The sequence below is a fragment of the Chryseobacterium ureilyticum genome, from assembly GCF_900156735.1.
Lineage (GTDB): Bacteria > Bacteroidota > Bacteroidia > Flavobacteriales > Weeksellaceae > Chryseobacterium > Chryseobacterium ureilyticum.
Genome location: NZ_FTOL01000006.1, coordinates 1 through 115,343, shown reverse-complemented (window position 1 = coordinate 115,343; position 115,343 = coordinate 1). Strand labels below are relative to the sequence as shown.

Below are 115,343 nucleotides of genomic sequence, written 5' to 3'. Positions count from 1 at the left end.
TTGAAGATATTTCCCTGATGAGAAAGGATTTCGTCTTCTATTCCCCATGCATATTTAGCATAAGTACTTTCACTTGCAGCATTTTCAATATTTAAAATATCAAAAAGTTTAAGATCCGTATTGTATGCACCACAAGTCCCGATTCTGATGATTGTGTCTACTTCATACTCTGTAAATAGCTCAAAAGAATAAATTCCGATACTAGGGAAACCCATTCCGCTGGCACCTACAGTGATCTCCTTACCTTTGTAAAGACCTGTATAATAAAAGATCCCTCTGGTCTTACTTACCAGTTTCGCATTTTCTAAATAATTTTCAGCAATATACTGTGCACGAAGCGGATCCCCCGGCTGCAATACTACTTTAGCAATTTCTCCTTTTTTTGCACTGATGTGAATACTCATAATTTTATTTTGACTGGCACAAAGATAATAACTTTTATATTGATCTCTTCATAACGAACAGATTGAGAGTCTTTGTTTCTAATTGATAAAGAATTCTTTTTAAAAATAGTAAAGCTTTATTAACTCAATATTTTAATCGCTTTATTCTTATTTTACATTAAAAATTAAAGAGGTAAATACAGAACAATAATACAATAATAGAGAGCAGGTATCCCTATCACAAGCATGGTAATTTTGCCATATTAAAATTTAAAAAATGAAAATAGAGCATATCGCTATTTGGGTAAAAGACCTTGAAAGATCAAAAGAGTTTTATCAGAAATATTTTGGAGCTGTTTCTAATGAAAAATACCACAATCCAGTTAAAAATTTTGAATCTTATTTCCTTAGTTTTGATCAGGGGAGCCGTATTGAAATTATGACAAGACCGGATATTAAAGAAAGTGAAAACTCTTACCAATCCCAGCAGTTCGGGATTATTCATCTTGCCTTTTCTGTAGACACTAAAGAAAAAGTAAATGAGCTTACAGAAACTTTGAGAAGAGATGGTTATACAATCGCCGGAGAACCCAGAACAACAGGCGATGGATATTATGAAAGCGTCATCCTCGATCCTGAAAACAATATCATTGAAATTGTTGCTTAAACCGTCATTGTGAAAAATCAATCTGTATTTTTGCCACGAATACACGAATTTTTACGACTTAGTATATAAGACATTAGGTTCTATGTATCTATATGGTAAAAAATAAACCACATAGATTTATAAGTAAGAAATAATTCGTGCATTCGTGGCAATTAAAAAAGCATCATTTTGGCTTTTCCAACCTTCAATTTTCTTATCCCATCATCAAATAAACGCAATTTAATACCAATCCCTCTCTCAAAAATTTTATTCTCACCGAAATAATTTTATTTTTGTTAGATGATGGAAACCAAGTCACCGTTTTTAGACACCATCTTTCTGCTGAGAAAGAAAGAATGTATTACCCTTTTTTCGAATATCCAGGAAATTTCCCTCAAAGAAGAGCAGGAAGCAGAAAACTATTTTGAAGAAGAATTTGAAAAAGAAAGACTTGAGTTCTTATCTGATCGGCTAACCTGTAACAGGGAAACTGCTGTTTGGGCTGCAAAAGTACTATATCATAGCGCTCAACTTTACCTTATAAGAGAGAATACAGCCAACAATCTCGAAAAACTTATTCCAAAATTTAAAGGAATCAGAGACATTTCATCCATACTGTCAGCAGACTTATCATTACGATTTTTACCAGACATTATCACAGCATTACATTCAGTAGATCCTGAGGATACTTTGATTACCATGCTTGAAGATATTCTGACAGAATTTCATTATTCAGGGATTGGATATGATCTTGATCTGAAAAGAGTAAATTGGGAAGAAGAACTTAAAGAAAAAACTTACCGGAAATTATATCTGGAAAGGATTGTAGAAAAAAGAGATTACAAACTGGCGGAAATTCCGTTTATCAATAAACTGCTTATTGCAGAATTTGGAATGCATAAAGATGCATTTTGGAGAGAATTAAAAATAATAACTGAAGAAAATCAATGACTCAGAATATCAATAAACTCAATACCGTTCTAAACTACGTAAAAGATACTTTCGTAGGCAAAAATGATGTGGTGGACCTGTTGGGAATCTGTCTTTTGGCAAGAGAGAACGCCTTTTTGTACGGACCTCCGGGAACCGCAAAATCAGCCATTGTAAGAACTCTGGCGAAAACTGTAAAAGACGGAAAGAACTTTGAATACCTGTTGACCCGTTTTACAGAACCCAATGAAATCTTTGGTCCTTTTGATATTAGAAAATTAAAAGAAGGAGAACTGTTGACCAATACCGAAGGAATGATGCCTGAAGCCTCCATGGTTTTCCTGGATGAGATTTTCAATGCTAATTCCGCGATCCTGAACTCATTGCTGATGGCACTCAACGAAAAAATCTTTAAAAGAGGAAAAGAAACCAAACATTTACCAGCTTTGATGTTTGTCGGTGCAAGTAACGTCCTTCCTGAAGATGAAGCTTTGAATGCATTATTCGATCGTTTTTTGGTGAGAATCAATGTAGATTATGTAAATCCCGAACTATTACAACAGGTTCTTTTAGCCGGAAGAAAATTAGAAAACGAAGAAGAAACAGATATTCCTGAAATTCATGCAGATGAGATCAGAGAACTTCAGAATCTATGTAAAGTGGTGGATTTAAGACCTATCTACGAAGTCTATCTGAATACTATTATGAGTCTTAGAAATACAGGAATTGCCATTTCTGACCGTAGAGCTGTGAAACTCCAGAATTTAATTGCTGCTAGTGCGCTGATTTGTGGAAGAAAAGAAGCCGTACTTTCAGACCTTTGGGTGTTAAAACATATCTGGGACACTGAAGAACAGATAGAAATTCTGGAAGGAATTATCAACAGAACTATTGAAAAAGATGATCATCCAAATTCCCATCCACAGGCAATGCAAAACAAAACGCCTAATCCGGAAGACGTCATGAAGGATGTAAAAATCCTTGTGGATAAATGGAACCAGGGAATGCTGAGCTTTGAAGAACAAAATGTGATCAAAGATAAATTAAGATACCTGCAAACCCGTTGCGACTGGATACGAAACCCTGAACAGAAACAATACATTCAGCAGGAAATTGAAAGCTTATGGCAGAAAATTCTTCAAACGATATAAAAGAATTCTGGGCAGAACTTCCCCGAATTGATAAAGATTTTCTGGGATCTATCAGAGACTGGAAGAATATTCAGATTGCAGCGGATGATGAAACAATCTGGCTCAAAGGCTTTACCGAAGAACAATCACAAGCTTCGGAGATTCATCAGTTACCCAACTTTTTGCTGTATGAGCTACGTGATGGTCTTTTGTTTAAAAAAGAAGCCTTGGTGCCCAGCAAAAAAGTAAGAACAGGATTACTTTGGACCCCGATTGATAAAGCATTAAAGCTTACTTTTCCGGCTTTCAACAATAATTACTTTGGAATCAATGAAAAGGTAACGTTCAGGCTAAAAGAAAGTAATGAAGAGCATCCGGTAATAGCATTGTTATGTAATATGAATGAGATCAAAGACATTATTGCTGAACTACCGAAATTCAGGCTGGAAAAAATAGAATGGACCTTAATAGGTGATCATGCTTTTTTCATGGGGACACCATTATTAAGTCTGCCTGGCAAAACATATTGGGCTAAAGACGGACATCTTTTGCCTTCAGGGTTTGATTTTGAATTTAAAAATTTAAGCATTTTCTTACAACAGAAATATAATAAAGAGTCTGATGGATGGCTTTTATGGGATGAGAATGGAAATTATCTTTCAATCAGAAAAACAGATTTTCGACCATTGTCCGTAAGCTCGTTCCGTCTTACTGAAAAATCAAGAGAATGGAATTAAAGGCATATTTCCAATCCTACGAAAATTATTTCTGGGAATGGAAAACGGACGAAGATATTCCCGGTGATTCCGGATATAATGACAATAACCTCATCTCGGTACCGGGAGTGGGAGCGATTGCGTACAGACCTTATATCATGGAGGTTTTAAAAGAACTTCAGCCAATAGGATGGGCACCGTTTGGGGCTTTGCTGATGGTTTTGTATGCCATGCAGGATGGATATACAGATTTTGCAGGTCCTTTAAGAAAAACTGCAGAATTTTACAGTACCGGAAACTTTGAGTTTAATGCAGAAAGAGAAATCGAATTCCTTGAAAAAATAAAAACACTTCCACGAGTTTATAAACAAAAGCAGAATATAATTATTCTCTTACAGACCTTATTTAAAGACAGCCACAACAGAATATCAGCCTCGAATGCCGAAGCCACTTTAAGAATCTATTATAAAAGACCACAAGAACTGGCTGCGAGCACCGAAAAACAACACGCAGGACCATCAGTACTGAATAAAGATCTGTCTGCTCTGGACCTCAACGAAAGGTTTCCAACCACACAATCCATCATAGATGCAATGAAAGGATTAGTGGATGAACCGGAATTGAATGATGAAATTGCTCAGGAAGAAACAACAGCAAAGACAAATAAAGACTTTATTAAAGAACTGATCGAAGAACCCAAAACATTTCAGGTTGGAAGTCTTATCAAAAGAATCTGGAGCGGACTCAGAATTCCGATGCGGCATCTGTCACCGGGAGAACAACCGATTGGAGGAATTTCAGATATGACCAATAAAGGAGATTTTCACAGAATGCTTTTATCCGAATTTGCCAATGAAGATGAGGTATTTATGAATCGTGTTGCCAATAATGAAGCATTATACATTCAAAGAGAAATACCTCCTGAAGAGAATATTTTTGAAAGAATTATCCTGATTGATACTTCCCTGAGAAACTGGGGAACACCAAAGGTATTAGCATTTGCATCAGCTATTGCCGTTATCAAACACCCGAAAGCTCATTCCGAATGTAAGGTTTTTGCATTGGGACAAACCGGATTGCCAATTTCCCTGAATAAAGTTGGAGAAGTAATTGAGAGCCTAAATCATGTCAGCCCGGTTCTGGAAGTTTCAGAGGCTTTAGAAAAGTTTTTTAACGAAGAGAACACACAAAAAGATATTGAAGTTTTCTTTATTACCCATCAGGATAATGTTACCGATGAAAAAGTACAGAAAGTCATTCATCAGAACAGAGATCGATTGAAATTTCTTGTAACAACCACTTCAGACGGAGAAATCAATTTTTACAAACATCATCAGGGAGCAAGAAAACATATTCAGAAAATAAAACTTCCCCTTCAGGAATTATGGGCAAACCCGCCAAGGCAAAAAACGGCAACAATTAATTTAAATGGAAAGAAAACAGACCTTCCTCTGAACTATCCTATTTTATTTCCTACACCGACTAATAAAATTACACAGTTTTTATACGAGGGAGAATTTTTTATTCTGAGTTCGAAAAAGCAACTGTTGAAAACTTATCTTTCCGATAATTACTACGACAAACACTCGTACGATTACTACAAAACCTATCATGGATGTGAAGTTCTGATAGAAGACATTTCAGTAAAATCTTCCGGAAAATTCGCTCTTGCCAAAAATAAGCAGCAACATTTTATTCTATGTCAGTATCAGCCGAATAAAAAATTAGTTTCCAAACTGAATTTAAATACAAAAGAATACTCAGAACAGAACGTTACCGGGCTGAATATTCCGAAGACTTACGAACTGATCTACTTCGGGAAAAACTTTTATCTTCATGAGTTTGCCAACCCTTTATTGTACAAAATAAATATAGAAGGAAACATCTCTTTAGAAACCATTTCCGGTAAAGACAAAGAGATTGATAAAAATACCATAAAAGCAGGAACAGAAGCCGCAAAGCTGAAACAAAGCGGGCTGAAAATAATCAACAACTTTAATAGAGTTGGAATCAATGTATATGGAGATCTTGTCATTTCAGGTCACCAATTATACAGCGCTTCTGAAAATACATTAAACTTCTCCAAAAACAGATATGAGATAAAGGTTTTTGCAGAACAGAACAAGAATAAATTTACCTTTCCGGACGGAAGTGAGATTATTGCTGACTCCCGCGGAATGCTGACTTTCAGAAGCAGTAATAAAAGCATTGAAGAATTTTTTATTCCTTCCGCAGCCAATGGATTCCTATCTCTGGCAACATATACCGAGTTTGGAGGATCAGAGTATTATCTTCCGGAACATGCCCTGTTGAAAGTAAAGACAATGGATGAAATGTGTGATCGATTTTTAAAAGTATTTATAGAACAGATCTTGGATTATGGAGCTTAGAATAAAACCTTTTCCGAAAAATAATTATCCCCGAAAAGGACTTTTGATCAAAGGTTCCTCGCCTGTCATATGGCTTCAGGAAATGGAAACACTTGGGATAGATCTTCAAGGAATGAAATTCTATGCAGTTCCGGCAGACATTCCCAATGTATTGTACGGATGCTTTCTGATATTTAATGACCTTACTCCTCAGGAAATCGGGAAAAACGCTTACTTCCAATCTATAGACAATAAACTTTTCATCCCTGAAAATACGACGTTTTATCCCAAAATTAATCCGGAGGACTGGAAAACTGTGGATGCAGAATTTCTCATTATGCATCCTGAGTTTGGTATTGTGAAATTATCTGAGCAGATTGACTGGCTAGACTTGATTCAGGAACCAGAAAAGATAGATAAAACAGTCAGAAAACCTTTGAATGGCGTAAAAATTCCTCAGTTCATAGAAAGCTACACAGTAGAAATGGATGATGATAAAGTTCTGGAAGCGCTACAAAAGCCACAAACCGAAGAAGAATGGATGAATAACTTGCCGTTTGATCTGAAAAAGGTAATGGCTGGAAACAAAAAAGAAATTGAAAAGTATCTAAAATACATTGAAAAGTATCCTGAAAGAGCAATAGAGCTGGGAGTTCCTTTAGACATCATGGGAACATCCAGAGGTGATGGCTTCGGGAAGTTTACCTGGCTTGAAGGACTATTCGGAGGAGGTTCAAACGATACCCCTGAAAGTAAAGGAACCCGAAATTTCCGTAGAGCATTCTGGACGGTTATTGTGATTGCTATTGTCCTGAAAATCGCTTTACCATCAGATAAAAATAAAACTGAGCAGGAAGAAAACATTGTTTCATCAGGTAAAATTGTGACAGATGAGGTGAAAGCGCCTTCAGATATGATTGCTTTTCAGTCAGGAGTCTCTGAAATAGATATGAAGATTGATTCCATGTATCATGGCAAAAGAAAAGGATTGTCCAATGAACTTCTCAATGCCGGATTATTGGAAGGACAAACCCAAAAAGCAAAAGAAGAATATAAAAAGAAAGGAGGCAGAGACGTTGGAGAAATAAGTCATGATATCCAAAAGCTTAATAAAAATGAACAGCACAGCCGAGATTCCCTTAAAACCATTTATACCAAGAAAATAACAAAGCAAGTTAAAGAAAGAACTGAACCCCTAAAACGTAAAATTTCAGATTCCCTGAAACAATATACCAAAGGAAAACCGGTAAATGGTGATGTTGTAAAATATCTCCTAAAGAAAAGGCAGGTATTGATGGAAGACTCCTTGGGAAAACTGTATGGAACCATCGATATGCTTGATAGAGTTCCTCCGCCTTCCACCATAAAAGATTCAAAAGTGAAAGGTGTTGACTCCGGTGGAAATGAACTGAAAAAAGAAACACCCGTTTCAGATATCCTCTATATGGTGATTCTTATGATTGCGGGAGTAGGATTGTATTCTTTTCTGTTTAAAAATAAATCTTTAAATGTAGGTGGAGACAACGTACCGACCTGGGTGAAATTTATTCTGATCATTATCCTTGTAGCAATGTTGGTATACCTGTTTTATCCGTTGGTAAAAATGTTTGGTTACAATTGGTTCGTATGGATATTGGCAATAGGTGTTATATTGCTTCTTTACCGTTTGTTCAGAGATGATAAAACCATTTTAAACTCCGATGATGATGAATAAGCAGAAATTTATAGACAAATTTATGGCAGCCTTTGTGTTGCTGGCGATGTTTAAGATCATTGGAATCGTTGCGCAGCTTTTTCATGAAAGTTTCTGGAGTGTTGTCGGAACCCTGATTATTTTCCTGATCGTTGCCTTTATCATCCTGATGGTCATTGCTTCTTTAAAAGACAAAGAACAAAACGAAAGAAATACACGGCGAAAAGGAGCAGGCGGTGGAAATTTTTACTTAGAAAATTCACTATTTGACCGAATCAGAAGCAAATATGAAGAACTCGCTGAAAAATATATCGCCGAAAATGATTATAAAAAAGCCGCAAAAGTTTATATGAATCTGCTTCAGGACAATTACAGAGGAGCAAAGACATTAGAAGATGGAGGGTTCTACAATGAAGCCGCAGCAGTATATCTTAAGAAACTTAAAAATAAATCCGATGCCGCAAACTGTTACGAAAAAGCAAAGCAATATAAAAAAGCAATAGACCTTTACAAAGAAATGGAGCAGAAAGAAAAGGTGGGTGATCTTTACAGAGAAATCAATGATCTTAAAAATGCTCACACTTATTACCAGATGGTGACCGATGATTATATTTCGAACAATCAGATGGTGAAAGCTTCTTTGATTTATCGGAAGAAAATGGAAAACCCAGAAGCTGCACAAAAAATACTGTTAAAAGGATGGGAAGAAGATAAAGATACATTCAATTGTCTGAATAACTACTTTGCTAATATTTTTGACATTCAAAAACTGCAATCAGAAATACAGGAACTCTACGGAACAACTCCTGCTCACAAAAAGATCATCTATCTGGATGCAATGAAACACGAATTTAAAAAAGATCCGAAACTGGAATCAATAACAAGAAATATTGCCTACGAAATCATTGCGGAAAAAATAGGGACCCGCTCAGAAATTGTGAATGAACTTAAATATTTTAATCCCGATGATGATACAATTCTAAAGGATATTTCAAGGTTTAAAACAAGTAGAAACAGGATGTTTAATCACTAAACATTGATACATCATACCAGAATTTCATATCTTTGCACCAGAAAATTATGACAATACAAAGAGCACATATCAATGCAATACTATGCGAAAGCCCTTCTACAAAAGGATTGTTCGCGTATGATGGGATGATATGGAATGAGGCGAAATGTGCTGACTTTGGAAATTATTTACTGTAAACTCGTAAAAAATTACTCAAAATACAACAGAAACGTCTCGAAAAATCGAGGCGTTTTTTGTTTTTTAGGTCAGAAATTATTTAGAATGAAAAAAAAATAACCATAAACATGAAAAATTTTTAATTAACAATGCAACTTTAATACAATAAAATAGAGTGATAGACAACCCAATGAGAGACAGTCATTTAGGTAATTAAGATATCTGCAAAATATTGCGGACAGAAATCCCTTACTCTTTATTTTGTGTTTAACTATTTGATTTTCAATGATTTGATTTAAAAATTTATTTGCGGGTTTCAAAAATTCATATTTACTTTGCAACCGAAAATTGAAAGCAACAGGTTTTCAGGATTCAATAAAAAATAATTTAAAAACAAAACAAAAATAAAATGAAACAATTACATAACATACTCAATCAACCATCAGTAATATTCGGACAGGAGCCGACAGGTATGGTGTGTGTTTATGGTAGTGAAATTGTGGATAAAAGGTGCTTATATACGTGGGTCAGCTAATGATCTTTTACGTAAAAATATAAACGAGCGCCTCCCAAAAAGAGGCGCTTTTTTTTATGGTTTCTTTAGCTTATTTGGTAAAGTGCCGGTCTGTGGAACCGGAGAACAGGGTTCGATTCCCGAAGATACCCAAAATATAAAATCTCATAGCTCAATAGGGTAGAGCATCGGTCTTTTAAACCGGGGGTTGAAAGTTCAAATCTTTCTGGGGTTACAAAGCGGTTCACGAAAAATTTCCAATCCGGCTGTCTCCCGGAAAAGAAAAAGAAGTGAACCCAAAAGCTGGAAAGATAACGGTGGTTGTTTACCCGTCTTGGACGCGGGAGGTCGCAAGTTCGAATCTTGCTTTCCAGACGAAATGATAAGTAATGAGTAATCATTGGAAACATGGATCATCACTCATAAAAAATCCGCGGGAATGGTGGAATGGTAGACACACTTGATTTAGGATCAAGGCGTTGAGGGTTCGAATCCCTCTTCCCGTACAAAAGATTTTGTAGCTCAATGGTAGAGCGCTGGCCTGTTAAACCAGAAGTTGAAAGTTCGAATCTTTCCGGAATCGCAGTAACTCAATGTTAATTGTTTCAGTAGAAAAGTAAAAGTTTGTCAAGAGCAGAAGATCTTTACACCAAACACTAAAATACAGGCAAACTTTTCTTTTTAAATAACAAACAATGAGGAGTTAAGAAAAACATGATTAATACAATTTTAGGTAAAAATAAAGTCTGTCGGGCGCAGAAGTTCTTATATCAAACAAAAATATAGACAGACTTTATTTTTTAATGAAAACAAATAATCATAAAAATGATGGTTCGCCGAAGTGGAAGAGTCGGGGCGGTCTGCAAAACCGTTGCATAAGCTGAGTGGGTTTGAATCCCATAACCATCTCAAAAATTATAAGTGAATATAGGGAATGCTTTATCCTTTATCACCTATAACAAAGAATATCCTTTATTAATAAAAGAAAATGTCTGTCGAGCGCAGAAGATCTTTAAGCCAAAACACAAAATACAGACAGGCTTTTTCTTTTTATAAGTAATGAGCAAAAAGTAATGAATGATAAATTATTCATTACTCTTAAAAATCCGGAAGTACGCCGAAGTTGGAGAGTCGGGGCAGACTGTAAATCTGTTGCTTATAGCTGAGTAGGTTCGAATCCTACTACTTCCACTACAAACCACTGATAATGTAATGGCAGCATGCAGGAACTGTACTCTTGTTGTTTAGGTTCGATTCCTAGTCAGTTGGTCAAAAATAGAAAAATATAAAATGCTCAATATAATTTTCTAAAGAAAAGCTTGTCAAGCGCAGAAGTTCTTTATAGTTAAGCAAATTTAAAGACAGGCTTATTCTTTTTTATCATGAATAATGGGCAATCAGTAATGAAGGATAAATATAAAATTAGCTCTATTCGTCTAACGGTCAGGACGCCTGCCTTTCGAGCAGAAAACAAGGGTTCGATTCCCTTATAGAGTACTGGATGTGAATAACTGGTCAATAAAGAATTAATCTAAAACCATGAAAATTCAAATTGTAAATAATTTGACCAGTTACCATTCACACAAATGAAGAAAAGAAAAAAGGTTTGTCAAGAGCAGAAGATCTTTAATCAATAAAAATAGACAGCCTTTTACTTTTTTAAATGAACAATAAGTAATTAATAATAGGAAAGTAGTTATCATCAATTACTCATTACTTATAAAACAAGGAAGAGTGGTGTAGTAGGTCTGCACGTTAGTCTGAAAAACTAAAGGTACAGGTTCAATTCCTGTCTGTTCCACAAAACATGAACGATAAGTAATATAATGAGTCATCTTTGATACTTGACTGTTTTTAAACATAGCCCATTATCAATTACTTATTACTCATGAATTAATCTGATTCATAGTGTAATTGGTCAGCACACAAGATTTTGATTCTTGGAGTTTAGGTTCGAGTCCTAATGAATTAACAACTTTTACTCTGATATTGTAATGGCAGCATCTCAGTCTCCAAAACTGATGGTATTGGTTCGAGTCCAGTTCAGAGTGCAAAAACGAATAATTAATTATCAACAATCATTTATCAATTATAAATAAAGTATGTAGAAAAAATGGAAACGCAACAACAAACATGGCAGAATATGAATGGGAAAATTTTCCAGGACTCTATCACACAGCTGGTAGAAAAAGCCATCATTCGCGAACAGGCAGATGGACATCGTCTGAAAGTATGTGTGGGATCAGACTCTCATGTATACGGAGAAGCTATTAATTACGCTACGGCAGTAGTATTTATTCGTGAAGGAAAAGGAGCGTTTACCTTTATCAGAAAAGAAAGAGAAATACAGACAATCAGTATCAAAGAGAGAATGCTGAATGAAGTCAACAAATCCGTTGAAATTGCATATGCGATCTGTTCTGTATTGGATACTTATGGAGTAGAAATGGAGGTACACGCAGACATTAATACCGATCCTGATTTTAAATCCAATGTAGCATTAAAAGATGCAATGGGATATATTCTGGGAATGGGATATGTGTTTAAAGCAAAACCTTTTGCCTTCGCAAGCTCCAATTGTGCAGATATGATGGTATAATATAAGGCTGGAACTCGGAGGAAAAAAGCTGGAAGTTTTAACGATATGAGATTAACTTTTTACTTTCATTTTTCAAGTTCCATCCTAAAAATAAAAATTAAAAACTAATAATCATGTATTTTCTAATTCAGTCTAATATATATTCAGATCCGGATCATTACAAAGTTTTTGATGCGCTGGAAGAATTAAATATTGAGTACGGTGTAATTAATATTTCTCCAACGGCAGATCAATTCGACTTTAAAACAGACCGAAAAGATGTTTTCGTTTATGGTTCTGTGACGATAGCAAGACTGGCAAAGCAAAATTCAGATTGGTATCCAGGATCTTTTTATGGAGGAAATCATTTATACGAGGTGTATTCTCAGCATTATGGGACGAATCTTTTAAACCATAAAGTTTCCGTTCATAAAATTTCAGATGAAATAACCTGGAAAAAAGGTGAAGAAAAATTCATCAAACCTTACAACGAAGCGAAAATCTTTACAGGAAGAGTTTTTACAGAAACTGAATGGAAAGATTTCGTTTTTGAAAGATTGGAAAATCAAACCAACAGAATTACAGCAGATTCTTTAATTCAGGTGTCTGAAGCAAAGCGAACCATCAAAGAAGCAAGACTATGGATCGTGGGTGGACAAATTGTTGATAGCGGTTATTATCGACTTCATGAAAATGCTCCTTTCGAAGAGAATGTTTCTCGGGAGGGATTAGATTTCGCTAATGAAATGATTCAGTTTTTTAATCTTGAAATAGCCTTTGTAATGGATATTTGTTTAACAGATGAAGGTTGGAAGATCGTGGAAATAAACTGTATCAACAGTTCAGGATTTTATCCAAATACCAACGTGAAAAGTATTTTCAAAGCATTGAATATTTACTTTTCAAATTAAGAATAATACATATAAAAACTAAAAACATGACTCATAATAGAATAGCCGTTATCGGTTTACACGAACAGGAATACGAATATATACGACAACATTATGATGGTCTTATGATCTGGCATCAGTCCATTCCGATGATAAAGGTAGTGGATGGAACATTATATGTTGAAAAAGCTCAGGGAGTAGGAATGCTTCCGGTAGATAAAGTCGTTTATCATGGGATTTTTGAAGAAGATCTGGATTTTATCTCAGGATTGGCACTCTGGAATGGTCCATGTTTTCCAAACGCTTATGGTATGCTGGAATGCCGATTGAAAATTCCTTGTCTAGCCAAAGCAATGAAGTGTTCAAAGTTTAATTCTCAAAGAGGATTTATCTCTAAAGGAGCTTACATCAATACAGATACTGAGTTGGTTGCAAAATGGGGAAACTGGCATTGTGGAGAAAACAAACATAAGTTTACAGGAAGCTGGGAAAGTACTGAAAACAGTGTGCTTGAACCTTACTTTGAAGGTCATGCAGTAAGAATTTTAAATATTGGTGGAAAATCCTGGCAGATAAAGCTTGAAGGAGAAACATGGTTGAAATCAATACATCCCGATAATGCCCAATTCATGGAAATTGATGCGGAACTTTTACAGGATACCTTATTATTAAAAGATAAAATAGGAATGGATGTTATAGCAAATGATTATATCGTTCAGAAAAACGGTCATAAACACTTACTGGAAATTAATCATATACCCAATATTACAAGGTTTGAAGAAGTAAGATTACATTTTCTGAAAACAGTTGCAGATTGGATTAATGATGATTAAATAAAGTTAAAAAATAATGCAATGGAAACGACAAAAAGATTACTGTTTCTGGATGATGTAAGATATCCGATAGAGGCTTATCATTACACAAAACAGGACATTTTCCTCAGAAAAGACTGGCATATTGTAAGAAATTACAATCAGTTTATTAACAGGATTTTGGAAAAAGTACTTCCGGAAATGATTTCTTTTGATCACGACCTTGCAGATGTGCATTATCTCAAACCGGATACAGAAGACTTTGTAGAAAAAACAGGCTACGATTGTGCAAAATGGCTTATAGAATATTGTATGGACAACCATTTAAGCCTGCCAAAATTTTATTGCCACTCCATGAACCCTGTGGGAAAGAAGAATATTGAAGTTCTTTTAAAGAATTTTAAAACAATTAAAAATTAAAAAAATGATTTTCAAAACATATAACTCTATAGAAAATGCTTACCAGACCCGCGTGATCGATCAGATCAGACTACAGGGTTTTGGGGATGAGGTTTTCATTGTGCAGGAAAAGGTTCATGGTGCTAATTTCTCTTTCTTTACCGACGGAAAGGAGATTAAGATCGGAAAAAGAACCGCTTTCATTGAAAAAGATGAAAAGTTCTTCAATGCACATCAGATTTTGGAACAGTATAGAAAAAATGTAATTAATTTGTTCCAAAAAGTGAAAACAAAATACCCGAATGTTGAAACTGTAGTGATCTACGGCGAATTGTTCGGTGGTGGCTACAATCATAAGGATGTAGAACCGGTAAAAGATGCGGTGAAAGTGCAGAAAGGTATTGAATATGCTCCTTACAACGAATTTTATGCATTTGACATTAAGTTGAATGGAGTGACTTACCTGGATACCGATATTATCAATCAGATTTTTGAGGAAACCGGATTTTTCTATGCTAAAACCCTTTTTGAAGGAACCTTAGACGAAGCTTTAAGATTCCCGAATGTTTTCAATTCCAAAATTCCGACATGGTTAGGATTCCCGGAATTGAATAATATGTGTGAAGGAACCATTGTCAAAACTTTGAAAACCAGATATTTCGGAAACGGTGCGAGAGTTATTCTTAAAAACAAGAATGAAAAATGGATCGAAAAATCCAAAATGGTTAAAAAGAAGGAAAAGACAGTCCAAAAACAGGTGTTTTTCAGTGAAACGGCTCAAAATATTTGGGAAGAAGTTCAGAAATATGTCACTGTAAACAGATTGAATAATGTAATGAGCAAAATAGGTGAATTCCAACCTAAAATGATAGGAAAGGTAATCGGTCTTTTTGCACAGGATATTCTTGAAGATTTTGAGAAGGATTTTCCGGCAGTTTTCACGACGATAGAAAAAGAAGAACAGAAAAGGATCAACAAAAAGTTGAATTCTTTAGTAATTGATTTTATAAAAGAAGAGTTGATTTCAGCAAAAGTGTAGTTTGGGAGTGATGCTGATGAACTAAAAAACTTTTGCTGTTAAAACAGATTAAAAATGAAAAAGATAAGTACATTATTCAAAAAAGATATAAATAATTTAGGAAGAGTTATTAACGAAATTAATCCTGAAAACAATTGGGTTTTTGATGGAACAGCTATTGCTACGCAAAAGTTTGATGGTTCTGCATGTGCAGTGATCAATGGTAAATTATACAAAAGATACGATGCCAAAAAAGGTAAAACAGCTCCTGAAGGTGCAATTCCATGTCAGGAAGCAGATCTTATTACGGGTCATCATCCGCATTGGGTAGAGTGTAGCATAGAGAAAAAAGATGATCAATACTTCTGGGAAGGTTTCAATGCGTTGGCTGAATCAGGCAAGGTAGAAGACGGTACTTACGAACTTATTGGTGAGAAAGTACAAGGAAATCCTGAAAATATTAAAGGTCATTTATTAGTAAAACATGGAAATAATATTCTTAGTTTAGAAAGTTTGGATTTTGAATGTATCAAAAACTTTCTGAGTAATCCTGAGAATAATATGGAAGGTATTGTTTTTCATCATCTAGCAGATAATCGTATGTGTAAGATCAGGAAATCTGATTTTGGTGTACGTAGAAAAGCAATAAAAGAGCTTATTGTTTAAAATAAAGATTGAGTTTCGGTAATTTTTTACCGGAACTTTTTATGTATAAACACAACCACAAACCTTAGAGATTTATTGAATAGCTATAATGTTTACAAATATTTCAGATGAAGACGTGAAAATTCCCCTTCCTTGGAGGGGTGGCGAAAATTCAAAGAATTTTTGACGGGGTGGTTTAAAAAGAAAAAATAATGTTACAAGCAGAAATAAAAAGTCTTTTAAAAGAAGACATCAGTATATTAATCAAAGTTGCCAATTCAGGAAAGCATTATTTATGTGACTGTGGTGAGGCAAGTTTATTAACGGTAAAAGAAATACAAACGGTATCGGCTGTATTCATCAGTCATACTCATATTGACCATTTCGCCAATTTTGATGGGATCTTCAGACATCAGATCGGAAGTGGAGAGAAAGTCGTGATTTGTGGACCGAAAAATATTCATCATCAGGTTGAAGCAAGATTAAAATCCTATACCTGGAATTTAATAGATGAGAAAGCAATTGAATATGAAATTCGAGAGATTGTTTCAAAAGAAGAAATCAATGTATATACAATCCGTCCACCGCACTGGAACCTGGAATTGGTCAAAACTCAGAACTTTCTTTTTGAAGACGAATATGTGAATGTAGATTTTGCTATTCTGGATCACAAAACAGATTCCATTGCCTATTTATTTAAAGAAAAAGACACCGTTACATTCCATGAAAATGCTTCTGATTTTAAGAAAGGAAAATGGATCAGTGAACTGAAAACAGCCTTTGAAAGTAATGATGCAGACAAAGAAATTGAAATAGAAGGAATCTTGTACAAGGCATCTGAGTTATTCCATTTACTGTCCCGAAATGAAGGATATAAGTTAGGTGTTATTATGGATCATGCAGTAGATGAAATCAATTATCAAAAGATAAAATCTGTTTTTATCAATGCTGATTTGGTCTACATCGAAACATTCTATAAAGATACCGATCAGGAATTTGCAAAGATCAATTATCACAGTTTTGCGTCTGCGTCAGGAAAAATAATGAATGATTGTAAGGTAAAACAAGCTGTTCCGATTCATTTTTCAAGAAGATATACTGAAGATGATCAACAGGAAATTGAAACAGCTTTTTATAAAGCATTTCGAAATTAAAAATAAGATTCCACCCTTTACAAAGATTTAAGTTTAAGACATGATAATCCCCTCCAATGAAGGGGGCTCAAATCTCAGATTTGGCAAGGTGGTTCAATAAACAACAAAATTTAAAAAAATGAAACCCAATATATTTTTTACAGCAGACCATCATTTTGGTCATGAAAATATTATAAAATTCTCCGAAAGACCTTTTGAATCTATCGAACATATGAACGAAGAGCTGATCAAAAGGTGGAATGAAAAAGTAAATCCCGGAGATACAGTCTACCATTTAGGAGATTTCAGCCTTGGTAAACCAGATTTTACAAAAGAAATTCTGGATCAGTTAAACGGCAATATTCATTTGATAAAAGGAAATCATGAAGGTGCTGCTTTAACGTATCCCAAACGATTTGCTTCCATCAGAGATTATCACGAACTCAAAATAGAGGAAGAGGATAACAATAATGGAAAACAGAAAATTATTCTCTTTCATTATTCCATGAGAACGTGGAACGGCTCACACCGTGGAGTCTGGCAATTATACGGACACTCACACGGAACATTGCCGGACGATGAAATGGCTCTAAGCTTCGACGTGGGAGTAGATTGTCATAATTTTTACCCTATTTCCTACGAAGAAGTGAAAGAGATAATGAAAAAGAAAAAATGGACGCCGCCTTTTGCTCCTAGAAATTAAGGCTAGAAATTTTAAAATAACCATGGAAACTACAAACGAAATAATAATTGTCGATCTGGAAGCAACCTGTTGGGAAAACGACAGGATTCCGATCGGACAAAAAGTAGATATCATAGAAATCGGAATTTGTAAGCTGGATCTTACATCTCACTCGATTTCCCAGAAACAAAGCATTTATGTAATTCCTGAAAGATCAGAAATTAATAGTTTCTGTACAAAACTAACTGGGATTACGCCACAACTTATAGAAGAAAAAGGAATCTATTTCGAAGAAGCCTGCGAAAAAATAAAGGATGAATACAATCCGGAATTTCTTACCTGGGCTGGATATGGAAACTTTGACAGGGAACAGATTTTCGAACAGTGTGACTGGCTTGGAATAGAAATTCCTTTTTCAGGAGAATATCTTGATGTGATGTACGAATTCAAAAGACATTTCAGGCTTCATAAATCTATAGGGCTGAAGAGAGCTCTGGATCATCTTAAAATGAATTTTGATGGAAATCATCACAGTGGGGCAGACGATGCTTATAATACAGCCAAAATTTTACATAAGATTTTGGAAGCATAATGTGAAGGAAGTAAAATAAACTACTTCTATTTTAATTAAAAAAAATAAACAAGTGAAAACAACAGACAATATATTAATTATAGACCTCGAAGCAACATGTTGGGAAAACAGACCCCCGAGAGGACAAGAAAGTGAGATCATAGAAATCGGAGTTTGTATCATGGATGCAAAAACCGGGAAGATTTCCAAAAACGAAGGGATTTTAATAAAACCTCAATACTCAAAAGTAAGTCCTTTCTGTACAGAATTGACAACGCTTACCCAAAACTTGCTGGATAACGAAGGAATAATGCTTGAAGATGCTTTTGATATTCTCAGGGCAGAATATGATTCCGAGAATTTAACCTGGGCAAGCTATGGAAACTATGATCTTAATATGCTTCAAGACCAGGCAAGAAGATTTTATGTGGATTATCCGTTGGGTGATGATCATATCAACGTGAAAACCTTATTCGGGCAAATACATCCTACTGTAAGAAAAAGCGTAGGAATGCAAAGAGCTTTGAATGAACTTGGGTTCAAGCTTGATGGTACTCATCACAGAGGGGTAGATGATGCAAGGAATATTGCAAAAATCCTTCATTGGTGCTTAAAGAACAACTAGGTTGTAAGTAAAATAGCATAAAACAGAAAGGCTGTACACTATTGTACAGCTTTTTTATTGGAAAGATTCTAATACTATTTTTAGTAATCAGATCATATAACTCTACGGGAATTGCATATCCCATTCCTTTTATCAGAATAATTTCAGCATTTAGGATGGAATTAGTAATTTATTTACTGCAATCAGGATTAATAAGATTTTCAGTTCAGTGAATAACTAAAGTGTAGTATATTATTTTTTGTTAAATTTTTTAAGAGTATAAATTTAAATTATTAGTCAGAATAAGATATTAATACAAAGAATAACAATACTGTATTTGATCTCTTGTTTTGTTGTTTTTATGATATAAATCTTTAAACAGGGAATTTTATATGTTAAATTAAAACACGTAATATGAATAGTTTAATTAACTTAAAATTTTGTTAAAAAATTCACTTTTATGGGATAATTTACTGTCTATCAGTCAATTTTTGTTATTTTAGCTGACAAGAAAGAATTTATGTTTATTGCAGAGGAATTTAAGACTATATATTTAAACTATAAAATCAAGGAAATAGTTCCGTTTCTTAAAAAACTAATACCAAAAGATAAAAAAGAAGTTGTTTCCATCCTGAAGAAACATATCAATAAGGAATGGGGACACAATACAATCTCAGTGTTAGCAGCTTTGGCGTGTAGTAACACTAAAGCTGAATATGAGAAATTAAAACCAGGATACTATTCAATTCCAGTTAACCTTATAGATGAACTATTTGAATCCTACGTTCCGGAATGGATCGGGGAGAGTTATCTGTTTTTAGAAGGTTATGAATATTTGAAAATTTTGGAATGGAATAGTAAAGGATATTTTAATCTAAATGAAACAGTATCTGCAGAATTACTGGCATCTTCTTCAAAAACTGATGACATTCTATTTACTTATCCGGTAACACTGAAATCACATATCTGGCTTTTATTTGAACATGAATCTAGCATCATTGGATCTTACGCAGAAAGAAATTGGAAAGATATTTTAAAAAAACTTTCTGATGAAAATAAGATTGACCGTTCAAGATTATTAAAGGCTACACTTAATGCTATTAATTTCAGTTTTTCAAAAGAACATAACACATGGTTTCTGGAACTTTTTATCCATCTTGAACCCACAGATACAGAAATCATAAGACTGCAAGAAGAATTGTTTCTTATTTTTCATTCCATACAACATTCTCTGTTTCCGGGAGTATTAAAAGTACTTAATCCTGTACTTACAGATAATGATTTTAACACTCAAGATTTCTTACAGTCTGTAGGCTCGCTGATGACGGTTCCCACAAAGAATACAACTAATGCAATGCTTCAGGCTTTAGAAAAAATTGTAAAAAACAATAAAAAATACCGTGAAGATGTTTGTATGCTTTTGATGCCAGTTTTCCTGAATAAAGATAAAACACTTCAGACAAAAGGAGCAAAAATTATTGCCAAATACGGTGATCAGAATTCAGAAAGACTTCAGAATGAACTGAATTTTTATAAAGATTCTATATTGTCAGATGCTCAAACTTTGTTAAACGAATTTTTTAAGAAAAATATAGCTCCTGAAATCAAAGAACAACAAGAATATACAAAGGATTTGTGGTACATATCACAGCCTGTTTTTCCCATTGAGACGATAGAAGATTTTATATTTCTGGCATCGCAGATCTTCAATAATAATGAAACCTATCATTTCGATTTGTTTCTGGATGGTATAGTAAGGTTTAATGATGAATTTACAGAAGAACATTTTTTTCAGCTGGAACCAGCCTTTAAAGCTGCTGTCAAAAGAAAAGAAACATTAGGACTTCACCATTTGTTGGCTACATTTCTAGTAAATTATGCTTTACTAAAACAGAAAAATACATCAAAGATCTTACAGGATGCAAGGTTAGCATTTCCAGTACTTGAAAATTGGTGTGAAAAGAAAACTCCTTTCATTTTCAAGGCTTATCATCAATTACTATTAGGAATCTTTGAATTATTAAAACAGAATAAAAAACTTCCGGTTCTTTCTGTGCCGGATCATACTCCCTGTTGGATTTCAGCCAGTAAACTTGTTGATAAGTTAAAAATCTATCAGCAATATAATGAACAACCTATCCCTTTTGATTTGCAGATAGCCCTACTTCGTGTAGAAAAGAAAAACCTTCGAGAAGCAGAACAATACGCAAAGGAAGATTTGAATGAAGATTATTTCAATCTTTTGAAACCTGTTTTTGATGAAAACTATTTTAAAGAACAGTATGAGAAAGAATATCTGGATGGAAGTTTCCATTGGGATTTTGGTTACAGGAAGATATATAAATGGAATGCTACGGAAGAAATTCCACAACTTTTAGTATCCATTGAGAACAAAAAAGAACTTGCTGAAGATGCTTCTTTTTTGGATTATTTATTCAATTCATATCATGGTGTTTATGATCGGGACCTGATTCATATTTTATATACAGCTCCGTATTTTTCAGGATCAGTAGTTGCGAAAAAATATAATGAAAATTTATCAAATGCTGATTATCAGTATGATATTAAAGGGAATATAGCGTTTCTTGATGCATGGATGAAGCTGAATATTCCTTTCCAGTCGATACACTATTTATTCCTCTCTTCGGGACTGTTTAATAAAGATAAGACCTTCTCTGGTATGGCTTTTGAAGTCTTAATAAACAAGGCGGTTTCCGAAGATTTCAATATACAGAAACTTGGAATTTTGATGGGTGAAAAGATCAATTTCGGATGGGCTCCTGTGAGACGGTTTATAGATGGGGTTTCGGGAGTTATCAATTTGATTACCAGTCATAACCAAGCCTTAGAGAAACTGCTGATATCCATTCTTTCAGCAATTAAAAAGCCGGTTTTTAATCTTAAAAAGCTATTGGAGCTGTATTATGAACTGCTAAATCAAAACCAGTCCAAAGTAGATGAAAGTCTTCTGGATTTGTTTCAAGAATGGAAAAAAGAGAATAACCTGAAAAAAATTATACATCAAATTAATAACCAATGAAAGAGAGACTTTATGAGATTCTTAATGAGGAAAAAGTACATGAGATCATCCCTTTTTTGAAGCAACTTTCTTCGGAAGAAAAGAAAACATTAGTACCCACGATAAAAAAAATGGACCGTGAGATCAATAAGATCATCATGACCAAAAATTCTTATCATACTGCGGGTTCTGTGAATCAACACTCAATCATAGATATTGCATCATTTGTTTGTATGGATCAGAAAAACTTTGGTAAAAATTACTGGAGTATTTTCCGAAATGCAGAACAGGCAGAGCAAATATTGGAATGGGGGTGCCCGGATTGGTTTTCAGACTTTATTAATGATTCTATAGATGCTGAATTCACAGCTTTTAATTATAAAGATATTTTAGGATGGACAGAAAAAGGTTATGTTCAGCCTAAGCCGGAATTACTGGGATATCACCTCAGTAATTACCCCGTGGTAGATCTGAATCATCACCCTGATACTCTTAAAACTCATTTTTGGTATTTGTGTGAATATCCTTCCAAATCATTGCCTTTTCAAAAAGAATGGTTTCCGTTAATACAAAAACTGGTAGCAGAACAAAAAATTGAAAGAAAAAGATTTTTGAGAGAATGTCTTCTGGCATCAAACAGAAATTTCAATAAAAATGTTACAGGTTGGTTTATGGATTCATTTACAGCACTGAAACCCACAGATGAAGAATTAGTAGAGCTTCAGGATGATTTGCTTGCGGGGCTTTCTTCAGCACAGTCAAAGGCAGTCAATACTATATTAACCCATTTGAAAAAAATAGTGGGAACTTCTGACTTTAAGAGTGATGAATTTTCTCATTACTTACCGAATTTGTTGAGTTCAGAAGTAAAAACAGTGGTTATTGCCAGCCTGATGCTTACAGAAAAGATATTCCAAAAGAAGATCATAGACCCGGAAATGTTGGGAATGGCTTTAAGTACAGCATTTGTAAGCAAAGATGATGGAATACAGTCAAAAGCTGCGAAAATTATTCAAAGGTATATACCCGCATCTGAAAATATGATGGAGGCACTTTCTCATTATTCAGATAATATATTAACGAATGTACGCCCTGTTTTAGCTAAATATATAGAAGAAAAACAACCGGAACTGGAAGTGATTACTTCAAAGCAATTATCTCTTATTACAGATGAGAATAAAGTGAAAGTATTAGAGAGCTTTGAGGACCTTATGTTTTTTCTTCCTTTAGCAATAGATGATCCGTATAGTCATCATTGTGATATAGCATTGGACGGATTTATCCGTTTTGCAAATGATGTAGACGCTGAATCTGTAAAATTGATTGAGCCGGTATTCCTTAAAGCCTGTAAAACTATTGCAAAGTGGGAAGTTCCTTATTTAAATGTTTTGTTGTGTAATCTGATTATTAATTATGGGCTAAGTTTGTTGGGAAAATACCCTATTCAGCTCAAAAACCTAGAAAAAATATATCAGAAAACCCGTGATGAAGAAGCTTCAAGAGAAGTGTATTCAAACTATCAGAAAAAATTAGGTCCTGTTGAAAATGTAGGAGCAGAATGTCCTACGATGGAGGCATTCAAAGAAATAGCAATCTATATCAATCATAAAATAAAATTGGGGGATAATACTCCGTTATTGTTTACCACTACACATTCACCGTGTTGGATTTCTCCGGTGAGTCTGGTTGAAAAATTTGAAATTTATCAGAATAAAAATATTGAACCCAATCATCTTGATGTTCAGCTGGCATTGCAGCGTTGCGCTTTAGATAATATATCAGAAGCATTGCAGCTGGCTGAAAAAAAATTAAAAGGAGAATATAAAGACTTATTACTATTCTTCTTTGGTAAAAATGTAACTCCGAAAGGAAAATTTGAACATCATTCATGGTGGATGACAGCAGGAATTACGCGTTCTCCGGAAACTACTTTTAAAGAATTTAACGATTTTGGATATGATACTATTCCTTCCGAATTCTTTTCAGGAAATTACAATTGGAAGACCATAGACAGTAAGAAAAACTCATATTATCCGGTAGAACTGAATATTGAGATTCCTAAATATCACCTGGAAAAAAGAAAAGGACCTCTGTTTCTGGAATACTTCGTTGCTGAGCAGAAAGAGCTTACCGAAATTCCAGCATTGATGTGGTGTTTTCCGAATACGTTAGGAAATGCTTTGGCGAAGGTGATTAAATATTGCCTTTTCTATTCCGGTATTGCGGAAGTATATGAGAGAAATCTGGTGCTGCATACTGCGCAGGCTCTTTATCAGATCAAAAAACCTTTAGATTCTATGGGGCATCTGTTTCTGGGAACAATATTCTTAGATGGAGATAAAACAATCAGAGGAACTGCAGCCGAAATCTGGTTGGAACATGTTTCTCATAAAATGATAGACAACGCTCAATTAGGAAAAGTGGTAGGTCTGCATGAAAAGCTGGAGTGGGCTCCTGTTAAGAGGTTAACAGATCTTATGCAGCATCATATGCTGAATGTAAGTAAAGATCATAATATGGCTTTGGAAGAATTAATATCCAACATATTGCTTCAAATGGATCAGCCGGTTACCAATTTGAAAAAGCTGTTAGAAATTTACCATGAAGTATTAGCTTTAAACCAATCGGAAGCTAATAAACAAGTTATAGAAAAATTAAACGATTGGAAAGAAAACTCGAGCCTGAAAAAAATCTGCAATCTTCTTCTCAAAAAATAAATTATGGAAGATACGCTTATTTACAACTATTCAAGGTCATCTTCGCTGGTCAGGAAAGATGCTCTTGAAGAGCTGTTTCTTGCGAAATACAGTGAGATACAGAAAAATACCGACGTTCCCTGTTTTTTCTGGGGAAATGTTGGGCAACCCTTTATTCTGGCACGTTGCCTGATTACACTTTCCAATATTGTGAAATCAAGTTTCAACCTGTCACCTTTTCAGATGGCATTACTTAAAGATCCGATTGTAACAGCTGGAAATGAAAGACTTCGTTTTGAAGGTTTTTCACATTGTGCAGGTGTTTATGCAAGGATAGATGTTCTTCCCGACGGATTGGATGGTGAATTTCTGGAAAACGGAACCACCAATGTAGATTTTAATCAACCGATGATAACCGCATTGGGAAGTATTCGTCCCAATGAAAAAATTATGCTCTCCGTTGGAGAAAAAGAGGTTGGTCTTTATACAGAAGAAAAAAAAGTAGTTGAAAGAAAAGTTCCATTACCATCTAAATGGATCAAAGGTTTGGGGACTGTACAAATCTATTTGTCTGAGTCCGAAAAGCAGCATACATTTAATAAAATTCAGACTCAGCAATTATTCCGCGGAATGCCAAAAGGAGTAGTGAAATCAGACTACTACCTTATTGTGAGAGGAAATAAGCCTATGTTCTCACCAGTAAAATCTGCGGATGCAGTTTGTATTGGAGGACTTCACAGACTTCGGTTAGTGGAGCCGTTGCTTCCTTACATAGACAGTATGCAGGTCTTTTCACATTCCAATATGCAGTCTACAACATGGCAGCTTTATATGGGGAATATAAGATTCAGTTTCTCCTTATCCAGAGAGAGCTGGCGAGGATTTTCCGGGGAAGGAGCGGTATTGGATAGTCTTACAACAGAAGTTCCCGATGAATGGATTGATGCTTTAGATAAATATGCATATGCAAATCAATCGTTCAATGAAACTACTTTAGCCGTGGAAGAAAACATAAGCTTGAGTACAACAGATAACATTACAGGAAGATTAGCTGCAATGGGATTATTGGGTTATGATTTGGATGAAAATGAATTCTTTTATCGAAGATTACCGTTTAAACTCAGTAGAATTTTAGGCTTAAACCCTCGTATGAAGAATGCTGAAAAATTGATAGAAGGTGGAAAAGTAGAAATCCTAAATAAAAACAAAGAGAGAACAGAAGCAAGAGTCCAGGGAACCGGAGTACATCACACAGTTATTCTTGAAGAAGAAAAAGAACGCTGCACTTGTGAATGGTTCAGAAAGTATCAGTGTGAAAGAGGTCCCTGTAAACATGTTCTTGCCGTAAAAAAGCTTGTCAATAGACAATAAAAGCTTAACGAAAAAATGCCACGGATGAACGGATTTTTATTCGTGAATTCGTGGCTATTTAAAAAATATAAGAAGGTTAATGCTGTTTCATCCATTCTTCATAAGTCAAAACACCCAGCTCAGGTTTCCCATCACCTTCAAGAATTGAAATAAATTCAAGTTGGTTGCCATCAGGGTCATTAAAATAAATAGCCAGTGCCGGCATCCAAGCAAAGACCATCGGTTCAATACTTCCGTTTTTCAGGAAGTTATAAGGCTTTAAACTTTTATCTTCTAAAAACTTTACAGAATAACTTAAAATATCTTCCTTACTGCTCGAAAATGCAAAATGTCTTGGCTGAAGGTTCTCTTTCTGTTCCCATAACCCAAGCATAAACTCTTTATTTTCAGCAATCCATAGAAATGCTATAGGTCTTGTTTCATCCCTGTGTGCCAACTTCAATCCCAATACTTCTGTATAAAACTTAATTCCTTTTTCCAAATCACTTACCTGAACATGAGTTTCATATAATCCTTTAATCATAGCTTTAATTTTAATGTAGACAAAACTAGGAAACCCTAGTATAAAAGCCTGATAATAACGATTTCTTTCGTAAAAATGAATGATAGATAAAAGATAAAATCGTTAAACAACTATTTCCCCATATGTATATCCATTTGGATATCAACATCAATAGGGGCGGACTTTAGCCCGGTCGGTCAAATACATAAACCAAATTCCATTGGCTTTAGCCAAAACTTAAAGAATCTGCGTCATAACCTAAATCTGCGAGAGTTTTTAGCTTTTTTTCAATCATATTGAAATAAAATTTTTCAAAAAATAATCTACGCAAAAAGTTTGCGCAATACAGTCCTTACTTTGCATCAGAAATCAGAGAGGAAGCAACTCTTCCTATGTTTAACTAAAAAACAGTAACTCATGAAATTTAATTTTTTGAAAAAAGAAAATAAAGAAATCTTGAACTACGAAGGTGAAAAAGCATACATGATGACACCAGAAGAAGAATTATATAGTGCTGTGGTGACAACAGGACTGTCCAATATCTCTTATGAAAAAGGAGATGACAGATTAGAGAGAATAAAGTCTCTGATTGATAAAAATGATCCGAAATTTGTAGCAAAATTAGCTGTTTATGCAAGAAAAGATATGCATTTACGTTCCGTTCCTTTAGTCTTGGCTACAGAGTTGGCAAAAGAAATTTCAGGCTCTGATCTGGTGAGCAGAACTGTAAATGGAGTTGTTCAGAGAGCAGATGAAATCACAGAATTATTGGCATATTACCAATTATCGAATAAAAGAACAGAAACTAAAAAGCTGAACAGATTATCCAAGCAGATTCAGAAAGGACTTGCGAAATCATTCAATAGATTTGATGAATATCAGTTTGCAAAATACAATAGAAAAGCTGAGGTAACAATGAAAGATGCCTTGTTCCTTGTTCATCCCAAAGCTAAAAATGATGACCAGCAGACAATTTTCAATAAAATTGCGCATAATATGTTGGAAACACCTTATACCTGGGAAGTAGAACTTTCAGTATTGGGACAGACTAAATTTATCAATGAAGCAGAAAGAAAACTGGCTTTCAAAAATAAATGGGAAGAGCTGATCTTCAGTAATAAACTGGGATATATGGCAACTTTGCGAAACCTGAGAAACATTCTGGAAGCAGAAGTGTCTTCTAAAGCAATGGAGAAAGTCTGTCGTTACCTGGCTGATGAAAAAGCGGTAGCAAATTCAAAACAGTTACCATTCCGTTTTCTGGCTGCGTACAGAGAATTGAAAGCTATAGATTCACCTTATTTGTCATCCGTATTGGAGGCATTAGAAGAAGCCGTTGCCCAAAGTGCTCAAAACATTAAAGGCTTTGGTTTTGATACTTCAGTAGTTATTGCGGCAGACGTTTCAGGCTCTATGCAGAAATCAGTTTCTCCCAAAAGTAAGGTTTTGTTGTATGATATCGGTTTGCTGATGTCTATGATCTTACAGTCAAAATGCCAGAATGTAGTGACGGGAATATTCGGTGATCGTTGGTTACGCGTTCCGATGCCTAAAAATGGGATCCTTAGAAACGTAGATGCTTTCTACAAGCGAGAAGGAGAAGTAGGATACTCTACAAACGGTTATCTGGTGATTGAAGATCTGATCAGAAGAAAGGAAAAAGTAGATAAAGTAATGTTGTTTACCGATGCTCAGCTTTGGGACAGTAATAGTAATCAAAACTCTTTTGAATACTCCTGGACCAAGTATAAAGCTTTGGCACCTAAAGCAAAGTTGTATATCTTTGACCTTGCAGGGTATGGAAGACAGCCAATAGATATCAAAAGAAATGATGTACACCTTATTGCTGGTTGGTCAGACAAAATTTTCGATGTATTGAATGCGTTGGAAGATCAAAAATCGGCAATTGAAATCATACAAAAAGTAGTGCTGTAAAAGGTACTGCTTTTCAATACAATTTTTAGGAGCTTATTCCCGCTTTTCACTATATCTTTTTCGCCAGTGCTTATTTCAAGCCGAAACTGAAAAAGGATGCCGTTGCAATCGGGGCTATAAAACTTTAAACTAATCAACAATGATACAACTTATTAATACAATTGAAATCAATCTGTTTAAATATTCCGATGAAGATTTTGAATTCCCTGAATTTACAGATTATCCAAACCATGAAGAATGGTTCGTGAAAATGATGGAAGTAGCTTCTCAGCTTAATATCAACGTAAATACAATTCAAAAAGGATCTTTTTTAGTAGATATTGAAACCATTGATGATGAAACTTTACAGGTTCTTGTAAATCATAAGCTTGAAGAAATAGATGCTGATGACTCTGAAGAAGATCTATTTGTATTATCTTTTGATGGTGGGGTTGTATTTAAAAATAACAATGAATTTTTGATTGAACCCAATTGTTGCAGCGATCTGAGTAATATACAAGAATGGCAGGCAATTTTTGAAAACCAGACCTCCGAATGGAAAGATATATGGATTGGGCACCCTTGGATTCTGTATAAAAGAGAAAACGGTATCATCAGTTTTTCAGATTACACCGAAGAATGTACTATTATTCCTGAAAATATAACCATAAAATTTGAAATCTCTGAGGCATTATTGACAAAGGAGTTGGAAAAAATAAAACAACATCAGATAAATTTTAACAATAGAATTTTGAATATTTTGGAAAAAAAGAATATTAATAACGCTGAAAAAATTTCAAAACTTATATCGGGAATTAAATAAAATACATCTGCGTAAATAGATTGCGTACTAGCCGTTTAATTTTGCAGTAACAATTAACACCGGTGCCGTAAGAGAAGACCTACTTCGATTCCAAACTGACAGAGTCTTTTCGAAAATTGCCCGGTAAAAACAAACCAATGCCGTCTGTAAGAGTTCCATCGTCAACTTTTAATTGAACCATTACTCTTACAATTGAATTGCTTGGTTTTATAAAAAAGCAAGTGCCGTAAAACAGAAATACTTCGTGGGGGGAACGGAAGTACAGGTGCAAGTCCTGTTCTGCAATGCAGATAGTATAAAGATAGCACACCGTTAATACGTGTCTGTTTGCACAATTGCCTTGCTGTTTTCAAGTGTCGTTTTGGAATCATGCTTCGAGATCATAAACATTGTGTCGCAGGTTCAAGTCCTGCCTTTTCCCTCGAAAAGGAGAAGTAGCTCAGTTGGTTAGAGCAAATGCACGGAAGATTCCAACAGTTTTACCTTGATTATTATGAAAGAGTGCCGTAGAGAAGGCTTACTTCGGTTACATTTGGTTCGACTCCAGAATAGATCATGAAAATGATTTATAAAAGTCTTTTCGAATAGTTGCCTCTTTTTTTTAAAAACAAACAAGTGCCGTAGAATAGTGTTACTTCGATCATCACGACGGGGACACAGGTTCGAATCCTGTCTCTTCCACTAAAAATTAAAGGAAGAGTAGCTCAGCTGGTAGAGCACGACATCACTATTTGCCTGTTGCCTTGTTTTTATAAGATTATATTTTAAGTAACTAAGCCAGAAGCGGGAATTGGAATACATCTTTGTATCGTAATTTTCTAAACTTTCCTTTCTTCCCGCCTCCGGCTTAGTGCTAAATGTATTGTATAAGTGTTGTCAGGAAAAAATTCATTGTTACAGCTATTTGGGGAGGAATAACGAAGTCGGTAATTCCGGCAAGGTTATCCGGTTCGAATCCTGGAAGTTAAGCCCCGTTTTTCCTTATCATTACCTTTACAAAAAAAGCCGATGATTAATCGGCTTTCTTTTCTTTTTTTTCAAGTTCTTCCTCAAACATTTGTTTCCATTTGGTGAGGGTAGTTCTGCTTATTTTATACTTTTTAGACATATAACTAGTAGAATGCCCATGTTTCTTCTGATACTGAAGAAGTTTTAGCATGGTTTTCTTATCATAAGTCTTCAGTTTCTGATTGTTTTTCTGGCTTTCCTTTGAAGGTTTGAAGAGTCTGTCATTGAATTTCAGGACATCTTCTGTGGTTTCCAGTTTGCCAAGAAGTTCTTTGATTTTTGGATCTTTTAATTTATCCGGATACTCAAGTTTAAGCATATCCTGATAGATTTTTTTGTAATTGGGGCGCATTTTATCTCAGTTTATCCGTTCGTGTTATCACTTTTCTGAAGCCATCTGTGAAGAGTACTTTTAGGAATGGAATATTCCTTAATAACCTCACTTTGCGTCATCTCTCCAGAGATAATTCTTTTCATGATAAATTCTTTGATTTCCTGAGTGTAAATATTCTTTCTGAAATAAGGAATTTTATCAGACTTCTGCTGGTTCTTATTAATAGCAGCGGGAGGTGCATATAAAATCAGGTGCGAGCTATAAAGTCTGAAAAAATCGTATTCCAATAATTTACACCACCTTAGAAGAAGATCCGAATCCATAGATTTGCTATTGTACATTTTTTCCACAACATCTTCATCTTTGCCCAGAAACTTGCAGATCCTCTCCATTGTTATTTCATTTTCATCTACTTTTTCCTTAATAAACGTTCCAATATGGATCTCTTTGTATAACATTTTTAAAATATCTGTTAATTAAAATTCTACATAAGAAAGCTCGAATAGTTATATATCAAGTGTATCACAATCTGTTGTTCAAGATTCAGATAGGGAGATATAAAAGAAGTTGTAAAGAAAGAATCAGATAAATTAACAGAACTATGACTTTTCAAAAAATTAATCAGGGTAGGATTGCCTAATTTCTTAAAAAAATATAGTCGTTACCACTTGAATGTACCTTTAGGTGTATTTTTTATTTTCAATGGATTTATAACTCTTCTTCTTTTTCAAACCTCCTTTTTCTACCATTTTGTGTAAATAATATATAACCTATTAAAGATTTTTTATGCAATACTATTTATAAGCTTTACGTATTTAACGATTGTATGTATTCTGACAATCAGTTGTATGCCTTGAATATTTGTTTAGTACCGAATAATCTGCTTAATTGTTCTCAAATGTAAACAAAAATCATAAGAGATTCTCGTTAGAAGTTTAAAAAAGTGAATTTATAAGATAATTTTAATTAAAATTAACATATTATAGGAACTTATGTGTGAATTATTTTAATGATTAGAATTGTGTTGAAAAGTAGAAAATAAAAAATTGTATACCAGTAAGCAAGTATATACCTTTGCAGTTCAATGAAAAATACCATAAGCTTATTCGATTTTTCGAAAAAAATTAATTATAAAAATGAGTTATTGGCTGGCTTTACCGTTGCTATGACCATGATTCCTGAGTCTCTATCATTTGCAATTCTTGCCGGGCTGTCACCTCTTACAGGGCTGTATGCAGCTTGTATAATGGGTTTTGTAACAGCTGTTTTGGGAGGTCGCCCAGGAATGGTTTCCGGAGGAGCTGGAGCTACCATTGTTGTGTTGATTGCCTTAATACAATCTCACGGAATAGAATATCTTTTTGCAACCGTGGCACTGGCAGGAATACTTCAAATGCTTGTCGGGGTTTTCAAGCTCGGTAAGTTTGTACGGCTTATTCCTCAGCCTGTAATGTATGGCTTCCTGAACGGATTGGCAATCATTATTTTTATGGCACAGGTAGAACAATTTAAAACTACAGACAGCAATGGTATTGTAGGTTGGCTTCAGGGGGCACCTTTGTATATCATGGGAGGATTAACGGCTCTTACGATTGCTGTTGTTTACCTGTTCCCGAAAATTACAAAAGCTGTTCCTGCTTCTTTAGTGGCAATCATTGTCGTGTTTGCTGTCGTTCTTGGATTTAATATTCAAACGAAAACAGTAGCCGACATTGCTCATATCAGCGGAAATCTTCCAAGTTTTCATATCCCACAGATTCCTTTTACCGTGGAAACCTTACAGATTATTTTCCCTTATGCATTGATTATGGCAGGGGTAGGGCTAATTGAATCACTTCTGACTTTATCTATGGTTGATGAGATCACAAATTCCAAAGGAAATACAAATAAAGAATCTGTAGCTCAAGGGCTGGCAAATATTATAAACGGATTTTTCGGTGGAATGGGGGGGTGTGCAATGGTAGCACAAACATTGGTAAATCTTAATGCAGGTTCCAGAGCCAGATTATCAGGAATTATTGCATCCCTTATGATCCTTATGATTATTTTAATTGGTGCGCCCATCATAGAAAAAATTCCGATGGCGGCACTGGTAGGGGTGATGATGATGGTGGCAATCAGTACTTTTCAGTGGGTTTCCATCAGAATTGTGAATAAAATGCCTAAGTCTGATATATTCGTGGGGATTACAGTTGCTTTGATTACTGTGGTTCTTCACAATCTTGCTTTGGCTGTTTTGGTAGGAGTTATTATTTCTGCTTTAGTCTTTGCATGGGATAATGCTAAAAGGATACGTGCCAGAAAATATATTGATGAAAACGGAATCAGGCATTATGAAATATTGGGACCATTATTTTTCGGTTCTGCTACAGCTTTTGCAGATAAATTTGATCCTATGGATGACCCTGACGAGATCATTGTAGACTTTAAAGAAAGCCGCATTGTGGATATGAGTGCCATTGATGCTCTTGATAAACTGTCAAAGCGATACAAGCAGCAGGGAAAAACAGTATATCTCCGCCATCTCAGCGAAGACTGCCGTAAAATGCTGAAAAATGCTGAAGCCATTGTAGAAGTAAATATTCAGGAAGATCCAACATATAAAGTAATGCCGGAAAAATAGTTAAGGATTCAATATGTGAATTTTGCTTTGCAAGCGAAGTGAATTGAAGATTGACTATTCACAATAAAAATCTAAACTCCCGTAACAGGAAAAAGGGCTATAAGAAATTATAGTCCTTTTTTATTGTTTCTGCTATCAAATCATAAAATATCTTAAAACAGAGAATCGAAGTAATACTTTTATGATAAAAATTTTATCTTTGGGAAGAATAGAAATTAAACACTTGTTGATGATTCAAACATTTTAAATCTTTTTCAAGAAAGCTAAAGAAAACTTTTAACTAAAACATATTGAAAACAGATATCGACATCCATAACCACTGTCATTTTTCTTTTGATTTGTGGCTCACCTTAATAAAATCTCATCCCGAATTTAAAACAAAAAGAGTTGAGCTGTTCTCCTCGTTTTTTAATGTGGATGCTCCCATAGAAGTAGTTGCAAGAACCGTAAAATATTACGATGATCTTTGCAATACAATTAATGAAGTAACAGGAGGGAATATAGATACATTTGAAATTTATCTGATGATTTTAGGTGCGTTGAATGTAGATATAAAATTTTTAAACAAAGAAAAGCTTAATGAGTTTTATGTAAAAAGTGAAGAGCTGTTTCTGGAATATAAGCCTGTTATCATTTTTGAAAATATCCATAGCTTTTTTGATGAAATTAAAAATCAAGGGAAGACTATCAATATTCTGAGTAATACAGGATTCATCAAAGGAAAAACAATGAGAAAATTTCTGATTCATGAAAATTTGGATCAGTATATAGATTTTCACATTTATTCAGACGAAATCAACTGTTCGAAACCTAACCCTCTTATTTTTCAGGAAGTGAAGAATAATATCAAAGATCAGGAGCTTCCTATGCGTCAGATTCTGCATATCGGAGATAATCCTGTTGCAGATTACAAGGGAGCAAAAGACTTCGGTTTCAGCGCACACCTACTTAAACACTAAAGATAAACATGAACAAAAGATACAGCTTACACCACATTCATTCAGCGGATGAGTTTACTTTTTCACCTGCAGAATACAGCTATTTCAAATATGGCGATAAGTCGTATGCTGAAAAATTTGCAAAAGAATTATTCGATGGACTTATTTCTGAAAATGAACACCTTTTCAATACAGATAAAGAAATTGTAGTACTTCCAAGTCCTTATATGGCAATTCCTACAGCTTCAAACTTTCTGTGTTTTTTCTTTAAAAAGCATTTGGACTTCTATTTATTTCAAAAAGGAAAGAAATCTTCCATCCTATCAAAAATCAATAGAAATCATACCTATATAACAGATTATGGTAATCTTAGTTTCGAAGATCGCAAAAATCTGATTGCCAATGATACTTATTACATCGATAAAGATTTTTTAAGAGGAAAACTTTGTATTTTTATAGATGATATAAAAATTACGGGAAGTCATGAGTATACGGTAAACAAAATCCTTGATGAATATAAAGTAGAGGCAGATTTTATGTTCCTGTATTATGCAGAACTGATGAATTTTGACCTTGATCCTAAAATTGAAAACTTTTTCAATTACTATGCGGTGAAAAATGTAGAACATATTGCAGAAGTGATGAATAAGCAAAGCTTTGAGTTCAATACAAGGATTGTAAAATATATTTTAAGCTTGGAATCAAGTAATTTTGATTATCTTACGTCTAAAGTAAAAAAGGCACAGATGGATCTTCTGTTGGAGCTTGCCATCAGTAACAATTATCATTTAATAAAAGAATACGAAAACAACATCAATACTTTAACACAAACGGAATTATATTATGGCTATTAACTTACAAAAAGGACAAAGAGAAAATATTAACGCACCTAAATTTACTGTAGGTTTAGGATGGGATATCAATAATACTTCTACAGGAACAGCATTTGACCTTGACGCTTCTTTATTTTTATTGGGGGACGATAAAAAACTGGTTTCAGATAACCACTTTATTTTTTATAACAACCTTGAGTCTCCGGATCAAGCAGTAATCCATACAGGAGATAACCTTACAGGAGAAGGATCGGGTGATGATGAGCAGATCAAAATTGATCTTACAAAAATTGATGGTGCTGTAAAAGAAATTACTGTAGTCGTAACTATTCACGACGCAGATTCAAGAAAACAAAACTTTGGACAGGTAAGAAATTCTTTCATCAGAATTTTTAATACAGATACGAATGAAGAGATCTTAAAATATGAGCTAGACGAAGATTTCTCAATCGAAACAGCAGTAGAATTCGGAAGAATCTATAACAGAAACGGAGAATGGAAATTTGAGGCTGTAGGAGCAGGACAGAGAGACGGCCTTGAGAAATTTGTATCACTTTATCAGAAATAATTATGGATAATCAAGAAAATCAACCCATAGATCCACTAGGGTCAATTGAACCGCTTAAAACATTTGAACCCACACCAATGGCATCACCAGGTTTACCGGTTCAAAGCCAAAATGCAGCACCAGCAGTACTTGTAGACAGAGAAGGAAACGTAAACCTTACTCAGCTACAGTCTGAAGAACGTCAGAAATATGAAGTTCTTGCGAACTCTATTGATGAGGCAAATCCGGGATCTATTGTAAACTTCGGAGCAGAGCTTCAAAAGACATTAACCAATCAGAGTGATAGCTTCTTAGGAAATGTAAGAAGATCAAATTCAGGAGAAGTAGGAGGACTTATTAATGATTTACTAGTAGAATTAAACTATGTAGACGTTGAAGAACTTAACGGAAATAAAGTAAAAAGCTTCCTTAGCAAATTACCTTTCATGAAGAAAGTAATAACGCAGGTGGAGAATTTATTTACGAAATATGACAAGATCATTAATAATATTGAGCAGATCTCTTATAAGGTAAATGCAGGAATCATTACTTCTACAAAAGATAATGCTGTTCTTCAGACTATTTTTGAAAGCAATGTAAACTCTATCAAGCAAATTGAAGAACTTGTAATTGCTGGAAATATCAGAATGGAAAGAGCTGGAGGAGAACTTGCTCAAATGGAAGCTAATCCTCAGAATTTCCAGGATTATCAGATTGCAGATAAAAGAGACTTTATTGCAAGGCTAGACAGAAGAATGGCTGATCTTAAAGTAGTGCGTGTTATCATGATGCAGTCTCTTCCACAGATCAGATTGGTACAGAATAACAACGTTTCTATTGCAGAAAAAGCACAGACTATTCTTACCACTACACTTCCTGTATGGAAAAATCAACTTTCACTTGCTGTTGCCATGTACAGACAGCAGCAGAATATTGAGATCCAGCAGAAAGTATCTGCTACTACAGAGGAAATTTTAAGAAAGAATGCAGAACGTCTTGGTCAGAACTCTATCAATGTAGCGAGAGCTAATGAGCAGACTATCGTATCTGTAGAAACATTAAGAGAAACAACTTCAATGTTGATCAATACCTTGAATGAGGTGAAACAGATCCAGAAAACAGGAGCTGAGAACAGAAGAAAACTTGATCAGGATCTTCAGACATTGGAACATGAACTGAAAGCAAATGTCAGAGGTTAATTTATAGGATACTACGGTGGGGGAAGATGCAGCAATTATATTGTCACAAAGCAAAAGGAGGTTAACCAGACTTAAGCTCCTTGCTAATTTTTTTGAACATATTGACATAATATCCATTTACATCAAAACAGATATTATCCACAATCTGTTCCAGGAAAATACGGCTTTAGATTATAATAAATTAGAACTTTTCCATCTGCAGTATACGGACAGTCTCATAGAACTGCTTACTAAAATTAAAAGGCAGAAAGAAAATGAAATGCTGACTGTCATCAATGAAATTGACATCAACAAAAAATATATTTCAGGTTTTGAAGAAAGACGAATAGACAGTTTTCAGACGGACAGGAAAATGTACAGCGGTGTTTTTTCTCAACATTTAAAAACCCTGTATAAAGATCTTACAGAAGATATTTATACAGCCAATTGGGAGAATGTGTTATACTTTCATAAAAAATATGCACAGGAATTTTATCGATCAGAAGCAGATGAATCACTGTTGAAGGTTGAATCTTTTCCTGCATATCAGTACAGGGATTATTCCATTGAAAGAAAACTCTTAGGAAGACTTAATATCCAGGGATTTAAAGTTCGCTTTGTCTGTGGCTACATTATCGGAACCCATGAATATGAACTTTTTAAGATCTTTCAGTCTGATGATTATTTTATTTTCAGTGTAGATGATAAAAAGCTTTATCTTTTTGACAAAGAACTTGATAAACTTGATATTTCTGAAAACCAATCCAATCAGAGTACCATCATTGATCAGCTGAAAAGTAAAAATGAACTGCTTGAAAACAGTATGAATGAAAGAAAACGGAATTTACCTCCTGAGGTAGAAGGTGTCTTGAAGGATTATATTAAAAACCTCGAAAATATTGATATTATGAGCAAAATATTTGACTTTGATGAAGAAACAAATATTCTGCGCGCAATGCTTAATTTGAATTTGAATAATAACTAAAAGGCAGGATAGCTGAAAGCAAACCGCAAATTCGCCTTTTACCCATTTTGCAATTTGGCTTTTTCGCCCTTTTGCTAAAATATAAATAACAACTAAACATAAAAAGATGGCTATCAACTTACAAAAAGGTCAGAGAATTAACCTTAAAAAAGAAAACGGAGCTGAACTTTCCCAAGCTTGTGTAGGAATCAACTGGGGAGCAATTGAAAAAAAAGGTCTTTTTGGAACTAAAAAAGAAGCAGTAGACTTAGACGGAAGCTGTATTTTATATGATTCAAACAAAAACGTTACTGAAGTAATCTATTTCGGAAACCTGAAATCAAGAAACGGATCTGTAAGACACAGTGGAGATGATCTTACAGGAGATATAAATGGAGATGACGGATTGGATAATGAAGTGATTACTGTAGATTTCAGTCAACTTGAACCTAATGTGGACCATGTTGCAATGGTATTGAACAGCTACAGAGGTCAGGATTTCGGAACTATTCCTTTCGCTTCTATCCGTATCTACGAAGGAACGCCAACCAATGTGAAAGAGGTTTTTGCTAAATATGACATCGCAAATGATGTTTCTTTCAAAGGACATGTTGCTATGGTATTAGGGGTTTTCTACAGAAGAAACGGGGAGTGGAAATTCAATGCTATCGGGGATCCTACAGCAGACAGAAAACTGGAGCAAACGATTCAGACGGTACAGATGAATTATTTATAATCATTTATAAATCAAAAGATAAATAAAATAGCAATATTTGTACTTTGTACATCTATTGCTTTTATCATATAATAACATATACTCAAGTGGAACATCAAAGTATTTTAGATCTGCACCCTGGTTTGGTGTGGGGATTTGCGGTAACGGTAGTTATCATGCTACTCCTGGACTTAGGAGTTTTCAATAAAAAAAGTCACGAAGTATCTTCCAAAGAAGCTACCATCTGGTCTATCGTATGGATCTCGCTGTCTATGATATTTTCAGGAGTGGTGTATTGGGTTTTCAATACAGACGGAACCCCTGAAAGTCATGCGCTGGCTGTAGAGAAATTTACCCAGTATCAGGCGGCATACTGGATTGAGAAAGCGCTTTCTGTTGATAACTTATTCGTATTTATTCTTGTTTTTGGATTCTTCAAAGTTCCAAAGTTCCTTCATCATAAAGTCCTTTTTTGGGGGATTATTGGTGCATTGATCTTCAGGGCGATCTTCATCTTTGCAGGAGTAGGGCTTATCAATCTTACTTATCTTCCGGAAATGAATATTTTTGGTGAAGCTGTAAAAATCAACGTTGTAATGACTCTATTTGGACTATTCCTTGTTTATGCAGGAATCAAATCATGGGGTGACGGAGGCGATGATGAGGACGAAGATTACAGTAATACTGCAGGAGCAAGACTGATCAAAAGTTTCTGGAAAGTTTCCGATAATTATGATGGTGATAAATTCTTCACTATTCAGAACGGAATCAAAATGGCAACTCCACTTTTAGTGGTGGTGGGTGTTATTGAATTTACAGACGTTCTTTTTGCTGTAGACTCCATTCCGGCGATCTTTGCAATTTCAAATGACCCGTTTATCCTTTATACATCGAACATCTTTGCAATTTTAGGATTAAGATCATTATATTTCCTGTTGGCGAACTTTATTCATATGTTCAGCAAGCTTCCTTATGGATTGGCAATTATCCTTTCATTCATTGGGGTAAAAATGCTTATTGCACCTTGGATTCATATTTCGTCTCCTATTTCATTGGGAATTGTAGGTGGAGTACTGGTAATATCAGTTCTTTTATCTATTATTTTCCCTGATAAAGAAGAGGATAAAGAAAAACTAGAAGAGTAATCTTACTTATATCATACAAATAAATGCCCTAAGGATTCATCTTTAGGGCTTTTTTGTTGCAGATTTAAAAAATTACAAACAAAATAGACAAACTTGTCTGTCCATTTTGTTTTTTAGTATTACCTTTGAATTACAAAATATAAAGAATATGAGATCTCCAAGAGAAAGAATTGTAGAAACAACCTTTGAATTATTTACAAAACAAGGATATAACTCTACCGGAATTAATCAAATTATTGCAGATGCAGGAGTAGCAAAGGCAAGTTTCTATCTTCATTTTAAATCCAAGGAAGATCTATGTGTAGAATTCCTCAATGTAAGACATCAATATTGGTTTAATGAGCTTCATACATTTTCATTACCGTCAAAAGGTCTTTATTCAAAAATAATCAGTGCATTTGACTTCTTGATTTATATGAATGAAAAAGAGCATTTCAGAGGTTGCAGTTTCCTTAATATTTTATCAGAAATTCCTGTGGATAATATTAAAATTTTAAGTGTTATTCAGTCTCATAAAGCAGATCTGAGAAACTACTTTTTAGAAATATTGAAAGATGATGTTCTTTCTGATCATATCTACATGCTTTTCGAAAGTAGTATTATAGAAAGCCAGCTTTTCAAATCAAATGAACTGATAGAAAAAACAAAAAAAATAGTAACATATTTAATAGCTTAAAGAATGGAACAAAAACATCCGCTACCTCCTTTCACCCTTGAAACGGCAAAGGAGAAAATTCAAATGGCAGAAGATGCATGGAACAGTCAGGATCCTGAAAAAGTTTCCAAAGCATATACTATCGACAGTGAATGGAGAAACAGAGACACATTTATCAATGGAAGAGAACAGATTGTAAGTTTTCTTCAGAAAAAATGGAACAAAGAACTTCATTATAAACTGAAGAAAGAATACTGGGCACATACAGACAATAGAATTGCTGTCCGTTTTGAATATGAATATCAGACAAAAAAAGGGAACTGGTTCAGAGCCTATGGAAATGAAAACTGGGAATTTGATGAAAACGGATTAATGGCTAAAAGATATGCCAGTATCAATGATCTTCCTATCAAAGAAGAAGACAGAAAGTTTAAATAAAAAGAGAGACCATAGGTAAAAACCGAGGTTTTTTCTTGCAACGAATGCACGAATGATTTTATTAGTTCATTCGCTGCGATTAAAAATTTTTCTCATCTGCATAATCAGCAAAATCTGCGATAGTTTAGATCCTCCATTTGCTTATGGGATAAAAAGTATCTAACTATATTTTTACACGTAAATAAAATTATTCGTGAATTCGTGGCGATTTTTAATCTCAGAATTGGTGTCTACAGCTCACTTTTCTTTCCATGCAAAAGCGTATTGATCTTTCTCCTCGTCTGCACAGACACTTTATAAGCTTCATCACGCAGCTTCTGTATCTTCCCAACAGGCTGGAAAATTGCTTTACTCTCAAAAGGATTAAAAGAAAGAAGTTCATTACAGGATTCACGAGGATTCAATAAAGAATTCTTATCTATTTTTACCTCACCGATTTTAATGAAAGGAGAGTTTTTCCATTCTACATTCAGATTATTGATAGGCTGGTCTTTCAGATCATAACAAAGCTGAATCAAAACATCAGCCGTAAAATCATTTCTCTGAAGATAACTTCTTAAGGCTTTTCTTGTATTTTGTTTCTTTCCGATATTCTTATTGACGGATTTTGGACTTAGCTTTATCTTTATCATATGATCTCCCAATCGAAAAGCGCCTACAGAATGATAATCAAAAGAAAGGATGAAGTCATTTCTTTTACCAATCAATTTTAAAATATTCCTGATAAAAGATCCTGTGAAAACCGAAGGGAGAAGTTTCGTCATTTGAGTGATGATAGAAAATAAATTTCGCCACCCTTGAAGATAAAAACGATTGATCGCAGTGAATAATTTCAAAAATGTAGAAACAGAATTCACTGGAAATAAAGGAAAATTTACCAATGGATAATTGGACAGCAGATTATTATTTTCATCTCGGATTTGTACCGCAAAACCATAGGCAGGAATATCCTTTTTGGAGTTTTTAATTTTCAGTTGTGCGTTTGAGAATCTTATGATAAGATCAAATTTTTCTTTATCAAAAAATGGCTTCAGGGCTTCAGGAATTACTGGATCTATCCAAAACGTTCCCTTTGCCACAGCATAGGTTTTTGCGTGGGCATTTCTGGTTGCATAATTGACATCACTTATAGAGGAAGATTGCTCAACGAAATCGGCAATAGATTTTTTGTTGATTTCAAGAAGCTGTTTTTCCTCTTCATTAAGCTCATCAAACTTCTTATTATATTTTAGTGGATTTGGCATTTAGTTTTTAAATTCAATTATAACGCCAAGTTTTTAAATCTGTGTTAAGGGATTATTACAATTTTTTGAACTTTTTTGAATATATTATTGAAAGTAACAATATTATATTCAAGATAAAGTATCTGTTTGATGAAAAAAATATTTAAGTATTTGATGTCTAGTTTTTTAAACTCATACGTCGATGAAGAACTTCTCCAACTTTAAAAAGCATTATCTTTGTAAAAAATTATAATATGGGAGTAGCAGATATGTTATTTAAACGTAAAAAAGAATTAGCAGAAAAGAACCTTAAGGATGGTAAGGAATATATGGAAGAGTATGGTAAAAGAGAAAGCGTAGTGCAATTACCAAGCGGCTTACAATATGAAATTATCACTGAGGGTGAGGGAGCGAAGCCAGGACCTAAATCTACAGTAAAATGCCATTATCATGGAACTACTATTTCTGGAAAAGTATTTGATAGCTCTGTAAAAAGAGGTACTCCTGCATCTTTTCCTTTAAACAGAGTGATTTCAGGATGGACAGAAGCTCTTCAGTTAATGCCTGTAGGAAGTAAATGGAGATTGATTATCCCTCCTCACTTAGCTTACGGAGACCAGGAGATCAGCAAGGAAATCGGACCAAACAGTACCCTTGTTTTCGAAGTGGAATTATTGGATATTAAATAATCCTGCTTAAAAATAGATTAAAAATTTACCTGATTTCAGGTAAATTTTTTTATTTGTATTATATTCGTACTGATGAATTATATTGAAACTGATTGATGATTTCTGACAAATGATTCAGCTATTGTATAAAAATTGGTTTAAATGAAAAAGCTCTTTTACCTTTTTATCGTTTTCAGTCTGCTTACTTCATGTGTTTCCAAAAAGAATCAGTTGATCCAGCAGAACATACTTACTTTGAAAGACAGCTATTGTAAGGCTCCTTTCAAATATAATTACAGTAATAAAGTTCCTTCTTACAATTCAGATTCTATTCTGGCAGCCAATAAAGAGCTGAAAGAAATGTTTTCTGATCAGAGTATTTTAATCCTTAATGCATTGGATAATCTGGATGAGGTTCACGAGATCATTGATCTTAAAAAAGATTCTTCATTAGCTTCCCAGGTTAAAGTTTTACAGTTAAAAACCAAAATCAACAGTAAAATTACGATTGCACTCACAGAGTTGGATGCTGTGGCAGCAGAATTCGATTGTGAAGGAGAAAGAGTGGCACAGATAGGAAATTATGTGGATAACCTGAATTCTTCCAGAAATAATAAACTTATTCTATATTCTATCATTACAGGAGCAGCAGCATCAATTGCCGGGGGAATTGTTGGAGATCAGGGTTGGAGTAACGCCATTGATATCGGAGGAGGGGTTCTTGGAGCAGGATTTGGTTTGGCAACACTTAACCCTAAAGGAAAGAAAGTAGAATTTATTCATCAACGAAATCTTTTAAGAGACATCTGGAGAGAGAAACTGGAGTCTCCAAACTTTCCACCCTTCATTTGGTATATGTATACGGAGAAGAAGTTTTCCAATAGAGAAGAACGTTCTATTATCGGGAATATGAAAGAAAGATGGCTTCATTACCAATTCGATGACGATAAAGGAGCCGCAGATCAGTCCGTAATTTTCAGTGATGGTGGGTTTTACAGGGCAGATGATCTTCATAACCGTGCAGCAATGCTTAATCAGATGCAGTCCGCAACAAGAACGATCAATCAAAACATCAATTATTTACTGCTGGATTTGGACAAATTAATCCTTTAAGAAAAATTTAACTGTAATATATTTTGTTACAATTAAAATTTGTCTATCTTTGCAATGTAATTACAATGAACAATACAAGATTTGCTACGGCAGTACATATAATGACCTTATTGTCAAAAAGCCCTCAGGAGTGGTTAACCTCTGATTGGGTTGCGGGTAGTATTAATGTAAATCCTGTGATTGTAAGAAAAGAAATAAGCGTATTAAGAGAAGCTGGTTTGATTATAAGCAGACAAGGGAAAGAAGGAGGAAGTCAGCTTGCAAAAGATGCTAATACAATTACGATTTCAGAAATTTATAAGGCTGTAAAAAACACAGAAGTCTTAGGAAAGAAAAATCAGAATCCTAATCCGGCTTGTAGCGTAGGGAAAGAAATCAATGTTCATTTGAATACATTATTTGAAGAAACAGATCAGTTGGTTATTAATTTTTTAGGAGATAAATCTTTGCAGGAATTCGCAGATCAGTTCGAATAAAATTTTTTTAACTATAAATGTAACAAAATTTATTACAATTAATTAAAATAAAAATATTATGAAAAAAGTAGCAGTAATCGGTGCAACAGGATTTGTAGGATCACACATCGTAACAGAATTAGCAGACAGAGGATATGCAGTAGAAGCATTAGTAAGAGATGCGTCGAAGGTAAAAACACAAGAAAATGTAACCGCTAAAAGCGTAGATGTAAACAATGTAACAGAATTAGCAGAAGTTTTGAAAGGAACTGATGCCGTAATCAGTGCTTTCAATGCAGGATGGACAAATCCTAATCTTTACAATGACTTTTTAAACGGTTCTGAGAACATCGAGAAAGCTGTGGTAGAATCAGGAGTAAAAAGACTGATCGTAGTAGGAGGAGCAGGAAGCCTTTACACACCGGATAATGTACAGATCGTAGATACACCGGATTTCCCTGATGCTTACAAACCGGGAGCAACCGCTGCAAGAGACTATTTGAACAAGATCAAAGAAAATAATACTTTGGATTGGACATTCTTCAGCCCTGCAGTAGAGATGAATCAGGCAAACGTAGGAGCAAGAACAGGAAAATACAGAACTTCATTAGAAACTCCTGTATTTGATGAAAACGGAAGAAGCCGCCTTTCTGTAGAAGATGTAGCGGTAGCTTTAGTAGATGAATTGGAGCAGAACAATCATATCCGTGAACGTTTTACAGCAGCTTACTAATTAAATTAAAAGAACAAAAATGTTAAAAAGAAAATTATTATCCCTGATCGCCATTTTAGGTTTCATAAGCATATTTGCCGGAAATCTGAAAGTAAAAGTGTATAACCCCGGAACCAAGGCTATTTTTCCAATTACTTCTACCATTATTTATGGTGATAAAGACGCAATACTTATTGATGCTCAGTTTCAAAAGCAGTATGCAGAACAATTGGTAAAAGAAATCAAATCAACAGGAAAGAATTTAAAAACAGTTTTCATATCCCACAGTGATCCTGATTTTTATTTTGGACTGGATGTGATTAAAAAAGCATTTCCAAATGTGAAAATTATTTCCACAGCACAGACAGCTTATCTTATTTCCGCTTCAAAAGATGATAAACTGGCAGTTTGGGCACCCCAATTGAAAGCTGATGCTCCTTCAGAAATATTTGTTCCGGAAGCAGTAACTTCTGTTCCTGATCTGGAAGGAAATAAAATTGAGATTAAACAAAATCCTGAAGACTCCGCTCACAGCTTTCTTTGGATTCCGTCTATCAAAACTATTGCAGGAGGTATTTCTGTTTCTGTAGATTCACACCTTTGGATGGCAGATACACAGAATGTAAAGGCTATTGATCAATGGATAGGACAAATAGATGCAATGAAGTCTCTGAAGCCTGAACAGGTAGTGGCTTCACATTTTGCCAAATTATCTTTATCACCAACGTCCCTTGATTTTGTTAAAGGATATCTGGAAAACTATAAAAAAGCAGTTACTGAGAATAAAACTACCCCTGCGATTGTAGACTTTATGGTTAAAAAATATCCGAATCTTCCCGGAAAAGATGAATTGGAAATGGGAGTAAAAGTTTTTCTTGGAGAAATGGCTTGGGATTTAAAATCACCTTATCCGGCTATCGGACAGAAAGTGGAAGTAGATTTTGGAGCTGTAAAATTCCTTCTGGATTTTAAGAATAATAAAACAATGACCTTTACCGGAACTGCCGGAAGTTCAAAAGGCAGCACTGATACGGTAGAATATACAGCCTTAGAAGTTGCAAAAAATGTTTTTATGGTATATTGGAACGAACCTCATTTAGGTTTCAATGTAACACACATTCAGGATTATAATAAAAATATAGTCTATTCTAATATTGCAGGAAAAGACGGTACATTCACCCACCCGAAAGGAACTCTTAAGATTGTAAAATAAAAAAACAGCTGCCAAAGGCAGCCGTTTTTGTGTTGTACTATGTACTACAAGAATTAATCATAAAGATATTTTCAAAGCTTCATGCAATTAGCATGTTGATTAATTCTTAGCTTCCTTGTAATTAATGAAAGGATAATAAAAACTTTGCGTTGAAATAATCTCCCACAGATTTCACAGATTACGCAGATCGATCAATGCAATCACCACGTTTGTGATATTTGTGAAATCATTAGTGTTCTTTGTGTTTAAAAAGAAACAGAAAAGCTGCCTCATCTGAGACAGCTTTCTTTTATAGATTCATAAACAACCTTGGATTTACCGGAGTATTGTTTTTGTGTACTTCATAATGAAGGTGAGGACCTGTAGAACGTCCGGAGTTTCCTGACTTGGCAATCACCTGACCTACTTTTACTTTCTCATTTACTTTAGAAACAAGCTGAGATAAATGTCCGTAAAGAGTAGCAAGACCATTTCCATGGGAAACAATCACGCAATTTCCATATCCTCCTTTTTGTCCTGAGAAAATAACGGTTCCAGCCGCTGCAGCTCTTACGTCAGACCCAAAAGCAACCGCAATATCCAATCCTTTATGGAATTGCATCTGATCAGCTTCTGCAGGTGGATTATTTCTTTCAACAGGAGCTTTAGATGATGTAGCAACAGTTTTTGTGGATGTTGAAGTAGCCGTTGGTGCTGTTGCAGCGGGAGTAGCTTTTGGAGTTACCATTACTTTTACTTCTCTTTTATTTCCGTAGCTGTCAGTTAATTCAACTATTTTCTCTACCGGTTCGGCTTTTACTTCCGGTTTTGGAGCAGCTGCTACAGCTTTTGTTTCGGGCGCAGAGCTAGTTTTTACCGAAGCAAAAACTGTTTTGAACGGGATAGGGTTTTTTCGGATTCCGAAATTAGATGAGATATAACCGTCTGTAGGCATTCCCAATGGAACCTGCATCAGTTTTTTCTGTAAATCCATCAGATACTGGCTGTATCGATTGGCTTGTTTAGATAAATAAATAGAATTGGCAATACTGTCCTGATCAAGCATCATTAGCTTTTCATTAGAAATGTCTTTGGACTTCAGGAAAGAGTTCAGTTGAGTAACAGTCTGATCTACCAAAGTAAGATCTGTTTTCATTTTCAGATAATCTACACTGTCTTTTTCAGTGTTTATTTTTACAAGGTTTACTGCATAGGTCTTGTCATCCTTTTCTGAAAAGAGCTTTGCAATAAAGATACCTTGTGCAAAAACTACTAATAAAAGTCCTCCCAGGAGAATATTTACGTTCTTCTTGCTGTTTAGAAATTTTTTCATATTTCCTCTCTTAGAATATTAAAACGGTTTTTTTAAGACTGCAAATTTAATTAAAAATAAGTTTTGATAGTTATCTTTATTTAAAATTCAGTTTTTTCTGTATCTAACGTTGAAATGTATATTTAATTGTGTTGAAGCATTATTTTTTTCAGAAAATGGTTTTTATCATGCCTTAAAGTATTCTGTTAAATCTATGTTTAATATATTTGCAGTTCACATTCCAATTATGGCTAAAAAGAAAATTATTTCAGAATCTTCGAATCCAAAAAAGACTAAAAAGGATGTTTCTGTAGGAGTAGTAGGAAGCGGAAGCTTTGCAACTGCTATCGTAAAAATGCTTGTTGAAAACTGTAAAGTAGTACACTGGTGTGTAAGAAGTGAGTTTGTAAAAGGCGCTATTGAGCTTCGTGGTCATAACCCGACTTATCTTACGGCTGCTCATTTCAATCTGAAGAGTTTAAAACTGACTACTGATATTAATGAATTGGTTTCTGCCTGTGATGTTATTGTTTTGGCAACACCATCTATTTACCTGTCTGATACATTGGAAAAAATGACTTGTGATTATTCCAATAAAATCTTTGTTTCTGCAATTAAAGGAATTATTCCTAAAGTAAATGATGTAGTAGCACATTATCTTCGTGATGAGTTTAAAATTGGTTTCAGAAATCAGGCTGTTATTGCAGGACCTTGTCATGCTGAAGAAGTGGCTATGGAAAGACTTTCATACCTTACTATTGCAACAGTAGAAGATGAGACGGCAAAAAAATTGGAAGAAGTGTTCAGTTCAGATTTTATCAAAGTACAAACCAGTAAGGATATTCTGGGGAATGAATACAGTGCCATTCTTAAAAATATCTTTGCCATTGGTGCCGGAATTGCAAGTGGGCTGGGATATGGAGATAACTTTACGGCAGTTTTTGTTTCCAATGCAATCCGTGAAATGGAAATTTTCCTGGAAGCAATCTACGAAGCACCAAGAGATGTAAATGAAAGTGCTTATCTGGGAGATCTTTTGGTAACTGCATATTCTCTGTTCTCCAGAAACAGAAACCTTGGAAACCTTATCGGAAAAGGATATACAGTGAAATCTGCAATCCAGTCTATGAATATGGTGGCGGAAGGATACTATGCAGCCCAATCTATTTACAAAACTTCAAAGCAGAAAAATTTAAAATTACCGATTATTGATACCGTTTATGCGATTCTTTATGAAGGTAAAAATGCTGAAAAACAATTTAAGAAGCTGACGGCAAAATTGAACTAAATAAAAAATAAGGTTCCTGGATAAGAAACCTTATTTTAAATCATATCTAAAGCTTAAGTATTTTCTGCTTAAGCTTTTTTATTGGCTCATTTTAGTGATAACAAGAGCCAGGGAAGATCTTACATTCAGATTGCTGGCTGTAAATCCATTTCCTGTATCAAATTCAAATTTTTGTCTGATTGTAGTAGGAGCTGTTAATTTTAAAAAATAACTTCCCTGAAAGAAGGTAAAAGAACTTGATAGCTGGCACATTCTATTAATTTCTGTAAGATTTGCACCTCCAACAGCATTAACAATATAAGACCGTGTACATGTGAAATTCTGAGAAAGATATTGAGTATTAGCTGTTCCGTTATTGTTATTACCATTGCTGGAATCTACAGAATAGCGAAGAATATAAGTACCTGCCGGCAGAGTAATGGTAGAAGTATCGCTTCCCAGTGACGCTCCGGTGATTTTGTTAGCTGCTACAGTAAAGTTAGCCAGTGTATTATTAGTACTTCCGGTAGGAATTAAAACACCGGAATTGATAATCAAAGACATTGCTTGGGGCTCAGCTCCGGAAATAATGATACGTTGCCACTGATCCCGAACCCAAACGTAGTACCCTTTAGGGAAAGTAGATACTCCTCCTTTATTATAAATCATCAGACCATCCGTAGGGTTGGCAATAGGAGATGAGGTACTGCTGAGAGAAACAAGATCATATTGTGGGAAAAGTACTCCTTTATTAGATGAATTAATATCTAATACACTGCTTATACTAGGATTATTTGTATTAATACCAACTTGAGCATTAACAGAGACGCCAATCAAAATGACAGACATACAAACAAGATATATATAGTTTTTCATTGTAATGGTAATTATTGGTTAAGGGCTGATCTTTGAATGTCTACTTTTGTATTGGTAATGATGATTTCCCCATTATTTGGAGTGGTACCTCCGGCAAGCATCTGATAAGTACCTCCATCGTCATGAGCAATAGAAGGAACCAATGAGATAGGTGTTGCTGATGTAGAGACAAAAGAAAAGCTCATATTTAGAGTATGTGTTTTATTACTGGCAATTGATTGTGCATTGATACTGATTGTTTTCCCGTATTGAGTACCGGTAACTGGATCTACAAGCTTTACAAGGTATTGATGCAAATGAACAGGAGTAGCTCCGATTCCAGCTGTACTGCTCTCAAGTGCAGTTCTTATATTAAGGCATAGATTTACCAAATAACCACTGTTCCCTGGAAGTGTAATGGCTCCCGATGACGTACTATAAGAAGCACCAATATCATTGGATACAACTGTAAAAGAGGCATCTGTAAGATTTTTAAAAGTACCGTTGCTAAAACCTCCCAATATAGGATAATCTGTAGAACGCTGGAGCATCATATAACTTACAAGATTATAAGTATCCGCCATCTGCGTCCATCTGTTGTTTTTCCAGATATAAAGTCCCGGACTGATTGAGTTTCCTTTATTATATACAATAAGACCCTGTGCAGGAGCAATTATCGGGCTGGTATTACTTAATATGTCTACAATGTCAACTCTCGGAAGAAGGACTCCTTTATTTGTAGATTCTGATACTTCCAACACTACAGAGCCATTCACAGATGTTTTACCAATTCCTACTTGTGCATATATTATCTGTGCTATAATTAATAATAGCAGAATATAACTTCTTTTCATATGTTGTTGTTTTTAGAGTTGTGATATTTTAATATAAGATCCGGTAGGAATCACATTCACCAGATCATAAAAAGTACTGTTCTGCATTCTTCCCAGTCGCAATCTTAATCCTCCAATGATATTAGCATTAGCATTTACAGGAACACTGTAATAATATGACCAAGTCGCTAAATGATTGGTGTTTACCTTAGAAACAATCGGGACCTCTTTTCTTGTATTAGCTCCTGATATGAATGTATTACTAGTATTATTATATATATCGTTAGTAAAATCTATAAAATACCCCATCAGATAATAGGTACTGCCTGAAAGAGGAGCCGTTCCGCCTTGCCCCGATGGAATTTCCTGAGGAGAATTCAGGTTAAGGTTTACTTCTACCAGATAATTTCCTTGCGGAAGCACCAAAGAATATCCTCCTGTACTTGGATTCTGAACAACCTTGAAGCCATTAATGTTTGATACACCGGAAATAGTAGGAGGATTTACCATAAGTTGTGTATTGACACCGGCACTGGCATTGTCCAAAGCAGATAAGTTTCCTGTAAAATCAAGGTAAGCAACTTTAGGTGTATTCTCAGCATCAATTGTACTTTGCCATTGATTTGTTGTTCCATTAAAAATATGCAACGCTTTATTATTGCTGTTTGTTCCTCCGTTATAGCCAATAAGAGCATTCGCAGGAGAAGAGACCGGGGAAGTAGTGTTATTAAGATCTGTAATATTCAGATTAGGGAATAACATTCCTTTATTACCTCCGGAGATAACAACAGTTGGAGCAGTTGTATAGCCACTTCCTCCATTATTAATAGTAATACTGGTAAGAACTCCATTAGTAAGGTTTGCCGTAGCACGGGCTTTTGTTCCCCCATTTACAACAGTTCCACCTCCATAAAAGTTTACCGTAGGGGCGGTGATATAGCCACTTCCTCCATTTGTAATGGTAGTTCCGCTTACGGCTCCTCCTGATACACTGGCAGTGGCTGTAGCTGAAACTCCATTGAAATTTTCGATATGCAGAATTGCACTGGGGTCCGGTTTGGACGTGTTGATTCCTACACTTCCGCTTTGGGCAAAAACCACTGTAGCGAACAATGTGCTTACGAAGTTAATAATTTTCATCTTTAATATGTTTAAGAAATATTTTCAATTAAATACACAGTAATATGGTATTAATTTAATTGGAAGTTACGTATAAAAAATCAATATTTTATGCGTTTTTAATAGATTTTAATCTATAAAATTACATATTTATCAAATTAAAGTGAATTTTACTGATTAATATGTAAAGTTTTATCACCTTTTATTGAATAAAGATATTGGCGTAAACTATTATGGTTTAAGTATTCTATATCGCGAACTTAAATAAACTTAAATTTTTATAAATTAAGAAGACTATAATTACTTACCTTTTAGTGAATTATTAAGAAGGAAAAAAAATGCTTTTTTAATCAAATTTTAAGATTTGTAAGTGTCTTTATTAATCATTTCAATGAAACTTTATTGAAACTTTCCATAATATTTTGTTGCATAATTAAGAAGTGCTTTTATCACAAAAAATAACGTGTTAAAATCGTTAAACGCGTTTCTGTTGTTAAAACTTTTCACGAAATTTGAACTAAAATTTAAAATTATGTCACAATCGCTTACAAGCAGAACACCGAAACCTAAATACGACGTTGTACTGATAGGTGGCGGAATCATGAGTGCCACTTTAGCAACGCTGCTTCATGAATTTGATCCAAAACTTGAAATTGCCATCTTTGAAAGACTAGGAAGATTTGCCAAAGAAAGTACAGCAGCATGGAACAACGCCGGAACAGGGCACTCCGCATTTTGTGAGCTAAATTATACTCCTGAAAATCCTGACGGAAGTATTGATATCAAGAAAGCAGAAAGCATTGCAGAACAGTTTGAAATTTCCAAACAGTTTTGGTCTTATCTATTAGCAAAAGGTTATATCAGTGAACCAAAAGATTTTATCAATTCATGTCCACATATGAGTTTGGTGTTTGGAGAAAAAGATGCCGAATACCTTCAGAAGCGTTTTGATAAAATGTCAGAATCTGTTCTTTTCTCAGGAATGGAATTCTCTACAGATCATGATAAATTAAGAGAATGGATTCCGTTGGTTATGAGTAAAAGAAATAAATCTGAAGTAATGGCTGCTACCAAAATGGATATGGGAACAGACGTTAACTTTGGAACATTGACCAGAAAAATGGGTAGACACCTGTTGGAAGATTCAAAAGTTGAGGTTTTCTTATATCACGAAGTAAAGGATGTGAATCCTAAAGAGGACGGAAAATGGGAAATGAAAGTGAAAGACAGAATTCACAGCCATAAACAAGAGGTTACTGCTGATTTTGTATTCATCGGTGCCGGAGGATATGCACTTCCTTTATTAGACAGTTCAGATATTAAAGAAAGTGAAGGATATGGAGGTTTTCCGGTATCCGGACAATGGTTGGTAACTCATAATCAGGAATTGGTAGAAAAACATCAGGCTAAAGTATATACACAAGCAACAGTAGATGCTCCACCAATGTCTGTTCCTCACCTTGACCTTAGAATTATTGATGGTCAGAAGGCTCTTCTTTTTGGTCCTTTTGCTGGATTCTCAACAAAATTCCTGAAAGAAGGCAGCTATCTTGATTTACCTGAAAGTGTAAATACTAAAAACCTTAGATCTTTATTCGGAGCTTGGTGGCATAATCTTCCCCTTACAAAATACCTTATTCAGCAGGTAGCGATGACGAAATCTCAAAGAATGCAACACTTAAGAGAATTTATCAAAGATGCTAAAGAAGATGATTGGGAATTGAAAGTAGCAGGACAAAGAGTTCAGATCATCAAGAAAGATGATAAACTAGGCGGGAAACTGGAGTTTGGAACTGAAGTGGTTGTTAACAAAAACGGAACTATTGCTTCTTTATTGGGAGCTTCACCAGGAGCGTCAACGGCAGTACAGGCTATGCTGAATGTTCTTGAAAAATGCTTCCCAGAGAAACTGAACGGAGAATGGAGAGAAAAGTTACTTGAAATGGTTCCATCATATGGACAGAAATTAGCAGAACATCCAGAACTTACAGAACAGGTAAGAACTTATACAAAAGAAAAACTGGAATTAGAATATTAACATTGATAATGAGCAATGGGTAGATCAATTACTCATTGCTCATTATTTATTACTTATAAAAGGTGGAAGAAGTTATTACAAAACCGGTCATTGCAAAAGAACTCCTGGAATCCCTTCAGGCAAAAACAGAAGAGGAGAAACAGGTGATTATACATTGTTGTTTTCCGGCATCACCATTTTTAGGAAACCTGATCAGGATCTGGCATTCAACTTATCTTTTTGATAACCAGTCTGAGCATAGAAGTAAAATGATCCACGCAGAGAATATTTCAATTTCTCCGTATTGGACGCCGGTTCCTTTTATGAAGGACTTTTGGTTTACTTTAATATTTTCAGGTTTACCAAAAGATTGTAAAAGTTTTGATTTGAAAGAAGTGATACCCGAAGAAGGAGGTTTCTTTGTAGAATCTATTAAAAGAAATTCTTCAGATGTCTATCGGGTGAAAATATCAGAATCTTACTAATAAATAATATGAAGATCAGAGAAGAAAAACTTGAGCAGATTATTCAATGGGCAGAAAACAATCCGGATATCCGAGCTGTTTTGTTGACAAGTTCATTGGTGAATCCGTATGCTCCAGTGGATGACTTCAGTGATCTTGATGTAGAGCTTGTTTTTAAAAATAGAACATCCTACGAAATCAATAATGAATGGCTTAAACTATTTGGAGCGCCAATTTCTATGATCGAAGAAGATGACACAGCTTTTGATGGGAAACATGCCATGAAGATGGTTTTGTATAAAGACCATGTGAAAGTTGATTTTAAGCTGTATCAGGTAGCTGAGTTTTCAAAAGAAGTTCAGGAAGAAATACTTCCGGAAGATTGGGATCTTGGATACAGGGTTTTAGTGGATAAAGATGGCTTAACAAAGAACTTAAAGTCTCCAACTTATCAGTCCATTATGATTCATCAGCCTACAGAAAAGAAATTTCAACAGCTACTCAATGATTTTTGGTGGGATACAACATATGTTGCAAAATGTCTTGGACGCGGTGATATTTTTTATGCTAAATTCATGTCTGAAAATATTCTTCGTACAGATTACCTTGTTCCTTTGATAGAATGGTATATTGCAAGTAATCAAGGCTGGAATAATATTACAACCAATAAACACGGAAGACTTTTCAAAAAATATCTTTCTGAAAATCTATGGAATAGAGTAGAGGCAACATTCTCAGGAAGCAATATTGACGAAAATTGGACTGCTTTATTTGCCTTCGCAGATCTTGTGCATGAGCTGGGGAATGATCTGGCAAAAAAACTAAATTTTATCTATCCTGAAAAACACGAGCAGGACATCAGAAACTATCTTATTGAAGTAAGGGAAATGTCATAATTTAGGCAAACTCATTCTGTTTGATAAGGTTTTCAATACAATACTCTGAAATTGCGGTAATCGTTACAAACGGATTAACCCCGATTGTTCCGGGAATCAACGAGCCATCTAAAACATACAGATTATCATGATCTTTTAACTTTCCAAATTCATTGGTAGCTTCTCCTAAAACACATCCTCCAAGTGGATGATAACAAATATCTGCTCCAAAACCATTATTAAACAAAAAGTGACTTCTTGTACCACCATTGGCTTTGTTCATTTTTCTGACAAAGTATTTGGCATTTTCTCTCATTTTGACCGTATTACTTTCATCCCAATTTAATTTTAGTAAATGATTGACCTTATCATAAGTTACTTCACCTTTTTTGTCAACTCTGTTAATCAATAAATATAAAGCTGTGGCAACATCCATTCCCATTGGTAAAGGAGCTATTTCGGTGAAAAAAGTATGTTCCTGATCTTCCCAGTTATCAATTCCACCCACGGGAATTGTAGACTGTTTTGTGCCGGTTCCTCCTGATAACGGCTTTACCCAATTTCTTCCTGTCATAAAATTTCCATTGTTACCCCAATTTTTCCCAATATTTTCATGAATGGGAAAATCATTTATAGCGTTGGATTGTAATAGAAGTTGTAAGGTTCCCATAGTTCCTGCGGCGAGAATCAGTTTTTTACAATGAAAAATTTTATCGGCAATTACATTTCCTGAAGTATCGATTTGTTGAGCATTTAATGTATAGCTCTTATCATTATTAAGTTTAATATGTTCAACTTTATGAAGATCAAGAATTTCAAGATTTCCCGTCTCCATTGCTTTTTTAAGGTAGGTTTTATCTAGGCTGTTCTTTCCATGATTATTCCCATAGATAACTTCAGTGTTGAGAGCTGAGCGGGGAACTTCATTACGGAATTCCTTCTCCATATATTTGAAATCATAGACATTCGGGACTCTCATTGTTTTGAAGCCTGCTTTGTGTGCTTCTTCTTCACCTACTCTTGTAAATTTATAATAAGGACAGTCTTTTAAAAATTGCTCATCAATGACATTTACTTTAAGTTCTTCACGAACCAAAGGAAAGTAATGATTATAAAACTTTTCCGTATCAAGACTAGGGAAAACCTCTTTGAAATAACTTTCTTTAGGAGTAACAGCCATTCCGCCATTGACTAATGAACCTCCGCCAACACCTCTTCCTACCCAAATATTAATATGATCAAACTCCAATCGGTCCAATATACCGGTGAAGGGTGTCAAAGAGAAAAGATTCATAAAAGGAGCAATTGTTTTTTTTCTCAGCCATGCTGAACTTTTACCAGGTTTTAAAAGATTGGAATATGGAATACCAGATTTTTCCCAATTAAGCCCCATTTCAAGCATAATAACTTTTTTTCCGGCTTCACAAAGACGTAATGCAGAAACAGCACCTCCGTATCCGCTTCCAATGATAATGATAGGAGCTTCAGTTATTTCCTTTATTGTATTTGATCTTCGTCCTGCTGCCTGGAAAAGTTCTGATTGAAGAAAATAAAAACCGGAAATAGCCAGTACACTTGTCTTGATGAATCTCTTTCTGTCCATGGGCATTGCTGCTCAAAAAGTATGCTAGATTTATATAGGGATATTATATTTAAAATAGATTGTGTTATTTTATTACAATTTTAACTTTTTATACCCCGAAAAATTCATAGTTTTACTTTTAAATTAAAGAATTCATGAGAAAATATATATTGATCTTTTTACTTTTACCTTTATTGGCTTTTTCTCAAAAAATGGTTTCTCCTGAAATTATGGAAATGAAGAAATTCAAGGAAGATCTGGATGCAGAATATTTAAATCCCAAGACAACTCCTTTACGTGGTGATAATTTTACCAATTTTAAAGGACATCCGTTTTTTCAGTATGATTTTAAATACAGAGTTACCGCGAAATTCGTTAAAACAAGAAGAGCTAAGCCTTTTGAATTACCTACTTCTTCAGGTAAGACCAAGTCTTATAAAGAATATGGGAAAGTAACTTTTGAATTAAAAGGGAAACCTTACACTCTTACTTTATATCAAAGTTTGGATCTGATCAAACAGAAAAAATATAAGGATGATCTTTTTTTACCTTTCCGTGATGAAACTAATGGGAAGGAAACCTATGGAGGAGGAAAATATATGGACTTAAAGATTCCGAAAGGAAATACTATTGTTTTGGATTTTAACCAATCTTATCAGCCGTATTGTGCTTACAATGCTTATGATTACAACTGTCCTATTGTTCCTGAGGAAAATAAACTTCCTGTAGAGATAAGAGCCGGAGTAATGTATGAAGATATTTATCACCATTAGATTATGATAAAGCTAGAGTTTTTTGATCCTAATAAGCATCTTTCCGGAGTGGATTATACCTTAGATGAAAATCAGCTTCGTTTTACAGCAACGGCTGCTCAAGCTTTGCAAAGTATCAGTGAAAGAGATGATAATGATGCGTTTCCCATTACTATTATGGATAGTAATATAGTCGCTGGTTTTTTCGTTCTTGATTTTGGAAAAGATAAGTTTGAGCTTACTGATAATGAAGATTCTGTTTTGGTGAGGTCTTTATCTATAAATCCTGAAATGCAGGGAAAAGGACTAGGGAAAATATCTATGATGCTTGTGGATAGTTTTGTTAAAGAAAATTTTGAAAACTGTAATGAAATTGTATTAGCTGTTAACCAGAAAAATGATTTAGCCTATCATATTTATCTTAAAGCAGGATATATTTTTGATGGAAAAACTAGAATAGGAAGGAGTGGACCTCAGTATCTTATGTACAAAAAGTTTTAATTTAAATATATACTATTCAAATATCTGTTGTATAACTTCCAATGAGGTAGGATTCTTGAAATCTGTGATATGATAATGGTAGTATATCAAAAGGCTGTCAAGAAAATCTTTTCTTAAAGAAGAGTGTATTTTTACGCTATAAAAATTTTCGGAACAAAGCACATCTTTCCAAATTGCAGAAATATTTTCACCAAACAATTGATGAGTAGAAGTAATGGAAAAGGTTCCGGTTTCAGGGTCTAAAAAATTACCTTCTCCCACTAATGGAGCTACTCCCTGTACTTTTAAAATTGCTATTAAAAAAAGCAGATGACATTGGTAGTTTTTATTTTCCAATTCATTAATGAACCTTTCTATGCTAAAGAAAATCCTAGGGTTTTTATTCTCAAACTTAAGAATTTGATTCAGAAAATCTGATATGAAAAATATAACGGTGTTTACTTTTATATCGGTGTAAACATCGTTGTCTTTTACCAATTCAAATTTTGAAATGGATGGTATACCGTTTCCTCTTGCAGGATTAATCGTAAAACTTAATTTGTTCAAGGGTTGCAGGAAGGCTTTCTTTTTATTTCTCTTAGAATAAATTCCTTTCAGAAAATAAGACTGAAAACCATCCTCTTCAGTAAAACAATGCAATACTGCATCATTTTCCCCATATTTTATAAATGACAGTAAAAAACCTTGTTGTGAATTCATTAATTAACTACCCCTATTTTGGCTGTAGCTTTGTCGGAGCCATCTTCATTGGTCATTAATACGAAATAGATTCCTGAGGCAACTCTGGTTCCTTTCTGATTATTAAGATCCCATTCATAATAACCTCCTCTTGCTACTGCCGAATGTACTACATTTCCTGCTGCATCTGCGATTCTTATATTGGTTTTTTCGGCAAGCCCTTTAATGGTAACTTTTCCTTTGAAATTAGAATACACTACAGGGTTAGGGTAAACTACCACGTTTCCGAAATTAGAATTTACTTCAGAGATATCACTCTGATAGGTTACAATACCATTATAAGTAACGAAATATACCTTACCTGTTTTTTTATCTACTTTTATATCTGTAACACTGTTAGTTGGAAGGGGAGAGTTTTCCATTGTGAAATGTTTTATCGTCTTCTGTCCATCGGAAGATAGATAATATACACCACCGCCATCTACAGAAACCCATTTATAATCACCACCATCCACTTCAATCTGAAGAATGTTTGAGTCTCTGAAAAGCTCTTCTCCCAAGCCATTTTGTTCTATTATAATAGGATTTGCCTTTACATCAGGGCTCTTAATCTCAGAAGCAGCATTAGAGATCACTCTTACCCCACTGTCTGTTCCTATCCATGCATCACCGGATTTATCAATTGCTACCGATATTGATCCAGATGCATTAGCGGCAAATCCGTTTGCCTCTCTTAAGATGTAATCATTGTCATCAGAAAGATTAAGTGCGTCTTTGTAGTCATACACCCAAAAGTTATTAGATCTTGGTAAAGCTATCCATAGCATGTTTTCATAAACAATAGGTTTTTGTATGGAAGTACTCTTTAAAGAAAGTTCTTTGTGAAAAAAGTCATCCTTAGCTTTATCATAAATTGCGACTGAAGAGGAACCATTACTAAAAGCTGTTGTTGCAAAAATATTATTTTTAGAATCGGTGGCAAGACCTACGGTACGACGACCATAAGGTGTAGCCTGAAGACTGTAATGTTTTACAAATTCAAAATCTTTATTTGCCGCATTATACTTCATTTTGTAAACTCCCTGACTGTTATATGTATAATTGGCAAAAAGTACTTCGTTGTTATCAAGAGGATTTAATATCGCATCTAAAATGTTTAATTCTCCGGTAAAAGTTTTGAAATAAGAAGATGAAATCCATTCTGTACCGTTAAAATAATAAAACCCAGGTCTTTTAGGATTAAATACAGCATCATTATATCTTTCCGCCCTAGCACCACTGGATACTAGCAGTTGATTGTTATCGTAAAGGTTTATTTTGTATGCGAAATTAAATTGTGGACCAGATGGTTTATAAATATTATTTCCTTCGTCTTTTATTCCGGAAAATACGGTTCCTCCAAATATTTTTCCGTTTGCTGCAATAGCTGTATTGCACTGTTCTCCCAAAGCTACTATATTTTGAGATACACCATTAGTTCCAAAGGAATATATTCTGCTATCGGTAACTACAATATTGTTTGGGGAAACCACAACATCTTGAATATCAATAAAGTTAGTAGGAAGCGGCATTGGTGTGCCGTTATTGTAGATAAAAGCAGAAGTTGCAGATGAAAATACTATATCAGTCTCAGCATCAATATGCTTGAATGCACCAGGTACCTCTACAGTCCATGTAGAAAATACAGGGAAAGTAGTATTTAATTCATGACTTTTTAAGCCTGTATTGGTTACAGAATATACCTTGTTACCAAATATTGTTGCTTCATTACTGGCTTCGTAAATCCCGGCATTTAAGAAGAAAGCAGAATCTCCAAATTCTTTCTTTTTAATATTAAAAATAGAAACTCCATATCCTACGGAAATCACAGCCTGATCACCCGTAATCGAAATATGGTTAATTTTTTTGTTTCCGTTGTAGCCTGCAGCAATAGGAATGTCAACAATATATTTAATTTCGTTTGGAGTGATGACATCCATAGAGCCGTTTGAATAACCAATAACCCCTATTTTGCTTTTTGGGTCATAATCAAACGCTGTTATTCCAATATTATGAAGACCATTGGCTTTAGATAACTTCGTAATTTCTCCTGTTGATATTGTATAATAGAAAATTCCGTTTTCTGTAGCAGCTATTATTTTTCCATTGTCTTCTTTCATTGCTAAGACATTATTATAGGAAAAATGATCTGCCCATTTTTTTGATGAAATGACCTGAGCTTTTGTAAACTGCAGGGATGCTAAAATACCAAGAGAAATTATTGAGAGTTTTTTCATGTTATGCTATTATGCTGCTGTCTATTGCCTGATTGTTCCAGGAAATATGCTTTACGTTTTTGTTTGTATCAAAGTAAAAATCTATCCTACCCAAAAGAAGTCCTGCCCATCCCACCTGGTTTACAAGAACATTCTTGCCTTGTCTGTTGGTAAAAGTCTGAGGTTCCGGTAAGAAAGTATGAGTATGCCCGCCAAGAATAATTTCAATATTTTCTGTGCTGGCTGCTAAAATTTTATCACTTATTTTGTTCGGTTCGTCTTTGTAGTCATATCCAATATGTGAAAGACAGATAACAAGATCGCACTTCTGATCATTTTTCAGAAAGTTAGAATAATGTTGTGCCACATCAATCGGATTAGAATAAATGGTGTCTCCATATTGCTTTTTTCCTACAAGACCATCTAACTCGATTCCGACACCAAAGATCCCAACTTTGATTCCGTTTTTGTTAAAAATCTTGTAAGGAGATGTTTTCCCATCCAATATGGTATTTTTAAAATCATAATTCGAGCAGATGAAAGGGAATTTTGCATTCGGAAGAACTTTTAAAAAACCTTCTAATCCATTATCGAAATCATGATTACCCATGGTAGAAGCATCATACTTCATCATGGACATTAATTTGAATTCCAGTTCACCGCCAAAGAAGTTGAAATAGGGTGTTCCCTGGAAAATATCACCTGAGTCAAGGAGTAAGACATTATTTTCCTGACTTCTGATTTGTTGAATTAAACTTGCCCTTCTTGCAAACCCTCCCTGATTAGGATTCTTTGTATAGCTTGCATCAAAAGGTTCTATTCGGCTATGTTGGTCATTGGTATGAAGGATGGTCAGTTTATTTGCAGATTTCAAGTCAAGCATTTTCAACTCTTCCGCCATCATCATATTGGGAGCTAAAGCCATTGCTAAAGATCCACCACCTATTGCTTTTAAAAAACTTTTTCTATCCATTACTTTTTACCGATAAAATTTAAACGAACATCTGATGTAGGTACTATTTCAGGATTTTTTTTGAAATATTCAATATATAAATCCCTAAGCTTTACTCCTGTCGGAATTGCTTCTCCTTTGGAAAAAAACTTCATATTATCACCTCCTAGCGCAAGATAGTCTGAAGTAGCAATGTAGTAGTCTTTGTTTGGTTCTACTGTCTTTCCGTTGATTAAAGATTTGGTTAATTGTCCGTCTTTGGTTTCAATATATAATTGAGACACTGGATTATTAACTTGTGTTTTGGCGTAATATTCAAAAAGTCCCGGTAAATCGGCTCCTCTCATTTTTACAATGATCAGCTCATTTTCGAAAGGCATTACTTCAAAAACATTTTTCAACATAATATCACCTTTCCCGATAGTCGTGCGAATCCCACCGATATTGATCAAAGCTGCATCTACTGTTTGTTTCAGATTAGCTTTTGTCCATACATCACCTCCTTCAAGTGTATAATCAGCTAAAAGATTGCCTAGATTACTGTTGTCACCCTGCTTGGTAAGATCTACGTTAGTATGGGAGATCTTTTGGTTCATTTCACGATCCAGTTTCTGCTTATAAGGTTCAATAAATTTTACAAACTCCTCATCATTTTTTAGCTCATTATTAATAGAAATATTTTTCTGGGTTTTTACATTGGCAAGTTGTGGCGAAGAAGCCGTTTTGCATGCTGTAAGAGATACCAGAGCAATTCCTAATAACAAGAATTTATTTTTCATATGCTGCAAATTATTTTTTATAAGGTTATATGTAATTACCGTTTTTTCTGTGTTTTTTGCAAACAATTTCAGTTATGGCAATTTCATAATATCTTTTAGTATATGCAAATATAACTATATGTATAATAAAACATTATTATTTATTACAAATTCTTACTGTAAATTATTAAATTTGACAAAAATAATTCTAACAGATGAGCATTTTAAAAGGAGTAGGTGTTGCATTGGTAACACCCTTTAATGAAGATTTATCCGTTGACTTCGATAGTTTAACAAAACTGATTGAATATAACATCGATAACGGAACCAATTATTTGGTGGTATTGGGAACTACGGCAGAAGCCGCTACGCTTTCTGATGATGAGAAGAAACAGGTAATTGAGCATATCATTAAGGTAAATAATAAACGTCTTCCATTGGTATTGGGAATCGGCGGTAACAATACTCTTGAAGTTAAGAAACAGATTGAGGAAGCTGATCTTTCAGCATTTGAAGCCGTACTTTCTGTATCTCCTTACTATAATAAACCTAATCAGGAGGGACTTTATCAGCACTATAAGGTTTTGGCGTCTACAGGAAAGAATATCATCATTTATAATGTTCCTTCCAGAACAGGACAGAATATTGATGCAGATACTACGATCCGTCTTGCAAAAGAATTCCCGAATCTACTGATGATTAAAGAAGCGGCTCCAAATATTTTACAATACTTCGATATTCTTAGAAAAAAACCTGAAGGTTTCTCTTTGGTTTCCGGAGATGATGAGTACACACTTCCTGTAACTTTAGCAGGAGGAAATGGAGTAATTTCTGTAATAGGGCAGGGATATCCAAAAGAATTCTCTACTATGGTACAATTGGCTTTTGATGGTAAAATAAAAGAAGCGTACGAGATTCATAACAAATTAGTTGAGATCACACGTTTGATTTTTGCAGAAGGAAATCCTTGTGGTATTAAAGTAATATTGGCTGAAAAAGGAATCATTAAAAACTATTTAAGACTTCCTTTAGTAGCTGCTTCAGAAGGTTTGACAGCAAAAATTAAAGCTGAAATGGTAAACATCTAAGAACGGAATTTTCAATGATCAGAAAGAATGTTTTAATATCATATTTAAAATATGCTAATGATGTAAAATTGATCATTCAGGTCCGAAAATAATTGTAAAGTGGAAAGTTTATACTTTTCACTTTTTTTAATCATAATTACAAAATCATGAAACTAATAAAAGCAACAGAAAAAGACATTCCACTGATCCAGGATCTGGCAAGGAGATCATGGGAAAAGGCTTATGCAGAGATTCTTTCTAAAGAACAAATGGAGTATATGCTCGCAGAGATGTATTCTGAAACGGAAATTATAAGCCATCTTCAAAACTCTGATTATCATTATTATCTTATTCTGGATGAGATAACCAATTCTTATGAAGGATTTATTGGCTATCAACATAATTATGAACCCCAAACTACCAAATTACATCGTATTTATCTGGTTCCTGAAAGTAAAGGAAAAGGGATGGGTAAAGGAGCATTAAAGTTTTTGAATGAAAAAGTATCAGAAAATAATAATAACAGAATTATCCTGAATGTAAATAAATATAATGAAGCTCGGAAATTCTATGAATCCCAAGGATACAAGGTTTATGGCGAAGGAGTTTTTGATATTGGAAACGGATTTGTGATGGACGATTACTTAATGGAGTTTCTAATTCACGAATGATTGACTTAAAATTTTGTAACTTTATCCTGTAATTCTATAACAAGTGAGTTCTTTTTTTGAATCATCTTTGCTTCAGAACCAAATCACTTATAACAATACATTCATATGCTTGGTTTTGAGCTTATTTAGCTTTTTATCAGTATATTTTTTTCATCCTTAGTGTTTAAATTCCTGTATTCAGTAATACAGGAGTTTTTTTGTGTAGAATCAAAGTTTAAAAAATATATCTCTATTTCACTTTTAATTGAAATAAATTGTTATATTTACTAAAAATAATGACTTACATATACTAGGATGAAAATGTACGTAAAATTTGACTTCAATGCCCTTTGCAAAAAGGTATTGGACGAAAAACTCAAGGAACACGGGCTGAAATACCGGTTGCTGAACTTCGGGGAGGTAGAATTTTATGAACCCTTTACCCAAGAACAGCATACTCTTTTTAAGAAGAATCTTGAAGATTATGGTATTGAAATCATAGAAAGCCAAAAAACAGCTTTGGTACAGAAAATAAAAGATGCCATTGTAGAACTTGTCTTTTCTGATGAGATTATTCCTGTAAAAGCATCCATCTATATTTCTGAAAAACTTAATCACAGCTATGGATATCTTTCCAATCTATTTTCAGAAGTAGCCTTTACTTCCATAGAGAACTTTATTATTCTACAGAAAATAGAACATGCAAAAGCTTTGATCATAAGAAATAAACAAAGTCTTACAGAAATAGCCCATAAACTGAATTATTCCAGTGTGGCACATTTAAGTACACAGTTTAAAAATACAACGGGAATCACACCATCCCAGTTTCAAAAGATTGTAGGAAAAAGAAGAAGAATCCAGAGTACGGTAATAAATCCTAAAATGCAGTATGAATAAAGAATTTCTGAACGTAATAGTAGCAGATAATAATGAAAACACTTTAATTTTTTTAAAAAATATATTTAAAGAGCTAAAAATCTCTATAAAAGTTCAATGCTTCAATAATGGACAGAATTTAATGGAATATTTGAATAATGATGATGCAATGATTCCTGAAATTGTTTTTATTCAACATGATATTTCTGAGAAAAGCAGTTTAGAGTGTATTGATGAATTTAAGAGAAATGAGAAGTTCAATAATATGGTAACGACAATATATTCTCAACAGTTTGATGAATGTCAAATTGAAGATATTTTTGTAAGAGGAGCGAATATTTGCATGAAGGAACCTGAAGATTTTAAGGATCTGAAGAAAACGCTTACAGACATTATTACCATAAATTGGCAGTACCATACTTCAGGCTTAAATAAAGAAAATTTTATTCTGAAAGTGTGATGAATAAACATTTTTTTAGCTTAATAACGAAAGAGATAAAGTTGTATTTATTACATACTATTCACAAATAAGTGAAAATTTTATAACTAATAATTAAAATAATATAAAGAAACTCTCATTTAATATCTTGACATTTGTAAATGTAAACTCAGACACAAATTAGATTATATACAGTAAGATACAGATGAATGAGAAGTAATTGTTTCTAAAAACAAAAAATATAAATCACGACGTTTAACAAAATGAATTATATTAATTTCCGATTTTAAAGCATAGAAGATCTTTAAACAAAACGGTACAATCATGAAAACTCGAGATAGTTGGAGGTATTTTTATTCGTTTCATTCCCTCATCTCCAACTAAACAACAGTTAGTTTTTATAATAAGCAAATTGGAAACGTAATTCATTTTGTTTTTTATAATTTATTTTAATAGTTAAAGCTTTAACTTATTATATAGATATTTTCACACCACATCACAAAATATTAAGCCTAAACTATTAAAATAAATTTTTTAAAACAGACCAAAAGTAATTTCTTCTAAATAACAGTTTTATAAGGGGACCGCAGGAAATATTTTCTGCGGTTTTTTTTATGAAATCTTACTCCACTTATTTTTTCCTTTATAATACTTGATATAGTAATTTTTGATAATCAAATTATCCTGCCTTGTAAGCATTGGGTCAGCTTCCAAAATTTTATCAACAGTATTTTTTGTGGTTTTAATAATTGCAGAATCCTTCACAAGATCCAACCTTTTAAAATCTACAACACCACTTTGCTGGGTTCCTAGAATATCACCAGGACCACGAAGCTGCATATCAACCTCAGAGATTTTAAAACCGTCATTGGTTTCAGTCATTGTTTTGATACGGGTTCTGCTTTCTTTCGATAACTTATCCGAGGTCATCAGAATACAATAACTTTGTTCAGCACCTCTTCCTACACGTCCTCTAAGCTGGTGAAGCTGAGAAAGCCCGAATCTTTCAGAACTTTCAATAACCATCACAGAGGCATTGGGGACATTCACACCAACTTCTATAACGGTGGTGGCAACCATAATTTCAGCCTTTCCGGAAGCAAAATAATTCATTGCAGCGTCTTTCTCGTCCGGTTTCATTTTTCCATGCAACATGGTAACATTATAATCAGAGAAGAAATCCATGACATGTTCAAGTCCCTCCATTAGGTTTTTGTAATCCAACGTTTCAGATTCTTCAATCAGTGGATATACAAAATAAACCTGTCTGCCTTTTTTAATTTCATCCTTACAGAAATTATACACATACAGCCTGTCTTTTTCTCTTCTGTGAGCTGTAATGATCGGTTTTCTTCCTACAGGCATTTCATCGATCACCGAAACATCAAGATCAGAATAAAAGCTCATGGCAAGGGTTCTTGGAATAGGCGTTGCGGTCATAACAAGAATATGTGGCGGAATTTTATTCTTTGCCCAAAGTTTAGCTCGTTGTGCTACACCAAACCGATGCTGTTCATCAATAATAGCCAATCCAAGATTTTTGAATTTAACCTTATCTTCAAGTACAGCATGAGTTCCTACAAGTATGGAAAGAGTCCCATTTTCAAGTTCTTCATGAATAATTTTTCTTTCCTTCGCTTTGGTAGAACCAGTCAATAATCTAATATTGATACCTGTTTTTTCAAGTAAATCTTTTATTCCATTATAATGTTGCTGTGCCAGAATTTCAGTAGGTGCCATCATACAGCTTTGAAAACCATTGTCCATGGCAATCAGCATAGTAAGAAGTGCAACCATTGTTTTTCCTGAACCTACATCTCCCTGTAAAAGCCTGTTCATCTGAATAGGTCTTTTCATATCCATCCGGATTTCCTTTAAAACTCTTTTTTGAGCGCCGGTAAGTTCAAACGGAAGATGATTTTCATAGAAATTATTGAAATGATCTCCGATAATTGGAAACGGGTTTCCAAATGATTGAGTTTTATGATGAAGCTTTTTTAAACCATATCCTAACTGAAAGAAGAAAGATTCTTCAAATTTTAAACGGAAATCAGCCTTATCAAAATGTTCCTGATCTTTCGGAAAATGTACATTCAGAAAAGCATGTTGTCTAGACATAAATTTAAAAGTCTTCATCAAGTATTCAGGAAAGTTTTCCTCAATAAGATTAGGAATTTCTTTACAGATATTTCTTAACGCATTTTGAAAAAACCTTTGGTTAAGACCTCTTTTGGTAAGCTTTTCAGAACTTGGGTATATTGGTTTTAAACGGCTCTCGCCTTCTTTTTTTTCCTCTGCTTCAATTTCAGGATGTGGCATTGAAAACTGACGGTTAAAAACATTGATTTTTCCGAAAATATAAACTTCACGATTAATGGGAAGCTGTTCTTTCAGCCATTTTGAGTACTGAAACCATACAAGATCCATACTTCCTGTATCATCATTGAACTTTGCCGTTAATCTTTTGGTTTTCCCAGTCTGAATTTCCTGAACTTGGGTAATTTTTCCTTTAAACTGGATTTCCTGACTTGTTTCCTCATGAAGCTGAGATATTTTATAGATTTTACTTTTATCCAGATAACGGATAGGGTAGAAGTTCAGCATATCTTCTACAGTGGATAATCCCAGCACACTTTTGATGAGTTTGGCTCTTTCCGGACCTATTCCTTTTACGTATTCTATGGAGGTTTCTAAAGTCATTTTATCTCAGATTCGGAAGTCGAATATTGTATGAAAAAACAAAGGTTCGAATTTCGGTAAAATAAAAAAGACTTCCAAAAAAAATTGAAAGTCTTATGTTTTATTGATGGCAATTCAAAGGTTGAAACTTCAATTGCTGTTAATCTTTAATTTTAGATTTGAATTTCTTCTGGTAATCTTCCCATTGTTCTCTCGTTCGGATTTTTTTAAATAGATCCTTTGAAATCAGTTCCAGGTAAGGTTCCAGTTCTTTGGCGGATAATTCTCCCTGAAGAATAGTGATCGGGTCACCATGTTCATCCAGAAATACAGTACTCGGAACAGCTCCTACATTCATATATTGAGTAAATTCATGTAGCGAATTTCTTCCTTTTTTCTGTTCTGTATTTGGATTGGAAAATTTTCTTCCAAAAATTTCAATGCTCTTTTTTTCTTCTGCGTTAAATTTTACAGGATAATAATTTTCATTGAGCACCTGACCAATTATCGGATGACCATATGTTTTTTTATCCATGATCTTACATGGACCACACCAGTCTGCATAAAAATCAATCAGTATTTTTTTAGGATTTTCTTTTTGAGCTTTTAAGGCTTCTTCAATAGTCATCCATTTTACCTGAGCAAAACTAAAGTTTAATAGTAATAAGAGAACTATGCTTAAAATTTTTTTCATAATTTGATATTTACGTAAAAATAAGCATAATTACTTATTTTTTTATTTTACATCCTGCATTAATTTTTTCACAAACGGAGATATCAAAATTAATACCACTCCGGCAATTATCGCATACAATCCCAATTGTTTATATCCATCAGTGTAAGTGATCAATTCATCATAGTTAGTTGATCCTTCTTTCGCGGTTGCAAGACTAGCTCCGATAATTCCGGCAACGTACTGTCCATATGCTGAAGCAAGGAACCACATACCCATCATCATGCCCTGAAGGTTTTTAGTTGAAAGTTTGGTCATGATGGATAATCCGATAGGAGAGAGGCACAATTCCCCAAGGGTAATGATTAATAATGCCAATGTGAAGAAGTTCAGAGAAGTGATTCCCTGAAGGTCTGCAAATAGACGCGTTGCAAACAATACATAATATCCTGCTCCTAAGAAAATGAATCCTAATCCGAATTTTATAATGGTATTGGGTTCAATTTTTCTTTTATTCAACCAGATCCAAAGAAGACCTACCAACGGTGCAAGGAAGATAATGAAAAATGCACCTCCTGAGTTGTTGACACCATTCGGGTCTAATCCGAAAAGATCTTTATTTAAATTTTTCGCAGCGAAAATACTTAATGAACCTCCACTTTGCTCATAGATTCCCCAGAAAATAATAGAGAAAATAATGAATACTAATGCAGCCCAAAGCTTTTTACGTTCAGCAGCGGTTACTTTAGACATTTCATAGAATAAATAGATCAAAGTCAATGGTCCGATCGTCCACATAAAATAATCTGTATATTCCGTTTTTGCAACCATTGTCATAATGATTGGAATGAAAATCAGAGACAGAACATATACCCCATACTCTTTCCATTTCGGAATAGGAGCGCTTTTCGTTTCAGCTAAAGGATGTCCTGGCTGTAGTCCGATAGTTCCCAGTCTTCTTTGGGTAAATACAAAGTTGATTAAGCTGATAACCATTACTACTGAAGCTAATCCAAAGGCAATGTGCCACCTCATTTCTTCAGCAATAATATTTCCTAAGAATTCTCCTTTACCAATAGCAATACATAAATATCCTCCCAACAATGCTCCAAGGTTGATCCCTGCGTAGAAAAGTGAAAAACCGGCATCAGCTCTTGAATCATTTGGTTTATAAAGCTGTCCTACCATTGAAGAAATATTTGGTTTGAAAAAACCTGTTCCCACTACGGTAAATGCAATTCCTAAAAAGAAGAATTTATGTGGATCTGTAGCTAAAATTAAGCTTCCAAGAATCATCAGAAGTCCACCCCAGAAAAGGGATTTTCGGAATCCTAAAATTTTATCGGCAAAAAGTCCGCCTACAAAAGTGAAGGCATATACAAATGCCTGAGTGGCACCATACTGAAGGTTAGCTTCTTTTTCGTGGAAATTAAGCTGCGAGATCATAAAGAAAACCAGCATTCCACGCATTCCGTAGAAACAGAAGCGTTCCCACATTTCAGAGAAAAACAGACTCCAGATTTGTCTGGGATATTTTCCTTTGAAATTTTGTATTTCATCTAAAGTTAAGCTCATAATGATATATGATTGTTTTAATTAAGGTTTTTATTATCTTGATCCAGTTCAAAACGGATTCTGTCCTGATCGATGATTTGTTTTAATTCTTATTCTTTGGGGAGGTACAGCAGGTATTAATCCCAGAAATTCAAAAATGTAAGGATCTTTTAAAACACTATGAATACTTTTAGTGGAAGCTTTTTTATGTTTTAAAACTCTTTCGTAAGCCAGGGAATTGATTTGTCTTTTTAGATCTCTCGAACTCCAGTTATTTTGAATAGCTCCATCTATATAATAATTGATTTTCTGAGTATTATCTATTTTGAATAATAGCCTGTAATGAGTCCAGCTCAATTCGTGACGCAGTGCGTCACATATTGGAAAAGTCTGATAAAAAGAGCGCATATTTCTCAAATTACTTTCATCAAATCCTTTTCCAAACTCCAAAGTAAGTTTCTGAGATAGGTTCTTTAATGTATATTTTCCGTATTCAGCGCGTTCTTTTCCCTGTTGTTCATCTTCAACAATAAGTTTTCCAATCTGCCAGTAAGTAAGCAGTAGTGTAGAATTCGCTATTCGAAAAACTTTTTCGCGCGATTGTCTAATGATTTCCTTTACGGACTGGAATAAAGAATCTTCGGAAATTTCCATCATACGAAAATAAAAAAAACCTCCGACTTAGCAGAGGTTTTATTCATATTTTGTTAATGCAATTAGTTTACACCGTGCATCATTTTCTTTAATATCGGAGATAATAAAGCTAAAATTACAGAAGCAATACCACAAAGCACCACGAATACCATAAAGAATTCGAATAAGTTGTGGATCTCAAATCCTACAAAAGTAGGGTTATGTAATGGTAATTGAGCTTTTTCAAATGCAGCAACCTGATCAGTTGTCAAGGTTACTTTTTTATCTAAAACATCCTGTAGATTTACTCCTATTTCCTGTGCTTTTTTAAATTTATCACCTGTTGCAGGGATCAATGCACCTAATGAACCAGCCAAAGCATATCCGGCAGCATTTGAGATAAAGAACACTCCATATAATAATGATGCAAATCTCTTCGGAGCAAGTTTTCCTACCAAAGAAAGCCCGATTGGAGATAAACAAAGCTCACCACAAGTTTGGATAAAGTATAGAAGCATTAACCATTTGATTGCTAATAATCCTGAGTTACCAAGGTCTTTTACATTGTGAGCAATGATGAAATAACTTAAAGCGATGATCGCAAGACCCATAGCTTGTTTGAAAGGAGATACTGGCTCTTTTCCGTTAGCTCTTAACTTATCCCACATTAAACTGAAAGGGAAAGCTAGTAATACAACGAAAATTCCGTTGAAAATCTGTACCATTGAAGGTGGCATATTCCATCCGAAGATATTTCTATCTGTTTGATTATCTGCAATGAATGTTAGTGAAGATCCTGCCTGTTCGAAAGCAGCCCAGAAGAAGATAATGAAGAATGAAACAATATAAATTACCCAGATTCTCTGTCTTTCCACTTTGTTTTCAGCAGAAGTCATGATCAGGAATGCCAGGGAAATACCTGCAGCATAGATGAACGGATAAATAATACCTTTGATTAATTGTCCCATCTCCATTGAGTTAAACCCAAATTCACCTACCAATAGATATCTGAAGGCAAAGAATAAAACAGCAAATATACCTACAGTGATCCCTAAAGAAGCCCCTGAGAATTTCGCAGTCTGAGACTCTCCTTCTTCGAAATCTGCAGTACTGTTATTTTTTGGTAAACCTCCGATAGGTCTTCCTTCCGGAGTTACAACGTATTTGTTTTTAAGGATAAAGAATGTTACCGTTCCGATTAACATTGCAATTGAAGCCGCTAAGAACCCCCATTTGAAAGCAAAAATATCTCTTACTCCTGTTGTAGCATCTTTCACGTCTCCTACGTAAGGACAAATAAACTGACCTAAGAATGCTCCAATGTTGATCCCCATATAGAAAATGGTGAATGCAGAGTCTAATTTAGATTTTTCCTGCTTAGGATAAAGACTACCCACCATTGAAGAAATGTTCGGTTTGAAGAATCCATTACCAAAAATGATAACAAATAAAGCAAGCCACATGATCATTTTAGCACTTCCGATGTCTGCAGAGAAAGTAGAAGCACTGATGAATAGTAAAAACTGACCAATTGCCATCAATGATCCACCAACGATAATAGCAAATCTATTTCCGATATATTTATCAGCAATAAATCCTCCTAAAAGCGGAGTCAAATAACATAAAGCTAAAAATCCACCATAGATAATAGCTGCATCAGCTTCTTTTATCAATAAGGAATTTACCATAAAGAGCGTCAAAAGTGCTCTCATTCCGTAAAAGTTGAAACGCTCCCACATTTCCGTTCCGAATAGAACCCATAATCCTTTTGGATGTCTGGAGCCCTTATTCTCTACCAATTCATCCGGTTTCGGACTTATTGCTTCAATATTATCCATTTCTATTGTTAATTTTTGTTAAGACTGACAAATATAGTTTATTTTGGGTTTTTGGCAAGGTTTTAATTTTATTTTTAAATAAAAAAGCTGTGGAACTATTCCACAGCTTTCTATTCTTTATCATATAAGGATAATATCAAAGGATTAGTGTCCTTTTTCCTTCATAATCTTATTTAATCTTTTTAACATTGATAGCCCTAAAAGTGTAGCAAATATTAACAAAGCGAAATTCACAAGGAAATAATTCGTCTTGTTTTCATAATTATACCATGTACTTGCCAGGATTCCTGAAAGTTTATTTCCTACAGAATTGGCAAGGAAGAAACCTCCCATCATCAATGCTGTAATTCTCGCAGGAGAAAGCTTGGAAACAAATGAAAGTCCCATTGGAGAAAGACATAATTCTCCAATTGTGATTACTCCGTAACTCGCAACCAGCCATAAAGGAGAAACTTTTACAGATCCGTTATCGCCAGCCATTACTGCTAAAACCATCACAAGACAGGACAATCCTGAAATAAATAGTCCTAAAACGATTTTAGTAGGAGTCAAAGGCTCTTTACCCTTTCTTCTCAATAATGCCCAGAATCCTACAATTACGGGTGTTAATGCAATTACCCAGAATGGATTGATAGACTGGAATAGCTCTGTATTATATAGGTATACTTTACTTTCCGGGTTTTTCTCAAGAGCAGCGCGCTGTTCCGGACTGATATTTTTAAAGTAAACATCTTTCCCTGTTTCTTTTTTAGTATCTCCATTATCATCTTTCTGAGAACGGAATTGATTATCATAAACAGGAACTTCTTTGTCTTCGTAGCTCTTTCCTTCCACCATATAGATTCCTTCCAAAGGTTTTTCCAATGAAGCAGGAACACTTCTGTCTGTATAATAGTTTGCCCATCTTGTCAATGCTGTTCCGTTTTGTTTGAAAACAGCCCAGAAAAACATACTGATCAAGAATACAGAAAGTAGGGCACCAATTGATGCTTTTTCATCCGGTTTAGCTTTAAAGTAAAGAGATGCATAGAAGTAAATAACAGGAATACATGCAAAAATGAAGGCATCAGTGCTGTCACTTCCAAAAATATTATTAGGAATAAACCATCCCAATGCTCCGGCAGCAATAGCAGGAACAAATACTTTGATCAAAATCTCAGAAAGTTTCGTATCACCTTCCTGTACAGGCTTCATCTGTGCAGCATGGATGTAATGTTTTCTACCGATGGTAAAAATAACCATACCGATTAACATCCCGACTCCGGCAGTGATGAAAGCTTCACCCCAACCGAATTTGTTACGCATAAATGCAGCAATAATGTTACAGATAAACGCTCCGATATTGATTCCCATGTAGAAAATATTATATCCGGAGTCTTTGTTTGCTTTATAAGGCTCTTCAGAATAAAGATTTCCTAATAAAGTAGAAATAGTAGGTTTAAAGAAACCGTTTCCGATGATAATTAATGCCAGGGAAGAATAAAATAGAGGTAAATCTTTAAAGACACCCATTCCTATATATCCGGCAGCCATTAAAAACCCTCCAAGGTAAATAGACTTTATATATCCTAAAACTCTATCGGCTAAGAAACCACCAATAAAAGGGGTAAGATAAGTTAAGGCAATATAAGTTCCGAAAATGTCATCAGCAGTTTTGTCTGGCAGCCCTAGCCCGCCTTTCATACCTGTAGGTTCAATGACATACAGAACAAAGATTCCAAGAATCAGGTAGTACCCGAAACGCTCCCACATTTCAGTAAAGAAAAGGTAAGGAAGCCCTTTAGGATGTTTAGTCTTCATATATTCAAATTTCAATTCCCCCAAAAATAAGTTTTTAATTTCAATTGATAAAATAAATAATACTTGGGTAAATGATTAATGAAATTAATAGAAAAAATCCCTTTCAAAAACATTGAAAGGGATTTATATTTAATTCTGATTTTTTGGGAATATTGCTGGTGAATCTGATGCTTTTATATAAAGAATCTGCTTCACCATTTAATTTACAGATTATTCAAAATAAAATCCGTCATTTTCTGATACAATTGCGGTCTTGTTTGTCCACCATAAATCCCGTGATTTTTATCCGGATACGCCATGAAATCAAACTGTTTTTTATTTTGAATCAAAGCTTCAGATAATTCCATAGAATTTTGGAAATGTACATTGTCATCAGCTGTTCCGTGGATTAAAAGGAATTTTCCTTTCAATAGATTAGCGTATTCAGTAGGAGAGTTCTTGTCATATCCATCAGGGTTTTCCTGAGGAGTTCTCATAAATCTTTCCGTATATACTGAATCATAATATCTCCAGTTGGTAACAGGAGCTACAGCAATACCCATTTTGAAAACATCAGCTCCTTTTGTCATTGCTAAGCTGGTCATATAACCACCAAAACTCCATCCAAACATTCCGATTCTGCTTTTATCAATATAAGATTGATTTCCGAACCATTTTGCAGCTGTGATCTGGTCTTCAATCTCATACTTACCAAGATTCATATAAGTAACTTTTTTATACTTTGATCCTTTATAACCTGTTCCACGTCCATCAACACAAGCAACAATATATCCTTTCTGTACAAGGTGATTAAACCACATAGCGTTACCATTATCCCATGAATTAGCAACCTGCTGAGATCCCGGTCCGGAATATTGGAACATAAATAAAGGATACTTTTTGCTAGGATCGAAATTTTTAGGCTTCATTACCCAAGCATTCATCTGATCACCTACAGCATTAGGAATGGTTATAAATTCTTTCTCTACGAAATTATCGGTCTTCAGTTTCTGAAGTTGATCATTATTGTTTTGAAGCTCTTTCACCGTTTTACCATTACCATCTTTCAAAACATAAGTATGAGGTTTTGCGGCTGTGGAAGATGTTTCTATGAAATAATTATAGTTTTTGCTGAAGTTCGCAGAGTTATTTCCTTCTGTATTAGAAATCAGCTGAGACTTTCCGTTTTCAATATTTACTTTAGAAACAACCTTGTTGATACTTCCTTTTTCTGTAGTCTGAACGTAAATTTCTTTTGATTTTGGATTGAAACCATAATAGTCTGTTACTTCCCAGTTTCCTTTGGTAATTTGTTTTTTAAGCTTACCATCTTTGTCATACCAATATAAATGGCGGTTTCCATCTCTTTCAGAAGCCCAAAGGAATGAATCATCTTCTAGGAATTCCATTGTAGGGCTATCAGTTTCGATCCATTTGTCATCTGTTTCTGTGAATAATTTCTGAACAGCTCCGGTTTTAGTGTTTACTTTTAAAACATCTGAAGCATTCTGAATTCTTTCTGATGTAATCAAAACAATCTCATCTGCTTTTGCAGTCTGGAAAACATTCGGTATATAATAATTTTTGAACGAACCTAAATTCAGCTGCATTGTTTTTCCGTTATCAAGACGGTATAATTGCGCTGTAACTACAGAGTTTTTTTCTCCAGCTTTAGGGTATTTGTAGCGCATTTCAGTAGGATAAAGATTCTTTCCATAAATAGGAATATAAATTTCCGGAACCTGGCTTTCATCAGATTTTACAAATACGATAGCATCAGAATTCTTTGTCCACTCATATTGTCTTGCATGTCCAAACTCTTCTTCATATACCCAGTCTGCCAACCCGTTAAGAATTGCATTTTTCTTACCATCAGTAGTGATCTGTGTAATTTTTCCTGAAGCTAAATCCTGATAAAATAAGTTGTTATCAACAATGAAAGCGACTTTTGTAGCATCAGGAGAAAAGCTCGGTTCCTGAACTGGTTTGCCTTCATTTAAACTGATTGTTTTTCCTGATTTTAAATCTTTTACATCAAATTTTCCCAGGAATGAATGTCTGTAAATAGGCTGGCTCCCTGTCTGTAAAAGAATTTTTGATTCATCTGCAGAAAATATATAGCTTTCAAAGCTTCCATCTACGATATTTCCTTCTTTTTGAGATGTTTTATAAGAATATTTAGCAATACCTGATGGCTCAATAACAAGGTAATTCTCACCGTTTTTCATTGAAGTAATTCCAGCAATGCCTTTACCACGGTAATATCCTGAGTATATTTTATCTAAAGTGATTTCCTGAGCAGATACATGATGAAATGCAACCGCTATAGTAAGAGTTAAGAATAGTTTTTTCATTTCTAATTTTAATGATTCCAAATTTAATGAATCTTAATTATATAACCATATAAAACAAAAATCAGAAGTATTATGTTGTTATTTTTTGTTTTCTGGGTATAAAGTGTTAGCATCTTCATTTCTTAAAGGGAAATAACTTTTATGATTTTGTAACTTTTGTTTTTTTTATAAATAATCTTTAATAATTGTAAAAACTATGTTAATTAGTAAGGTGATATTAGGTTATTTTTTTGTTAAATAGTGGAATTTGGCAAAAAAATTGAATGTATATAATTACCAATCAAATCAAAAAGAATAATTATGGAAACGAATGCATACAACCAGAAACTTAACCGTTATGTGTTGAACGACCGAATTGTTTATACAGGTTTCTCCAGCTTTAATGATGCACAGGAATGCGCCAATAAAAAAGGTGGAATATTAGTAGAAGTAGGGTTTAAAGATGGTAACGATAACCCTGAAATTACAGATGAAGCAGGATTGATAGAAAAAAAACTTCATTACTATGTGTATGCAGGCGATGAATATAAATTTATCCATTCATCTGATCCCGGATTTCGAAAATATGCGGATGAACTTCAGAAGATCAAAGCAAAAGAACAACAATCTCCACCAGATGAAAGATATTTTGCCAATTTTGAGATTGAAAATGCCGAAGATCCGATTATTGTGATCAAAAACGATCATTTTCAGTCGGTGACTTCCAGAGAACGTTCAAAATATTTGAAACATGCCAGAGTTTATGAATTAGGGGTATCCCTGCCAAAATCTTAAAAAAAACTTCTAATGAGCAAAACAAAATATTCAGATAAAGCTCAGGACAAAGTAGGAAAAGTAATGCACGAATTCAAGGAAGGAAAATTAAAATCTTCTTCCGGGGAAAAAGTGACCAACAGAAAACAAGCCATAGCCATTGGCATTTCTGAAGCAAGAGAAAAAGGTTTGAAAGTACCTGCAAAGAAAAATAGCAAATAAATAATAAAAAATGCCCGGAAAAACTTCCGGGCATTTTTTATAAAAGTTGAAATTTTACTAATTCGCTTGATTATAAAGTATTCTGTAATATTCATCTGCCATTCTATCACTATTGAACTGATCTTTCACATCATTCATTGCGTTATGCTGAATTTTTCTCCAGTGATCAGGATGGTCATAATACGTTGGAAGAATTTCGTTTTCAAGAATCTCGTATAATTTGTTTAAGTCATAGTTATCCTGTTCGTAGATGCTCATGTTCAGATAGTCTGCTTTAGGAACCACGAAAGAGTTTTCTCCGGGTTTTGCAAATTCAGGAATCCAGCCGTCGTCTGTGGATAAGTTTACAGAACCATTCATTGCTGCGGTCATTCCTGAAGTTCCGGATGCTTCTCTTGGAACTCTTGGGTTATTTAGCCATAGATCAGAGCCTTGTTTTAAGGATTTACTTAAAGAAAGTTCGTAGCCTGTAAGAACAGCCATATTTTTATGATTTTTACTCTCTTCAACTAATGTATTGAACGTAGAAATAGCTGAATAATCCATCGGGTAAGGTTTTCCCGCCCAAATGATCTGTACCGGATATTTTGGGTTGTTCAGAAGTCTGTAAAATCTGTCTTTATCATGTAAAAGAAGGTCTGCACGCTTATAACCCGCAAATCTCCTTGCCCAGACAATGGTGAAAATATTTGGATTAAACAGATTTCCGGTTTGATCTGCTACAATGCTGAACAGTTTTTTCTTTAAATGCTTCTTACGGTAGTCAAAAACAGTATCGTCATTTTCATCTTTTGCATTATAAAGTGGTTTGTCTGCCCAATATTTAAACTCCTGAGCGTTGGTAATTGAAGTAATTTCACAGATTCCCGGATATTTATTCCACATCGCACGAGAAACGACACCATGAAGCTGAGAAACACCATTGGCGATTCTTGCCATTTTCAACGCACAAAGAGAGTGATTGAAACGATCATCATTTGCTCCTTCTATTGCTTTCACTTCTTCCATGCTGTAACCTGAGAAATAGGTCATGTCATAACACAATTTTAAATTATGTTTTTCATTTCCTGCTTCTTCCGGAGTGTGGGTGGTGAAAACAAGTTTTTCTCTTACTTTATTCAGGTCTCCGTTGTATTTTCTTAATAAATAGAATGCCGCGGGGAGCCCATGAGCTTCATTTAAATGATAAACATCTCTTTCTATGTTCATTTCATCTAATAATTTGGCTCCTCCTTTTCCTAATAAAATATATTGAGCAAGCTTAGTAGATTCATTAGCATCATACAGCTTATGGCAGATAGTTTTTGAAACGTGGTCGTTTTCGGGAACATCTGTAGAAAGGAAAAACATAGGTGCTGTATTGAAAATCTCAGGATCAAGATACCATACTTTCACCCAGACAGGTGCACTGTGAATTTCTATTTGAAATTTTATTCCTGTATCTTCCAGGAAACTGTACATCTTCCTTGTCCAAACCGGTTGTAAGGTCTGGTCATGATTTCTTGCCTGATCATAATATCCGAATTTCCAAAGAATACCGATTCCTATAAGATCCTGTTTCAGGTTATAAGCGCTTCTCATATGAGAACCCGCCAGGAAGCCCAGTCCTCCTGAATATATTTTCAGCACCTGTTCAAGGGCAAATTCCATTGAAAAATAGGCGGTTTTTTTTGAATATTGGGGATTGATGTTGTAGGGTATTTTAAAATTCCTAAAATCCATAAATACAGGTTTGTGTTACAAGAGACAAAGGTATTAATAATGAAAATAAACTTTACATTAATTAATCGATAATTTAATTTTAAAAGTAAGCATCGAATAGTTTTTTTACTTACCTTTAAGAGTGTAAAATTTTGATTATCAAAAACTTTTAACGGTGGAGATCCATGGATGCATGTGTTTAATTAAATAAAAAAATCACACATGAAAAAGACGTTTTCTGATGAAGATCTGATAAAGAATCTAAGCTTGTATTACCTGAATCGGCATTTGAAAAAAAAGCCCATAGAAAAGTACCACCGTACTATAGATGAATCTCCGCTTCATGATCGTGAAAAATACAGAAAGAAGTCCGAAATTCTTCTACTCAACTCTTTTATGCATCATTTCCCCGAGGTGAAATTTGAAAACCTTACCTGCGAAAGTCCTGACTTTATCGCCAAATTAAACGACAAAAAAATCGGAATAGAATTGACTGAAGTAATCAATCATCTGGAAATGAAAAAGGTGGAAAGTACCTTGAATAAAATGTTCCGTCAGGCAGAAATATTATTAGAGCAGGAAGACACCACGAAATATCGTGGTGTTTATTTTTTAGAATTCTACCCAAATTTAAAGTGTGATAATCTTGAAGAACAACAGGAAAATATCATAAGTATTTATAAAAGCATTAAAAAAAATAAAGGAGTAGGATGTGTGAAAAGTGTAAGAAAATCTTTTCATAGGAGAAACGTTTTTATTACTCATGAGTATAGTATGAACTTGTTTGATGAATTATGCTCAGAGAAAATCCTGGAACTTATTGAAAAGAAAAATGAAAAGTTTCCTTATTATGATACCTCTGTAGATGAATGCTGGCTGGTGATTGTTTCGGATATGAATTCTCTGGCATCAAGATATACATTTATTCAGGATAGGGAACATCTTAACGAAGTGAAGAGTCCTTTTCATAAAATTTTTCATCTTGAAAACCTTTGTGGTAATATTACAAGTATAAAATAAGAGTTGATGTAATAATAGATATTATGTAATGAATTGAAGTGATGATTTGAAATAATTCAATTTTTTTTCATTTCTATTGTTTGTGATTAAATTATGGGTATATTTGATTGAAGATTAGATATTGATCTGATTAATAGCTGATTCAACCACAAAAAACTATATATCTATGAAAAAACTTTTACTTTTTATTCTTCTATGTGCATCCCCTATTTTTTACGCTCAGGCAGATTGTGCCACTGCATTGGCTGTTTGTGGAAATTCAAATATTACCTATAGCCCGAGTGGGTGGGGAGCTGTAAAGGAACTTGTCAATTCAGGGAGTTGTTTGGATTCTGCAGGTGAGAATAATTCTATTTGGTATAAAATTACGATCGCTACAGGTGGAACGCTTACTTTTGATTTAGTACCTAATAATCCGGGAGCGGATTACGACTGGGCGATTTTCGGACCCAATGTAAACTGTGGGAGTCTGGGAGCTCCTATACGTTGTAATGCTGCAACCGTAATAGGGGTAGGGGCTTCAACAGGACTTAATATGACGAGCACCATTACCAGTGCGCCTGGAGGCTCTCCAACACCCTATTGTAAATATATGGATGTTCTGCCGGGAGAAAGCTATTATTTGTTTATAGATAACTGGGTAGGCAGCGGAAGTTCAACGACGGCACCTTTTTCTTTAACGTGGGGAGGAACTGCAACGCTGGCTTCTCCATTTACCGATCCGAATATTCAGACTTTTCCTTTTATACCTCCTGGAGTTCCTGGAGCTAATCCGGCTGATCCCAGAGAAGTAGTTGTTTGCTCTATTACAGATTTGTTTGATTTTTCTACATTATCACCGGGTATTATTAATGGAAATCAGAACTTTCATGTAAGCTATCATACAAATCAGAATGATGCGTTAACAGGGAATAACCCCATTAATACACCTAGAGCAATAAATACAACTGCTGTTTATTTCTACAGTATAAATTATACGGATGCAACGAACCCTACCAATCCTCTCAATAAATGTAAACAAGTAGGGAAATTCAAATTTAGAGATGGCTCTTTTACTGTGAAAAATGCTACATTGACGGAATGTAACAATAATAATGCAGGTACAGCATTATATAATTTAACGACAGCCGATGTTATAGCCATTCCGCTTATGACAAAAAAATACTATCACAGTATGGCTGATCTTAATGCCGGAACGAATGAGATTATCAATCCAACTGCATTTGTATCTGCTGAAGGTACAATTTACGTGAAGGTAACTTCAGAGTTTGGCTGTAGTGCAGTAGCGCAGATTAGTTTAAAATTCCATCCTATAGTTCCCGTAAATAATCCTGTGTTGAGATCTTGTTTTATAGAAACAAATCCTGCAACGGCATCTTTTAATATTGGAGGAATAGCGGTGACAAATCTTACGAACTCTACAAAAAAATATTATCCATCGGAAACAGATGCTATTAATCAAACCAATGAAATAACCAATATATCTAATTATATTGCTCCTAACGGGTTTGTATATGTCAGAGTAATGAGTGCTCAAGGCTGTTATACTATCGCAAAAATCACCCTGATTGTAATAGCTCCTGTATATTCTCAAATTCTTAAAGATAAAATTATCTGTGCAGAAGAAAAGACAACTTTAGATGCCGGACCTGGTTTTAAAAGCTATGAATGGAGCACAGGTGCTACAACCCAAAAAATAGAAGTAGGAATCGGAGCGTATTGGGTGAAACTTAAAAGTGGAGATTGCGTTGCTACACAAAAAGTAAAAGTAGATGCTTCTGAGCAGCCTGTTGTTTCAGGAATTGAGATTGGAACTAATTCTATAACTGTTTCTGTAATAGGGGGTAATGCTCCTTACAAATATTCAATTGATAATGTTGTATGGCAGGATTCTAATATTTTCACAAATGTTTCAAGAGGAGAGTATACGGTATTTGTAAAAGATACTTACGATTGTGCTCCTATAGAAGTGGGCGTTGTTGTACCAAACATTGTAAATGTTATTACTCCTAATGCAGACGGAGTGAATGATGTAATCGATTATTCGGCATTAGCAGGAAAACAGAATCTTGTCATGAATGTTTTTGACCGATATGGAGTAAAAATCCATCAGGCAGATAGATCAAACGGATATAAATGGGACGGAACTCAGGTAGGAAGAAGAGTGCCTACAGGAACCTATTGGTATTCTGTTACATGGAATGAAAATGACAAAAGAAATACTCCTGTTAAATTCAGTGGCTGGATATTGGTGAAAAACAGAGAATAATTACATATTACAATATAATACATAGATAAAACCATTTCGTGAGAGATGGTTTTACTTTTATTAATTTTCTACATTAGTTACTAAAATAGAACATATGAAAGATTTATTTGTAAAACGCTTTGAATATTATAAATCTCTTGGTGATAAGGCATTTGATCAATTAACGGATGAGCAGATTTTCTGGCAGTACAACGAAGAAAGTAATTCCATAGCTGTCATTGTGAAGCATATTGCCGGGAATATGTTATCACGATGGACGAATTTCCTTACCGAAGATGGTGAAAAATCCTGGCGTCACAGAGATGAAGAGTTTGTAAATACTTTTAAAACGAAAGATGAAGTTCTTGAATTTTGGGAGAAAGGATGGAAATGTTTATTTGATGCTTTGAACCAGATTAATGATGAAAATTTATATGCAACAATTTATATCAGAGGAGAAGCTCATTCGGTCATTGATGCTATATTAAGGCAGCTTGCTCATTATCCTTATCACATCGGACAGATTGTTTACATCGCTAAAATGATTAAAAATGAAGACTGGAAAACACTTTCCATTGCCAGAAACAAATCTCAGGAGTTTAATAATGAGATGAATAATAAATTTTCAGAAAAGGATACGGACTCGAATTCATCTCCGGTTTGCTTTCAAAATAGCCCAGAAGTAAGAGATGAATATAAACAATAGACTGAATCAATCTTTTCATTCTTATTAAAATTACTATCTTTGCACCCATAAAATTCAGAAGTAACACATGTCTGCTTTTCAAAGAACTGCCGCGTATCATACACTTGGCTGCAAATTAAACTTTGCAGAAACATCTACTATTGCCCGTCAATTAACAGATGCAGGTTATGATAAGGTAGGGTTTGATGAAAGAGCTAATGTATATGTTATCAATACTTGTTCAGTAACTGAAAATGCAGACCGTGAATGTAAACTTCACGTAAAAAGAGCAATGAAAGCCAATCCTGATGGATTAGTAGTAATTGTAGGTTGCTATGCACAGCTGAAGCCAGAAGAAATTTCCCAGATTGAAGGAGTTGATCTTGTTTTAGGAGCTAAAGAAAAATTCAATATCTTAAGCTACCTTGATGATTTGGAAAAATCAGATAACGAAGGAATCGTTCATTCATGTGAGATTGAAGAAACCGATTTCTTTATCGGAAGTTATTCCATTGGAGACAGAACAAGAGCCTTCCTGAAAGTACAGGATGGATGTGATTACAAATGTACTTACTGTACTATTCCTTTAGCCAGAGGGATTTCGCGTTCAGATACTATCGAAAATGTTCTTAAAAATGCTTCAGAAATTGCCGCAAAAGATATCAAAGAAATAGTTCTTACAGGTGTCAATATCGGTGATTATGGAAAAGGAGAGTTTGGAAACAAAAGACACGAGCATACCTTCTTGGATCTTATCTCAGAACTAGATAAAGTAGAAGGGATCGAGAGAATACGTATATCTTCCATTGAACCTAATCTTTTGAAGGACGAAAGCATCGAGCTTGTTTCAAAAAGCAAAAGCTTTGTTCCTCATTTTCATATTCCGTTGCAATCCGGAAGCGATGATTTATTGAAAAAAATGAAACGTCGTTACCTGACAAAATTATACAATGACAGAGTAAACAAAATCCGCGAGGTAATGCCTGATGCGGCAATTGGTGTTGACGTTATTGTAGGATTCCCGGGAGAAACAGAAGAGTTATTTATGGAAACTTATAATTTCCTTAATGAACTTCCGATTACTTACCTTCACGTATTTACTTATTCTGAAAGAGAAAATACAGAAGCTGCTGCTATGGAAGGAGTCGTTCCGGTAGCAGAAAGAAAAAAACGTAATAAGATGCTTAGAATTCTTTCCGAAAAGAAAAAGATGGCATTTTATCAGACTCAACTTGGAAACACGCTTCCTGTACTTTGGGAGCATGAAAATAAAGACGGGAAAATGTTTGGCTTCACAGAAAACTACGTGAGAGTCCAGAAAGACTTTGATCCTGCATCCGTAAATCAAATCGAATTTCTAAATTTAGAAAAAATCCTGTCAGATGGCACAGTTTCTGTGCAATCTTCCTACCAAAGTTTTTTAGCAAAAGCATAGGCTCTTTGCAAAATTTCTACTAAATTTATTTTTAAACTTTTAAATACTACATTCATGAGAGATAAGTTTTTATCTTGGGGAATTGTATTAGTAGCTGCTACGTGGATTGTAGCACTATTAATCAGAGCGCATTATTGGATACCTACGCTGTTATCCGCCATTTATGCATTGGGTGTTTACAATGCTTACCAATCGAAACACGCTATTTTGAGGAACTTTCCGGTATTGGGATACTTCAGGTACTTTTTCGAAAGTATTTCACCCGAAATGCAACAGTATTTCATTGAAAGGGAGACCGATGGGAAGCCATTCCCAAGAAATCAACGTTCTGCAGTATACAGAAGAGCTAAAAATATTAGTGATACTGTAGCTTTCGGTACACAGCTGGAAGTGAATCACAGAAAATATGAAGGAATCAAGCATTCCATTTATGCAAAGTCGCCATCAGAAGAGCTTCCAAGAGTTTGGGTAGGTGGAGAACAGTGTACACAGCCTTATCATGCTTCTTTGTTCAATATTTCAGCAATGAGTTTCGGAGCATTGAGTGACAGAGCTCAGATTTCATTGAACAGAGGTGCCAAAAAAGGTAATTTTTTCCATAATACTGGAGAAGGAGGAATTTCATCTTACCATATGGAAGGAGGAGATTTATGCTGGCAAATTGGAACCGGATACTTCGGATGTCGTGATGATGAAGGTAAATTTAATCCTGAATTATTTACAAAATATTCTAATTTGCCTAATGTGAAGATGATTGAAATCAAATTATCACAAGGAGCAAAACCAGGACACGGAGGAGTGCTTCCAGGAGTGAAAAATACCCCGGAGATTGCAGCAATTCGTCACGTAACTCCAGGACTGACTGTTATTTCACCACCATCACATACCGCTTTCTCTGATGCGCCTGGATTGTTGAGGTTTGTACAGCAATTGAGAGAACTTTCAGGAGGAAAACCAGTTGGATTCAAGCTTTGTATTGGAGATACCAAAGAATTTGAGGATATCTGCGTACAAATGAATGTTTTGAAAATTTACCCTGACTTTATAACCATCGATGGTGCAGAAGGGGGAACCGGAGCAGCACCACCAGAATTTTCGGATGGAGTAGGGATGCCTTTGGAGCCTGCTTTGATTTTTGTTAACAGAACATTGAATAATTATAATCTTAGAAACAAATTAAGAGTTATTGCAAGTGGTAAAGTGCTTACAAGCTTAGATATTCTAAGAGCTGTGGCAATGGGAGCTGATATGTGTAATAATGCAAGAGGATTTATGTTCTCTTTAGGATGTATCCAGGCTTTAAGATGTAATTCTAACAATTGTCCTACCGGAGTCGCTACACAGGATAAAATGCTTATTAAAGGACTTGATGTGACAGATAAGGCGGAAAGAGTATACCATTTCCACAAAAATACACTTCACACTTGTAATGAATTGATTGCAGCGGCTGGAAGAAGTTCTTATGAAGAAGTAGATGCAACAATGTTTATGAGAGGAGACGAATTTGATCACCTTGCAGACCTTTACTTCCCTGATATTTTAGGAAATGTAAAACAAAAAGCCAGATCTTAATACTAAATAAGTCGTTTTAAAAATGACAATTTTAATAAAAAAACAGAGTAGAAACATTCTTTCTACTCTGTTTTTTATTTTTCATTCGTATTTAATCAATGAAATTGATAATAGGATAGAGATAAACTCTGAGTATTATCTATTCAATTATAAATAATAAGATACTTTTATCTTAAGCTGGAGATAAAAAAACCGCCTGTTTAGGCGGCTTATATTTTATTTTTCACTGTCAAGTCTTTCTCTACTGTTGTAAACCTGTAGATTGAATACAAATGATCTGTTTCTGTAAGACATATTTAAATAAGGATAGTGAGGATTTCTTGCAAAAGCTGCTTTTGATGGCACAATGATTACACCTTGTAAATTGTATGGTGCTTCGCTTGCAAGATCATCATATGCTTTGAATTTCTGTATTGCCTCTTTGAAACCTGCAATTTCAAAATAACCTCTGTTACCTTCTTTACCAGCATCTTTCATAGCTTGTTCTTTCACATAGTAATACATTGGGTCTACCAAAGGAACAACACTTCCGTCAATCGTATTTAAGAATGCAGCTTTCGAGTTAAATACTCCGCTTCCATTAGTCTCAGTCGCTAAATAAGAGTAAGCTCTACCCATTATTTTAATAACGTTTGTTTCTTTAATTTCTTTACCCGGAGATGGCTGTGCACCTTCTCGGATAATATAAACTGTTCCGGAAGGAAGCTTAGTAAAAGGCATTTCAGATAATTTTTTCTGATGATCATCAGTAGAATCCGTAGCACTGAAAGCTTTTATATTTCCTTGTACATCAAGATAATTTTCATCCATAAACTTCGTAATAGCCTGCTCATCATAATTATTCTGGACATTGATGTCTTCAGGTTCTTGATAAGTTTCTACTTCATCATCTTTCTTACATGCAGAAAAACACAAAGATCCCGCAAGGATATATAAAAATATTTTTTTCATTTCAAAAAACTTTAATTACTTTACAAATAATATAACGGCAAAAGTATAAAAAATTATGAGAATAGATAAATTTTTGTGGAGCATTCGTTTTTATAAGACAAGAAGTATTGCAACAGAAGAGATTAAGAAGAATAGAGTTTCTATTGGAACATCTGCCGTAAAGTCATCCAAAGAGGTGAAAGAAGGAGATGTTATTAAAATTCGTAAAAATCAAATTGATTATAAAATAAAAGTAATTCAGATTCCTAAAAGTAGAATTGGAGCAAAATTAGTCCCGCTTCATATACAGGATGTGACCGATAAAGAACAATATGAGTTGCTAAAGCTTCGTAAAATGTCACAAGACTATTATAGAAATAAAGGGGAAGGAAGACCTACCAAAAAAGACAGAAGAGAAATGGACGACTATGTTGGGAACGATATCACGTCAGATTTTACAGATTGGGATGATTTCTTCGGGGAAACAGATAATGAAACCGAAAATGAAGATTAAAAATAAAAAAGCTCTAGAGATAGAGCTTTTCTATTATTTCGTTGACAATGTCTTCAGGATTTCTAGCATCTGTACCTACAGTGAACTGAGCTTTACTGTAAAACTGGTTTCTTTCAAATAAATGTTTTGCAATAAACTCAGGAAGATCTTCATCAGAAATATTGGCAATCAACGGTCTTTTTTCTTTTTGTTTCGAAAGCCTTTCTACCAATGTTCCAACAGAAGTTCTTAAAAAAATACTTTTTGAATTGTGATTGATGATCTCCATATTATTATAATAAACAGGAGTTCCGCCACCTAGGCTCAAAACCACATTTTCTTCAGACGCAAGAATTTCTTCTAACGCTTCTCTTTCCAGTTTTCTAAAATAAATTTCTCCCTTTTTTTCGAAGATTTCAGGAATGGTTAATTTATTTCTCCTGGAAATCTCTTTATCAAGGTCTATTAATTTAAAATCTATTTTTTCGCTTAATATTTTGGAAATGTGAGATTTGCCGCATCCCATGTATCCAATCAGTGAAATTATCATGAATTTTTTTTAAACAAATTTGCGAAAAAGTTTTGAGATATAGAAAAAAGTCATATCTTTGCACCACTTAAAACAAGGGACATTGCTTAAATGAAAACTTGTTATCAAAGTGGCCGACTCGGTAGCTCAGCTGGTAGAGCAATACACTTTTAATGTATGGGTCCTGGGTTCGAATCCCAGCCGGGTCACTAGCAATATTATTACAATTTTTTGTGATTTTATTGCCTGCGTGGTGAAATTGGTAGACACGCCATCTTGAGGGGGTGGTTTCCTAAGGATGTGCTGGTTCGAGTCCAGTCGCAGGCACTGCAAAGAAAATTTTTATAATTGAAAATATTTTATTATTTTTAATTGTGGCCGACTCGGTAGCTCAGCTGGTAGAGCAATACACTTTTAATGTATGGGTCCTGGGTTCGAATCCCAGCCGGGTCACAAGTTTACTGAAAAGTAAATTTTTTTCATATTAATATTTTGTGATTTGGTGTTTCAAAGGTCTCCCTCAGGAGGCCTTTGATTTTTATATTCACTGCAATCTAAAGTCACATATTCACCTTCATGATTGAAATCTATAGACTACTTTTTGAATTTAATATCTACTAATAAATTATAAGCCTTGCTTACTGATCAACTGTGATTGATGTTGAGCTTAACTAATATCGAACAAATAAAATCCCGACCATATAATGACCGGGACTGTATTTTATTAAGGATTTTGTTATTAATCCAAATGCATATTGTCAATTAATCTTACTCCATCCACTACCACTACAATAAAAGCTCTGAAGTTTCTGTCTTTATAGAAGAAATCAGTTTCCTGTAACGTGTTTTCATCTGCAATCAGGAAGTATTCCAGCTGCATTCCCTTTTGATCATCGAAAATATCTGCAACTCTTTCCTTTATTTCAGGGATACTGACTGTTTTGAACCAGTCATTTACTTTCTCTAGAGTTTCGTAAATGATTTTAGAGGCATCTCTTCTCTCTTCATGAAGTCTTTGGTTTCTTGAGCTTAAAGCTAAACCATTTTCTGCTCTGTAAATAGAAACTCCTTTTATGTTAACGGGGAGGTGTTTTTTATCAACCATTTTTTTGATAATGGAAAGTTGTTGAAAATCTTTTTCTCCAAAATAAGCATTGTCTGGTTGTACCTGCCTGAAAAGTTCTTCTACAACAGTTCCTACGCCATCAAAATGTCCCGGTCTGGATTTTCCTTCCATTTCATTCTCTAATCCGTCAAAATCATAATGTTGGCTTTCTGCTTTCTCAGGGTAAATATCTGTAACTTCAGGGATGTAAACAGCATCCACAAGCCCGGAGTTTTCCAGAATCAAAATATCCCTGTTGATGTCTCTCGGGTACTTTTCAAGATCCTCAGGATTGTTAAATTGGGTAGGATTTACAAAAATTGAAGAAATAACAAGGTCATTTTCCTTTTTTGCCTCTTCATATAGAGAAAGGTGACCTTTGTGCAATGCTCCCATGGTAGGGGCAAAGCCAATTCTTTTTCCCATTTCCTTCTGTCTTTCAATGAAATCCTGAAGTATTTTCCTGTTTTTTATAACTTCCATAGTTTATTTTAATACTTATTCAAAAATACTAAAAATATCACATAATAATATGTGTTTTTAATACTTTGGAAAAGGGAAATTTCGTAAAAAAATGTTAATTAAAATAATGTTGGATGTTTTTTTGTAATTTTGCACATTAAAGCATTTTTACAAAAATTAGATAGAAAGTTTATGCCGAATCAAAAAATACTGTACATTACTACAGAGATGTATCCATATCAAGAAGACACCAATATGGCTGCAGTGGTAAACAAAATGGCACTTAAGATGCACAATGAAGGCAATGATGTAAGAGTTTTTATGCCAAGATTTGGACAAATAAGTGAGAGGAAATTCCAACTTCATGAGGTGATCCGTCTTTCAGGGATGAATATTATTATCAATGACCTGGACCAACCTCTGATCATTAAAGTAGCGTCTCTTCCGGGGGAAAGACTTCAGGTTTACTTTATTGATAACGAAGAATACTTCAAAAGAAAGCAATATTATTTCGACGATGAAGGAACACCTTTCGATGATAACGACGAAAGAGCTATTTTCTTTGCCAGAGGAGTAATTGAAACCATCAAAAAATTAAATTGGGTACCTGATGTGATCCACCTTAATGGATGGATGTCTTCTTTTGTTCCAATTTATCTGAAAACTTATTACGAATCAGATACTTACTTTAAAGACGCTAAAATTGTTCTTTCCCTTTACAATGAGAAAGACGCTGATCTTGACAAAAAGATCGATGAAAAGCTGAAGTTTGATAATATTTCAGGATTAAAAGCGTTAGATAACCCAACAATCAAAAGTTTTGTTATCGAAAGTATGAACTACGTGGATGCCGTTGTAAAAGGAGATGAATTCCTTGATGAAGACCTTGATAAAGCTTTCAACGAAACGACTATTCAAAAGTCGGAGTATCTTGACGTAGATTCTATAAACCAACTTTATTAAAAACACATTTTTAATGACTCATACTCTTAAAAGGACTTTCGCCATGCTTTTCTTGGCGGTTTTCGGAAGTGCAATACTTTACAACTGTGAACCAGATCCGGATTCTCTTGGTGAGCAGCTTTTCGATAAAGATGCAGCAGTAGGTGTTGAAACTCCATATGATGTTATCGCTTACAATATTAGTAATAATGACTCTATCAGGAGTGATGCTTCCAGACTTATTGCCGGGCTTAATGCTTCAGGTACTTCAGTAGGTGTGGGCGTATTAGGATCTTTTACTGAAGGACAGTTTGGGATGCAGAAAGCATCTTATGTTACTCAGTTGAGAATGCCTGTAGATAACTTTGATTTTAGCGGACCGAATGCAAAAGTAGACTCTGTTGTGCTGGTAGTAAGACCTCCAGCGAATACAATGGATGATACTTATTATATTGCAGACTCTATCAAAGCTCCGGGAGCATATGACAGAAGTGACTTCCCTGTTGGGAATGAAACGGTAGCTGTTTCAATAGATAAAAAAACTTATCCGGTTCGTAAATATGGTAAGATTTCTAAGGCTATGACTATTAATGTTCATGAGGTAACATCTTTCATAGATACTAATAATGATGCGTTTACGCGTTCTAATGCACCTGTTGTTACTGGTGATCTTTTAGGTTCAGCAGTTTTTGACGGAAATGTAAGTACGGTAACCGTTACAAAAAAATCAGATAATACAAATCTGTTTACTGGAAATCTAGGGTTCAGAATGAAGTTAGATAATAACTTTTTCCAGACTCGTATCATAGATAAAAAAGGAAAGCCTGAACTTCAGGATGCTTCTAACTTTATCAGATATTTCAGAGGAATTCAGCTTTCTGTAAGCGAAACAGACAAATATCTTTTCCAGTTTTCTCCTAATGATTTAGAAATTATCATGTACTATAAATATGATAAAACAGAAAATGGAACTACAACTCACCCACAAACGACTCTTAAATTTAACTTAGGAAGCTCAAATGCTCATATTGGAAAGTATGAATATAACAGACCAGGCTCTTTTACAGCTATATTGAATAGCGCAAACAAGGTAACGGGTGATCAAAAACTATATGTTCAAGGTATGGGTGGACCATCTGTAGGAGTGAAAATTTCTAAAGAAACTCTTAGTAATCTTAGAAGAGAGCTTTATGATGCGAAGAAAGCTATTGTAGGAGCTAAAATCAGAGTATACGTAGATCCTTTAACTTTTGAAAATAAACATTCTGTGGAAGGTGATCGTAAATTTACACTTGTTCCTCCTATGAAAATTGTTGATGGAGTGAAGCAGTATCCATTTACTTCAGATGTAGCGAGCGGACTTCCTATGTATTATTATGGTAAGAAGACAAGTGATAAGCCTGAATACTATGATTTAACAGTAACAAAGACACTTAAGGATATTACAGAAGCTAAAGAATTTTCTGCTGAGGATTTGATTTTGAATTTGAATTTAGGTGCATTTGTTAAGAATGCTCAGGGAACTCCTGCAGGAGCTCAGTATACAACCAGAGCAACGGAAATGAATAGAGCAGTTTTAGTTGGAAATGACAATTCAGATTTGAAAATCAAATTGCTTGTTACTTACGGGACAAAAAAATAAAACACAATAAACACTAGACAAAATAAATATGTGCGGAATAGTAGGATATACAGGATTTCAGGATGCTTATGAGATTGTTATCAACGGTCTTAGAAGATTGGAATACAGAGGGTATGACAGTGCTGGAATTGTTTTAGAAGGTTCAAATAATAAACTTGAAGTTGAAAAAACAAAAGGTAAGGTTGATGATTTGGTGAATATTTCGGAGGGATTAAAAGGGACAGCAAAAATTGGTATGGGACATACTCGTTGGGCTACCCATGGGGTTCCAAGTGATAGAAACTCTCACCCGCATTTGTCAAATAATGGAAAAATAGCGATTGTACACAATGGTATTATTGAAAACTATGATACTATTAAAACAATGCTTACTGATAAAGGCTTTACCTTCAAATCTGAAACAGATACAGAAGTATTGGTAAACCTAATTCAATATTTTATGGATCTTAATCCTGAAACAGATTTCCCAACTGCAGTAAGATATGCTTTGAACGAAGTATATGGTGCTTATGCAATTACTGCTCTCCATGAAGATTATCCTGGAGTTTTAGTGGTGGGGAGATTAGGATCTCCTTTAGCAATCGGAATTGGAGACAAAGAATATTTCATTGCTTCTGATGCGTCTCCTTTCGTAGAATTTACAAAGGAAGCGATCTATCTTGAAGAAGGACATATGGCAACGATTTCTTTGGAAAACGGTGTTGATATCAGAACAATCAATGAGAATTCAAAAATTGAGCCTGAAATTCAGGAACTTAAATTAAGTTTAGAACAGATTGAAAAAGGTGGATATGAGCATTTCATGCTTAAAGAAATCTTTGAACAACCTAAATCTATCCATGATACAATGAGAGGGAGACTTCTTGTGGATGAAGGCGTTATTAAAATGGCTGGAATCTGGGATCATGTAGAAAAGTTCAAGAATGCAAACAGAATTATCATTATTGCTTGTGGAACTTCTTGGCACGCAGGGCTTATTGGTGAATATCTTATTGAGGAGTATGCAAGAATTCCGGTTGAAGTAGAATATGCTTCAGAATTCAGATACAGAAACCCTATCATTACCGATAAAGATGTAGTTATTGCAATCTCTCAATCAGGAGAAACTGCAGATACTATGGCTGCATTAAAATTGGCAAAAGAAAAAGGAGCATTTATATATGGTATCTGTAATGTTGTAGATTCTTCTATTGCAAGAATTACTGATGCTGGTTCATATACCCATGCAGGTCCTGAAATTGGAGTTGCTTCCACAAAAGCATTTACAGCACAGCTTACAATCCTTACGTTAATTGCCTTTAAACTAGGAAAACATAACGGAAACTTAGGAAACGCTGAATTTATGAGCTTAATTGCTGAACTTGATGCTATTCCTAAAAAAATTGAAGAAGTATTAAGTGCTACTCATGAGTTAACTCAGAATATTGCAAGAGACTTTATAAAAGCAACAAACTTCCTTTACTTAGGAAGAGGATACAACTATCCTGCAGCATTAGAAGGAGCTCTGAAATTAAAAGAAATTTCTTACATCCATGCAGAAGGATATCCTGCTGCAGAAATGAAGCATGGTCCAATTGCTCTTATTGATGAGAATATGCCAATTGTTATTATAGCACCTAAAAAAGGTCACTATGATAAAATTGTGAGTAATGTTCAGGAAATTAAAGCCAGAAAAGGAAAAGTTATTGCTGTCGTTAATAAAGGTGACCGTCAGGTTAGCCAAATGGCAGATTATGTTATTGAAATTCCAGAAACATCAGAATGTTTCTCTCCAATCGTGGCGTCAGTGCCTTTACAACTGCTTGCATATTACATCGCAGTATATAGAGGTGCAAACGTGGATCAGCCGAGAAACCTAGCAAAATCTGTGACTGTTGAATAAAAATTTGTTGTAAATAAAATAAATTTAGATTTCTTTCGTTATTTCAAAATAAATCTTAAAAGTTTCTTAAAAAAATTATATATTTACGGCTTAATTATAAAAATTAACATGAAAAGGATATTTCTTTTATTATTGTCTGCGTCGGTAGCATCGGTATCTTGTTCAGGTGGTGGCAGCTCTTCTGTAGGGAAGCCAGGAACAAAAGGAGAATTGATACCAAGAGAAAAAACAAAATCATTTGTTGCGGAAAGACCATACGGAATGGTTGCAATTCCTGCAGGTTCATTTGTTGCTGGTTTAGCAGATCAGGATCCAACAAATACTCCTGAAAAAGCATCATTGAAGACAGTTACTGTTTCTTCTTTCTTCATGGATGAAGCAGAAACTACCAATTCAGAATACAGGGTATTCATTAACTATGTAAGAGACTCTATTGCAAGAACTCTACTAGCAGAAGCTGCCGGAGAAGGTGGTGACGAAGGTGGAGGCAGAGGAGCAAGCATAGGAGATTATGCATACCTTGCTAAAAAAGAAGAAAATTTAACACCTTATCAGGAATATATGGAAGGGCAGGGCGGCCGTGAAGACGGAAGCTATGATGCCAGCAAAAGATTAGATTGGAAAATTCCTTTACACTGGAGCACATCAAAATATCCGGATGTAGAATACGCAGAAGTTTTAGAATCTATGTATTTGCCAGCTTCTTCCAGAATAGGAAACGAAAGAATTTTAGACGTAAGTAAACTTAAATATACTTACCGTTGGGGAGATATGGATGCTGCACTTGCAGACAATGAAAGAGGAGCGAATTACCTAAAGAGTCAAAGTATCGCGATCTATCCTGATACAACTGTTTGGGTAAAAGACTTCCACTTTGCATACAATGAGCCATTATTTGAACAATATTTCTGGCACAAAGCTTACAAAAACTACCCTGTAGTAGGTGTAACTTGGGATCAGGCAAGAGCTTATTGTAACTTCAGATCTAAATTGAAAACAGATTACAACGAAAGTTTAAAAAGAAAAAAACAAAGACCATTGCAGTTCCGTCTTCCTACCGAAGTTGAATGGGAATATGCTGCAAGAGGTGGTATGCAAAATGCCACTTACCCTTGGGGAGGTCCATATCTAATGGATGACAGAGGTTGCTACCTTGCCAACTTCAAACCTAAGAGAGGTAACTACATGGAAGACGAGAAAAAGGGTACTTATACATATACAGCTCCAGTTAAGAAATTTAAGAAAAATGGGTTTGGATTATATGATATGGCTGGGAACGTTTCTGAGTGGACTGAATCTGCATATAACAATTCTTCATATGGATTCTCTTCTACATTAAATCCTTCTACAAAAGATAAAAAGGATACTAAAAGATCTGTAAGAGGTGGATCTTGGAAAGATATAGGATATGCATTAATGACGGGGGCTAGAGATTGGGAAAGAAAAGATTCAGCAAGAAGCTATATCGGATTTAGAACTGTTCAGGATATCCCTGAAGCAGCTGTTAAGCCAAGAAGAGTTAACAGATAATCAATCAAAACAACTATTTTTCAATACAATTTTATTTAACATTAAAAAAACTAACTCAATATGTTTAAGACGAAAGATGCTTGGATGAATTTCTTCTATTCATTCGGTGCTGCAATTGTAATTCTTGGAGCTTGGCTTAAAATTACTCACATTACCCTGGGACCAATTAACGGTAATATCGCTCTTACTGTAGGACTTATTACAGAGGCTATTATCTTTATTATTTTTGCCTTTGACCCTCCAAAAACTGAAGAGTCTTACGCTTGGGAAAACGTTTATCCTGAATTATTAGATAAGCATGCTAACCCAAACCCTTTACACTCAAATGTAACAACTAGAAATACAGGTAACCAATTTGCTGAACTAGAGAATTCTCTTTCTACCAAATTGGATAAAATGCTTGAAGACGCAAGATTAGACGTTCAATTATTCGAAAGACTAAGAACAGGAATCGATAAATTTTCAAGCTCTGTAGATCAAATCAACCAAACTGTTGACGTTTCTGCTTCTACACATAAATATAATGATCAGTTAAATAAAGCTGCTCAGCATATGGAAAGTATGAATGCATTATATGCTATGCAATTGGAAAGCGGTAAAAAACAAGCTGAATTTGCAAGCAAATATGTTTCAGATATGCAAAAGTCTGTTGAACATTCTGAAAAATTCAATCAAGAGCTACAAGGTTTAACATCTAATCTTAATAACTTAAATAGAGTTTATGGTGGTATGCTAACTGCTATGAAGTCTTAATTCCTAACCATTACTTAAACTATTTAATCAAAAAACAAAGAAAAGAGAATGGCACAAGGAAAACAGACCCCTCGTCAGAAGATGATCAACCTGATGTATCTGGTGTTCATCGCGATGATGGCCCTAAACATTGATGCAGAAATCATCAGATCATACTATGACTCGACCATAGCATTAAACGAAACCAGAACTTTAACAGAAAGAAAGAACGAAAAGATTTTTGAAAAAACACTGGAAGCTAAAGCACAACAGGTTCCGGATACGTATTCAAAACCTTGGCAAGATTATAAAACTTTAAAAGGTAAGATTGATGCATTGGTAGAACATGCTCAAAAAATCAAAGATCTGTTAAAGACACAATCTGAGTTTCATGATAAAGATCCTAAAACAGGAAAAGAAATTGATGTAAGTGAAAATTTTGCTGCATTAAATAATAATGAAGCTACTACAGAATATTTCTTTAAGGAAGGAGACGAAAATACACCTTCTCCTAATGCATTAGAACTAAAACGTAAAATAGATGACGTAAGAGATTACATCAATAAAACGTTTGGTAATAATGATCAGCTTAAAGATTTAGTAGATAGAGCGAACAAATCTCTTATCGCGGAATATCCTAAAGGGAAATCTCCAAACGAAAAGACTTGGTTCCAGAATAAATTTTATCATCAGCCACTCATTGCTGCTATATCTAATTTGGAAATTATCCAAAATGATGCCAGAAATGTACAGTCTGATGCATTAGCCTTAATGCTTCAGGAAAAAGTAGATGCGAGTATCAAATTTACAAGCTATGAACCAATTGTTTCAGGACCTACTGATATTCAAGCTGGTAAACAAGCAGAAGTAAAAGTAATGCTAGGTACTTATTCTAACAGTAATAAGATCAGTATTTCTGGAGTGAGCAAGCAGGAAAATGGTAAAGGTATTATTCCTATTTCTGGCGCTGGAATCGGTGAGCATAAATTAGGAGGAACTATTACATTAACAGATGCTTCAGGCAAGCCACAGTCTTTCCCTTGGACGCATACTTATAATGTAATTGCAGGACCTAGAGAAGTAAAACTTGAAAAAGGATTATTACTTTCTGCTGATAAAATGAATGTAATGTATAGAGGACTTGAGAACCCTGTTTCAGGATCAATCTTAGGTGCTGACAATTCTAAACTTTCATTATCAGCTCCGGGAGCTACTGTAAGAAATACAGGTCCTGGTAAATGGATTGTAAAACCTTCTACAGGTACTACAGTGAAATTGACATTATCTGGAGTAGATCCTTATGGAAAATCTGTATCACAGGTATTTGAATATAGAATCAAGAATGTTCCGCCACCACAAGGTCAGATGAGAGGTCAGAATGTATTGTCCATGCCGGCAACTTCTATTCCTAATCAATCTGTACAGGCAGCTATTCCTGACTTTGACTTCCCTGTTTCGTTCAATGTAACTCAATTCATGGTAAGAGTACCTGGTAGAGCAGCATTGTTGATCCATGGAAACTCATTAAATGAAGCTTCAGGATTAATCAAGAATCTGAGATCTGGAGACGTAGTTTCTATCTTCGATATTAAAGCTACTGCTCAAGGATTAGAAGGACAACAGATTAAAAACATTACTCCTATAATTATTAATGTTCAATAGGACTAAAATTGTAATTTATTATGAAAAAATATATTAGCACCCTTTTAGTATTAGTTTCGGGATTTGCATTTTCCCAGACTATTCTGAACGCTTCTTCTCCAGAAGAGTTTAGACAGATGAGAGCGGAGAACAAACAAAAAGTTGGTGATACTATTATTGATAAAACAGTAAAGCCTCTTGAATATGGATTTGTTGAAGACAAAGACATCCTTAAGAGTATGTTTGTTTGGGAAATCATTGATATGAATGATAAAATCAATCAGCCATTTTACTATGATAATCCAGACGGTCTTCTATCTACACCTACAAGATCTCTATATCAGTTACTGTTAGATGCAGCTTTAACTGGTAAAATTGAGCAGGTGTATGATGATGAAAACTTTACTGTAAAACTTTCACCTGAAGGAATACAGAAAAGATTGGAGAATGTTAGAATCAACGATGCTGCAATCGATATCTTAAACTCAGGAAGACAATTAACTGAGCAGGAGAAAAAAGAATATACCGATGTATTTAAAACGACTACTGATAAAGTAAAAGTTCTTAAAATTATGGGTATGTGGTTCGTAGATAAGAGAGATGGACAAATGAAATACAGACCTCTAGGTATCGCAGCAATGGGACCAGATCCAGCGGTACAGGGAGTTATAGGACCAGATGGTAAGCCTATTGCAAGTAATGACGAACTTATCGACCTATTCTGGATTTTCTATCCGAATGCAAGAGATATTCTGGCAAACAATTATGTTTTCAACAGAAAGAACTCATCCGCAGATCTGTCTTTCGATGATATCATCAATGCAAGAAGATTCTCTTCTGTAATCTATAAATCTTCAAGCGGTTTAGGAGACGGTACAATTAAAGATTATATCCCTAAAGATGCTGATGATCAGTTGGATGAAAGTGACAGAATCAAGTTACAGATCCTGGAAATGGAAAATGATATGTGGAATTACTAAATTTCACTTGATATTTATACAAAACCTGAGTATTTTTACTCAGGTTTTTTTTATTATGAATCGCTCTTTGTTGATAGGCAAACTATGATTAATGATGTTGCGATTGAATATGACCTTTAAATAAAATGAAATTTCTCATATGAAAAATGTAGATTATATTATTGTTGGAGATGGATATGCAGGGCTTTTCTTTGCTCATCAGCTGATTAAGAATAACAAATCGTTTGTAATCTTTTCTGAAGGAAGAAAAAGTGCTTCACAAGTCTCAGCAGGGATTATTAATCCGGTTGTACTTAAAAAGTTTACGACATTCTGGAAAGCACAGGAGCAGATTGACTTTTTAAAAAACAGCCTTGAAGAAATAAAATCTTATACCGGAGAGAATTATTTGATCAACGCATCTATCCACAGAATTTTTCATGACGAAAATGAACAGAACCTTTGGCTGAAAAAATCTGCAAATGAAGAACTGGTAAACTTTTTGGATCAAAAATTTACGTCTTTAAATGTGGTGAAAAACGATTTTCTCACCGGAAAGGTTAATCAGTCTGCAAGATTAAATGTTAATGGATTTTTTACAGGTCTATTCAATTATTTCGAGAAAAATGATTTTTTAATCAAAGAAAAATTTGAATACAGTAAATTGAATACTTTCGAATCTACTTATAAAGATTTAAAATTTCAAAATATTATTTTCTGTGAAGGAATGGGCGTAAAAGAAAATCCTTACTTTTCAGAAATCACTGTTAATCCAAATAAAGGACATCATATAAAAGTTAAACTTTCCCAACCAATTCCTGAAAATATTACCATCAAAAAGAAACATTTTCTTTTTCCAACAGGAACCGGATTATATTTCTATGGTGGAACTTATGACAGAGAGCAACTTCATCATCATATCGATGAATCTGCAGTTACACAATTGGTAAATGGACTTTCAGAATTCTATCCTTATGATTTTGAAGTGGAAGAAATCAATTTTGGGTTTAGACCTACAGTAAAGGATAGAAGACCAATTATTGGAAGACATGAAACTCATCATAATCTTTATGTCTTCAATGGCTTGGGAGCGAGAGGGATTCTGAATGGATGTTACTTTTCAAGGGACTTATTCCGTTTTATAGAAGAAGGGATTCCTTTGCATGAAGAAGTTTCGTTGAATAGATTTAAATAATCCGTTTTTTAACAATGACCAATCATATAGCGATGAATGAAAATTTATTAGGAATAATAGCAGGAGTATTGACTTCCGTATCAATGATCCCACAGCTTGTAAAGGTGATCAGAGAGAAAAATGTGGAAGACATTTCCTTATTGATGCTGCTAGTACTTATTTCAGGACTATCATTATGGGTTTGGTACGGTTTTATGAAGGATGAGTTACCTATTGTTTTATCAAACTCCTTTGCTGTCTTAGTTAATATCAGTCTTTTGATTTGCTATATCATATACAATAAAAAGTAAAAAAGACGTCCTCATAATGGGGACGTCTTTTTAATATTAAATCTAATTATTTTTCTTATTGAAGAACGAATTTAGCTAAAGGAGCCATTCTCGCTTTGTTTAATGTTAATGTATTTCCATTAACAGAGTAGTTGTCAGCTGCAAGGATTGCCTTTGTGAATTGGCTTTCAATATCCAGATCTTCACAAGCCATCATGGTAGACATTCCCTGGTTGAATTTAATTCTCATTATATCAGGTTTGATCTCAAAAGTTCCACCTAAACCGTTACATCCTGCATGACCTTCATATCTCATTCCTTCCATATTAAGCTTAAAGTAAGGATTATTTTTTTGATTTTTTAACTGAATCGGTTTCCCGTTAAGCTCTGTTAATTTCCAAGTCTTCCCTGTAATATCCGTTGTTGGTTTCTTTGCAGTTTGTGTCTGGCAAGAAGCAACAAGAAATACTGTAAGAACAAGAGCTGATAAATAGTAATATAAGCTTTTCATAAATTTTAATTTTTAAATATTATGTTTAGTACTTATGCTAATACGATGCCATTTTTGCCGGAGCAGACTCTTTTTTTGCCTGTTTAAGATGGAAAAGCACCATATCCACATTTTTTTTCAGAAAAGTGATATTTCCTTTAATTTCAGAGTATTGATACTCTTCATTTGAGGCTGTATACTCTGGTAAAGCATCACTTTTTTTTAGGTCATAAGTTTTACCGTTTAAATGTACAGTGGCGGTATTTTTAGAGCGGTTTATCGTTACTTCTATTTTTTCTCCATAGCTGTCAACGTATACATCCTTTGAAATGTCGTCTGTATTTTCAGGAGTTGCGGTAGTAACAGTTTCAGCTTCTTTACTGGGATGTTTACACGCTGTTGAGGAAAGAATTGCCAATCCGAAAAGGATTGAAGTTAATAAATTTTTCATAGTGATAAGTGATTTTAAAGTGTTTCATGAATTATGGTGTTAATACTATATAAATTTACAAATATTTTTAATAAATATGTGTTAATTTTTCATAAACTAACATTTTTTTTTGATTATTGGGCGTTTTTAGAGCCTTTTTCAAAACATTTTTCAGGAAACGGAAAGTAATATTTAGAGTGAAAATTTTGTGTCAGGTACGATTAATTCAGAATTTTTAATCATCTTATTTCCAAAAAGATAAGGGTGTTTTTTTTTCATTGTTCATTTGTTGTGTAAATTTTCGGCAAAAATAATTCAAAAATAAGAGAATGCCAACAGACTTATATTAATAAATTGAAAATCATGATAAAGTTTAGCTTTTAATACAATAAATAAAATTGAGAGTAAAACATATATTTAATATTTGATAAAATTTTGAATTCAGGTTATTTAAAGAAGAGTTAAATTTTGTTAATCCATTATGAAGATATCATAATCTAAGCGTACATTTGCGACTTCAATATGAGAAACTTTATAGTATACTTTTTAACTGGTCTTTTTCTGCTCTTTGTAGTGGAAAGCAGACTGAACGTTAAAACACTTCGAAATGACTATTCCGGTCATGTTTCTCATCATATGCCCAAAAGAGCCAACCGTCTGAATCAAACGTATGAAAAGCTTTCGGTTCAGCAAATGGCAGATAATATAGACAATTCTACTCTGGAGCTTGCCGAAAATGATTTTCAATTTTCTGATGTATTTCAGGTAATTGCTGTTTTTGCAAGTGTCTTTGGTCTTGTTTATATTTTTGGTTTAAAAAGCTATAAGAAGTTCAGACAGGATCTTCATGGTTTTGTTTTTGGCTTGGCGACCAAAAGATTTATTCTGATCCGATCCATTAGAATTTAAAATTTCATGTTTTCGAATTGTTTTCTATCTGATATTCAGATGGGAACGCTCTGCGTTGTGTAGTCTGGTAATACTCACATCGTAATACTTCTTATTACCATTTTTATTTCTATTCAAAACATTAACGATTTATACAAACTCTAGAATTATGATAAAAAGAGTTGCCTCGGGCATTGCATTGAGCGTCCTGTTATTGGCTGTGAGCTGCAATAAGAAAAAGGAAGAAAAAGAGGAAGTAACGGTATACCCGGTAACTTCTCCTGTAGTGATGGATACTGTAATTAACAAAGAATATGTTGCTCAGATCCAGTCTGTGAAGAATATAGAAGTTCGTGCACAGGAAAAAGGTTTCCTTGAAAAGATTTTTGTGGATGAAGGACAGTATGTACAAGCTGGGCAAACGCTGTTCAGAATTATGCCTAAACTGTATCAGGCAGAATTATTAAAAGCAAAAGCAGAAGTGGAACAGGCTTCCATTGAACTGAAAAATGCAAGTACATTGGCTGGAAACAATATTGTATCCAAAAATGAAAAAGCAATGGCAAAAGCTAAGCTGGATGCAGCCAATGCAGAAATGAAACTCGCTCAGATTCATTTGTCTTTTACAGATATTAAAGCACCGTTCTCAGGAATTATTAATAGAATTCCTTTAAAATTGGGAAGCTTGGTGGATGAAGGTGATTTGTTGACTTCACTATCAGATAATACAAGTATTTATACATACTTTAATGTTTCAGAGCCTGAATATCTGAGTTACCAGACACATGTTGCCGATAGAGGAAGCAATCAGGTATCTCTAATTACAGCTAATGGTGAGACCTATTCTCAAAAAGGAGAGATTCAGACTATAGAAGGAGAATTTGATAATGAAACAGGAAATATTGCTTTCCGTGCAAAGTTTCCAAATCCAGATAAATTATTAAGAAACGGAGAAACCGGAAAAGTTCAGATGACGATGCCGGTTCATAATGCGTTGATTATTCCTCAGAAAGCTACTTATGAAATTCAGGATCAGAAATATGTATTTGTTATTGACAAAAACGGAACCGCAAGATCACGAAATATAAAAGTGGCGTATGAACTTCAGGATTTGTATGTAATAGCCTCGGGGATTACAAAAGGAGATCAGATTCTTTTGGAAGGAGTTCAGAAAGTAAAGGATGATCAAAAAGTGAAAACAAAATTCCAGGACCCTAAAAAAGTTCTTCAATCATTGAAATTAAAAGCAGAGTAGTGGACTCTAAAGTGAAGTAGTATGTTTAAGAAATTCATTCGCAGACCCGTTCTGTCTATTGTAATCTCATTGATTATTGTATTTTTAGGAATACTGTCATTGGTAAAACTCCCAGTGACTCAGTTTCCATCCATTTCACCACCTAAAGTAAATATTACCGCAGAATATCCGGGAGCCAACAACGAATTATTGATTAAATCAGTTGTTATTCCTTTGGAAAGAGGGTTAAATGGTGTTCCAGGTATGAAATATATGACCTCGGATGCCGGAAATGACGGTGAGGCATCCATTCAGGTGGTATTTGATTTGGGAACAGATCCCAATGTTGCAGCAGTAAACGTTCAGAACCGTGTATCTTCAGTTGTGAATAAATTACCTCCGCTGGTAGTTCGTGAAGGGGTAAAGATTACCCGTGAAGAACCGAATATGTTGATGTACATTAACCTGTATAGTGATGATCCGAAAGCTGACCAAAAATTTCTTTTCAATTACGCGGATATCAACGTAATGTCTGAATTGAGAAGGGTAAGTGGAGTAGGTTTTGCCGACATTTTAGGAACTCGTGAATATGCAATGCGTATTTGGTTGAAGCCAGACAGACTTACTGCTTATAATATTTCAGCAGACGAAGTGATGGAAGCTCTAAACGAACAGAGTTTGGAAGCATCGCCAGGTAAAACAGGAGAAAGTTCAGGTAAGCGTTCTCAGTCTTTTGAATATGTATTAAAATATCCAGGACGTTTCAATAACGAAAAGGATTACGGAAATATCATTTTAAGAGCAAAACCTGATGGTGAGTCAATCCGATTAAAGGATGTTGCCGATATAGAATTCGGAAGCTCGATGTATGACATTTATTCTACATTGAATGGTAAACCTTCTGCGGCAATCACTGTAAAGCAGTCTTACGGATCCAATGCAAGTGACGTTATTAAAAATGTAAAAACTTTGATGGCTGATCTTGAAAAAAATACTTTCCCTAAAGGAATGCATTATGAGATCAGTTATGACGTATCAAGATTCCTGGACGCTTCCATGGAGAAAGTAATTCATACGTTATTTGAAGCTTTTATACTAGTAGCAATTGTAGTATTCCTTTTCCTTGGAGACTGGCGTTCTACTTTGATTCCTGCATTGGCGGTTCCGGTTTCATTGGTAGGAACATTTGCGGTAATGTCAGCATTTGGAATTACATTGAATATGATCTCGCTCTTTGCGCTGGTAATGGCGATTGGGGTTGTAGTGGATGATGCGATTGTAGTTATAGAAGCCGTCCACGCCAAGATGGAAGAGAAAAATCTTTCCCCTTTGAAAGCTACAGAAGAAGCAATGCATGAAATCAGTGGGGCGATTATCGCTATTACTTTGGTAATGGCATCTGTATTCATTCCGATTGCATTTATGTCAGGACCAGTTGGGGTATTCTATCGTCAGTTTTCCATTACGATGGCTTCATCCATTATTTTATCAGGGGTTGTTGCTTTGACTTTGACACCAGCATTGTGTGCTTTAATCCTTAAAAATAATCACGGAAAAGCTAAAAAGAAAACGCCGATTACTATTTTCCTTGATAAATTCAATAACCTGTTTACGAAAGGTGCCGGAAAGTATGAGAGAATGCTGAATAAAACGGTAACTAAAAAAGCATTTACACTACCGTTACTATTGGCATTTTGTGCTGGAACTTATTTCCTGAGTAACTCCATTCCATCAGGATTTATTCCGGCGGAGGATCAGGGGATGATTTATGCGATTATTCAGACGCCTCCGGGATCTACTTTGGAAAGAACCAATCAGATCGCAAGGGAATTATTGAAGGAATCAGAAGATATTGATGGTGTACAATCTGTTTCATCATTGGCTGGGTATGAAATTCTGACTGAAGGTACGGGATCAAATTCGGGAACCTGTCTGATCAATCTTAAAAGCTGGGATGAACGTAAAGAATCTGCAGCTGAAATTATAGAAAAGCTAGAGGAAAAAACCAAAAATATTCCAGGAGCTAATATTGAATTTTTCCAACCACCTTCCGTTCCTGGATATGGTGCAGCAGGAGGTTTTGAACTTCGTTTGCTTGATAAGGCAGGAAGTGGAGACTATCATAAAATGGAACAGGTAAGTAACGATTTTGTGAAAGAACTGAATAAGCGTCCAGAATTAGGATCTGCATTTACATTCTATTCAGCGAGTTTCCCTCAATATATGCTTAGAATAGATAATGACCTTGCGGAACAAAAAGGAGTAACCATTGAAAAAGCGATGGATAATCTGTCTACATTGATTGGATCTAACTATGAAACAAGTTTTATCCGCTTTGACAGACCTTATAAGGTAATTGTTCAGGCAGGACCTCAATATCGTGCATTACCAACGGATTTATTAAAGCTGTACGTTAAAAACGATAAAGATCAAATGGTCCCTTATTCCGATTTTATGAAATTGGAAAAAGTATATGGTCTATCCGAAATGACGAGACATAATATGTATAATTCAGCTCAGGTAAGTGGTACCCCGGCACCGGGATATAGTAGCGGACAGGCAATTAAAGCCATTCAGGAAGTTGCAGATAAAACACTTCCGAGAGGTTTTGGTATCGACTGGGCTGGGATTTCTAAAGATGAAGTAAGCCGTGGAAATGAAGCCGTATTTGTATTTCTGGTATGTTTAGGATTCGTTTATCTGATTCTTTCTGCGCAGTATGAGAGCTTTATTCTTCCTTTACCTGTTATTTTATCATTACCGGTGGGTATTTTCGGAGCTTTTTTATGTCTGAAACTTTTAGGGTTGGAAAACAATATTTATGCTCAGGTGGCAATGGTAATGCTTATCGGACTATTAGGTAAAAATGCAGTATTGATTGTAGAATTTGCGGTACAGAAAAAGGCAGAAGAGGGAATTCCTGTTATGCAGGCTGCTATTGAAGGAGCGGCAATTCGTTTCCGTCCTATTTTGATGACATCATTTGCCTTTATTGCGGGATTAATTCCATTGGTAATTGCAACAGGTCCTGGTGCTGTAGGTAACCGTACCATAGGAACGGCTGCAGCTGGAGGAATGCTGATCGGAACTATTTTCGGATTGATGATTATTCCGGGGTTGTATTACATTTTCGGAACCATTGCTGACAAGTCGAGACTAGCGAGATATGAAGAGGAAAATCCTTTAACAGAACAAACTGAACCGTATCAACACGATGACAAACATGAAGATTTATAATAAATATATAGGAGCCATTGCTTTATCGCTTGTTTTAGCAAGTTGTAAAGCTCCAATGGCAACCGTCATAAAAGATGAGGTAAAAACAAATATTCCTCAGAATTTCAATCAGGAAGAGCAGCAGGATGCTAATAATAACAGTGGAACCACTCCCTGGAGACAGTTTTTTACAGATCCGAATCTTGTAAGTCTTATTGAAATAGCATTAAAGAACAACCAGGAATTGCTGATCACACTTCAGGAAATTGAAATTGCCAAAAGTGGTGTTTTAGCTAAAAAAGGAAAATTAAGCCCGACAGTTTCTGCAGGAATAGGAGCCGGATTGAAAAAAGCTGGACGATATACAAGTGAAGGAGCAGGAGATGCTACTACACAAATAGAACCAGGTAGAGAAATGCCAGATCCGCTGGGGAATTTTGAAGGTGGATTAATGGCAAACTGGGAAATTGATATCTGGAAAAAACTGAGAACAGAAAAGGAATCAGCAGTGGCTCATTATCTTTCAACAGTAGAAGGGAAAAACTTTGTATTGTCTAATCTTATTGAGGAAGTGGCGGATAATTATTATGAATTATTGGCGCTTGACAATCAATTGGATATTATTCAGCAGTATATCAAGCTTCAGCAAAAAGCACTGGAAATTTCCAAGATTCAGAAAGAAGCTGCGGCTGCCACAGAGCTTGCGGTGAAGAAATTTGAAGCAGAACTTGCAAAATCCAAAGCAGCAGAATACACAATCCGTCAGCAAATTACTGAGAAGGAAAATCAGATCAATGCTTTGTTGGGAAGATATCCACAACCGATTATCAGAACGAAGGAAAACTTTATGTCAACCATTCCGCCAACGGTTTATACGGGAATTCCGTCACAATTATTGGCAAACCGTCCTGATATTAAGCAGGCAGAATTAGAATTAAAGTCCTCAAAACTGGATGTTGAAGCAGCAAGAAAAGAATTTTATCCATCATTGGAAATTTCTGCAACCTTAGGATTGGAGGCATTCAAACCATCTTATCTGGTGAAAATGCCGGAATCTATTGCTTATAATTTGGTAGGAGAATTGGCTGGTCCGCTGATCAACAAAAGTGCGATCAAAGCAAACTTCCAGACGGCTGATGCTAAACAAATCCAGGCGTTATATGAATATGATAAAACCATTTTAAATGCTTATCTGGATGTAGCAAATTTGATGTCGAAAATTAAAAATATAGATCAGTATTATCAATTGAAATCCCAGGAAACAAAAGCTTTGGATCAATCTATTGATATTGCCAACCAATTGTTCCGAAACTCCAGAGCAGATTATCTTGAAGTTCTTTTGAATCAGAGAGATGCATTGGATGCTAAAATGGAGCTTATAGAAGCGAAACAAAAACAACTGAGTACTGTTGTGGACATCTATAAAAGCCTTGGTGGTGGCTGGAAGTAAAGAAATATCATAATTCAATCAATAAACAGTTAATGTTTTGAGGGTTGGCTCTTCGGGGTCAGCCCTTTTTTATTACGTCAAGTTCTGTCGTTGTGCTGCGGTAGCTTTGTGAAAGAATAATTACATAATAAAACTCAAGTGAGAATTTGGATTTTAAATCACATTAATATGATCTGTAGTTGTTGAAAAACTTAAATTTGCGGAAATTTTTAAAAACTAATCATTAAAACTCAAAAATACACGGAATGAAGAAATTTTATCTCGGCGCATATACATTATGTGCAGCTATAGGTGTGTCGGCTCAGGAAGTTCTCTGGCAAAAAGATATCAAATCCTCTACTCAGGATTTCTTAAGCCAGGTAACGACAACCATCGATCAGCAATATCTTATTACAGGAAGTTCTATACAGAGTGATAAGCTTCAGGCTACAGACAGTAAGCAGAACAACGGCTACGATTTCCACTTGGTTAAACTGAACCAACAAGGTGAACAGGCATGGGAAAAATACTTCTCAGGACAAAACCACGATTATTTATCATCAACCGTCACAACGCAAGATGGAGGATTCCTTTTGGCTGGAACTTCTTATTCAGGAAAAGGACTGGATAAAAAAGGTGAAGCAAAAGGCGGATCGGATATCTGGCTGATCAGAATCAATGAATTTGGGGATGAATTATGGCAGAAAACCTTGGGAAGCTCTTCCGATGAAGAAGCAAGGGCGGTTATCCAAACTATGGATCAGGGCTTTATTGTTGCTGGTAATGTTCAAAACTCAGCGAAAGGTTATGGTTCTAAAGATGTATTGATCATTAAGCTTGATAAAGACGGTAAAGAAATCTCACAAATTATCCTTGGTGGAAAAGGTCTGGATGAAGTAGAGAAAATGATTCCGACCAGAGATGGCGGAGCTTTACTGGGAATTTATTCAAGAAGTTCTCAGGTTAAAGGCTCAGAAGTTCAGAATCCAGAAAGTCAATTTTCGACAAAAGCTACTGCAACCTCCAACCTAATATCTGCAATGTCAAAACAAACCGACAATTTCGGGGAAGGTGATTACTGGATCGTAAAACTAGACAAAAACGGTAAAGTAGAATGGGAAAAGAACTATGGTGGAAAAGAAGATGATCACCTCAGAACCCTTGCTTTAACTGCCAATGGTTATGTTATTGGCGGTGAATCCAGATCAGATAGATCAGGAAACAAAACAGTAGGAATTGAAGAAGGAACAGACCTTTGGTTGATAGCTTTGAACGAAAGAGGCGATGAACAATGGCAAAAATCTTACAACTTTAAAAACAGAGATGTTCTGATGGGGATGAGTGTGATCCATTCAGCAGATGATAAATCTTCAAAAGGAATTTTATTAGGTGGTTATACTCAAGCCGAGGGAAGAATAGAAACGGATGATGAAACTTTCTGGATGCTGTATCTTGATGGAAACGGCAATGAACAGTGGCGAAAACATGTGAAAGGCGAATCCAGAAAAAGAGAAGAAAGACTTTCAGATTTAAAACTAAACAGAGACGGTTCTATTATCCTTGCCGGAACCAGTGCAGAGGAATTAGGCAAAGAGAACTGGAAAATTGTAAAACTAGGCGATAAACAGGTGAATGACCTGATTGAAAAATACGACATCAAAATCTATCCAAATCCAGTTACAGATTATGCTTATGTAGAAATCGGTTTTGATTTTAAAGAAGCTGAAATTATGTTGTATGATATGAGCGGAAGACAGTTGCAAAATCTGAAAACAAAGAATAGAGTAACTAAGATTAATACCCAGGCTTTGGTTCAGGGAGCTTATCTGATTACTATAAAAACTAATGATAACAAAACAGCGAATGCGAAGCTGATTAAGAAGTAAAATAAAAACATGAAAAGAAAGAGAATAATTATAGGCGCAATATTAATGTATAATATTTTGGGGGCTCAAAATAATACGACTACTGAAGCCCCAATAAATATAAAATCGCCTCAAAGCTATGAGATGGAAAGATATGGAAATATTCCTGTTAATTTAAATGTTGGGAGTGTGGATTTAAATATTCCATTATTTGAAGAAGACTTTTCATCTATTGGTAACTTTAATCTTAACTTGAGTTATAACTCTTCAGGATTTATACCAAATAAAAAATCAAATTATGTAGGGCATGATTGGTTTTTGAATTTTGGAGGTGTTATTTCAAGAGATATTAACGGTATAGCGGATGATTCCATTCCAATTGAAATTACTTCATATGTATCTAGTGGCTTTCTTGTTGGAGCGAGATTAGTTTCTAAGTCAAATGAAGATATCTTTAATGGTAATTACAATTCAAATTTAATGAAAGATCATATAAATGTTTCTGGTCAGTAATTTGAAATACAGCCAGATAGGTTTAATTTTAATTTCTTGGGAACATCGGGTTACTTTTATATTAGAAACGATGGAACCCCTATAGTTGCATCTAACGATTTGAGTCTAAAAGTTGATATATCTAATTTGGCTAATCAACAAATTAATAATGAATGTAATCTTTTAAATTCTGAAATTGTAATTACTGATGGTAAAGGGATGAAATATTATTTTGGCGGTATTTATAATAATCTGGAAGTTTCTTATCAAATGGGAACATCCTTACCATCTCCTGCTGGTCAAAATCCTAACTATTCAATTAGTAGTTGGTATCTAAGAAAAATAGAATATCCTAACAATCATACACTTGAGATTGAATATTTAAAGTATAAGAAAATTGATTCCAATATTGAAGAACTTTATTTTGGAAATTTTTGCAGATCAACACCTCCTGAACATTCAACTAGTGGTTTTGTAGAAGAATTGTTTGATTATAATAAATATGTTAATCAGGAAATTTTACGTTTTAATGAGAACAGTAATAACAGCCTAGGGGGTGTTCGTGCTTGGGGAGACGGAAGTGGTTTTTCGTTCCAATCTCCCTATTTTCAATATACCCTTACAAAAAAAGTTTTTCCTGCAAAAATTATGTTAGATGGAAAAACATTTGTTAATTTCAATTATACAAGATATAACTCACTTAATAATGGTTATCAATCTCTTAAACTTAATAGTGTTGAAATTAAAAATGAAAATACAACAGTAAAAAAAAATGATTTTAATTATTACAGAAACAAAGATAGATTTTTCCTTAATACATTAACTTTTCCAGGTAATAAAAAATACACATTTGATTATTATAGTAAAGATAATTTACCCCATGAAACTACTTATGGAATTGATTTTTGGGGATATTGGAATGGGAATAGTGAGACTAGTAATTATTTAATACCTCCATATAGTTTTAACGTAGATACTGGAGACTATAGTATTACTGGGACTTCCAGAAATCCTAATCCGTATTTAGTAAATACAGGACTACTAAAAAATGTTACTTACCCTACAGGTGGAAATTCTGAGTTTCATTATGAACCCCATAGTTATATGAGAAAAGTAGAAAGAAATTCTGCTTCTGAATTTTTACCATTTTTAAAGAGCGAGTTGGGAACAGTGGGAGGAGCTCGAATAAGTAAAATTGTAGATTCTGATGGTATAAATTCTTATACAAGGAGCTTCAAATATGTTCTGAATTATGAAAATGGAAGTGATGTATCAAGTGGTATAGCGAGTCAGACGTTAAGATATATGACTTATATAGACTATAAAAACCAAGTGGGAGGAAGGACTCGATTTTTAAAAGAAACAGCATCAAATATTTCGGAAAACTCATTAAGTTCTTCTCCAATTAATTATAGCGAAGTTGTTGAATTCAAAAATAATGTAGTTCAGAAAAAATACGTTTTTACAGATTACTCAACAAATCCTAATGTTTTGCATGATCGAATAGGAAGTGTTGTATTTACTGAAGATGTTAAACCTTTTAGTTTGGTTAAAAACTTTCCTGTCAGATATAATTCAAATGATTTTCAAAGAGGAAAATTATTAAAAACACAAATTTTTAAAGACGGTAATATTATCCAGGAAGTAGAGAATAATTATACAAATCTTGGAACGTATTCTATATTACAAAACAGTTATTTTAGTAGAGTTAAGCAACTACTATCATGGGTGCATCATCAAAAAGAATATGTATATCCATATGTATTAGGTTCAACTACTGTTAGGGACTATATAAATGGAAAAGTAATGGTGACAAAAACAGATCACTATTATAAAAATGATTCTAAATTAAATAAAATTAAAGAAAAAACCACATATCCATCAGGTGATTTTTATGAAACTAATTATCAGTATCTTAGGGATGTTTTGCATGCAAGTCCGAATCACCCTGCTGGTATGGTTCCCCCATATGCATTTTTAGTTAACTTTTTTTCTAAAGATCTCTTCAGTGTTCCATTGGTTGTAACTAATTATAAAAATAATAAATTTTTAAATAGAACTCAAACTCTTTATGAATTTACTTATAGTAATGATATGTATAATGTAACTCTTCCTAGAAAAAAATTGTATTATACAGAAGAAAAAAATGTAACATCTATATCTAGTCTTAAATTACCGGATACAAATTATGGTTCTGTAGAAATCACATATGATAAGTATGATGATAAAGGCAATCTTCAACAGTATACTACAAAAGATGGAATTTCAACAGTGATTATTTGGGGATATAATCAAACTAAACCTATTGCTAAAATTGAAAATATTAAGTTTTCAGATATTCAGCCATCATTGATTGATGCTATTGTGAATGCAGCTAATAATGATAACCAACTTGGAACTGTTGATTCCGATCAGGCACTCATGAATGTACTGGATAACTTTAGAAACGATTTATCTTTATCTAAATATCAAATTACAACTTATACGTACGATCCATTTATTGGAGTAAGAAGTATTACCCCACCATCAGGAATCAGGGAATTATATCTTTATGATTCCGCAAACAGGCTTGAGAAAGTAGTGGATGTGGATGGAAAAGTGCTTAAGGAAATGAAGTACAATTATAAAAACTAATCACCGATGAAAAAACTCATAATTCCTATAGGATTTCTGATGTTGGGGACTGTAAAAGCACAGGTATCCAACACAGAAAACTATGTTCAAACAAAAACTTATCTGGATTATAACGGAACCCAGGCTACAAAATCTTCTGAAACTATTCAATATTTTGATGGGCTCGGGAGACCTAAGCAGGTGATTGGTGTAAAAGCCTCTCCACAAGGAAAAGATATTGTCACTCATATCGAATACGACCCGTTTGGAAGACAGGCGAAAGATTTTCTTCCCATTCCTCAATCAGGAACGCAATCAGGCGGAATTTATACCTCACCTCTGGGAAATGCTTCTTCCATCTATGGTGGAGAAAAAATCTATTCCGAAAAAATATTGGAGAACTCTCCTTTGGACAGAATCCAGGAACAAATTCAGGGAGGAAATGACTGGATGGGAAAGCCAGTTAAATTTGACTATGATGCCAATATCCATGAAGATTATGTGAGACAATATAAAACCACCACCACATGGCTTGATGGAAGGACAGAAACTGCGATTGAACTCAATCAATATTTTCTGCCAGCACAATTATATAAAAATACCATAACCGATGAAGACGGCAACAAAACTATTGAGTTTAAAAACGGTCAGGGACAGGTTTTACTCATCAGAAAAGTATTGAGCGCTACCGAAAATGCAGATACCTACTATGTTTATAACGAATACGACCAACTTGCTTTTGTTATTCCTCCTTTAGCATCAGCACCGACTATAGATAATTCCACAAAAGAGAATCTGTATTATCAATATCGTTATGATGGCAGAGGCAGACTTGTAGAAAAAAAACTTCCGGGCAAAGGATGGGAATTTATGGTGTATGACAAAGCCGATAGACTTATCATGACTCAAGACGCTAATATGCGAGAGAAGAATAAATGGCTGATTACTAAATATGAATCATTGGGAAGAGTTGCTTATACCGGAATCATTGGAGGAGGAAGCAGAATAAGTATGCAGTCTCAGGCAGGGAACCTTATCATCGTAGAGGAAAGAAATAGTTCAGGATTTACTAAAAACGGGATACAGATTCAATATAGCAACGGATATTTTTTTGATATTGAAACTGTTTTAAGTATTAATTATTATGACACCTATCCTTATTATGATTTTAATCCCTCTCTTCCAGTGGAACCAATTCTCACAGGTTCTCCATCACCAGAGGGAAGAAATACCAAGGGACTTCCTGTTATGAGTTTTGTCAAAAACATTGAAGATGACAGTTGGACCAAGAATTATACTTATTATGACCTGAAGAGTAGAGTCATTGGAACTCATTCTATTAATCATTTGGGGGGATATACCCGAACAGAATCTAAACTTGATTTTGCAGGAAATTCTCAAACGGTAGTTACAAAGCATAAAAGGCTGAATACAGATACGGAAAAAGTAACTACAGAAACCTTTACGTATGATCATCAGAACAGGCTCTTGGTGCATAAACATCAGGTAGACTCTAATCCTGTAGAAATTCTTGCTCAGAATGATTATAATGAACTCTCACAGCTTACCACTAAAAAAGTAGGTGGAGTTACTTTAGGCTCTTCTCTGCAGCAGATTGATTATAAATATAATATCAGGGGCTGGATGGCGCAGATCAATGATCCTGCAAACTTAGGAAACGATCTGTTTGGGTATAAAATCAATTATAATAAAGTAGAAGGACAGGAGACTCCCAATAATGATTATTTAGATTTAAAAGTAAAGCCTAAATACAACGGCAACATTGCTGAAGTATCCTGGAAAACTCTTACTGAGAATAACGAACCCCTTAAAACCTATGGGTACGCATATGACTCACTCAATAGACTTACTGCTGGATTTTATCAAAAAGCAGGAAATGAGTTCGCTAAAGAATATTTTGAAAGATTAGAATATGACCTGAATGGAAATATTACAAGACTTCAAAGGTCAGCAGGAGTACTGTCAGGTAGCAATACAGCACTCGTTAT

The 115,343-nt window shown here is 34.6% G+C and carries 100 protein-coding genes and 14 tRNA genes (1 of these 114 running past the window's edge); 87 read left to right on the top strand and 27 right to left on the bottom strand.

Features of this window, described 5'->3' with window-relative positions:
• A protein-coding gene (deoD, locus tag BW983_RS16530; protein WP_065396615.1) for a purine-nucleoside phosphorylase crosses the window boundary here: on the bottom strand, window positions 1-404 show its 5' portion. The gene continues 307 nt to the left of window position 1, outside the view; the window shows 404 of its 711 coding nt (coding positions 1-404); the start codon lies at window positions 402-404; its stop codon lies off the left edge, out of view.
• 256 nt (window positions 405-660) lie between these two features.
• On the opposite strand from deoD, the gene BW983_RS16525 reads away from it, so the two are divergent.
• The 32 genes from BW983_RS16525 (at window position 661) to BW983_RS16385 (ending at window position 25,988) form a co-directional block, all read left to right on the top strand.
• Window positions 661-1,050, top strand: a complete 390-nt coding sequence (locus tag BW983_RS16525; RefSeq protein WP_076553003.1) for a VOC family protein — start codon at window positions 661-663, stop codon at window positions 1,048-1,050.
• Between the two features lie 279 nt (window positions 1,051-1,329).
• Window positions 1,330-1,980: a hypothetical protein gene (locus BW983_RS16520; RefSeq protein WP_228409029.1), complete on the top strand. Its 651-nt coding sequence runs from the start codon at window positions 1,330-1,332 to the stop codon at window positions 1,978-1,980.
• A complete protein-coding gene (locus tag BW983_RS16515; protein ID WP_076553002.1) occupies window positions 1,977-3,110 on the top strand; it encodes an AAA family ATPase in 1,134 nt (377 codons plus the stop codon). Before BW983_RS16520 ends, BW983_RS16515 begins: the two co-directional genes overlap by 4 nt.
• A complete protein-coding gene (locus tag BW983_RS16510) occupies window positions 3,083-3,826 on the top strand; it encodes a hypothetical protein (protein ID WP_076553001.1) in 744 nt (247 codons plus the stop codon). Before BW983_RS16515 ends, BW983_RS16510 begins: the two co-directional genes overlap by 28 nt.
• Entirely contained in the window at window positions 3,817-6,195 is a 2,379-nt protein-coding gene (locus tag BW983_RS16505; protein WP_076553000.1) for a hypothetical protein, read from the top strand. The genes BW983_RS16510 and BW983_RS16505 overlap by 10 nt, the downstream gene beginning before the upstream one ends.
• Window positions 6,185-7,888, top strand: a complete 1,704-nt coding sequence (locus BW983_RS16500; RefSeq protein ID WP_076552999.1) for a hypothetical protein — start codon at window positions 6,185-6,187, stop codon at window positions 7,886-7,888. The genes BW983_RS16505 and BW983_RS16500 overlap by 11 nt, the downstream gene beginning before the upstream one ends.
• Window positions 7,881-8,900, top strand: a complete 1,020-nt coding sequence (locus BW983_RS16495; RefSeq protein WP_076553133.1) for a soluble NSF attachment family protein — start codon at window positions 7,881-7,883, stop codon at window positions 8,898-8,900. The genes BW983_RS16500 and BW983_RS16495 overlap by 8 nt, the downstream gene beginning before the upstream one ends.
• 47 nt (window positions 8,901-8,947) lie before the next feature.
• A complete protein-coding gene (locus BW983_RS16490) occupies window positions 8,948-9,076 on the top strand; it encodes a penicillin-binding protein (protein WP_076552998.1) in 129 nt (42 codons plus the stop codon).
• A gap of 573 nt (window positions 9,077-9,649) precedes the next feature.
• Window positions 9,650-9,722, top strand: a tRNA-His gene (locus BW983_RS16485).
• A gap of 9 nt (window positions 9,723-9,731) precedes the next feature.
• Window positions 9,732-9,805, top strand: a tRNA-Lys gene (locus tag BW983_RS16480).
• A gap of 68 nt (window positions 9,806-9,873) precedes the next feature.
• A tRNA-Pro gene (locus BW983_RS24130) sits at window positions 9,874-9,945 on the top strand.
• A 58-nt stretch (window positions 9,946-10,003) separates the two neighbouring features.
• Window positions 10,004-10,076 (top strand) — tRNA-Leu (locus BW983_RS16475).
• Window positions 10,077-10,081: 5 nt separating this feature from the next.
• Window positions 10,082-10,153: transfer RNA gene (locus BW983_RS16470), tRNA-Asn, on the top strand.
• 244 nt (window positions 10,154-10,397) lie between these two features.
• A tRNA-Cys gene (locus BW983_RS24125) sits at window positions 10,398-10,479 on the top strand.
• Window positions 10,480-10,678: 199 nt separating this feature from the next.
• Window positions 10,679-10,761: transfer RNA gene (locus BW983_RS16465), tRNA-Tyr, on the top strand.
• Window positions 10,762-10,995: 234 nt separating this feature from the next.
• A tRNA-Glu gene (locus tag BW983_RS16460) sits at window positions 10,996-11,067 on the top strand.
• Window positions 11,068-11,298: 231 nt separating this feature from the next.
• Window positions 11,299-11,371: transfer RNA gene (locus BW983_RS16455), tRNA-Phe, on the top strand.
• Between the two features lie 98 nt (window positions 11,372-11,469).
• A tRNA-Gln gene (locus BW983_RS16450) sits at window positions 11,470-11,542 on the top strand.
• Window positions 11,543-11,550: 8 nt separating this feature from the next.
• Window positions 11,551-11,621, top strand: a tRNA-Trp gene (locus BW983_RS24120).
• Window positions 11,622-11,683: 62 nt separating this feature from the next.
• Window positions 11,684-12,169, top strand: coding sequence for a ribonuclease H-like YkuK family protein (locus BW983_RS16445; RefSeq protein WP_065396608.1), 486 nt, complete (start codon window positions 11,684-11,686; stop codon window positions 12,167-12,169).
• Between the two features lie 113 nt (window positions 12,170-12,282).
• The gene (locus BW983_RS16440; RefSeq protein WP_076552997.1) at window positions 12,283-13,059 is read left to right on the top strand and encodes an ATP-grasp domain-containing protein; all 777 of its coding nucleotides are present in this window, start codon (window positions 12,283-12,285) and stop codon (window positions 13,057-13,059) included.
• A gap of 26 nt (window positions 13,060-13,085) precedes the next feature.
• Entirely contained in the window at window positions 13,086-13,871 is a 786-nt protein-coding gene (locus BW983_RS16435; RefSeq protein ID WP_076552996.1) for an ATP-grasp domain-containing protein, read from the top strand.
• 21 nt (window positions 13,872-13,892) lie between these two features.
• Window positions 13,893-14,270 (top strand): cyclic-phosphate processing receiver domain-containing protein, encoded by a 378-nt coding sequence (locus tag BW983_RS16430; RefSeq protein ID WP_084184550.1) that lies wholly within the window; start codon window positions 13,893-13,895, stop codon window positions 14,268-14,270.
• A gap of 4 nt (window positions 14,271-14,274) precedes the next feature.
• Window positions 14,275-15,288 carry an RNA ligase, Rnl2 family gene (locus BW983_RS16425; protein WP_076552995.1) on the top strand — a complete coding sequence of 338 codons (1,014 nt, stop codon included), beginning with the start codon at window positions 14,275-14,277 and terminating at the stop codon, window positions 15,286-15,288.
• 54 nt (window positions 15,289-15,342) lie between these two features.
• Window positions 15,343-15,933 carry an RNA ligase 1 family protein gene (locus BW983_RS16420; RefSeq protein WP_076552994.1) on the top strand — a complete coding sequence of 197 codons (591 nt, stop codon included), beginning with the start codon at window positions 15,343-15,345 and terminating at the stop codon, window positions 15,931-15,933.
• Window positions 15,934-16,124: 191 nt separating this feature from the next.
• On the top strand, window positions 16,125-17,066 hold the full coding sequence (locus BW983_RS16415; protein ID WP_076552993.1) for an MBL fold metallo-hydrolase: 942 nt from the start codon (window positions 16,125-16,127) through the stop codon (window positions 17,064-17,066).
• Between the two features lie 118 nt (window positions 17,067-17,184).
• Window positions 17,185-17,748, top strand: coding sequence for a metallophosphoesterase family protein (locus BW983_RS16410; RefSeq protein WP_065396601.1), 564 nt, complete (start codon window positions 17,185-17,187; stop codon window positions 17,746-17,748).
• Window positions 17,749-17,770: 22 nt separating this feature from the next.
• Entirely contained in the window at window positions 17,771-18,319 is a 549-nt protein-coding gene (locus BW983_RS16405; protein WP_076552992.1) for a 3'-5' exonuclease, read from the top strand.
• Window positions 18,320-18,371: 52 nt separating this feature from the next.
• On the top strand, window positions 18,372-18,923 hold the full coding sequence (locus BW983_RS16400) for a 3'-5' exonuclease (protein WP_076552991.1): 552 nt from the start codon (window positions 18,372-18,374) through the stop codon (window positions 18,921-18,923).
• 499 nt (window positions 18,924-19,422) lie between these two features.
• Window positions 19,423-21,942, top strand: coding sequence for a DUF6493 family protein (locus BW983_RS16395; RefSeq protein ID WP_076552990.1), 2,520 nt, complete (start codon window positions 19,423-19,425; stop codon window positions 21,940-21,942).
• Window positions 21,939-24,638, top strand: coding sequence for a DUF6493 family protein (locus BW983_RS16390; protein ID WP_076552989.1), 2,700 nt, complete (start codon window positions 21,939-21,941; stop codon window positions 24,636-24,638). Before BW983_RS16395 ends, BW983_RS16390 begins: the two co-directional genes overlap by 4 nt.
• A 3-nt stretch (window positions 24,639-24,641) precedes the next feature.
• Window positions 24,642-25,988 (top strand): SWIM zinc finger family protein, encoded by a 1,347-nt coding sequence (locus BW983_RS16385; protein ID WP_076552988.1) that lies wholly within the window; start codon window positions 24,642-24,644, stop codon window positions 25,986-25,988.
• A 76-nt stretch (window positions 25,989-26,064) separates the two neighbouring features.
• Here the strand turns inward: BW983_RS16385 and BW983_RS16380 are convergent, their stop codons facing one another.
• Window positions 26,065-26,511, bottom strand: coding sequence for a VOC family protein (locus BW983_RS16380; protein ID WP_076552987.1), 447 nt, complete (start codon window positions 26,509-26,511; stop codon window positions 26,065-26,067).
• 396 nt (window positions 26,512-26,907) lie between these two features.
• Here BW983_RS16380 and BW983_RS16375 point away from each other — a divergent pair, with 396 nt between their 5' ends.
• Window positions 26,908-28,425, top strand: coding sequence for a TROVE domain-containing protein (locus BW983_RS16375; RefSeq protein ID WP_076552986.1), 1,518 nt, complete (start codon window positions 26,908-26,910; stop codon window positions 28,423-28,425).
• A 139-nt stretch (window positions 28,426-28,564) separates the two neighbouring features.
• The gene (locus tag BW983_RS16370; protein ID WP_084184548.1) at window positions 28,565-29,227 is read left to right on the top strand and encodes a hypothetical protein; all 663 of its coding nucleotides are present in this window, start codon (window positions 28,565-28,567) and stop codon (window positions 29,225-29,227) included.
• Window positions 29,228-30,239: 1,012 nt separating this feature from the next.
• Here BW983_RS16370 and BW983_RS16365 read toward each other — a convergent pair.
• The gene (locus BW983_RS16365) at window positions 30,240-30,587 is read right to left on the bottom strand and encodes a hypothetical protein (protein WP_076552985.1); all 348 of its coding nucleotides are present in this window, start codon (window positions 30,585-30,587) and stop codon (window positions 30,240-30,242) included.
• 11 nt (window positions 30,588-30,598) lie between these two features.
• Window positions 30,599-31,027, bottom strand: coding sequence for a transposase (locus BW983_RS16360; RefSeq protein WP_076552984.1), 429 nt, complete (start codon window positions 31,025-31,027; stop codon window positions 30,599-30,601).
• Window positions 31,028-31,653: 626 nt separating this feature from the next.
• Here BW983_RS16360 and BW983_RS16355 point away from each other — a divergent pair.
• The 10 genes from BW983_RS16355 (at window position 31,654) to BW983_RS16310 (ending at window position 40,605) form a co-directional block, all read left to right on the top strand.
• On the top strand, window positions 31,654-33,192 hold the full coding sequence (locus tag BW983_RS16355) for a SulP family inorganic anion transporter (protein ID WP_076552983.1): 1,539 nt from the start codon (window positions 31,654-31,656) through the stop codon (window positions 33,190-33,192).
• 290 nt (window positions 33,193-33,482) lie between these two features.
• On the top strand, window positions 33,483-34,151 hold the full coding sequence (locus BW983_RS16350) for an HAD family hydrolase (RefSeq protein ID WP_076552982.1): 669 nt from the start codon (window positions 33,483-33,485) through the stop codon (window positions 34,149-34,151).
• An 8-nt stretch (window positions 34,152-34,159) separates the two neighbouring features.
• Window positions 34,160-34,984: a phosphoribosyltransferase family protein gene (locus BW983_RS16345; RefSeq protein ID WP_076552981.1), complete on the top strand. Its 825-nt coding sequence runs from the start codon at window positions 34,160-34,162 to the stop codon at window positions 34,982-34,984.
• The gene (locus tag BW983_RS16340) at window positions 34,974-35,531 is read left to right on the top strand and encodes a TerD family protein (RefSeq protein WP_076552980.1); all 558 of its coding nucleotides are present in this window, start codon (window positions 34,974-34,976) and stop codon (window positions 35,529-35,531) included. Before BW983_RS16345 ends, BW983_RS16340 begins: the two co-directional genes overlap by 11 nt.
• Before the next feature lie 2 nt (window positions 35,532-35,533).
• Window positions 35,534-36,709, top strand: a complete 1,176-nt coding sequence (locus BW983_RS16335) for a toxic anion resistance protein (protein WP_185116872.1) — start codon at window positions 35,534-35,536, stop codon at window positions 36,707-36,709.
• A gap of 40 nt (window positions 36,710-36,749) precedes the next feature.
• The gene (locus BW983_RS16330) at window positions 36,750-37,673 is read left to right on the top strand and encodes a hypothetical protein (protein ID WP_167370002.1); all 924 of its coding nucleotides are present in this window, start codon (window positions 36,750-36,752) and stop codon (window positions 37,671-37,673) included.
• Between the two features lie 106 nt (window positions 37,674-37,779).
• Window positions 37,780-38,388 (top strand): TerD family protein, encoded by a 609-nt coding sequence (locus BW983_RS16325; RefSeq protein WP_065396583.1) that lies wholly within the window; start codon window positions 37,780-37,782, stop codon window positions 38,386-38,388.
• 86 nt (window positions 38,389-38,474) lie between these two features.
• Window positions 38,475-39,512 carry a TerC/Alx family metal homeostasis membrane protein gene (locus tag BW983_RS16320; RefSeq protein ID WP_076552978.1) on the top strand — a complete coding sequence of 346 codons (1,038 nt, stop codon included), beginning with the start codon at window positions 38,475-38,477 and terminating at the stop codon, window positions 39,510-39,512.
• Window positions 39,513-39,660: 148 nt separating this feature from the next.
• Complete coding sequence (locus tag BW983_RS16315; protein WP_076552977.1) at window positions 39,661-40,188, top strand: TetR/AcrR family transcriptional regulator; 528 nt, start codon at window positions 39,661-39,663, stop codon at window positions 40,186-40,188.
• A 3-nt stretch (window positions 40,189-40,191) separates the two neighbouring features.
• Window positions 40,192-40,605 carry a nuclear transport factor 2 family protein gene (locus BW983_RS16310; protein ID WP_076552976.1) on the top strand — a complete coding sequence of 138 codons (414 nt, stop codon included), beginning with the start codon at window positions 40,192-40,194 and terminating at the stop codon, window positions 40,603-40,605.
• A 230-nt stretch (window positions 40,606-40,835) separates the two neighbouring features.
• Here BW983_RS16310 and BW983_RS16305 read toward each other — a convergent pair whose 3' ends face one another.
• On the bottom strand, window positions 40,836-41,849 hold the full coding sequence (locus BW983_RS16305; protein WP_076552975.1) for a catalase family protein: 1,014 nt from the start codon (window positions 41,847-41,849) through the stop codon (window positions 40,836-40,838).
• 233 nt (window positions 41,850-42,082) lie between these two features.
• Between BW983_RS16305 and BW983_RS16300 the strand changes: the two genes are divergently transcribed.
• From BW983_RS16300 to BW983_RS16280, 5 genes are all read left to right on the top strand, one after another.
• A complete protein-coding gene (locus BW983_RS16300) occupies window positions 42,083-42,517 on the top strand; it encodes an FKBP-type peptidyl-prolyl cis-trans isomerase (protein ID WP_076552974.1) in 435 nt (144 codons plus the stop codon).
• 141 nt (window positions 42,518-42,658) lie between these two features.
• Entirely contained in the window at window positions 42,659-43,609 is a 951-nt protein-coding gene (locus BW983_RS16295) for a hypothetical protein (protein WP_076552973.1), read from the top strand.
• A gap of 65 nt (window positions 43,610-43,674) precedes the next feature.
• Window positions 43,675-44,085, top strand: a complete 411-nt coding sequence (locus BW983_RS16290) for an Rrf2 family transcriptional regulator (protein ID WP_076552972.1) — start codon at window positions 43,675-43,677, stop codon at window positions 44,083-44,085.
• A 58-nt stretch (window positions 44,086-44,143) separates the two neighbouring features.
• Window positions 44,144-44,797 (top strand): NAD(P)-dependent oxidoreductase, encoded by a 654-nt coding sequence (locus tag BW983_RS16285; protein ID WP_076552971.1) that lies wholly within the window; start codon window positions 44,144-44,146, stop codon window positions 44,795-44,797.
• Between the two features lie 19 nt (window positions 44,798-44,816).
• Window positions 44,817-45,989: an MBL fold metallo-hydrolase gene (locus tag BW983_RS16280; RefSeq protein WP_076552970.1), complete on the top strand. Its 1,173-nt coding sequence runs from the start codon at window positions 44,817-44,819 to the stop codon at window positions 45,987-45,989.
• A gap of 289 nt (window positions 45,990-46,278) precedes the next feature.
• Here the strand turns inward: BW983_RS16280 and BW983_RS16275 are convergent, their stop codons facing one another.
• A complete protein-coding gene (locus BW983_RS16275; RefSeq protein WP_084184546.1) occupies window positions 46,279-47,301 on the bottom strand; it encodes a M23 family metallopeptidase in 1,023 nt (340 codons plus the stop codon).
• Window positions 47,302-47,527: 226 nt separating this feature from the next.
• Here BW983_RS16275 and BW983_RS16270 point away from each other — a divergent pair, with 226 nt between their 5' ends.
• Window positions 47,528-48,568: an NAD(P)H-dependent glycerol-3-phosphate dehydrogenase gene (locus BW983_RS16270; RefSeq protein ID WP_076552969.1), complete on the top strand. Its 1,041-nt coding sequence runs from the start codon at window positions 47,528-47,530 to the stop codon at window positions 48,566-48,568.
• A gap of 78 nt (window positions 48,569-48,646) precedes the next feature.
• On the opposite strand, the gene BW983_RS16265 is transcribed toward BW983_RS16270, so the two are convergent.
• From BW983_RS16265 to BW983_RS16255, 3 genes are read right to left on the bottom strand one after another with little or no spacing between them, the layout of a single operon-like run.
• Entirely contained in the window at window positions 48,647-49,423 is a 777-nt protein-coding gene (locus BW983_RS16265) for a hypothetical protein (protein ID WP_139329303.1), read from the bottom strand.
• 11 nt (window positions 49,424-49,434) lie between these two features.
• A complete protein-coding gene (locus tag BW983_RS16260) occupies window positions 49,435-50,256 on the bottom strand; it encodes a hypothetical protein (RefSeq protein ID WP_076552967.1) in 822 nt (273 codons plus the stop codon).
• A 12-nt stretch (window positions 50,257-50,268) separates the two neighbouring features.
• On the bottom strand, window positions 50,269-51,375 hold the full coding sequence (locus tag BW983_RS16255) for a hypothetical protein (protein WP_076552966.1): 1,107 nt from the start codon (window positions 51,373-51,375) through the stop codon (window positions 50,269-50,271).
• Window positions 51,376-51,886: 511 nt separating this feature from the next.
• On the opposite strand from BW983_RS16255, the gene mqo reads away from it, so the two are divergent.
• From mqo to BW983_RS16240, 3 genes are all read left to right on the top strand, one after another.
• Window positions 51,887-53,392, top strand: a complete 1,506-nt coding sequence (gene mqo, locus BW983_RS16250; RefSeq protein WP_076552965.1) for a malate dehydrogenase (quinone) — start codon at window positions 51,887-51,889, stop codon at window positions 53,390-53,392.
• Window positions 53,393-53,454: 62 nt separating this feature from the next.
• Window positions 53,455-53,856, top strand: a complete 402-nt coding sequence (locus BW983_RS16245; RefSeq protein WP_076552964.1) for a hypothetical protein — start codon at window positions 53,455-53,457, stop codon at window positions 53,854-53,856.
• 8 nt (window positions 53,857-53,864) lie between these two features.
• Window positions 53,865-54,731: an AadS family aminoglycoside 6-adenylyltransferase gene (locus BW983_RS16240; RefSeq protein WP_076552963.1), complete on the top strand. Its 867-nt coding sequence runs from the start codon at window positions 53,865-53,867 to the stop codon at window positions 54,729-54,731.
• A 1-nt stretch (window position 54,732) separates the two neighbouring features.
• Here the strand turns inward: BW983_RS16240 and BW983_RS16235 are convergent, their stop codons facing one another.
• Window positions 54,733-56,313: a GMC family oxidoreductase N-terminal domain-containing protein gene (locus tag BW983_RS16235; protein WP_076552962.1), complete on the bottom strand. Its 1,581-nt coding sequence runs from the start codon at window positions 56,311-56,313 to the stop codon at window positions 54,733-54,735.
• A 134-nt stretch (window positions 56,314-56,447) separates the two neighbouring features.
• Here BW983_RS16235 and BW983_RS16230 point away from each other — a divergent pair, with 134 nt between their 5' ends.
• On the top strand, window positions 56,448-57,065 hold the full coding sequence (locus tag BW983_RS16230; RefSeq protein WP_076552961.1) for a DUF1684 domain-containing protein: 618 nt from the start codon (window positions 56,448-56,450) through the stop codon (window positions 57,063-57,065).
• A 3-nt stretch (window positions 57,066-57,068) separates the two neighbouring features.
• Window positions 57,069-57,545 carry a GNAT family N-acetyltransferase gene (locus BW983_RS16225; protein ID WP_076552960.1) on the top strand — a complete coding sequence of 159 codons (477 nt, stop codon included), beginning with the start codon at window positions 57,069-57,071 and terminating at the stop codon, window positions 57,543-57,545.
• A gap of 12 nt (window positions 57,546-57,557) precedes the next feature.
• Here the strand turns inward: BW983_RS16225 and recO are convergent, their stop codons facing one another.
• Genes recO through BW983_RS16205 form a run of 4 tightly spaced genes read right to left on the bottom strand, consistent with a single transcriptional unit; the run spans window position 57,558 to window position 62,209 of the window.
• Window positions 57,558-58,244 carry a DNA repair protein RecO gene (recO, locus tag BW983_RS16220; protein ID WP_076552959.1) on the bottom strand — a complete coding sequence of 229 codons (687 nt, stop codon included), beginning with the start codon at window positions 58,242-58,244 and terminating at the stop codon, window positions 57,558-57,560.
• Window positions 58,244-60,499: a type IX secretion system anionic LPS delivery protein PorZ gene (gene porZ, locus BW983_RS16215; RefSeq protein WP_076552958.1), complete on the bottom strand. Its 2,256-nt coding sequence runs from the start codon at window positions 60,497-60,499 to the stop codon at window positions 58,244-58,246. Before porZ ends, recO begins: the two co-directional genes overlap by 1 nt.
• 1 nt (window position 60,500) lies before the next feature.
• On the bottom strand, window positions 60,501-61,451 hold the full coding sequence (locus BW983_RS16210; protein WP_076552957.1) for a bifunctional metallophosphatase/5'-nucleotidase: 951 nt from the start codon (window positions 61,449-61,451) through the stop codon (window positions 60,501-60,503).
• The gene (locus BW983_RS16205) at window positions 61,451-62,209 is read right to left on the bottom strand and encodes a 5'-nucleotidase C-terminal domain-containing protein (RefSeq protein ID WP_076553128.1); all 759 of its coding nucleotides are present in this window, start codon (window positions 62,207-62,209) and stop codon (window positions 61,451-61,453) included. The genes BW983_RS16210 and BW983_RS16205 overlap by 1 nt, the downstream gene beginning before the upstream one ends.
• Before the next feature lie 194 nt (window positions 62,210-62,403).
• Between BW983_RS16205 and dapA the strand changes: the two genes are divergently transcribed.
• The 4 genes from dapA to BW983_RS16185 all read left to right on the top strand — a co-directional run bounded on the left by dapA (window position 62,404) and on the right by BW983_RS16185 (window position 65,241).
• On the top strand, window positions 62,404-63,276 hold the full coding sequence (gene dapA, locus BW983_RS16200; RefSeq protein WP_076552956.1) for a 4-hydroxy-tetrahydrodipicolinate synthase: 873 nt from the start codon (window positions 62,404-62,406) through the stop codon (window positions 63,274-63,276).
• 146 nt (window positions 63,277-63,422) lie between these two features.
• Window positions 63,423-63,926, top strand: a complete 504-nt coding sequence (locus tag BW983_RS16195; RefSeq protein ID WP_076552955.1) for a GNAT family N-acetyltransferase — start codon at window positions 63,423-63,425, stop codon at window positions 63,924-63,926.
• Between the two features lie 294 nt (window positions 63,927-64,220).
• Window positions 64,221-64,802: a helix-turn-helix domain-containing protein gene (locus BW983_RS16190; protein WP_076552954.1), complete on the top strand. Its 582-nt coding sequence runs from the start codon at window positions 64,221-64,223 to the stop codon at window positions 64,800-64,802.
• On the top strand, window positions 64,795-65,241 hold the full coding sequence (locus tag BW983_RS16185) for a response regulator (protein WP_076552953.1): 447 nt from the start codon (window positions 64,795-64,797) through the stop codon (window positions 65,239-65,241). Before BW983_RS16190 ends, BW983_RS16185 begins: the two co-directional genes overlap by 8 nt.
• A gap of 591 nt (window positions 65,242-65,832) precedes the next feature.
• Here BW983_RS16185 and recG read toward each other — a convergent pair.
• The 7 genes from recG to BW983_RS16150 form a co-directional block, all read right to left on the bottom strand.
• Window positions 65,833-67,920 carry an ATP-dependent DNA helicase RecG gene (recG, locus tag BW983_RS16180; RefSeq protein WP_076552952.1) on the bottom strand — a complete coding sequence of 696 codons (2,088 nt, stop codon included), beginning with the start codon at window positions 67,918-67,920 and terminating at the stop codon, window positions 65,833-65,835.
• Between the two features lie 139 nt (window positions 67,921-68,059).
• Window positions 68,060-68,593 carry a thioredoxin family protein gene (locus tag BW983_RS16175; protein WP_076552951.1) on the bottom strand — a complete coding sequence of 178 codons (534 nt, stop codon included), beginning with the start codon at window positions 68,591-68,593 and terminating at the stop codon, window positions 68,060-68,062.
• Between the two features lie 42 nt (window positions 68,594-68,635).
• Window positions 68,636-70,147, bottom strand: a complete 1,512-nt coding sequence (locus BW983_RS16170) for a peptide MFS transporter (RefSeq protein WP_076552950.1) — start codon at window positions 70,145-70,147, stop codon at window positions 68,636-68,638.
• A 48-nt stretch (window positions 70,148-70,195) separates the two neighbouring features.
• On the bottom strand, window positions 70,196-70,783 hold the full coding sequence (locus BW983_RS24380; RefSeq protein WP_228409028.1) for a DUF1016 N-terminal domain-containing protein: 588 nt from the start codon (window positions 70,781-70,783) through the stop codon (window positions 70,196-70,198).
• Between the two features lie 59 nt (window positions 70,784-70,842).
• A complete protein-coding gene (locus BW983_RS16160; protein WP_076552949.1) occupies window positions 70,843-72,597 on the bottom strand; it encodes a peptide MFS transporter in 1,755 nt (584 codons plus the stop codon).
• 144 nt (window positions 72,598-72,741) lie between these two features.
• The gene (locus BW983_RS16155) at window positions 72,742-74,397 is read right to left on the bottom strand and encodes a peptide MFS transporter (RefSeq protein WP_076552947.1); all 1,656 of its coding nucleotides are present in this window, start codon (window positions 74,395-74,397) and stop codon (window positions 72,742-72,744) included.
• Between the two features lie 203 nt (window positions 74,398-74,600).
• Window positions 74,601-76,730 carry a S9 family peptidase gene (locus BW983_RS16150; RefSeq protein ID WP_076552945.1) on the bottom strand — a complete coding sequence of 710 codons (2,130 nt, stop codon included), beginning with the start codon at window positions 76,728-76,730 and terminating at the stop codon, window positions 74,601-74,603.
• Between the two features lie 300 nt (window positions 76,731-77,030).
• Between BW983_RS16150 and BW983_RS16145 the strand changes: the two genes are divergently transcribed.
• Window positions 77,031-77,504: a hypothetical protein gene (locus BW983_RS16145; RefSeq protein WP_065396548.1), complete on the top strand. Its 474-nt coding sequence runs from the start codon at window positions 77,031-77,033 to the stop codon at window positions 77,502-77,504.
• A 12-nt stretch (window positions 77,505-77,516) separates the two neighbouring features.
• The gene (locus tag BW983_RS16140) at window positions 77,517-77,705 is read left to right on the top strand and encodes a DUF6496 domain-containing protein (RefSeq protein ID WP_076552943.1); all 189 of its coding nucleotides are present in this window, start codon (window positions 77,517-77,519) and stop codon (window positions 77,703-77,705) included.
• Window positions 77,706-77,762: 57 nt separating this feature from the next.
• Here the strand turns inward: BW983_RS16140 and glgP are convergent, their stop codons facing one another.
• A complete protein-coding gene (gene glgP, locus BW983_RS16135) occupies window positions 77,763-79,427 on the bottom strand; it encodes an alpha-glucan family phosphorylase (RefSeq protein WP_076552941.1) in 1,665 nt (554 codons plus the stop codon).
• 201 nt (window positions 79,428-79,628) lie between these two features.
• Here glgP and BW983_RS16130 point away from each other — a divergent pair, with 201 nt between their 5' ends.
• The 5 genes from BW983_RS16130 to BW983_RS16110 all read left to right on the top strand — a co-directional run bounded on the left by BW983_RS16130 (window position 79,629) and on the right by BW983_RS16110 (window position 86,366).
• Window positions 79,629-80,426: a hypothetical protein gene (locus tag BW983_RS16130; protein ID WP_076552940.1), complete on the top strand. Its 798-nt coding sequence runs from the start codon at window positions 79,629-79,631 to the stop codon at window positions 80,424-80,426.
• A 166-nt stretch (window positions 80,427-80,592) separates the two neighbouring features.
• Window positions 80,593-82,695 carry a T9SS type B sorting domain-containing protein gene (locus BW983_RS16125; RefSeq protein WP_076552939.1) on the top strand — a complete coding sequence of 701 codons (2,103 nt, stop codon included), beginning with the start codon at window positions 80,593-80,595 and terminating at the stop codon, window positions 82,693-82,695.
• Between the two features lie 94 nt (window positions 82,696-82,789).
• Window positions 82,790-83,380: a DUF1572 domain-containing protein gene (locus tag BW983_RS16120; protein ID WP_076552937.1), complete on the top strand. Its 591-nt coding sequence runs from the start codon at window positions 82,790-82,792 to the stop codon at window positions 83,378-83,380.
• Between the two features lie 67 nt (window positions 83,381-83,447).
• A complete protein-coding gene (gene mtaB, locus BW983_RS16115) occupies window positions 83,448-84,794 on the top strand; it encodes a tRNA (N(6)-L-threonylcarbamoyladenosine(37)-C(2))-methylthiotransferase MtaB (protein ID WP_076552936.1) in 1,347 nt (448 codons plus the stop codon).
• A gap of 54 nt (window positions 84,795-84,848) precedes the next feature.
• A complete protein-coding gene (locus tag BW983_RS16110) occupies window positions 84,849-86,366 on the top strand; it encodes an FMN-binding glutamate synthase family protein (RefSeq protein ID WP_076552934.1) in 1,518 nt (505 codons plus the stop codon).
• A gap of 216 nt (window positions 86,367-86,582) precedes the next feature.
• Here the strand turns inward: BW983_RS16110 and BW983_RS16105 are convergent, their stop codons facing one another.
• Window positions 86,583-87,317, bottom strand: coding sequence for a hypothetical protein (locus BW983_RS16105; RefSeq protein WP_076552933.1), 735 nt, complete (start codon window positions 87,315-87,317; stop codon window positions 86,583-86,585).
• Between the two features lie 55 nt (window positions 87,318-87,372).
• Between BW983_RS16105 and BW983_RS16100 the strand changes: the two genes are divergently transcribed.
• Complete coding sequence (locus BW983_RS16100) at window positions 87,373-87,810, top strand: RNA-binding S4 domain-containing protein (protein WP_076552932.1); 438 nt, start codon at window positions 87,373-87,375, stop codon at window positions 87,808-87,810.
• Window positions 87,811-87,823: 13 nt separating this feature from the next.
• Here the strand turns inward: BW983_RS16100 and BW983_RS16095 are convergent, their stop codons facing one another.
• Entirely contained in the window at window positions 87,824-88,339 is a 516-nt protein-coding gene (locus tag BW983_RS16095) for a shikimate kinase (protein ID WP_076552931.1), read from the bottom strand.
• 115 nt (window positions 88,340-88,454) lie between these two features.
• Between BW983_RS16095 and BW983_RS16090 the strand changes: the two genes are divergently transcribed.
• The 3 genes from BW983_RS16090 to BW983_RS16080 all read left to right on the top strand — a co-directional run bounded on the left by BW983_RS16090 (window position 88,455) and on the right by BW983_RS16080 (window position 88,771).
• A tRNA-Lys gene (locus BW983_RS16090) sits at window positions 88,455-88,527 on the top strand.
• Between the two features lie 35 nt (window positions 88,528-88,562).
• Window positions 88,563-88,645: transfer RNA gene (locus tag BW983_RS16085), tRNA-Leu, on the top strand.
• Window positions 88,646-88,698: 53 nt separating this feature from the next.
• A tRNA-Lys gene (locus BW983_RS16080) sits at window positions 88,699-88,771 on the top strand.
• Window positions 88,772-89,057: 286 nt separating this feature from the next.
• Here BW983_RS16080 and panC read toward each other — a convergent pair.
• A complete protein-coding gene (panC, locus tag BW983_RS16075; protein ID WP_076552930.1) occupies window positions 89,058-89,906 on the bottom strand; it encodes a pantoate--beta-alanine ligase in 849 nt (282 codons plus the stop codon).
• Between the two features lie 171 nt (window positions 89,907-90,077).
• On the opposite strand from panC, the gene BW983_RS16070 reads away from it, so the two are divergent.
• The 9 genes from BW983_RS16070 to BW983_RS16030 all read left to right on the top strand — a co-directional run bounded on the left by BW983_RS16070 (window position 90,078) and on the right by BW983_RS16030 (window position 100,698).
• Complete coding sequence (locus BW983_RS16070; RefSeq protein WP_065396536.1) at window positions 90,078-90,848, top strand: glycogen/starch synthase; 771 nt, start codon at window positions 90,078-90,080, stop codon at window positions 90,846-90,848.
• A 13-nt stretch (window positions 90,849-90,861) separates the two neighbouring features.
• Entirely contained in the window at window positions 90,862-92,469 is a 1,608-nt protein-coding gene (locus BW983_RS16065; RefSeq protein WP_084184544.1) for a DUF4270 family protein, read from the top strand.
• Between the two features lie 28 nt (window positions 92,470-92,497).
• A complete protein-coding gene (glmS, locus tag BW983_RS16060; protein ID WP_076552928.1) occupies window positions 92,498-94,351 on the top strand; it encodes a glutamine--fructose-6-phosphate transaminase (isomerizing) in 1,854 nt (617 codons plus the stop codon).
• 108 nt (window positions 94,352-94,459) lie between these two features.
• The gene (gene porK / locus BW983_RS16055; RefSeq protein ID WP_076552927.1) at window positions 94,460-95,881 is read left to right on the top strand and encodes a T9SS ring complex lipoprotein PorK/GldK; all 1,422 of its coding nucleotides are present in this window, start codon (window positions 94,460-94,462) and stop codon (window positions 95,879-95,881) included.
• 60 nt (window positions 95,882-95,941) lie between these two features.
• Complete coding sequence (porL, locus tag BW983_RS16050; protein ID WP_076552925.1) at window positions 95,942-96,634, top strand: type IX secretion system motor protein PorL/GldL; 693 nt, start codon at window positions 95,942-95,944, stop codon at window positions 96,632-96,634.
• A 48-nt stretch (window positions 96,635-96,682) separates the two neighbouring features.
• A complete protein-coding gene (gene porM / locus BW983_RS16045) occupies window positions 96,683-98,275 on the top strand; it encodes a type IX secretion system motor protein PorM/GldM (RefSeq protein ID WP_076552924.1) in 1,593 nt (530 codons plus the stop codon).
• 20 nt (window positions 98,276-98,295) lie between these two features.
• The gene (porN, locus tag BW983_RS16040; RefSeq protein ID WP_076552923.1) at window positions 98,296-99,234 is read left to right on the top strand and encodes a type IX secretion system ring subunit PorN/GldN; all 939 of its coding nucleotides are present in this window, start codon (window positions 98,296-98,298) and stop codon (window positions 99,232-99,234) included.
• Window positions 99,235-99,373: 139 nt separating this feature from the next.
• Window positions 99,374-100,408 carry an NAD(P)/FAD-dependent oxidoreductase gene (locus BW983_RS16035; protein WP_076552922.1) on the top strand — a complete coding sequence of 345 codons (1,035 nt, stop codon included), beginning with the start codon at window positions 99,374-99,376 and terminating at the stop codon, window positions 100,406-100,408.
• 14 nt (window positions 100,409-100,422) lie between these two features.
• Entirely contained in the window at window positions 100,423-100,698 is a 276-nt protein-coding gene (locus tag BW983_RS16030) for a SemiSWEET transporter (protein ID WP_228409027.1), read from the top strand.
• A gap of 55 nt (window positions 100,699-100,753) precedes the next feature.
• Here the strand turns inward: BW983_RS16030 and BW983_RS16025 are convergent, their stop codons facing one another.
• Window positions 100,754-101,188: an META domain-containing protein gene (locus tag BW983_RS16025; protein WP_076552920.1), complete on the bottom strand. Its 435-nt coding sequence runs from the start codon at window positions 101,186-101,188 to the stop codon at window positions 100,754-100,756.
• Between the two features lie 37 nt (window positions 101,189-101,225).
• Window positions 101,226-101,618 (bottom strand): hypothetical protein, encoded by a 393-nt coding sequence (locus tag BW983_RS16020; protein ID WP_076552917.1) that lies wholly within the window; start codon window positions 101,616-101,618, stop codon window positions 101,226-101,228.
• 501 nt (window positions 101,619-102,119) lie between these two features.
• Between BW983_RS16020 and BW983_RS16015 the strand changes: the two genes are divergently transcribed.
• From BW983_RS16015 to BW983_RS15980, 8 genes are all read left to right on the top strand, one after another.
• Window positions 102,120-102,506: a hypothetical protein gene (locus BW983_RS16015; protein ID WP_076552915.1), complete on the top strand. Its 387-nt coding sequence runs from the start codon at window positions 102,120-102,122 to the stop codon at window positions 102,504-102,506.
• A 151-nt stretch (window positions 102,507-102,657) separates the two neighbouring features.
• On the top strand, window positions 102,658-103,740 hold the full coding sequence (locus tag BW983_RS16010; protein ID WP_076553127.1) for an efflux RND transporter periplasmic adaptor subunit: 1,083 nt from the start codon (window positions 102,658-102,660) through the stop codon (window positions 103,738-103,740).
• A gap of 21 nt (window positions 103,741-103,761) precedes the next feature.
• Window positions 103,762-106,956 (top strand): efflux RND transporter permease subunit, encoded by a 3,195-nt coding sequence (locus BW983_RS16005; RefSeq protein WP_076552913.1) that lies wholly within the window; start codon window positions 103,762-103,764, stop codon window positions 106,954-106,956.
• Window positions 106,943-108,385 (top strand): TolC family protein, encoded by a 1,443-nt coding sequence (locus BW983_RS16000; protein WP_076553126.1) that lies wholly within the window; start codon window positions 106,943-106,945, stop codon window positions 108,383-108,385. Before BW983_RS16005 ends, BW983_RS16000 begins: the two co-directional genes overlap by 14 nt.
• Window positions 108,386-108,630: 245 nt before the next feature.
• A complete protein-coding gene (locus tag BW983_RS15995) occupies window positions 108,631-110,250 on the top strand; it encodes a T9SS type A sorting domain-containing protein (RefSeq protein WP_076552912.1) in 1,620 nt (539 codons plus the stop codon).
• Between the two features lie 9 nt (window positions 110,251-110,259).
• The gene (locus BW983_RS15990) at window positions 110,260-110,742 is read left to right on the top strand and encodes a hypothetical protein (RefSeq protein ID WP_139329301.1); all 483 of its coding nucleotides are present in this window, start codon (window positions 110,260-110,262) and stop codon (window positions 110,740-110,742) included.
• A gap of 36 nt (window positions 110,743-110,778) precedes the next feature.
• The gene (locus BW983_RS15985) at window positions 110,779-113,355 is read left to right on the top strand and encodes a hypothetical protein (protein ID WP_076552910.1); all 2,577 of its coding nucleotides are present in this window, start codon (window positions 110,779-110,781) and stop codon (window positions 113,353-113,355) included.
• Window positions 113,356-113,361: 6 nt separating this feature from the next.
• A partial coding sequence (locus BW983_RS15980) for a DUF6443 domain-containing protein (protein WP_228409026.1) occupies window positions 113,362-115,343 on the top strand: 1,982 nt, incomplete at its 3' end.

Coding starts and splice junctions, on each gene's coding strand:
- BW983_RS16175 (WP_076552951.1), bottom strand. CDS start 68,593: ATGAAAAAAATTTTAAGCATAGTTCTCTTATTACTATTAAACTTTAGT.
- BW983_RS16205 (WP_076553128.1), bottom strand. CDS start 62,209: ATGAAAAATAAATTCTTGTTATTAGGAATTGCTCTGGTATCTCTTACA.
- BW983_RS16120 (WP_076552937.1), top strand. CDS start 82,790: ATGAAAGATTTATTTGTAAAACGCTTTGAATATTATAAATCTCTTGGT.
- BW983_RS16390 (WP_076552989.1), top strand. CDS start 21,939: ATGAAAGAGAGACTTTATGAGATTCTTAATGAGGAAAAAGTACATGAG.
- BW983_RS16155 (WP_076552947.1), bottom strand. CDS start 74,397: ATGAAGACTAAACATCCTAAAGGGCTTCCTTACCTTTTCTTTACTGAA.
- BW983_RS16105 (WP_076552933.1), bottom strand. CDS start 87,317: ATGAAAAAAATATTTTTATATATCCTTGCGGGATCTTTGTGTTTTTCT.
- BW983_RS16160 (WP_076552949.1), bottom strand. CDS start 72,597: ATGGATAATATTGAAGCAATAAGTCCGAAACCGGATGAATTGGTAGAG.
- BW983_RS16025 (WP_076552920.1), bottom strand. CDS start 101,188: ATGAAAAGCTTATATTACTATTTATCAGCTCTTGTTCTTACAGTATTT.
- BW983_RS16430 (WP_084184550.1), top strand. CDS start 13,893: ATGGAAACGACAAAAAGATTACTGTTTCTGGATGATGTAAGATATCCG.
- BW983_RS16310 (WP_076552976.1), top strand. CDS start 40,192: ATGGAACAAAAACATCCGCTACCTCCTTTCACCCTTGAAACGGCAAAG.
- BW983_RS16000 (WP_076553126.1), top strand. CDS start 106,943: ATGAAGATTTATAATAAATATATAGGAGCCATTGCTTTATCGCTTGTT.
- BW983_RS16230 (WP_076552961.1), top strand. CDS start 56,448: ATGAGAAAATATATATTGATCTTTTTACTTTTACCTTTATTGGCTTTT.
- BW983_RS16385 (WP_076552988.1), top strand. CDS start 24,642: ATGGAAGATACGCTTATTTACAACTATTCAAGGTCATCTTCGCTGGTC.
- BW983_RS15990 (WP_139329301.1), top strand. CDS start 110,260: ATGAAAAGAAAGAGAATAATTATAGGCGCAATATTAATGTATAATATT.
- porK (WP_076552927.1), top strand. CDS start 94,460: ATGAAAAGGATATTTCTTTTATTATTGTCTGCGTCGGTAGCATCGGTA.
- BW983_RS16300 (WP_076552974.1), top strand. CDS start 42,083: ATGGGAGTAGCAGATATGTTATTTAAACGTAAAAAAGAATTAGCAGAA.
- BW983_RS16275 (WP_084184546.1), bottom strand. CDS start 47,301: ATGAAAAAATTTCTAAACAGCAAGAAGAACGTAAATATTCTCCTGGGA.
- porN (WP_076552923.1), top strand. CDS start 98,296: ATGAAAAAATATATTAGCACCCTTTTAGTATTAGTTTCGGGATTTGCA.
- BW983_RS16240 (WP_076552963.1), top strand. CDS start 53,865: ATGAAGATCAGAGAAGAAAAACTTGAGCAGATTATTCAATGGGCAGAA.
- BW983_RS16510 (WP_076553001.1), top strand. CDS start 3,083: ATGGCAGAAAATTCTTCAAACGATATAAAAGAATTCTGGGCAGAACTT.
- BW983_RS16360 (WP_076552984.1), bottom strand. CDS start 31,027: ATGTTATACAAAGAGATCCATATTGGAACGTTTATTAAGGAAAAAGTA.
- BW983_RS16110 (WP_076552934.1), top strand. CDS start 84,849: ATGAGAGATAAGTTTTTATCTTGGGGAATTGTATTAGTAGCTGCTACG.
- BW983_RS16500 (WP_076552999.1), top strand. CDS start 6,185: ATGGAGCTTAGAATAAAACCTTTTCCGAAAAATAATTATCCCCGAAAA.
- BW983_RS16355 (WP_076552983.1), top strand. CDS start 31,654: ATGAAAAATACCATAAGCTTATTCGATTTTTCGAAAAAAATTAATTAT.
- BW983_RS16100 (WP_076552932.1), top strand. CDS start 87,373: ATGAGAATAGATAAATTTTTGTGGAGCATTCGTTTTTATAAGACAAGA.
- BW983_RS16260 (WP_076552967.1), bottom strand. CDS start 50,256: ATGAAAAGAAGTTATATTCTGCTATTATTAATTATAGCACAGATAATA.
- BW983_RS16445 (WP_065396608.1), top strand. CDS start 11,684: ATGGAAACGCAACAACAAACATGGCAGAATATGAATGGGAAAATTTTC.
- BW983_RS16425 (WP_076552995.1), top strand. CDS start 14,275: ATGATTTTCAAAACATATAACTCTATAGAAAATGCTTACCAGACCCGC.
- BW983_RS16195 (WP_076552955.1), top strand. CDS start 63,423: ATGAAACTAATAAAAGCAACAGAAAAAGACATTCCACTGATCCAGGAT.
- BW983_RS16095 (WP_076552931.1), bottom strand. CDS start 88,339: ATGATAATTTCACTGATTGGATACATGGGATGCGGCAAATCTCACATT.
- recG (WP_076552952.1), bottom strand. CDS start 67,920: ATGACTTTAGAAACCTCCATAGAATACGTAAAAGGAATAGGTCCGGAA.
- BW983_RS16125 (WP_076552939.1), top strand. CDS start 80,593: ATGAAAAAACTTTTACTTTTTATTCTTCTATGTGCATCCCCTATTTTT.
- BW983_RS16380 (WP_076552987.1), bottom strand. CDS start 26,511: ATGATTAAAGGATTATATGAAACTCATGTTCAGGTAAGTGATTTGGAA.
- glgP (WP_076552941.1), bottom strand. CDS start 79,427: ATGGATTTTAGGAATTTTAAAATACCCTACAACATCAATCCCCAATAT.
- BW983_RS16140 (WP_076552943.1), top strand. CDS start 77,517: ATGAGCAAAACAAAATATTCAGATAAAGCTCAGGACAAAGTAGGAAAA.
- BW983_RS15995 (WP_076552912.1), top strand. CDS start 108,631: ATGAAGAAATTTTATCTCGGCGCATATACATTATGTGCAGCTATAGGT.
- BW983_RS16525 (WP_076553003.1), top strand. CDS start 661: ATGAAAATAGAGCATATCGCTATTTGGGTAAAAGACCTTGAAAGATCA.
- BW983_RS16145 (WP_065396548.1), top strand. CDS start 77,031: ATGGAAACGAATGCATACAACCAGAAACTTAACCGTTATGTGTTGAAC.
- BW983_RS24380 (WP_228409028.1), bottom strand. CDS start 70,783: ATGATGGAAATTTCCGAAGATTCTTTATTCCAGTCCGTAAAGGAAATC.
- BW983_RS16520 (WP_228409029.1), top strand. CDS start 1,330: ATGATGGAAACCAAGTCACCGTTTTTAGACACCATCTTTCTGCTGAGA.
- panC (WP_076552930.1), bottom strand. CDS start 89,906: ATGGAAGTTATAAAAAACAGGAAAATACTTCAGGATTTCATTGAAAGA.
- BW983_RS16365 (WP_076552985.1), bottom strand. CDS start 30,587: ATGCGCCCCAATTACAAAAAAATCTATCAGGATATGCTTAAACTTGAG.
- BW983_RS16295 (WP_076552973.1), top strand. CDS start 42,659: ATGAAAAAGCTCTTTTACCTTTTTATCGTTTTCAGTCTGCTTACTTCA.
- porL (WP_076552925.1), top strand. CDS start 95,942: ATGTTTAAGACGAAAGATGCTTGGATGAATTTCTTCTATTCATTCGGT.
- BW983_RS16490 (WP_076552998.1), top strand. CDS start 8,948: ATGACAATACAAAGAGCACATATCAATGCAATACTATGCGAAAGCCCT.
- BW983_RS16210 (WP_076552957.1), bottom strand. CDS start 61,451: ATGGATAGAAAAAGTTTTTTAAAAGCAATAGGTGGTGGATCTTTAGCA.
- BW983_RS16065 (WP_084184544.1), top strand. CDS start 90,862: ATGACTCATACTCTTAAAAGGACTTTCGCCATGCTTTTCTTGGCGGTT.
- BW983_RS16340 (WP_076552980.1), top strand. CDS start 34,974: ATGGCTATTAACTTACAAAAAGGACAAAGAGAAAATATTAACGCACCT.
- BW983_RS16335 (WP_185116872.1), top strand. CDS start 35,534: ATGGATAATCAAGAAAATCAACCCATAGATCCACTAGGGTCAATTGAA.
- BW983_RS16405 (WP_076552992.1), top strand. CDS start 17,771: ATGGAAACTACAAACGAAATAATAATTGTCGATCTGGAAGCAACCTGT.
- BW983_RS16420 (WP_076552994.1), top strand. CDS start 15,343: ATGAAAAAGATAAGTACATTATTCAAAAAAGATATAAATAATTTAGGA.
- BW983_RS16190 (WP_076552954.1), top strand. CDS start 64,221: ATGAAAATGTACGTAAAATTTGACTTCAATGCCCTTTGCAAAAAGGTA.
- BW983_RS16345 (WP_076552981.1), top strand. CDS start 34,160: ATGAACAAAAGATACAGCTTACACCACATTCATTCAGCGGATGAGTTT.
- BW983_RS16435 (WP_076552996.1), top strand. CDS start 13,086: ATGACTCATAATAGAATAGCCGTTATCGGTTTACACGAACAGGAATAC.
- BW983_RS16370 (WP_084184548.1), top strand. CDS start 28,565: ATGATACAACTTATTAATACAATTGAAATCAATCTGTTTAAATATTCC.
- BW983_RS16290 (WP_076552972.1), top strand. CDS start 43,675: ATGAACAATACAAGATTTGCTACGGCAGTACATATAATGACCTTATTG.
- BW983_RS16495 (WP_076553133.1), top strand. CDS start 7,881: ATGAATAAGCAGAAATTTATAGACAAATTTATGGCAGCCTTTGTGTTG.
- porZ (WP_076552958.1), bottom strand. CDS start 60,499: ATGAAAAAACTCTCAATAATTTCTCTTGGTATTTTAGCATCCCTGCAG.
- porM (WP_076552924.1), top strand. CDS start 96,683: ATGGCACAAGGAAAACAGACCCCTCGTCAGAAGATGATCAACCTGATG.
- BW983_RS16410 (WP_065396601.1), top strand. CDS start 17,185: ATGAAACCCAATATATTTTTTACAGCAGACCATCATTTTGGTCATGAA.
- BW983_RS16280 (WP_076552970.1), top strand. CDS start 44,817: ATGTTAAAAAGAAAATTATTATCCCTGATCGCCATTTTAGGTTTCATA.
- BW983_RS16030 (WP_228409027.1), top strand. CDS start 100,423: ATGACCAATCATATAGCGATGAATGAAAATTTATTAGGAATAATAGCA.
- BW983_RS16035 (WP_076552922.1), top strand. CDS start 99,374: ATGAAAAATGTAGATTATATTATTGTTGGAGATGGATATGCAGGGCTT.
- BW983_RS16070 (WP_065396536.1), top strand. CDS start 90,078: ATGCCGAATCAAAAAATACTGTACATTACTACAGAGATGTATCCATAT.
- BW983_RS16285 (WP_076552971.1), top strand. CDS start 44,144: ATGAAAAAAGTAGCAGTAATCGGTGCAACAGGATTTGTAGGATCACAC.
- BW983_RS16020 (WP_076552917.1), bottom strand. CDS start 101,618: ATGAAAAATTTATTAACTTCAATCCTTTTCGGATTGGCAATTCTTTCC.
- BW983_RS16515 (WP_076553002.1), top strand. CDS start 1,977: ATGACTCAGAATATCAATAAACTCAATACCGTTCTAAACTACGTAAAA.
- BW983_RS16270 (WP_076552969.1), top strand. CDS start 47,528: ATGGCTAAAAAGAAAATTATTTCAGAATCTTCGAATCCAAAAAAGACT.
- BW983_RS16315 (WP_076552977.1), top strand. CDS start 39,661: ATGAGATCTCCAAGAGAAAGAATTGTAGAAACAACCTTTGAATTATTT.
- mtaB (WP_076552936.1), top strand. CDS start 83,448: ATGTCTGCTTTTCAAAGAACTGCCGCGTATCATACACTTGGCTGCAAA.
- BW983_RS16375 (WP_076552986.1), top strand. CDS start 26,908: ATGAAATTTAATTTTTTGAAAAAAGAAAATAAAGAAATCTTGAACTAC.
- dapA (WP_076552956.1), top strand. CDS start 62,404: ATGAGCATTTTAAAAGGAGTAGGTGTTGCATTGGTAACACCCTTTAAT.
- BW983_RS16440 (WP_076552997.1), top strand. CDS start 12,283: ATGTATTTTCTAATTCAGTCTAATATATATTCAGATCCGGATCATTAC.
- BW983_RS16505 (WP_076553000.1), top strand. CDS start 3,817: ATGGAATTAAAGGCATATTTCCAATCCTACGAAAATTATTTCTGGGAA.
- BW983_RS16265 (WP_139329303.1), bottom strand. CDS start 49,423: ATGAAAAACTATATATATCTTGTTTGTATGTCTGTCATTTTGATTGGC.
- BW983_RS16005 (WP_076552913.1), top strand. CDS start 103,762: ATGTTTAAGAAATTCATTCGCAGACCCGTTCTGTCTATTGTAATCTCA.
- BW983_RS16305 (WP_076552975.1), bottom strand. CDS start 41,849: ATGCCAAATCCACTAAAATATAATAAGAAGTTTGATGAGCTTAATGAA.
- BW983_RS16235 (WP_076552962.1), bottom strand. CDS start 56,313: ATGGACAGAAAGAGATTCATCAAGACAAGTGTACTGGCTATTTCCGGT.
- BW983_RS16130 (WP_076552940.1), top strand. CDS start 79,629: ATGAAAAAGACGTTTTCTGATGAAGATCTGATAAAGAATCTAAGCTTG.
- BW983_RS16170 (WP_076552950.1), bottom strand. CDS start 70,147: ATGAGCTTAACTTTAGATGAAATACAAAATTTCAAAGGAAAATATCCC.
- BW983_RS16255 (WP_076552966.1), bottom strand. CDS start 51,375: ATGAAAATTATTAACTTCGTAAGCACATTGTTCGCTACAGTGGTTTTT.
- BW983_RS16150 (WP_076552945.1), bottom strand. CDS start 76,730: ATGAAAAAACTATTCTTAACTCTTACTATAGCGGTTGCATTTCATCAT.
- BW983_RS16325 (WP_065396583.1), top strand. CDS start 37,780: ATGGCTATCAACTTACAAAAAGGTCAGAGAATTAACCTTAAAAAAGAA.
- recO (WP_076552959.1), bottom strand. CDS start 58,244: ATGAATTCACAACAAGGTTTTTTACTGTCATTTATAAAATATGGGGAA.
- BW983_RS16225 (WP_076552960.1), top strand. CDS start 57,069: ATGATAAAGCTAGAGTTTTTTGATCCTAATAAGCATCTTTCCGGAGTG.
- mqo (WP_076552965.1), top strand. CDS start 51,887: ATGTCACAATCGCTTACAAGCAGAACACCGAAACCTAAATACGACGTT.
- BW983_RS16395 (WP_076552990.1), top strand. CDS start 19,423: ATGTTTATTGCAGAGGAATTTAAGACTATATATTTAAACTATAAAATC.
- glmS (WP_076552928.1), top strand. CDS start 92,498: ATGTGCGGAATAGTAGGATATACAGGATTTCAGGATGCTTATGAGATT.
- BW983_RS16185 (WP_076552953.1), top strand. CDS start 64,795: ATGAATAAAGAATTTCTGAACGTAATAGTAGCAGATAATAATGAAAAC.
- BW983_RS16415 (WP_076552993.1), top strand. CDS start 16,125: ATGTTACAAGCAGAAATAAAAAGTCTTTTAAAAGAAGACATCAGTATA.
- BW983_RS16015 (WP_076552915.1), top strand. CDS start 102,120: ATGAGAAACTTTATAGTATACTTTTTAACTGGTCTTTTTCTGCTCTTT.